This window comes from uncultured Tateyamaria sp., from assembly GCF_947503465.1.
Classification (GTDB): Bacteria; Pseudomonadota; Alphaproteobacteria; order Rhodobacterales; family Rhodobacteraceae; genus Tateyamaria.
In genome coordinates, this window is the sequence record NZ_CANNDN010000001.1 from 1,512,149 (window position 1) to 1,624,106 (window position 111,958).

General features: G+C 62.3%; 111 protein-coding genes and 2 riboswitches (1 of these 113 only partly in view). Of the genes, 57 read left to right on the plus strand and 54 right to left on the minus strand.

Annotated elements, in window-relative coordinates:
• Positions 1-16: 16 nt before the first annotated feature.
• The 12 genes from Q0844_RS07740 to Q0844_RS07795 all read right to left on the minus strand — a co-directional run bounded on the left by Q0844_RS07740 (position 17) and on the right by Q0844_RS07795 (position 11,792).
• Positions 17-445, minus strand: a complete 429-nt coding sequence (locus Q0844_RS07740; protein WP_299043538.1) for a hypothetical protein — start codon at positions 443-445, stop codon at positions 17-19.
• Between the two features lie 83 nt (positions 446-528).
• On the minus strand, positions 529-954 hold the full coding sequence (locus Q0844_RS07745) for a hypothetical protein (RefSeq protein ID WP_299043540.1): 426 nt from the start codon (positions 952-954) through the stop codon (positions 529-531).
• 64 nt (positions 955-1,018) lie between these two features.
• Positions 1,019-1,456, minus strand: coding sequence for a hypothetical protein (locus Q0844_RS07750; protein ID WP_299043542.1), 438 nt, complete (start codon positions 1,454-1,456; stop codon positions 1,019-1,021).
• Positions 1,457-1,513: 57 nt separating this feature from the next.
• Complete coding sequence (locus tag Q0844_RS07755) at positions 1,514-1,921, minus strand: secondary thiamine-phosphate synthase enzyme YjbQ (protein WP_299043544.1); 408 nt, start codon at positions 1,919-1,921, stop codon at positions 1,514-1,516.
• A gap of 10 nt (positions 1,922-1,931) precedes the next feature.
• A complete protein-coding gene (locus Q0844_RS07760) occupies positions 1,932-2,201 on the minus strand; it encodes an HlyU family transcriptional regulator (RefSeq protein WP_299043545.1) in 270 nt (89 codons plus the stop codon).
• Positions 2,202-2,275: 74 nt separating this feature from the next.
• Positions 2,276-4,261: an RNA polymerase sigma factor RpoD gene (gene rpoD / locus Q0844_RS07765; RefSeq protein WP_299043547.1), complete on the minus strand. Its 1,986-nt coding sequence runs from the start codon at positions 4,259-4,261 to the stop codon at positions 2,276-2,278.
• Positions 4,262-4,390: 129 nt separating this feature from the next.
• On the minus strand, positions 4,391-6,349 hold the full coding sequence (gene dnaG, locus Q0844_RS07770) for a DNA primase (protein ID WP_299043548.1): 1,959 nt from the start codon (positions 6,347-6,349) through the stop codon (positions 4,391-4,393).
• 37 nt (positions 6,350-6,386) lie between these two features.
• Entirely contained in the window at positions 6,387-6,689 is a 303-nt protein-coding gene (locus tag Q0844_RS07775) for a hypothetical protein (protein WP_299043550.1), read from the minus strand.
• Between the two features lie 37 nt (positions 6,690-6,726).
• Positions 6,727-7,266 (minus strand): sarcosine oxidase subunit gamma, encoded by a 540-nt coding sequence (locus Q0844_RS07780; protein WP_299043552.1) that lies wholly within the window; start codon positions 7,264-7,266, stop codon positions 6,727-6,729.
• Entirely contained in the window at positions 7,259-10,192 is a 2,934-nt protein-coding gene (locus Q0844_RS07785) for a sarcosine oxidase subunit alpha family protein (RefSeq protein WP_299043554.1), read from the minus strand. The genes Q0844_RS07780 and Q0844_RS07785 overlap by 8 nt, the downstream gene beginning before the upstream one ends.
• Positions 10,189-10,452 carry a sarcosine oxidase subunit delta gene (locus Q0844_RS07790; protein ID WP_299043555.1) on the minus strand — a complete coding sequence of 88 codons (264 nt, stop codon included), beginning with the start codon at positions 10,450-10,452 and terminating at the stop codon, positions 10,189-10,191. Before Q0844_RS07790 ends, Q0844_RS07785 begins: the two co-directional genes overlap by 4 nt.
• Before the next feature lie 86 nt (positions 10,453-10,538).
• Complete coding sequence (locus Q0844_RS07795) at positions 10,539-11,792, minus strand: sarcosine oxidase subunit beta family protein (RefSeq protein ID WP_299043557.1); 1,254 nt, start codon at positions 11,790-11,792, stop codon at positions 10,539-10,541.
• A gap of 169 nt (positions 11,793-11,961) precedes the next feature.
• On the opposite strand from Q0844_RS07795, the gene Q0844_RS07800 reads away from it, so the two are divergent.
• Positions 11,962-12,855 (plus strand): SGNH/GDSL hydrolase family protein, encoded by an 894-nt coding sequence (locus Q0844_RS07800; RefSeq protein ID WP_299043559.1) that lies wholly within the window; start codon positions 11,962-11,964, stop codon positions 12,853-12,855.
• 130 nt (positions 12,856-12,985) lie between these two features.
• On the opposite strand, the gene Q0844_RS07805 is transcribed toward Q0844_RS07800, so the two are convergent.
• Positions 12,986-14,416 (minus strand): Glu/Leu/Phe/Val dehydrogenase, encoded by a 1,431-nt coding sequence (locus Q0844_RS07805; RefSeq protein ID WP_299043561.1) that lies wholly within the window; start codon positions 14,414-14,416, stop codon positions 12,986-12,988.
• A gap of 387 nt (positions 14,417-14,803) precedes the next feature.
• On the opposite strand from Q0844_RS07805, the gene Q0844_RS07810 reads away from it, so the two are divergent.
• The 3 genes from Q0844_RS07810 to Q0844_RS07820 are packed head-to-tail and all read left to right on the plus strand — an operon-like array spanning position 14,804 to position 17,234.
• On the plus strand, positions 14,804-16,132 hold the full coding sequence (locus Q0844_RS07810; RefSeq protein ID WP_299043562.1) for a pilus assembly protein TadG-related protein: 1,329 nt from the start codon (positions 14,804-14,806) through the stop codon (positions 16,130-16,132).
• Positions 16,129-16,665 (plus strand): TadE family protein, encoded by a 537-nt coding sequence (locus Q0844_RS07815; protein ID WP_299043564.1) that lies wholly within the window; start codon positions 16,129-16,131, stop codon positions 16,663-16,665. The genes Q0844_RS07810 and Q0844_RS07815 overlap by 4 nt, the downstream gene beginning before the upstream one ends.
• Positions 16,665-17,234, plus strand: coding sequence for a TadE/TadG family type IV pilus assembly protein (locus Q0844_RS07820; protein WP_299043566.1), 570 nt, complete (start codon positions 16,665-16,667; stop codon positions 17,232-17,234). The genes Q0844_RS07815 and Q0844_RS07820 overlap by 1 nt, the downstream gene beginning before the upstream one ends.
• 5 nt (positions 17,235-17,239) lie before the next feature.
• Here Q0844_RS07820 and Q0844_RS07825 read toward each other — a convergent pair whose 3' ends face one another.
• The 5 genes from Q0844_RS07825 to Q0844_RS07845 all read right to left on the minus strand — a co-directional run bounded on the left by Q0844_RS07825 (position 17,240) and on the right by Q0844_RS07845 (position 21,815).
• On the minus strand, positions 17,240-17,734 hold the full coding sequence (locus Q0844_RS07825; protein WP_299043568.1) for a hypothetical protein: 495 nt from the start codon (positions 17,732-17,734) through the stop codon (positions 17,240-17,242).
• 41 nt (positions 17,735-17,775) lie between these two features.
• Entirely contained in the window at positions 17,776-18,720 is a 945-nt protein-coding gene (locus Q0844_RS07830; RefSeq protein WP_299043570.1) for an NAD(P)-dependent oxidoreductase, read from the minus strand.
• A gap of 63 nt (positions 18,721-18,783) precedes the next feature.
• Entirely contained in the window at positions 18,784-19,758 is a 975-nt protein-coding gene (locus Q0844_RS07835) for a membrane dipeptidase (protein WP_299043572.1), read from the minus strand.
• A gap of 1 nt (position 19,759) precedes the next feature.
• The gene (locus tag Q0844_RS07840) at positions 19,760-20,599 is read right to left on the minus strand and encodes an NAD(P)-dependent oxidoreductase (protein WP_299043573.1); all 840 of its coding nucleotides are present in this window, start codon (positions 20,597-20,599) and stop codon (positions 19,760-19,762) included.
• Positions 20,600-20,609: 10 nt separating this feature from the next.
• Positions 20,610-21,815, minus strand: coding sequence for an FAD-binding oxidoreductase (locus Q0844_RS07845; RefSeq protein WP_299043575.1), 1,206 nt, complete (start codon positions 21,813-21,815; stop codon positions 20,610-20,612).
• A 206-nt stretch (positions 21,816-22,021) separates the two neighbouring features.
• On the opposite strand from Q0844_RS07845, the gene Q0844_RS07850 reads away from it, so the two are divergent.
• The 12 genes from Q0844_RS07850 to Q0844_RS07905 all read left to right on the plus strand — a co-directional run bounded on the left by Q0844_RS07850 (position 22,022) and on the right by Q0844_RS07905 (position 42,446).
• Entirely contained in the window at positions 22,022-22,606 is a 585-nt protein-coding gene (locus tag Q0844_RS07850; RefSeq protein WP_299043577.1) for an ANTAR domain-containing protein, read from the plus strand.
• The gene (locus Q0844_RS07855; protein WP_299043579.1) at positions 22,603-23,781 is read left to right on the plus strand and encodes a CmpA/NrtA family ABC transporter substrate-binding protein; all 1,179 of its coding nucleotides are present in this window, start codon (positions 22,603-22,605) and stop codon (positions 23,779-23,781) included. The genes Q0844_RS07850 and Q0844_RS07855 overlap by 4 nt, the downstream gene beginning before the upstream one ends.
• Positions 23,782-24,014: 233 nt before the next feature.
• Entirely contained in the window at positions 24,015-25,385 is a 1,371-nt protein-coding gene (locus Q0844_RS07860; protein WP_299043580.1) for a CmpA/NrtA family ABC transporter substrate-binding protein, read from the plus strand.
• A 243-nt stretch (positions 25,386-25,628) separates the two neighbouring features.
• Complete coding sequence (locus Q0844_RS07865; protein WP_299043581.1) at positions 25,629-26,708, plus strand: ABC transporter permease; 1,080 nt, start codon at positions 25,629-25,631, stop codon at positions 26,706-26,708.
• Between the two features lie 5 nt (positions 26,709-26,713).
• Positions 26,714-28,408, plus strand: coding sequence for an ABC transporter ATP-binding protein (locus Q0844_RS07870; RefSeq protein ID WP_299043583.1), 1,695 nt, complete (start codon positions 26,714-26,716; stop codon positions 28,406-28,408).
• 5 nt (positions 28,409-28,413) lie between these two features.
• Positions 28,414-30,846 (plus strand): nitrite reductase large subunit NirB, encoded by a 2,433-nt coding sequence (gene nirB / locus Q0844_RS07875; RefSeq protein ID WP_299043585.1) that lies wholly within the window; start codon positions 28,414-28,416, stop codon positions 30,844-30,846.
• On the plus strand, positions 30,843-31,178 hold the full coding sequence (gene nirD / locus Q0844_RS07880) for a nitrite reductase small subunit NirD (protein WP_299043587.1): 336 nt from the start codon (positions 30,843-30,845) through the stop codon (positions 31,176-31,178). Before nirB ends, nirD begins: the two co-directional genes overlap by 4 nt.
• A complete protein-coding gene (locus tag Q0844_RS07885; RefSeq protein WP_299043589.1) occupies positions 31,175-33,778 on the plus strand; it encodes a nitrate reductase in 2,604 nt (867 codons plus the stop codon). The genes nirD and Q0844_RS07885 overlap by 4 nt, the downstream gene beginning before the upstream one ends.
• A gap of 9 nt (positions 33,779-33,787) precedes the next feature.
• Positions 33,788-35,191, plus strand: coding sequence for a siroheme synthase CysG (gene cysG, locus Q0844_RS07890; RefSeq protein WP_299043590.1), 1,404 nt, complete (start codon positions 33,788-33,790; stop codon positions 35,189-35,191).
• 376 nt (positions 35,192-35,567) lie between these two features.
• On the plus strand, positions 35,568-39,272 hold the full coding sequence (locus Q0844_RS07895; protein WP_299043592.1) for a CHRD domain-containing protein: 3,705 nt from the start codon (positions 35,568-35,570) through the stop codon (positions 39,270-39,272).
• A 64-nt stretch (positions 39,273-39,336) separates the two neighbouring features.
• Positions 39,337-41,079, plus strand: coding sequence for a type I secretion system permease/ATPase (locus Q0844_RS07900; RefSeq protein WP_299043594.1), 1,743 nt, complete (start codon positions 39,337-39,339; stop codon positions 41,077-41,079).
• Positions 41,076-42,446, plus strand: coding sequence for an HlyD family type I secretion periplasmic adaptor subunit (locus Q0844_RS07905; RefSeq protein WP_299043596.1), 1,371 nt, complete (start codon positions 41,076-41,078; stop codon positions 42,444-42,446). The genes Q0844_RS07900 and Q0844_RS07905 overlap by 4 nt, the downstream gene beginning before the upstream one ends.
• A gap of 13 nt (positions 42,447-42,459) precedes the next feature.
• Here Q0844_RS07905 and Q0844_RS07910 read toward each other — a convergent pair whose 3' ends face one another.
• The 8 genes from Q0844_RS07910 to Q0844_RS07945 form a co-directional block, all read right to left on the minus strand.
• A complete protein-coding gene (locus Q0844_RS07910) occupies positions 42,460-43,380 on the minus strand; it encodes a LysR family transcriptional regulator (RefSeq protein WP_299043598.1) in 921 nt (306 codons plus the stop codon).
• Positions 43,381-43,555: 175 nt separating this feature from the next.
• On the minus strand, positions 43,556-46,393 hold the full coding sequence (gene gcvP / locus Q0844_RS07915) for an aminomethyl-transferring glycine dehydrogenase (RefSeq protein ID WP_299043600.1): 2,838 nt from the start codon (positions 46,391-46,393) through the stop codon (positions 43,556-43,558).
• Positions 46,394-46,405: 12 nt separating this feature from the next.
• Positions 46,406-46,765, minus strand: a complete 360-nt coding sequence (gene gcvH / locus Q0844_RS07920; RefSeq protein WP_299043603.1) for a glycine cleavage system protein GcvH — start codon at positions 46,763-46,765, stop codon at positions 46,406-46,408.
• A gap of 17 nt (positions 46,766-46,782) precedes the next feature.
• Positions 46,783-47,907 carry a glycine cleavage system aminomethyltransferase GcvT gene (gene gcvT / locus Q0844_RS07925; protein WP_299043605.1) on the minus strand — a complete coding sequence of 375 codons (1,125 nt, stop codon included), beginning with the start codon at positions 47,905-47,907 and terminating at the stop codon, positions 46,783-46,785.
• Between the two features lie 161 nt (positions 47,908-48,068).
• A riboswitch (glycine riboswitch) is annotated at positions 48,069-48,153 on the minus strand.
• 102 nt (positions 48,154-48,255) lie between these two features.
• Positions 48,256-49,251 carry an iron ABC transporter permease gene (locus Q0844_RS07930; RefSeq protein WP_299045252.1) on the minus strand — a complete coding sequence of 332 codons (996 nt, stop codon included), beginning with the start codon at positions 49,249-49,251 and terminating at the stop codon, positions 48,256-48,258.
• Between the two features lie 64 nt (positions 49,252-49,315).
• Positions 49,316-50,251, minus strand: coding sequence for an ABC transporter substrate-binding protein (locus Q0844_RS07935; RefSeq protein ID WP_299043611.1), 936 nt, complete (start codon positions 50,249-50,251; stop codon positions 49,316-49,318).
• Between the two features lie 2 nt (positions 50,252-50,253).
• A complete protein-coding gene (locus tag Q0844_RS07940) occupies positions 50,254-51,051 on the minus strand; it encodes an ABC transporter ATP-binding protein (RefSeq protein WP_299043614.1) in 798 nt (265 codons plus the stop codon).
• Complete coding sequence (locus Q0844_RS07945) at positions 51,048-51,443, minus strand: DUF1636 domain-containing protein (protein WP_299043617.1); 396 nt, start codon at positions 51,441-51,443, stop codon at positions 51,048-51,050. The genes Q0844_RS07940 and Q0844_RS07945 overlap by 4 nt, the downstream gene beginning before the upstream one ends.
• Positions 51,444-51,564: 121 nt before the next feature.
• Positions 51,565-51,780, minus strand: a riboswitch (cobalamin riboswitch).
• A gap of 491 nt (positions 51,781-52,271) precedes the next feature.
• On the opposite strand from Q0844_RS07945, the gene Q0844_RS07950 reads away from it, so the two are divergent.
• Positions 52,272-52,634, plus strand: a complete 363-nt coding sequence (locus Q0844_RS07950) for a hypothetical protein (protein ID WP_299043619.1) — start codon at positions 52,272-52,274, stop codon at positions 52,632-52,634.
• A 246-nt stretch (positions 52,635-52,880) separates the two neighbouring features.
• Here Q0844_RS07950 and Q0844_RS07955 read toward each other — a convergent pair whose 3' ends face one another.
• A complete protein-coding gene (locus Q0844_RS07955) occupies positions 52,881-54,833 on the minus strand; it encodes an AsmA family protein (protein WP_299043622.1) in 1,953 nt (650 codons plus the stop codon).
• Positions 54,834-54,936: 103 nt separating this feature from the next.
• Between Q0844_RS07955 and rimO the strand changes: the two genes are divergently transcribed.
• The 4 genes from rimO to Q0844_RS07975 all read left to right on the plus strand — a co-directional run bounded on the left by rimO (position 54,937) and on the right by Q0844_RS07975 (position 57,950).
• Complete coding sequence (gene rimO / locus Q0844_RS07960; RefSeq protein WP_299043623.1) at positions 54,937-56,334, plus strand: 30S ribosomal protein S12 methylthiotransferase RimO; 1,398 nt, start codon at positions 54,937-54,939, stop codon at positions 56,332-56,334.
• A 154-nt stretch (positions 56,335-56,488) separates the two neighbouring features.
• On the plus strand, positions 56,489-56,836 hold the full coding sequence (locus Q0844_RS07965) for a hypothetical protein (RefSeq protein WP_299043625.1): 348 nt from the start codon (positions 56,489-56,491) through the stop codon (positions 56,834-56,836).
• A 51-nt stretch (positions 56,837-56,887) separates the two neighbouring features.
• Complete coding sequence (locus tag Q0844_RS07970) at positions 56,888-57,271, plus strand: thiol-disulfide oxidoreductase DCC family protein (RefSeq protein ID WP_299043627.1); 384 nt, start codon at positions 56,888-56,890, stop codon at positions 57,269-57,271.
• A 46-nt stretch (positions 57,272-57,317) separates the two neighbouring features.
• A complete protein-coding gene (locus Q0844_RS07975; protein WP_299043629.1) occupies positions 57,318-57,950 on the plus strand; it encodes a hemolysin III family protein in 633 nt (210 codons plus the stop codon).
• On the opposite strand, the gene Q0844_RS07980 is transcribed toward Q0844_RS07975, so the two are convergent.
• Complete coding sequence (locus tag Q0844_RS07980; RefSeq protein ID WP_299043631.1) at positions 57,942-58,202, minus strand: DUF6455 family protein; 261 nt, start codon at positions 58,200-58,202, stop codon at positions 57,942-57,944. The two genes, Q0844_RS07975 and Q0844_RS07980, sit on opposite strands and share 9 nt — an antisense overlap.
• 71 nt (positions 58,203-58,273) lie before the next feature.
• Positions 58,274-58,660, minus strand: coding sequence for a YigZ family protein (locus Q0844_RS07985; RefSeq protein ID WP_299043633.1), 387 nt, complete (start codon positions 58,658-58,660; stop codon positions 58,274-58,276).
• 54 nt (positions 58,661-58,714) lie between these two features.
• On the opposite strand from Q0844_RS07985, the gene Q0844_RS07990 reads away from it, so the two are divergent.
• Complete coding sequence (locus Q0844_RS07990) at positions 58,715-58,996, plus strand: hypothetical protein (protein WP_299043635.1); 282 nt, start codon at positions 58,715-58,717, stop codon at positions 58,994-58,996.
• Here Q0844_RS07990 and Q0844_RS07995 read toward each other — a convergent pair.
• On the minus strand, positions 58,993-59,706 hold the full coding sequence (locus Q0844_RS07995; RefSeq protein WP_299045254.1) for a M48 family metallopeptidase: 714 nt from the start codon (positions 59,704-59,706) through the stop codon (positions 58,993-58,995). The two genes, Q0844_RS07990 and Q0844_RS07995, sit on opposite strands and share 4 nt — an antisense overlap.
• A gap of 121 nt (positions 59,707-59,827) precedes the next feature.
• Between Q0844_RS07995 and Q0844_RS08000 the strand changes: the two genes are divergently transcribed.
• From Q0844_RS08000 to Q0844_RS08015, 4 genes are all read left to right on the plus strand, one after another.
• Positions 59,828-60,067, plus strand: coding sequence for a hypothetical protein (locus Q0844_RS08000; RefSeq protein ID WP_299043637.1), 240 nt, complete (start codon positions 59,828-59,830; stop codon positions 60,065-60,067).
• A gap of 60 nt (positions 60,068-60,127) precedes the next feature.
• Positions 60,128-60,991 carry a branched-chain amino acid aminotransferase gene (locus tag Q0844_RS08005; protein WP_299043639.1) on the plus strand — a complete coding sequence of 288 codons (864 nt, stop codon included), beginning with the start codon at positions 60,128-60,130 and terminating at the stop codon, positions 60,989-60,991.
• On the plus strand, positions 60,984-61,580 hold the full coding sequence (locus tag Q0844_RS08010; RefSeq protein WP_299043642.1) for a 2-hydroxychromene-2-carboxylate isomerase: 597 nt from the start codon (positions 60,984-60,986) through the stop codon (positions 61,578-61,580). The genes Q0844_RS08005 and Q0844_RS08010 overlap by 8 nt, the downstream gene beginning before the upstream one ends.
• A 65-nt stretch (positions 61,581-61,645) precedes the next feature.
• Entirely contained in the window at positions 61,646-62,101 is a 456-nt protein-coding gene (locus Q0844_RS08015) for a universal stress protein (protein ID WP_299043645.1), read from the plus strand.
• Here the strand turns inward: Q0844_RS08015 and Q0844_RS08020 are convergent.
• Positions 62,098-64,098: a Hint domain-containing protein gene (locus Q0844_RS08020; RefSeq protein WP_299043647.1), complete on the minus strand. Its 2,001-nt coding sequence runs from the start codon at positions 64,096-64,098 to the stop codon at positions 62,098-62,100. The genes Q0844_RS08015 and Q0844_RS08020 overlap by 4 nt on opposite strands.
• A 177-nt stretch (positions 64,099-64,275) precedes the next feature.
• Between Q0844_RS08020 and Q0844_RS08025 the strand changes: the two genes are divergently transcribed.
• The 10 genes from Q0844_RS08025 to Q0844_RS08070 all read left to right on the plus strand — a co-directional run bounded on the left by Q0844_RS08025 (position 64,276) and on the right by Q0844_RS08070 (position 73,057).
• Positions 64,276-64,839, plus strand: a complete 564-nt coding sequence (locus tag Q0844_RS08025) for a NifU family protein (protein WP_299043650.1) — start codon at positions 64,276-64,278, stop codon at positions 64,837-64,839.
• A gap of 4 nt (positions 64,840-64,843) precedes the next feature.
• Positions 64,844-65,251: a GFA family protein gene (locus tag Q0844_RS08030; protein ID WP_299043652.1), complete on the plus strand. Its 408-nt coding sequence runs from the start codon at positions 64,844-64,846 to the stop codon at positions 65,249-65,251.
• On the plus strand, positions 65,248-65,820 hold the full coding sequence (tsaB, locus tag Q0844_RS08035) for a tRNA (adenosine(37)-N6)-threonylcarbamoyltransferase complex dimerization subunit type 1 TsaB (protein ID WP_299043653.1): 573 nt from the start codon (positions 65,248-65,250) through the stop codon (positions 65,818-65,820). The genes Q0844_RS08030 and tsaB overlap by 4 nt, the downstream gene beginning before the upstream one ends.
• Complete coding sequence (locus tag Q0844_RS08040) at positions 65,817-66,233, plus strand: GNAT family N-acetyltransferase (RefSeq protein ID WP_299043656.1); 417 nt, start codon at positions 65,817-65,819, stop codon at positions 66,231-66,233. Before tsaB ends, Q0844_RS08040 begins: the two co-directional genes overlap by 4 nt.
• A gap of 230 nt (positions 66,234-66,463) precedes the next feature.
• On the plus strand, positions 66,464-67,459 hold the full coding sequence (locus tag Q0844_RS08045) for a BMP family ABC transporter substrate-binding protein (protein WP_299043658.1): 996 nt from the start codon (positions 66,464-66,466) through the stop codon (positions 67,457-67,459).
• A gap of 75 nt (positions 67,460-67,534) precedes the next feature.
• A complete protein-coding gene (locus Q0844_RS08050; protein ID WP_299043661.1) occupies positions 67,535-69,061 on the plus strand; it encodes an ABC transporter ATP-binding protein in 1,527 nt (508 codons plus the stop codon).
• 109 nt (positions 69,062-69,170) lie between these two features.
• A complete protein-coding gene (locus tag Q0844_RS08055; protein WP_299043663.1) occupies positions 69,171-70,286 on the plus strand; it encodes an ABC transporter permease in 1,116 nt (371 codons plus the stop codon).
• A gap of 4 nt (positions 70,287-70,290) precedes the next feature.
• Positions 70,291-71,265 (plus strand): ABC transporter permease, encoded by a 975-nt coding sequence (locus Q0844_RS08060; protein ID WP_299043666.1) that lies wholly within the window; start codon positions 70,291-70,293, stop codon positions 71,263-71,265.
• A 122-nt stretch (positions 71,266-71,387) separates the two neighbouring features.
• Positions 71,388-72,305 (plus strand): sulfite exporter TauE/SafE family protein, encoded by a 918-nt coding sequence (locus Q0844_RS08065; protein ID WP_299043668.1) that lies wholly within the window; start codon positions 71,388-71,390, stop codon positions 72,303-72,305.
• Positions 72,305-73,057 carry a TIGR02186 family protein gene (locus Q0844_RS08070; protein WP_299043671.1) on the plus strand — a complete coding sequence of 251 codons (753 nt, stop codon included), beginning with the start codon at positions 72,305-72,307 and terminating at the stop codon, positions 73,055-73,057. Before Q0844_RS08065 ends, Q0844_RS08070 begins: the two co-directional genes overlap by 1 nt.
• Positions 73,058-73,069: 12 nt before the next feature.
• Here the strand turns inward: Q0844_RS08070 and Q0844_RS08075 are convergent, their stop codons facing one another.
• The 6 genes from Q0844_RS08075 to Q0844_RS08100 all read right to left on the minus strand — a co-directional run bounded on the left by Q0844_RS08075 (position 73,070) and on the right by Q0844_RS08100 (position 79,259).
• On the minus strand, positions 73,070-74,599 hold the full coding sequence (locus tag Q0844_RS08075; RefSeq protein ID WP_299043674.1) for an AAA family ATPase: 1,530 nt from the start codon (positions 74,597-74,599) through the stop codon (positions 73,070-73,072).
• Between the two features lie 41 nt (positions 74,600-74,640).
• Positions 74,641-75,276 (minus strand): acyl-homoserine-lactone synthase, encoded by a 636-nt coding sequence (locus Q0844_RS08080; RefSeq protein ID WP_299043678.1) that lies wholly within the window; start codon positions 75,274-75,276, stop codon positions 74,641-74,643.
• A 113-nt stretch (positions 75,277-75,389) separates the two neighbouring features.
• Positions 75,390-76,121, minus strand: a complete 732-nt coding sequence (locus Q0844_RS08085) for a LuxR family transcriptional regulator (RefSeq protein WP_299043680.1) — start codon at positions 76,119-76,121, stop codon at positions 75,390-75,392.
• Entirely contained in the window at positions 76,057-76,263 is a 207-nt protein-coding gene (locus tag Q0844_RS08090) for a hypothetical protein (RefSeq protein ID WP_299043683.1), read from the minus strand. The genes Q0844_RS08085 and Q0844_RS08090 overlap by 65 nt, the downstream gene beginning before the upstream one ends.
• 215 nt (positions 76,264-76,478) lie before the next feature.
• On the minus strand, positions 76,479-77,759 hold the full coding sequence (ccrA, locus tag Q0844_RS08095; protein WP_299043687.1) for a crotonyl-CoA carboxylase/reductase: 1,281 nt from the start codon (positions 77,757-77,759) through the stop codon (positions 76,479-76,481).
• A 111-nt stretch (positions 77,760-77,870) separates the two neighbouring features.
• Positions 77,871-79,259 (minus strand): 1-acyl-sn-glycerol-3-phosphate acyltransferase, encoded by a 1,389-nt coding sequence (locus Q0844_RS08100; protein ID WP_299043690.1) that lies wholly within the window; start codon positions 79,257-79,259, stop codon positions 77,871-77,873.
• An 83-nt stretch (positions 79,260-79,342) separates the two neighbouring features.
• Between Q0844_RS08100 and Q0844_RS08105 the strand changes: the two genes are divergently transcribed.
• The 4 genes from Q0844_RS08105 (at position 79,343) to deoD (ending at position 83,320) form a co-directional block, all read left to right on the plus strand.
• The gene (locus tag Q0844_RS08105) at positions 79,343-79,738 is read left to right on the plus strand and encodes a hypothetical protein (protein ID WP_299043693.1); all 396 of its coding nucleotides are present in this window, start codon (positions 79,343-79,345) and stop codon (positions 79,736-79,738) included.
• Positions 79,739-79,811: 73 nt separating this feature from the next.
• A complete protein-coding gene (locus Q0844_RS08110) occupies positions 79,812-81,782 on the plus strand; it encodes a protein meaA (protein WP_299043695.1) in 1,971 nt (656 codons plus the stop codon).
• A 323-nt stretch (positions 81,783-82,105) separates the two neighbouring features.
• Positions 82,106-82,426: an H-NS histone family protein gene (locus Q0844_RS08115; RefSeq protein ID WP_299043698.1), complete on the plus strand. Its 321-nt coding sequence runs from the start codon at positions 82,106-82,108 to the stop codon at positions 82,424-82,426.
• Positions 82,427-82,615: 189 nt separating this feature from the next.
• Positions 82,616-83,320 carry a purine-nucleoside phosphorylase gene (gene deoD, locus Q0844_RS08120; protein ID WP_299043699.1) on the plus strand — a complete coding sequence of 235 codons (705 nt, stop codon included), beginning with the start codon at positions 82,616-82,618 and terminating at the stop codon, positions 83,318-83,320.
• Positions 83,321-83,356: 36 nt separating this feature from the next.
• On the opposite strand, the gene Q0844_RS08125 is transcribed toward deoD, so the two are convergent.
• The 14 genes from Q0844_RS08125 to Q0844_RS08190 form a co-directional block, all read right to left on the minus strand.
• Positions 83,357-84,202 carry a DUF1989 domain-containing protein gene (locus Q0844_RS08125; RefSeq protein ID WP_299043702.1) on the minus strand — a complete coding sequence of 282 codons (846 nt, stop codon included), beginning with the start codon at positions 84,200-84,202 and terminating at the stop codon, positions 83,357-83,359.
• A complete protein-coding gene (locus Q0844_RS08130) occupies positions 84,120-84,908 on the minus strand; it encodes a hypothetical protein (protein ID WP_299043704.1) in 789 nt (262 codons plus the stop codon). The genes Q0844_RS08125 and Q0844_RS08130 overlap by 83 nt, the downstream gene beginning before the upstream one ends.
• A gap of 52 nt (positions 84,909-84,960) precedes the next feature.
• Positions 84,961-85,740: a succinate dehydrogenase iron-sulfur subunit gene (locus Q0844_RS08135; protein WP_299043707.1), complete on the minus strand. Its 780-nt coding sequence runs from the start codon at positions 85,738-85,740 to the stop codon at positions 84,961-84,963.
• A 13-nt stretch (positions 85,741-85,753) separates the two neighbouring features.
• Positions 85,754-86,083, minus strand: coding sequence for a hypothetical protein (locus tag Q0844_RS08140; protein WP_299043709.1), 330 nt, complete (start codon positions 86,081-86,083; stop codon positions 85,754-85,756).
• On the minus strand, positions 86,080-86,907 hold the full coding sequence (locus Q0844_RS08145; RefSeq protein WP_299043711.1) for a hypothetical protein: 828 nt from the start codon (positions 86,905-86,907) through the stop codon (positions 86,080-86,082). The genes Q0844_RS08140 and Q0844_RS08145 overlap by 4 nt, the downstream gene beginning before the upstream one ends.
• 7 nt (positions 86,908-86,914) lie before the next feature.
• The gene (sdhA, locus tag Q0844_RS08150) at positions 86,915-88,720 is read right to left on the minus strand and encodes a succinate dehydrogenase flavoprotein subunit (protein ID WP_299043714.1); all 1,806 of its coding nucleotides are present in this window, start codon (positions 88,718-88,720) and stop codon (positions 86,915-86,917) included.
• A gap of 42 nt (positions 88,721-88,762) precedes the next feature.
• Positions 88,763-89,134 (minus strand): succinate dehydrogenase, hydrophobic membrane anchor protein, encoded by a 372-nt coding sequence (sdhD, locus tag Q0844_RS08155; RefSeq protein WP_299043716.1) that lies wholly within the window; start codon positions 89,132-89,134, stop codon positions 88,763-88,765.
• 12 nt (positions 89,135-89,146) lie between these two features.
• A complete protein-coding gene (sdhC, locus tag Q0844_RS08160) occupies positions 89,147-89,530 on the minus strand; it encodes a succinate dehydrogenase, cytochrome b556 subunit (RefSeq protein WP_299043717.1) in 384 nt (127 codons plus the stop codon).
• 151 nt (positions 89,531-89,681) lie between these two features.
• Positions 89,682-90,341, minus strand: coding sequence for a DUF1194 domain-containing protein (locus Q0844_RS08165; protein ID WP_299043718.1), 660 nt, complete (start codon positions 90,339-90,341; stop codon positions 89,682-89,684).
• A gap of 50 nt (positions 90,342-90,391) precedes the next feature.
• A complete protein-coding gene (locus Q0844_RS08170) occupies positions 90,392-91,102 on the minus strand; it encodes a DUF4344 domain-containing metallopeptidase (RefSeq protein ID WP_299043721.1) in 711 nt (236 codons plus the stop codon).
• A 70-nt stretch (positions 91,103-91,172) separates the two neighbouring features.
• Positions 91,173-92,204, minus strand: a complete 1,032-nt coding sequence (locus Q0844_RS08175; protein ID WP_299043723.1) for a MaoC family dehydratase — start codon at positions 92,202-92,204, stop codon at positions 91,173-91,175.
• On the minus strand, positions 92,204-92,407 hold the full coding sequence (locus Q0844_RS08180; RefSeq protein ID WP_299043727.1) for a DUF1737 domain-containing protein: 204 nt from the start codon (positions 92,405-92,407) through the stop codon (positions 92,204-92,206). The genes Q0844_RS08175 and Q0844_RS08180 overlap by 1 nt, the downstream gene beginning before the upstream one ends.
• 4 nt (positions 92,408-92,411) lie before the next feature.
• Positions 92,412-92,966 carry an NnrU family protein gene (locus Q0844_RS08185; protein WP_299043729.1) on the minus strand — a complete coding sequence of 185 codons (555 nt, stop codon included), beginning with the start codon at positions 92,964-92,966 and terminating at the stop codon, positions 92,412-92,414.
• Positions 92,967-92,969: 3 nt separating this feature from the next.
• A complete protein-coding gene (locus Q0844_RS08190) occupies positions 92,970-93,824 on the minus strand; it encodes a CoA ester lyase (protein ID WP_299043731.1) in 855 nt (284 codons plus the stop codon).
• A 352-nt stretch (positions 93,825-94,176) separates the two neighbouring features.
• On the opposite strand from Q0844_RS08190, the gene Q0844_RS08195 reads away from it, so the two are divergent.
• Entirely contained in the window at positions 94,177-94,494 is a 318-nt protein-coding gene (locus tag Q0844_RS08195) for a hypothetical protein (RefSeq protein ID WP_299043733.1), read from the plus strand.
• A 129-nt stretch (positions 94,495-94,623) separates the two neighbouring features.
• On the opposite strand, the gene Q0844_RS08200 is transcribed toward Q0844_RS08195, so the two are convergent.
• Together Q0844_RS08200 and Q0844_RS08205 are read right to left on the minus strand one after the other, a co-directional pair.
• Positions 94,624-95,058, minus strand: coding sequence for a GNAT family N-acetyltransferase (locus Q0844_RS08200; protein ID WP_299043736.1), 435 nt, complete (start codon positions 95,056-95,058; stop codon positions 94,624-94,626).
• Entirely contained in the window at positions 95,055-95,807 is a 753-nt protein-coding gene (locus Q0844_RS08205) for a sulfite exporter TauE/SafE family protein (protein WP_299043739.1), read from the minus strand. The genes Q0844_RS08200 and Q0844_RS08205 overlap by 4 nt, the downstream gene beginning before the upstream one ends.
• 169 nt (positions 95,808-95,976) lie before the next feature.
• Between Q0844_RS08205 and mdh the strand changes: the two genes are divergently transcribed.
• Entirely contained in the window at positions 95,977-96,939 is a 963-nt protein-coding gene (gene mdh / locus Q0844_RS08210) for a malate dehydrogenase (protein ID WP_299043740.1), read from the plus strand.
• Between the two features lie 71 nt (positions 96,940-97,010).
• Positions 97,011-97,799, plus strand: coding sequence for an adenylate/guanylate cyclase domain-containing protein (locus Q0844_RS08215; RefSeq protein WP_299043741.1), 789 nt, complete (start codon positions 97,011-97,013; stop codon positions 97,797-97,799).
• On the opposite strand, the gene Q0844_RS08220 is transcribed toward Q0844_RS08215, so the two are convergent.
• Positions 97,796-98,776, minus strand: a complete 981-nt coding sequence (locus Q0844_RS08220; RefSeq protein WP_299043744.1) for a glycosyltransferase family 2 protein — start codon at positions 98,774-98,776, stop codon at positions 97,796-97,798. The genes Q0844_RS08215 and Q0844_RS08220 overlap by 4 nt on opposite strands.
• A 229-nt stretch (positions 98,777-99,005) precedes the next feature.
• Between Q0844_RS08220 and sucC the strand changes: the two genes are divergently transcribed.
• From sucC to Q0844_RS08290, 14 genes are all read left to right on the plus strand, one after another.
• Entirely contained in the window at positions 99,006-100,199 is a 1,194-nt protein-coding gene (gene sucC, locus Q0844_RS08225) for an ADP-forming succinate--CoA ligase subunit beta (RefSeq protein ID WP_299043747.1), read from the plus strand.
• A 391-nt stretch (positions 100,200-100,590) separates the two neighbouring features.
• Positions 100,591-100,911, plus strand: coding sequence for a hypothetical protein (locus Q0844_RS08230; protein ID WP_299043750.1), 321 nt, complete (start codon positions 100,591-100,593; stop codon positions 100,909-100,911).
• The gene (locus Q0844_RS08235; RefSeq protein ID WP_299043753.1) at positions 100,902-101,384 is read left to right on the plus strand and encodes a hypothetical protein; all 483 of its coding nucleotides are present in this window, start codon (positions 100,902-100,904) and stop codon (positions 101,382-101,384) included. Before Q0844_RS08230 ends, Q0844_RS08235 begins: the two co-directional genes overlap by 10 nt.
• Positions 101,381-102,202, plus strand: coding sequence for a glycosyltransferase family 25 protein (locus Q0844_RS08240; protein ID WP_299043755.1), 822 nt, complete (start codon positions 101,381-101,383; stop codon positions 102,200-102,202). Before Q0844_RS08235 ends, Q0844_RS08240 begins: the two co-directional genes overlap by 4 nt.
• Before the next feature lie 19 nt (positions 102,203-102,221).
• Positions 102,222-103,106, plus strand: coding sequence for a succinate--CoA ligase subunit alpha (gene sucD / locus Q0844_RS08245; protein ID WP_299043758.1), 885 nt, complete (start codon positions 102,222-102,224; stop codon positions 103,104-103,106).
• A 228-nt stretch (positions 103,107-103,334) separates the two neighbouring features.
• Entirely contained in the window at positions 103,335-103,778 is a 444-nt protein-coding gene (locus Q0844_RS08250) for a hypothetical protein (RefSeq protein ID WP_299043761.1), read from the plus strand.
• Complete coding sequence (locus tag Q0844_RS08255; RefSeq protein WP_299043763.1) at positions 103,775-106,732, plus strand: 2-oxoglutarate dehydrogenase E1 component; 2,958 nt, start codon at positions 103,775-103,777, stop codon at positions 106,730-106,732. The genes Q0844_RS08250 and Q0844_RS08255 overlap by 4 nt, the downstream gene beginning before the upstream one ends.
• Positions 106,733-106,736: 4 nt before the next feature.
• Entirely contained in the window at positions 106,737-108,278 is a 1,542-nt protein-coding gene (gene odhB / locus Q0844_RS08260; protein WP_299043765.1) for a 2-oxoglutarate dehydrogenase complex dihydrolipoyllysine-residue succinyltransferase, read from the plus strand.
• A gap of 4 nt (positions 108,279-108,282) precedes the next feature.
• A complete protein-coding gene (locus Q0844_RS08265; RefSeq protein WP_299043767.1) occupies positions 108,283-108,642 on the plus strand; it encodes a VOC family protein in 360 nt (119 codons plus the stop codon).
• The gene (locus Q0844_RS08270) at positions 108,639-109,067 is read left to right on the plus strand and encodes an MAPEG family protein (RefSeq protein WP_299043770.1); all 429 of its coding nucleotides are present in this window, start codon (positions 108,639-108,641) and stop codon (positions 109,065-109,067) included. Before Q0844_RS08265 ends, Q0844_RS08270 begins: the two co-directional genes overlap by 4 nt.
• Positions 109,064-109,609: a hypothetical protein gene (locus Q0844_RS08275; RefSeq protein ID WP_299043772.1), complete on the plus strand. Its 546-nt coding sequence runs from the start codon at positions 109,064-109,066 to the stop codon at positions 109,607-109,609. The genes Q0844_RS08270 and Q0844_RS08275 overlap by 4 nt, the downstream gene beginning before the upstream one ends.
• A complete protein-coding gene (locus Q0844_RS08280; RefSeq protein WP_299043773.1) occupies positions 109,606-110,028 on the plus strand; it encodes an MAPEG family protein in 423 nt (140 codons plus the stop codon). Before Q0844_RS08275 ends, Q0844_RS08280 begins: the two co-directional genes overlap by 4 nt.
• Before the next feature lie 61 nt (positions 110,029-110,089).
• Positions 110,090-111,478: a dihydrolipoyl dehydrogenase gene (gene lpdA, locus Q0844_RS08285; RefSeq protein WP_299043775.1), complete on the plus strand. Its 1,389-nt coding sequence runs from the start codon at positions 110,090-110,092 to the stop codon at positions 111,476-111,478.
• A 284-nt stretch (positions 111,479-111,762) separates the two neighbouring features.
• Positions 111,763-111,958: the start of a fasciclin domain-containing protein gene (locus Q0844_RS08290; protein ID WP_299043776.1), read on the plus strand. 305 nt of this gene lie beyond the right edge of the window; the window shows 196 of its 501 coding nt (coding positions 1-196); its start codon is at positions 111,763-111,765; its stop codon lies off the right edge, out of view.

Consider the following 111,958-nt stretch of genomic DNA (forward strand, 5'->3'; position numbering starts at 1 on the left):
ATAAGCGGTAACGCTGTCAGCGTCGCACCAGCCGGTTGTCAGCGGTGCGCACACGCAGAAGGGGCGTATTGCGGCACAAGGAGTAGGCGTGCGTCATTGAAAACACCTGACCCGATCGGCGCACCCCCTGGCTGACGGACGAAAATGCGCCCTCGACCGGTTCGGTGCTGAACACGACGCCCTGTCTGCCCGGCACCGTACGCGCACCACTTCGGCCCACCGCGATGTACAGGTTGCCACCGCGCAGCCCAAGCACATTGCGTGCAAACAGGCCCGCGGCGCACCACAATTGCGTGCCCCCCGCACTGTCGGCTTCGATCACTTCAAACGACGTTGCATCGATTTGATTGACAGGTATCGTAAACCGTTCACGCCGCATGAAGTCCTGCGCGTGGGTCATTGTCGGCAGCGTCACAATCAACGCGACGGCAGCGGCTTTGAGCATGATCAACATCCTTTTCACTATAGGATAGGCGGCACAGTTCAAAAGCAAACCAAATTGCGGATGCACGAATTCGCGCAATTTGATCACAGCCTATCGTCGCGGATCCGGACGCGCAGGTTCGGAACACCGCGGCACAATGCATAGGCATGTGTCATGCTGAACCGCTTGCCGGCGCGTCGCACACCCTCGGAAAAGGATGATATCGCCTCACCGGTGTCCGCCGTGGAAAAGACGACGCCCCGCCGCCCCGGCACCGATTGCGCAGGGCCAAGCGGCGACAAGATGGTGATATCTCCGCCACGCTGACCCAGCCGGGTGCGCACATAGATACCCGCCGCGCACCACAGGTCCGATCCGCCAGCGCCGTCATTCTCGATCACCTCGAACGTGTTCGCGTCCAACGCAAAAATCGGGATCTGAAACCGTTCACGCCTGATCTCGGTTTGGGCAAGAGCCAGCGTTGGCAGCGTGGTGGAGGCGATCAGATACAGGGCGAACAAGCGGGTCATGTGAAATCTCCTTTCTGTTGAGATAGGAGACACCCGCCGTTTCCCAAGGATTGCATTGCCGCATCTAGGGCGCGATCACCTGGACTTTGACAAACAGGTCATACCGCGATTTGCACAGTGCGTAGGCATGCGCCATGCTGAAAGTCTGCCCCGCTTGCCGCACACCCTGCGAAACGGAACGGTGCGATGTATCTTTCGCATTCGTCGTGAAGATCACGCTTTTGCGGCCCGGAACAGCGGCAGATGCTGCGCGCGGCGCAAGGACAGTAGTGTCGCCGCCGCGCTGACGCAGATATTGGCGGGTGAACTTGGCGGCCGCGCACCACATCTGTGTGCCACCCGCGCCATCATTCTCGATGGCTTCGAACGTGTGGCTATCGATGGGCCGCACCGGGATTATCACCAGTTCCTTTTCGATGAATCGCTGCGCAGCCAGCGTGGCTGGCGCCAACAGGGCAAAGGCAATCAGGGCCGCACGAAGGTACATTTGGATCTCCCACATGGTGGTAGGGCGAATATTCACAAGATCGCATCTTTTTCCCCATCCACCTTTCGCGTGTCATGTCGCAAGATGTGCCACCACCCGGCGCAGGTGCGCCGCGTTACGGTGTTCAAAAAGGTAGATGCCTTGCCATGTGCCCAGCATCACACGCCCATCCTGCACCGGTATCTGCAAGCTGACCGGCAGCATTGCCGCCTTGATATGCGCCGGCATATCGTCTGGTCCCTCATAGGTATGGGTGAGATAGGACATAGAAGGGTCCGTTGCGGGCGGCACCAAACGGGCAAAAAAGTTGCACAGATCCGTCTGCACCTCTGGGTCCGCATTTTCCTGAACGAGAAGGGAGCAAGAGGTGTGCTGGACAAACAGTGTCAACAGGCCCGTACCGCTGGCCCAAGCGGTCACATCGCGGGTGAATTCATAGAGCCCTTGCCCGCGTGTCTGGATTTCAAACGTGGTTTGCATGACAACCGAACTAGCGAAAGATCCAATCGCCCTGTTCGTCGATGATCTGTTTGGCCTTGGCAATGGTCGCGGCAAGCGCATCTTCATGCGACGCTATTGTGTCGGCGCGGATCAAGTCATGCGCCTTGGTTTCGCCCTCGATGTCTTTTTCGATCCGGGCTGCGATACGGTAGCCATCGGCTTCTTTCTTCAGCGTCGGCGTGATGCGGTAGTCCTTGTAGATTTCGACGCTGGGTTCGGGTGTATCGCCGCCGCCAAACAGTTTTTTCAAGAGTGACATGGGCTGTCTCCTTGGCTGTTTTGTCGAACCGGACCGCGAGGACGGTGATCCGGTGACCACCGTCCATCGCTTCTTTACTGGTCGAGGAAGCTGCGCAGTTTGCGGCTGCGGCTGGGGTGCTTGAGCTTACGCAGTGCTTTTGCTTCGATCTGGCGGATACGTTCGCGCGTGACGCTGAACTGCTGCCCCACTTCTTCCAGAGTGTGGTCGGTGTTCATGCCGATGCCGAAACGCATACGCAGCACGCGTTCTTCCCGCGGCGTAAGCGAGGCCAAAACCCGTGTGGTTGTTTCCTTCAGGTTTTCCTGAATGGCGCTGTCCAGCGGCAGCACGGCATTCTTGTCCTCGATGAAATCGCCCAGCTGGCTGTCTTCCTCGTCCCCGATCGGGGTTTCAAGGCTGATCGGTTCCTTGGCGATCTTCATCACCTTACGGACCTTTTCCAGCGGCATTTGCAGCTTTTCGGCCAGCTCTTCGGGCGTAGGTTCGCGGCCAATCTCGTGCAGCATTTGCCGGCCCGTCCGGACCAGTTTGTTGATCGTTTCGATCATGTGCACGGGGATACGGATGGTGCGTGCCTGATCCGCGATGGACCGGGTGATCGCCTGGCGGATCCACCACGTGGCGTAGGTCGAGAATTTGTAGCCGCGACGGTACTCGAATTTGTCCACGGCCTTCATCAGGCCAATGTTGCCTTCCTGGATCAGGTCCAAGAATTGCAGGCCACGGTTCGTGTACTTCTTGGCAATCGAGATAACGAGACGCAGGTTGGCTTCGACCATCTCTTTCTTGGCCTGACGGGCTTCTTTCTCGCCCTTCTGGACCTGCTGCACGATGCGGCGGAATTCGGAGATGTCGAGGCCCACATATTGGCCCACTTGCGCCATGTCCGCGCGCAGCTCTTCGACCTTGTCGGCGGATCGTTCTATGAACATCTGCCAGCCGCGCCCGGTCTTTTCGCCCATCTCTTCAAGCCAATTGGGATCAAGTTCGCGCCCGCGATAGGAATCCACGAATTCCTTGCGATTGATCCGGGCCTGGTCAGCCAGTTTCACGATAGAGCTGTCGATCTGCATGATACGGCGGTTGATGCCATAAAGCTGGTCGATCAACGCCTCGATCCGATTGTTGTGCAGGTGAAGTTCGTTCACCAGCAACACAATTTCTGCCCGCAGCTTTTGATAGGTTTCCTCGTCGCCCTCGCTGAATGAGCCGTCTTCGTTCAACGTTGCGGAAATCCGGCTGTCCTGCATTTCGGACAGCAGCGAATAGTCATGCGCGATAACTTCAAGTGCTTCGAGCACTTGGGGTTTCAGCGCCGCCTCCATCGCGGCAAGCGACATGTTGGCCTGTTCGTCTTCGTCATCGTCATCGTCTTTGGCGATGGGATTGCCGTCGGCGTCCAGTTCCGGGCCAGCGTCGGCCTTTTCTTCCGTCTTGGCGGTCGTGTCGACGACGGGTTCGGAGACGCCTTCGCCCTCTTCGCCCATCGTGTTGCCGAATGTCGCCTCAAGGTCGATCACGTCGCGCAGCAGGATTTCTTCGCTCAGAAGTTCGTCGCGCCAGATGGTGATCGCCTGAAAGGTCAACGGGCTTTCGCACAGGCCCGCGATCATGGTGTTGCGCCCGGCCTCGATCCGCTTGGCGATGGCGATTTCGCCCTCGCGGCTGAGCAGTTCGACGCTGCCCATCTCGCGCAGATACATGCGTACGGGATCGTCGGTCCGATCCAGCTTTTCCTGACCGGTGGCGCCCAGCGTCAGATCGCGTGTGCCTTCGGTGGTCATGACCTCGGTCGAGCCTTTTTGCTCTTCCTCTTCGGCCTCTTCATCCTCGATGATGTTGATGCCCATTTCGGACAACATCGACATCACGTCTTCAATCTGTTCGGAACTCACCTGATCGGGGGGCAACACGGTATTGAGCTGATCGTAGGTGATATAGCCCTTCTCTCGGGCTTCGCCGATCATCTTCTTGACGGCGGCCTGGCTCATGTCGAGCGAGTGGGCGCTGTCCTGATCGTCGGTCTTGGCGTCTTCGTTTGTGTCTTTCGCGGCCATACTGGGCTCCTTCAATCGGGGCTCCTTGGCGATTCGCTTGCCCGAATCGCTGCCAGAAACATTTAGTGCTTTGGGTGATTCGGCCACCCGTCTACGCGCATTTTCTTTATGTTTTGAGACCAAATCGCATCAGTTGCGGCGTTTGGAGAAGCTGATTTGGTCCATCAACGCCGCAAACGCATCCCGTTCACTGCGACTGATTCGGGCACCGTTGTCGCCCGTCTCGTATTCCGCATCATCTTCTTTCCCGCTTCGGCTGGCCTGGGCTGCGGCTTGGGCCGCCTGGGCAAGGCGCCATGTCACGCCTTCATCTGCCACACCTTCCAGGTCCTGAGCCGCATCCGCGATCTCGGCATTCAGTCCCTTTGCCGCGCTGAGTTTTGCGAGCTCTTCGGCCACGGTCATGCGGGCCATATCGGCATCGCCGGGGGTGCGGATACACGGGACAATTGCCACATGGCGCGAAGTAAGCAGGTTATCAAGGGCATCCGGACCAAGTGCGCTGAAAATCTTTTCACGCAACACGTCGCTCCCCTCGTGTCCGTGACGCAGAATCAGGTCCCGAAAAACAGCATGATCCGCGTCGTTGCAGGGCAAACTTTCCAGTCCGTTTTCAAATTCCTCCGCGACCTCGGGCGTACAGATCAACGCAGCAAGGATCACCGTTTCACGCAAATGATCGGTAATCTGAGCGTCCCCGGCCGCCAAAGCAGATGTTTTGGTGCTGGCCATCGGTACGGGGGGCGCCTGCCAACCACGTCCGGTTTGCCACCTGCGCTTTTGACCGGCACCGCCGCCCCGTTTGGGTCGGAACAATTCCCACCGCATGTCCTTGATGGCCTGGCCGTAATGCTGACGGATCGACGGGTCCTGGATCAGCTTGATCTTGTCGCGCAGCGCCTTGTCCAGAGCCGCCTTGCGCTCCGGGCTGTCAAACGTCTTGCCTTCAGTTTCGCGCTGCCACAGCAACTGAACCATGGGCATTGCATCTTCCAGAATTTTCTGCAGCGCGCCGGCACCTTGCGCCTTGAGCAGATCATCAGGGTCCAGCCCGTCCGGCATCAGGGCAAACCGCAACGACTTTCCGGCCTCAAGCGCGGGCAACGCCAGATCAACAAGGCGCATCGCGGCGCGCAGCCCCGCCTTGTCTCCGTCCAGCGCAATGATCGGCTCGTCCGCTATGCGCCAGAGCATGGCAAGCTGGTGTTCGGTGACGGCCGTACCCAACGGGGCCACAGACGCGCCAAAGCCATGTTCGGCCAGCGCAATGACATCCATGTACCCTTCGGCCACGATCAGGGGCTGACCCTTGCCCGCAGCCGTCCGGGCCGGGCCATGGTTGTAGAGGCTGCGGCCCTTGTCGAAAAGCTCTGTCTCGGGCGAGTTCAGGTACTTGGCATTGTCATTGGGGTCCATCGCCCGCCCGCCAAAGGCAATGCAGCGCCCACGTGCATCGCGGATGGGGAACATGATGCGGCCCCGGAACGTGTCGTAGGGTTTGCCACCTTTCTGGGACGGTTTGCCAAGGCCGGCGCCAAGGATCAGTTCGTCTTCAACCCCCTTGCCCTTCAGCACATCCCACAGCCCCTGCCAGGCATCGGGGGCAAAGCCGATCTCCCATCGGTCCTGTGCAGCAGGATCAAGCCCTCGCCGTTCGAGATAGTCGCGTGCAGGTCCCGCGGCACCCGTTTTCAGTTGCAGGCGAAAGTGTTGAACGGCCATCTCCATGACGTCCGCCAATTGGGTACGCTTGTCTGCCTTTTCCTGAGCCCGCGGGTCGCGCTCGGGCATTGGCATCCCGGCTTCACCGGCCAGGATCTCAACCGCCTCCATGAAGCCCACATTTTCCGTTTCGCGCACAAAGCTGATGGCGTCGCCCTTGGCGTGGCACCCAAAGCAATAATAGTAGCCCTTGCGATCATCGACGTGAAAGCTGGCGGTCTTTTCGTGGTGGAACGGGCACGGCGCCCACATGTCACCCTTGCCCTGATTGGACTTGCGCGCATCCCACATGACTTTGCGACCGACAACCTGTGTCAGCGACAGGCGGGTCCGCAATTCATCCAGAAATCCAGGGGGCAGGCTCATGCCCTGTAATATTGGGGGTGCTGCGCCGCGAGTCGAGTCACTGCTGCAAGCAAAGTTCGTTCCACGCGTCCGACAGGCTTTCCTTGCGGATCACCCTGCGCTTTTGCTCATACACCCATGGGGCGATCAGCGGGATGGCGTTGTTGTACTTTTCCGGCCACTCTGGCGATTGCGCCAGAATATGCGCCTGTACGTCCCGTTCATCCACACGGTCCAGTCGGGCCTGCTGTACGGCCGCGACAACCTGGGCCTGCAAGGCACAGGTTTCTTCCTTGGTTTCCTGCGCCAGCGCAGGTGCCGCGCCAATGGCAAGAACGGCAGCAAATGCGAAACGGATCATGGACGGGCTCCACTGGATAGAATCAGTTCGCAGTGTTTTACCCGCGCGTCGCAACGCTTGCCATGGCCCTTTCCAGATCGTGAAGCAGCGTGCCAGCCATCGATCGGAAGACCATCAATAAAAAAGTGTCGGCACCAATGCGCGTCACGGACCCTGTCATGTGCTGGATTTGCGTGCGGGCGGTATGTCCCCGCTTGAACCTGGCCGCCGACAGGTCAAGCGGCACCAGGCGTGCAAGAACATCCTCCGCCTTCACGCCCTCCAGCGTGACCGTGGTCCACGCGTCGGTCTGGTCCGTCATCGCGGCGTAGGGGATCAGGGACGCATCAGCTGTCGACCCGGCAAGCAGAACCATGTCGCGCCCGAACCAAATGGCCCGCGCGCCTTCCTTTCCGGTGGCGCGGTTCGGGGCGGGCCACTTAATACCCTGAGCCGTCTTGAATGCGTCTGCAATCTTGGCTCCGCCCAAGGGCGCGATTGAGGTCAACGTGCCCAGGGACACTTCGGTTACCGTACAGGTGCCAATGGTCAACGGGGCCATTTTACCAAGTGGGGTCTTTGCGATCAGCTCAGCCACGGGTCCTGCCCCCTTCCTTGTCAAAGAACACGGGATCACACAGTTCAACCCGGGTTTGGATCCCACGTACATGATCCACCATGTTCAACACCTCGCCATGGCGTGCCAAACCATCGGTAACAAACGCGAGGCCGATGAAATGCTCCAGCGTCGGCGAAAACCCGACGGACGTGACATAGCCCTGGTCGTGGTCGGCCACAGGCTCTTGATTGTCCGAATAGATATGCGCGCCCGCCGTCAATTGCTTGATCGGTCCGACGGGCTTGATACCCACCAACTGGCCGCGTCCGTCTTCGACCAGACCGGGCCGCTGCGCCATGGCAGCACCGACAAAGTCCTTTTTGTCCGACAGCATGCGCGCCATACCAATGTCTTGCGCGGTCACCCGGCCATCAATCTCGGCGTGGGTGATGAACCCCTTCTCGATGCGCAGCACATTCAGGGCCTCCATCCCATAGGCCGCACCACCCAACATCTCAGCCCGAGCGACAAGCAAGCGGAACAGACTGTCGCCAAAGCGCGAAGGCACTGCAATCTCGTAGGCATGTTCCCCTGAAAAGGAGATGCGAAAAAGCCGTCCGGTGACACCCTGGACAGTAACCGGGCCACAGGACATGAAAGGCCAGGTGTCATTATCGATGGGGTCGTCCAGCAGACCATTCAGCAACACGCGTGACTGCGGTCCAGCGACCGCAAACTGTGCCCATTGCTCGGTCACCGAAATTATCCGCACATCCCATTCCGGCTTCAGCGCCTGGGTCACGAATTCCAGATGCCGCATGACCTGCCCGGCTGCCGCAGTGGTCGTCGTCATCACGTAATGAGTATCGCCCAGCCGTGCGGTCGTGCCGTCATCCATGACGTGCCCGTCTTCACGCAGCATCAAACCATAGCGTACGCGCCCTTCTTTCAGGGTCGAGAACATGTTCGTATAGACGAAATCCAATAGCTTTGCGGCGTCAGGCCCTTGAATGTCGATCTTGCCCAGGGTCGACACATCGCAGATGCCAACGGCATCGCGAACCCATCCAATTTCGCGATCACAGGATTGGCGCCAGGAGCGTTCGTCAGGCAACGGGAAGTACGAAGGGCGGTACCACAGTCCCGCCTCGATCATGGGTGCGCCTGCAGCGACGGTTGCCGCGTGACTGGTCGTCTTGCGTTCCGGGGCGAACCCCTTCCCTTGCGCACCTGCGCCCAGGGCGGCCAGCGCGACCGGGGAATAGGGCGGGCGGAATGTCGTGGTTCCGGTGTCCGGTATCCCGCGGCCGGTGGCGTCCGCCAAAAGCGCCAGCGCCGTCACGTTCGAGTTCTTGCCCTGGTCGGTGGCCATGCCTTGCGTTGTGTAACGCTTCATATGCTCGACCGACGTGAAATTCTCCTGCGCCGCCTGCTTGATGTCCTTGACGCTTACGTCGTTCTGGAAATCCAGCCACGCGCGTCCCTTCCCGGGGACAGCCCACAACGGCTCGACCCTGTAGGGCGTGTCATCTGCCTGCGGCAAGGCGACGTCGGGCACGGTCATGCCAAGCGCCTCCAGACACGTACCCGCAGCGGTGATACCTTCGGCCAAACAGGCAGCGCTGGAAAATACACCATTGCAGGCGCCTGCTGTCTGCATGCCCGGGATCGCGCCGGGGCTCGGAACAAAGCTTGCGAGGGTCGCGTCCCATGCAGGGCGCCCGTTCATGTGGCACGTCAAATGTACCGTCGGGTTCCATCCCCCCGAAACTGCCAGACAGTCCGTCACGAGCCTTTCCGTCCCGGCCGCAGTCTGGACACTGATTGCTTCAACGCCCTTGCGCCCCTGGCTGCCCGTCACCATCGCCCCCGCCATCAGGCGATAGTCGCCCAGCGCCTTTGCGTCGGCACGGCTGTCAATCACAGCGGCGATGTGGATCCCTGCGTCTTGCAGGTCCAAGGCCGTGCGGTGGGCATCGTCGTTGTTGGCAAAGACGGTGACCGCCTTGCCCGGGCTGGCGCCAAACCGGTTGAGGTACGTGCGGACGGCACCCGCAGCCATGATGCCGGGCCTGTCGTTGTTTTGAAAGGCGATATGCCGTTCAATTGCGCCTGCGGCCAGAACCGTCCGCCTTGCCACGACACGCCAGAACGTTTCCTTGACCCCGCCCTGCGGCACCCCGTCAACATGGTGAGAAACGCGTTCCAGCGCCCCGAATGTTCCACCATCATGTGCGCCGGTGACTGTTGTACGTGGCATAAGCCGGACATTGTCCAATGCCGCCAGCTTCGTCACCATCTCGGCGGCCCAGTGCGCGCCGGGCATACCCCCGATCTGCTGGGTCTCTCCATTCAGCCGTCCGCCCATGCGGCTGTCTTCATCCGCAAGGATCACCTGCGCCCCGGCCTGCGCAGCCGTCCATGCCGCCATCAGACCCGCCGGGCCAGCCCCAATGACAAGCACATCGCAAAAGGCATATGCCTTCTCGTAGTGATCCGCGTCTTGCCGATCCCCCAGCGCGCCCAATCCTGCAGCCCGCCGGATCACCGGTTCATACACTTTTTCCCAAAACGCGCGGGGCCACATAAATGTCTTGTAGTAGAACCCGGCGCCCAGAAAGGGTGCGGCAAGGTCATTGACACTCAGCAGGTCAAAGCCAAGCGACGGCCACGCATTCTGGCTGCGCGCGTCCAGACCGTCATACAATTCCTGGACAGTGGCCCGCACGTTGGGATCTGTGGCCGAACCACGGCCGATGGTCATCAGCGCGTTAGGCTCTTCCGATCCTGCGGTCAGAACGCCGCGCGGACGGTGATACTTGAACGACCGCGCCACGTGGCGCACGTCATTGGCCAGCAGCGCCGACGCAAGCGTATCTCCCGCAAATCCACGGTAAGTGTTCCCATCAAAGCGGAACGACAGGATGCGCGACCGATCAACGAGGCCCTTGCCTTCTACCCTCATCCTTTGCCTCCGCGCACAAGGACAACATCCTTGATCTCGTGGGTTGATACGTTGCGCGTGACCTTCAACCACGCGCCGCAGCCGGCCTCATGGCACCACAGCTCCTCCAGATCACCGGACGGGTTTTCCCGCAGGTGAAGGTACGTATCCCACGCCGCTTCGCCTGCGTCAGGTGCGGGTCGCTCCAGCATCACGGCAGCCCCCTGATAGTAAAATTCGCGCCGGTCACGCTCACCACAAATCGGACAGTTCAGTCGCATCAGACGCCTCCGCCAAGGTGCAACATCCACCCCTTCTCTGTTTCACAATACGCTCCGCCGGAGGCACCCGTCATTCCAATCCCTCCCTAGTGCAGATTGTGCTGCGACCCGGTCGCTTCTTCGTCCATGATCCCGCGCCCGGTGCGGAACCGGTTCAGACGATGGCGCATTGTGGTGGGGTGGGGCGTGCCTGTGGCCAGCAAATGAGCAAAGGTATGCCCCGAAGCCGGTGTGGCCTTGAACCCGCCATAACACCAGCCGCAATTGACAAAGAGCCCGTCAATATGGGTCTTGTCGATGATGAACGAACCGTCCGGTGACATGTCCATCACCCCGCCCCAACTGCGCAGCATCTTGGCCTTGCCAATGATCGGCATCAGCGTCATGGCCGCCTCTGCCACGTGTTCGACCAGCGGAAGGTTCCCGCGAGAGGCATAGCTGGCGTACATGTCCAGATCGCCACCAAAGACGAGCCCCCCCTTGTCCGATTGACTGATATAGAAGTGGCCCATGCCGTAGGTCACAACGTGATCAAGACAGGGTTTCAGCCCTTCGGTCACGAAAGCCTGCAAGACATGGCTTTCTATTGGTAGACGCATCCCGGCCATCGCCGCCACCTGGGACGACCGTCCAGCGGCCACCATCCCCACCTTCCTGGCCCGAATGGGCCCCCTTGTGGTTTGCACACCTTTCACGACACCGTTTTCGACGTCGATGCCGGTGACTTCGCATTGCTGGATCAGGTGCACGCCACGATCACTGGCCGACCGGGCAAAACCCCAGGCCACCGCGTCATGACGGGCCGTGCCACCGCGCTTGTGATAAAGCCCGCCGTAAATCGGAAACCGGGTTTGGTCGAAATCCAGAAACGGCAACAGCTTTTCGACGCCTGCCCGGTCAAGCATGGCCCCATCGTCGCCCTGCCCGCACATCGCATTGGCCCGCCTTACAAAGGCATCGCGTTGCCCATCCGAATGCACCAGATTGATGATGCCCCGTTGCGAATGCATGACGTTGTAATTCAGGTCCTCTTCCAGGCCCTCCCACAGCTTCAACGAGTGGGAATAGAACTCGGAATTGCCGGGGAGCATGTAGTTGGCGCGCACGATGGTGGTGTTACGCCCGACATTACCCCCGCCCAGGTACCCTTTCTCAAGCACTGCGACATTGGTAATGCCATGAACCTTGGCAAGGTAATGTGCCGTCGCCAGGCCGTGGCCTCCGCCACCGATCAGAACGATATCATATTCCGGCTTGGGCTCAGGACTGCGCCAATGCGGCCCCCACCCCTTGTTGCCGGTCAGACCTTCTTTCAGGACCTTCAGCCCAGAAAAGCGCATGCGCACCTCCGCCTTGTCACGGGACCACCATCACCATCCCGTCGGGTGTATCAAGGACACAAACACGGTCCGATGCGCTTTTCGACATGGGCTGGTCTGCGAGCGACCGATTGCGCACCTCACGCGGTTTTGCCTGTTCTGAAACATGATTTTGGCTTCCAATGGCCGCATGACGTTACTTCGACATTTCCTGGCGGGCGTTCTGGCCTTGCTGCCCATCCAACTTGCTGCGCAACCGGCCGACTTTGTGTCGCCCTCCATCGTCATTCTGGGCGACAGCCAGATCCCGTTTGGCTCGGGACCGGTCTTCCTGGAGTTTTTCGAAAATATCAAAACCCATTGCCCCCCCACACCCACGCAGGCCGCCAACCTCGAGGTCCTGGCTGACATGAAGGTCGCTGTGATCGGCGTGCGTTCCACGTCGCTGCATTCGTGGACAGCCAAAATGGGCAAGGCCAAGGGGGCAATCTGCGATGTCGATCCCAAGTGGAAGGTCAACGCCGGCACCTACGGGTTCATCAACACGACCGGCAACAAGTACAAGCAGATCGGCAAGGGCGACGCCTACCAGTTCTGCGAGATGAAGCAGTCGGCGTTTCAAACCATGTTCCGCCCCGGGTATTACGAACCCAAGCTGATCCTCCTGTCCTTTCTCGGAAATTCGGCCAAACGGTGGGCGGACGACTATGCCAAGGCGGTCGCTGACGTGGAACAGATGAACGCCCAATTGCCCGCCGGCGTGCCGTGCATCTTCATGACGACAGCGCCCAGCTACTCCAAGAAGATCACTGATCTGCGGCTGAAGGCGCAGGCCAACGTCAAACGGGCCTTTGCCGAAACGGGCAGCCAATGCAGCTTCATCGAAGGGGCAACACCCGAAACCGTGGCCGCCAACCAGGGCAACAAGAAATACTTCCGCCTGTCAAAGTCGGGCAAGGTCAAGGACCCATATCATCCGAACGAAAGGGCGGCCAAAACCTTCTTCATGATTGCGATGGATGATATCTGCACGGCCGTGTACGACCAAATCGACGCGGCCATGCCGGACCTCGCGGCGCGCTGACTCCGTTCATCCTATCAGTTTCAAGAAGTCCCGGGATTTCAGGCAAAGCCCCAAAGTTCACGGCACCCGCCCACTGGACGGGTGCGACAAATGACGTGGCGCCCCAGCGCCTCCTTTGGTCCATGTACTTCTACAGCCCTTTGGCACGATAACTGTCGGCGACCTTTCCGATTGCGACCAGATATGCGGCTGTGCGCAGATCATCCACATCCCCGCGCTCGTGCCAGACAGACGCCATGGACTGGTATGCCGCACGCATTGTGTCATCAAGGCCCGAGCGCACCAGTTCCAATTCATCCGCACCGCGCAGGTACTTGTCCTTGAAGTCCGGCGTCATCGACCAGGCGTCGCCCAGATGGCGGCTCAACCGCTCCAATTCGTCTACGACCAGCTGGTGGCGGGCTTCTTCCTGGCGTCGTTGCATCCGGCCAAAGCGGATATGGCTGAGGTTCTTGACCCATTCAAAGTAGGACACCGTGACACCACCTGCGTTGGCGTACATGTCCGGGATGATGACTGTCCCCTTGTCACGCAGGATCGCGTCGGCACCGGCAGTCACCGGACCATTTGCGGCCTCGATGATCAGCGGGGCCTTTATCCTGTCCGCATTGGCTAGGTTGATCACGCCTTCCAGGGCGGCGGGCACCAGGATGTCGCAGTCCATCTCAAGCACGGTTGCGCCATCTTCGACATAGGTCCCGTCGGGATAGCCGGCGACACCGTCATGGCTCGCGATCCAGTTGCGCACCGCATCGACGTCCAGACCCCGCTCATCGACCAATGCGCCGTCACGCTCGATGATGCCCACGATCTTGCAGCCATCCTCCCCTGCGAGGAACTTGGCCGCGTGGTACCCCACATTGCCCAGACCCTGCACAACGACGGTCTTGCCATCCAGAGTGCCGGACATACCGGCCTTCTTGACGCCCTCCGCATCGCGGAAGAACTCGCGCAGCGCATATTGCACACCCCGACCGGTGGCTTCGGTCCGGCCTTGAATGCCGCCCGCATTGGTGGGTTTGCCGGTCACACAGGCCACGCCATTGATGTCGGTGGTGTTCATCCGTTTGTACTGGTCCGCAATCCACGCCATCTCGCGCTCGCCCGTGCCCATGTCCGGGGCGGGCACATTCTGGGCCGGGTTGATCATGTCGCGCTTGATCAGTTCGTAGGCGAACCGCCGGGTGATCAGTTCAAGTTCGTGTTCGTCATATTCACGTGGATCGACATGCAGGCCGCCCTTGGAGCCCCCGAACGGCGCTTCCACCAGCGCGCATTTGTACGTCATCAGGGCCGCCAGCGCTTCGACTTCGTCCTGGTTCACGCCCAGCGCAAAGCGGATGCCGCCCTTTACCGGTTCCATGTGTTCGGAGTGGACGGAACGGTATCCGGTAAACGTCTGGATCTGACCGCGCAGGCGAACACCGAAACGAACAGTATACGTCGCGTTGCACACCCGTATCTTTTCCTCAAGACCCGGCGGCAGGTCCATCAACGCCACCGCACGGTTGAACATGATGTCCACGCTTTCACGGAAACTTGGCTCGTTGGGGGTGCTCATCCGGGATCTCCTTCTTCCGGTTCGACTCAGGTCGCGCGAGTCTGTGGAACCAGCCTATGACGGTTCGGTTAAGACGTGCGACTTTTTTGTGCGCATTTGAAATGTCGTCCCGATTTAGCCCAATTACTTAACAATCCGTAAACAGTACCCAATACGGTGACGGATTGATGAAAATGCGGTCAAAATCTCCACACAGCTTTCCTGCTTTTGCCCGATTTCAGCCACATTCCGGCGCCACACCAATCATCGGACGAAAAGGCTGTTGAAGCCTGTGATGACCAAAAAACAACAAGGTGCTTGATGCCAATGATGTGGACACGGAAATTGACGACGAAGGCTGGGCTGAAGAACAGCGTCGCCGGATTTGCGCGCGACGAGTCTGGGTCCATGACCATTTTCGCCGTCGCAATGTTTTTGATGATGATTTTGGTTGGCGGTATTGGCGTCGACCTCATGCGCAACGAAATGGAACGCACACGGATGCAGGCCACGGTCGACCGGGCCGTCCTCGCCGCCGCGGACCTTGATCAACCGCTGGAACCCGAGGCTGTCGTACGCGACTACTTCGACAAGGCGGGCATGAGCAATTATCTCAGCGCGGTCACGGTGGAACAGGGATTGAACTTCCGCACCGTTACGGCCCAGGCCAACATGACAACCACCACGCAGTTCATGCACCTGATGGGTGTCAGCGAATTGCCGGTACCCGCCATTGGACAGGCCGAAGAACGGGTGTCCAACGTCGAAATCTCGATGGTGCTCGACATCTCGGGTTCGATGGGTCGGGACAACAAGATGGAAAACCTGCAGGACGCGGCAAAAACCTTTGTCGACACGGTTATCAGGGATGAAAACGAAGATCTGATCTCGATCTCGCTCGTTCCCTATACGGCGCAGGTAAACGCGGGCTATGATATCTTCTCGCGGATGGAAACGCAGCATCGCCACAACTATTCTTACTGCATCGATTTCGAAATCGCCGACTTCTCCGAAGCCGGGCTCGACCTCGACAATCAATACGAGCAGATGCAGCACTTTGACGAAGGCTGGAACTACTCCAACCCCGTCAGCAATCCCGGTTGCCCCAAGCGCAGCTACGAGGAAATCGTGCCGTTCAGCCAGAACGCGACGACCCTGAAGAACACGATCGATGACTACCGCGCCCGCGCGAATACCTCGATCCACCTTGGGATGAAATGGGGCGTGGCTCTGCTTGACCCATCGTTCCGCCCGATCACCCAGGATCTCGCGGGTCCCGACGAAAACATCGTCGACGACGCGTTTGGCAACCGCCCTGCGTCCTATTCGGATCCGGAGACACTGAAAACAGTCGTGCTGATGACGGACGGCCAAAACGTGGACACCACGCGCATCCAACCGTGGTACTACAACAGCCCGTCCGAGTACGCGCACTGGAACCGCTATCCGTTGCACTGGTACCTGAACAACTATGTACGGGGCAGCTGGAACAACTGGCGCTACACCAAGTACACGTCCGGCCAGGCCGACGCGATGCTCGAAGACATCTGCGACGCAGCCAAGGCTGAAGGCATCGTGGTGTGGTCCGTGGGCTTCGAGGTGACCGACTATTCGGCTGGCGTCATGGAAAACTGTGCGTCCTCGCCCAGCCACTTCTTCCGGGTGGAAGGCGTCGAAATCACCGAAGCCTTCGAGGCAATCGCCAAGCAAATCAACCAACTGAGGCTGACCCAATGACACTCAAGATCAAATCATTCCTGCGTCGGTTCCGTCGCGAAGAGGATGGCCAGATGGTGGTGGAATTTGCCCTCGCGGTACCACTCATGTTCACCCTCTTCATGACCTCGGTCGAACTCGGCATCTATTCGGTGCGCCAGGGCTTCCTGGACCGGGGACTGGACATGGCGGTACGCAACGTGCGGCTGAACACCGGCTCCAACTATAGCCATAGCGACATCAAAAACATGGTGTGCGAGTATTCGGGCTTCCTTGAGGATTGCGACAGCCTGCTGAAACTGGAGATGAAACCTGTCTCTGCACGCAGCTTTGCCGGCTTCCCTAACTCGCCCGACTGTATCGACACGTCGCTCGAAGTGACCCCATCCACCACCTTTGTGCACGGGGCCGAACACCAACTGATGATGCTGCGGGCATGCTACAGTTTTGATCCTGTCTTCCCCCTTGCCGGGATGGGCCGGTCGTTCACCAAGGACGGCGCAGGTCGGGTCAAGATGGTCTCGATGTCCGGATTTGTGCAGGAGCCAAGCTGATGAAACGCCTTATCAACACCTTGCGGGCCTTCCGCGACGAGGAACGGGGCAGCCTGGCGGTGGAAACCGTCCTGATCATCCCCGTCCTCTTCTGGGCCTACCTGTCGATGTTCGCGATCTTTGATGCGTATCGCCAGCACTCGATCAACCAGAAAGCCGCCTACACGATCGGTGACATCATCTCTCGCGAGACGACACCGCTGGACGGTGACTATATGAACGGCACACGGGAGATCGTTGCGTACCTGACGGCCAACCTTGAGCAAAACGTGGCTGTACGGGTCACCAGCGTCAAGTATGACGCGAACGCTGACGAATACAAACGTGACTGGTCAGAAGCCCGCGGTTGGCACCCTGCGCTGTCCAACAAGGACGTCAACAACCTGCGCATCCATCTTCCGGTCATGCCACACAACGAGCGCGTGATGGTGGTCGAGACCTTTGTCAAATACGACCCGCCGTTCGCGACAGGCCTGCAGGAGCGTGAGATCCAGAACTTTGTTTTCACGCGTCCCCGCTATGCACCCCGCGTGCTGTGGGCCGTCGAAGGGGCCACGCAAGGGCCCTAAGCACGTCAGTCTGACGATCGTTCTGCAATCATGGCCGAGAGTATCTCGGCCATGAATTTTGCCTGGTGACCGGGTGTCATACCACCAACACCAACACGGTTTCCCAGACGCCACCAAAGACCCGGCCGCCATGCGCGGCCGTTCGATGCTTGAAGGCGCAGCAAGAAGCCGTTGGACGGTTTGAACGCAAACATGCCCCGGTCGATGGAGAGTATGTCTTCGGTGCGCGCCACAAGCGCGCCTGAGCTGTCGCGCAGTTCTTCAGGCGTCAGTTCCAGCGTGAGGGCCGTGGCCCGGCGCATCTTTTCCGCGATCCAGATCGACCCACCCCCAAGCACAAAAAGGAAAACCTGCCAGCCCACCGCCGGCGGGCGCACAATGCCCACGTAGATCACCATCAGCGACAGGATCCACAGCGATCCGATACCCAGGATGCGCCGCCCGGGCGACGCTTGAATGGTGGCGATGACCTCGCCCTTTTTGAAATCCAGTCCTTGCATGCCTCGCCCTTAGCTTGGGGTCATGGGCTGGGCAAGAGGGCTCAGCGGCGGACGATGACCTCTGCGCCGGGCTCCTCGGGCTCATCATCGACCATCTCAGCCGGAAATCCGGGGGCAGTCACATCCAGACCTGTCGCTTCTTCAAGGCGTTTGATGATGTTGGGCGACAGCTCGCGCGGGCCGAACCGGTTGATCGCATCATCGAACAGCGAAATCAGCAGGGGGTTCAGGTCCAGCGGCACCCCGGCCCTGTCCGCAACATCCTGAAACAGGCCAATGTCCTTGGCCACGAGGTCCATCGTGAATGAAATGTCGCGACTGCCGTTCAGGATCACCTGGCTTTCTGTTTCGTGCACAAAGGACGTGCCGGAACTGATCGCCATCGCCTCATATGCCACGGCCAGGTCCATGCCCGCGCCCTTGGCCACTGTCAGCGCCTCAGCACAGCTGACCAGATTTGCGGTGGCAAGGAAGTTCGTCAGCACTTTCAGGACCGATGCGCTGCCCAGGTCACCGGTATGCAACACACGGCGTCCCATGGTGGTCAGCAAGGGCAATATCCGCTCGAACGTGGCACGGTCACAGCCCGCGAAGATGCTGATGTTGCCGGTGTCCGCGCGGTGACATCCGCCCGACACCGGGCAATCCACCGCCGCACCTCCAGCCGCGATGACCTGCGCCCCGATGCGTTTGACCTCGGCCTCATCCGTCGTGGACATCTCCATCCAGATCTTGCCAGGACCGACATGCGGCAGCATCTCGTCCATGACCGCGGCAGACGCGGCGGGACTGGGCAGGCAGGTGATGACGGCATCACAGCTTTGCATAAGCGCTGCCGGGCTTTCACCATCCCGCGCACCGTCCGCAACCTTGGCGGCGACGAAATCCGCATTCAGATCGTGCACAGCCACGCTATGACCGTTGCGGATCAAGCTGCCCGACAGCTTGCCGCCTACATTGCCCAGACCGATAAAGCCGATGTTCATAGACCTGCTCCCGTGTTCGTGTCGGCCCAAGGAAAGGCGAATGGCCGACACTGTCCGTCTTGTTTACGACGCAGGGACAAAATTCTCGGCATAAAACCGGTACCAGTTGCCGCCCATGATGCCTGCCACCTCTTCGGCGGACATCCCGGTCGCCCGCAGGCCCCCTTCAATGGTGCCAAAATCGCGATTGTCGCGGAACCAACTGGGCTGTGGCGGAAAACCCGGGTTCGCGGCAGAACCTTCGCCGTAATCGATCTCTTTGGACCAGCGGCCCACGCGCATCCACTCGACAACGCGATCAGGCTGGTCCTGACACAGGTCCGATCCGATCCCGATCTTGTCGGTACCATAGCGTTCAGCCGTCCGGGCCACCGCCTCGCAAAACGACTCCAGCGTGCAGTTCGACCCGTCCTTGAGGTGGTGCGGATATAACGAGAAACCCATCATCCCGCCGTTGGACGTCACGGCACGGATCACGTCATCGCGTTTGTTGCGCAGGGCCGGGTGCCAGTCATGCGGATTGGCATGCGTGATGGCGATTGGCCGCTCGGACATGTCCGCCGCCTCGATTGTGGACCGGTCCGCGGAATGGCTCATGTCCACGACCAGCCCGACACGGTTCATTTCCTTGATCACCTGTTTGCCCATGCGGGTGATGCCGGTGTCTTCGTCCTCGTAACATCCGGTCGCAAGCAACGATTGGTTGTTGTAGGTCAGTTGCATGAACCGGGCACCCAGCGTGTGCACGATCTCAACCAGACCAATATCATCCTCAATCGGGCTGGGATTCTGAAACCCGAAGAAGATCGCGGTCCTGCCTTCGGTCCGCGCCCGATCAATATCGCTGGCCCAAAGCCCCTTGGTGATCAGGTCCGGATACTGTTCGAACCACCGGTTCCACATCTCGAAATTCAGCACCGTCTCGCGAAAGTTCTCGTGGTACGAAATGGTCGCATGCACCGCATCCACATCCCCTTCGCGCATCTGGCGGAACACCTTTTCCGACCAGTTGCAGTACTGAAGATTGTCGATGCGCATCTCAGCTTTTCCCGGAATCGTCTTTGTCGAGGTTCAGTGCCATCATTGCGCTCCGGCCGATCGGTGTGCTGGCGAAAGGGCCCCCATGGCACATGTTGGCAGGGTCCTGCGGGTCCAACGGACCGGCCTTGGCATAAATCTCTTTCGCGAACTTTTCGGCATTGTCCTTTGGCCGAAAGCCCAGATGCCGCGCGCCCGAGTTGTCTACGGGGGCACGGTCGTTGTCGGACACACCATAGACGATCGAGAACCCGACAATGGGCGTGTCGATGGCCCGCTCGACCAGATGGATCATGTCGTCGTAGCTTAGCCACGACCCAACCGCGCGCGGGTTGGTGACATTGGCGCATGACAGGATGCGCAGGCAAACCGCTTCGATCCCGTTCTTGTCCCAATACATGCGTGCAAGGTCCTCGGTAAAGCACTTGGCAAGGCCATAGAACCCGTCGGGACGGTGTGCGGCGTCGATACCAATCGCTTCGGTCTTGGGATGCATGCCAACCGCGTGGATGGACGAAGCATAGACGATGCGCCGGGTGCCATGCCGCCGCGCAGCTTCCCAAATGTTGTAGGATCCGATGAAGTTTGGACCAAGCAGCGTCTCGAACGGACCCTCGTCCACGAAAGCACCGAAATGCACAACCATGTCCGCGCCTTTGACCACTGCCTCCATCGCGTCGAAATCGGCCAAATCGGCCTGCACATAACTTTCGTTCGGCAGAAGGGTCTCGATCCCGTCCGCGATATCCGTGGACACAAGCGTGTCGCACATCTGCGACAACGGTTCGCGCAGATACGAGCCGAGGCGACCTGCGGCCCCTGTCAGCACAAGTTTTTTCATGGTCAGTCCTTCAGATCACTGCTTTTTCGATGATGGGTTTGCCTGCAACCAGACGGTCAAAATGGAAGGGCGTCAAATCCAGAGATCGGTAGCCACCATAAGTCAGCCATTCCGCCGTACCGCGCCCCATGGCCGGAGACTGCTGAAGCCCGTGACCAGAGAACCCGTTGAGGAAAATGAAGTTTCCAACTTCATGATGCGGACCCATGATGGCGTTGTGGTCGAAGGTGTTCATGGAATAGTGCCCGGCCCATTCGCTCGTCACCTTGATCGCCTCGAATTGCGGGATGCGTGTGGCAAGTACAGGCCAGACATGATTTTCCCAGATGCCGTGATCCATGGCGAAATCATCATAGTCCACCGCCGGATCAACATCTGCATGCCCACCCGCCTGATAGGTGCCACCGCCATTTTCACGCACATGCACGCCCGAAGGATCGATGGTCAGGGGCAGGTCCTGTTCCAGCGGCTGTTCGGCCTTGAAGACCCAGGAAAAGCGCTTGCGCGGTTCGACCGGCACGTCAATGCCCGCCATCTGCGCCGTGCGGGCCGCGCGCGGGCCGGACGCGTTTACGACCTGACCACAGCCGATCACTTCGCCGCTTTTCAGGGTCACACTTTCCACCCGGGTGCCTGACGCGTTGCGCGACATGGCCACCACTTCGTTCTCGACATACTCGACACCGCGTTCGCGGCTTTGCCGCCGCCACCAGTCGAAAACGGCTGCGCCGTCCCAATATCCCTCGTCCACCGTGTTGATCGAGCCCAACAAGATGTCATCGACAGTGTAGAACGGGTAAGCGGCCTTGATCTCTTCCGGGGTCAACAACCGGGTTGCCGCGCCAGCTGCGTGCTGGACACCGATGTTCTCGCGCAATGTGGCCGCAAAAGCCTCGGTATCGGCCAGATACATATAGCCGAAACTGCGAATACTCAGGTCCGGCACGCGATCATCCCCGCCCATGTACCTGCGGATATTCTTCACGAAATCGGCGGCAAACTGGCTGATGCGTACATTCAGCTCGGTCGAAAATTGCTGGCGCATGCAGCTGTTGGTGTGCGCGGTGGAACAGGCGGAATAAGTCTGGTCGCGCTCCACCACCAGAACGCGCCCGTCAAAATCCGGGTTGTCTGACAGGAACCACGCAGTTGAGGCGCCCATGATGGCACCGCCGACGATAACAACGTCATAGCTGTCATATTCCGGTGTTTTCACCAGGTCTCTCCCGCTGTTCTTGCCGATGCGACGGTCACGACTGTGCGGTGGATTTGCACGCGGCACCAGACCCTTGTTCATCATTCGCCGCTTTTTTGGGCGCACCGCCCGCAGCTTGGGACACATGACAAGAAAGCCGTGGTTGCGCGTGGCAAATCTGTGCGTCCCTCATGGATGTGCCGCCCTGCTTCGCGCACGCATCCAGCGTGAGCCAGAACATGAAAATAGCGGTCATTGAACCAGACCAGGACCGGGCGCGCGACATCATCGACGCCTTGATGGAAGGCGGATGGACGGATGTCGTTGTGTTGGGCGACGTGACCGGACTCGCGCGCAAGCTGGGCGCGCTTGATCCCGACCTGGTCCTTATTGATCTGGCAAATCCCAGCCGTGACGTCCTCGAACAGGTCAGTGTTGCATCCGAAGCACAGACACGACCCGTGGCCATGTTTGTCGATCGCTCGGATGACGAGATGACACAGGCCGCCGTGTCGGCGGGCCTGTCCGCCTACGTGGTGGGCGAACTACAGCCCGAACGCATCAAGCCGGTTCTTCAGACCGCGATTGCCCGTTTCCAGATGATGAGCCAGATGCGCAACGAACTTGAGGCGGCCAAGCAGGCGCTGGCAGATCGCAAGACGGTGGATCGCGCCAAGGGCATGATCATGCGCGCAAAGGGCGTGACCGAAGAGGACGCCTACGCCCTATTGCGCAAAACCGCCATGTCGCAGAACCGCAAGGTCATCGATGTTGCACAGGCTCTGCTGACCGCATCGGACCTGCTGACATGACTGTCACCCGGCTCAATTGCGGATATGTACCGCTTGTCGACAGCGCGCCGCTTATCGTTGCGCAGGATTTGAACTTTGCTGCGGATGAGGGGCTGTCGCTGAACCTCTTGCGCCAACCCTCCTGGTCAGCATTGCGCGATCTGCTGGCGCTTGGGCATCTGGACGCGGCCCATATGCTCGCCCCGATGCCCATCGCCATGTCGCTTGGCCTGAGTGGTCCCGCCGCCCGGATTGATGCGCTCATGGTGCTGTCGGTGAATGGCACCGTCATCGGTGTGTCAAACGCCATGGCGGATGCCATGCGGACCAAGGGCTGGCCCGGTGGTTTTTGCGCACCCACGGACACGGTCCGACCGCTGCTGTCCGCATTGGACCGGCCGCTGCGCGTCGGGGTTCCCTTTCCGTACTCAATGCATCGATTGCTGTTCGAATACTGGATCGGACATGCGGGGCATGCGGTGCCCGAAGACATTCATATCATCACAACCCCACCGCCGCTGATGGCAGATGCCGTCGCCGCAGACGAGATTGACGTATTCTGCGTTGGTGAGCCCTGGGGGTCGGTCGCTGTGGCGAACAACGTGGGCGAATTGGCGCTGCCGGGCACCGCCATTTGGGCCCATGCACCGGAAAAGGTGTTGGCCGCGCGGCATGACTGGGTCGAAAGCAACCCCGGACCGGTCGGCGCATTGATGCGCGCCGTCGCGCGCGCGGCGGCATGGCTGGACGTGCCCAAGAACCGCCCCCTCGCGATCGAGATTCTGGCCCGCAGCGCACATCTTGATCTGCCACATGCCGCGCTGGATCATGCGCTGATGGGGCGTTTTGCAACGCGTTTGGGCGCGGCGCCGGTCGATGTGCCGGGGTTTCTGCGGTTCCACGACCGCGCCGCCAACTTCCCGTGGCGCAGTCAGGCCGCATGGATCGGCGCCGAGATCGCGCGGCTTGCAGACCTTGACCGTGCGCATGCCATTTCTGTCGCGCAAAGGACGATGCGACCCGATTGCTACCGCACGCACCTGGGTCCAATCGGATTCGATATGCCCGGCGCATCCGCCAAGATCGAAGGCGCCCTCACCCATCCCGTCGCAGTTGCGTCGACGCGGGGGGAGATGATTCTTGGGCCGGATGCTTTTTTTGATGGCGAAACCTTCGATTTTGCGCCGCTGGACTGACCAAAAATTAGGCAGATGCTGCATTGCAGCACGATTTATCGGTCTGACGTCACTTTCCTGTTGTTGCCTCAACGAACGGCCCGCTACCTTGGGTTCAACGAAGCAATGACGCTTCCCTCCGCCTCCAAGTTGGGGGCTCTATCAAGAGCAAAGCCGCTCGTTCCCTCTGCGTACACCTCCTCCCGTGCGCATCGTGGAACGAGCGGTTTTTTTGTTACAGAAGGACCGACAGGATGACCCGTTTCATAACAATCGCAGGTGCCATGGCTGCCCTGCTTGGCACGGCGGCCCACGCCGAGCTGCTGGATCTGGAAAAGGATGAGTTGAAGTTTGGCTTCATCAAGCTGACCGACATGGCGCCCTTGGCCATCGCCTATGAAAACGGCTACTTCGAGGACGAGGGCCTGTTTGTCACTCTGGAAGCGCAGGCGAACTGGAAAGTACTGCTGGACGGTGTGATCGACGGGCAGCTTGACGGCGCGCACATGCTGGCCGGTCAACCGCTGGCCGCCACCATCGGCTACGGTACCGAGGCGCACATCATCACGCCCTTTTCCATGGACCTGAACGGCAACGGCATCACGGTGTCCAATGACATCTGGGAAGAGATGAAGCCCCATGTGCCACTGATGGATGATGGTCGCCCGCAACACCCGATCAGCGCCGAGGCCCTGAAACCGGTGGTCGAGGACTACAAGGATCAGGGCATCCCGTTCAACATGGGCATGGTCTTTCCCGTCTCGACACACAACTACGAAATCCGCTACTGGCTGGCCGCCGGTGGGCTGGAGCCGGGCTTTTACAGCCCCGAAAACATCAGCGGCCAAATCGGTGCCGATGTGCTGCTGAGCGTCACGCCACCCCCACAAATGCCCGCCACGATGGAAGCAGGCACAATATTTGGGTATGCCGTGGGTGAGCCGTGGAACCAGCAGGCCGTGTTCAAGGGCATCGGCGTGCCGGTCATCACCGATTATGACATGTGGAAGAACAACCCCGAAAAGGTCTTTGGCATCACCAATGAATTTGCCGAGGAAAACCCCAACACGACCAAGGCCATCACCAAGGCGCTGATCCGTGCCGCCATCTGGCTGGACGAGAATGACAACGCCAACCGCCCCGAAGCGGTGGAGATCCTGAGCCGGTCCGAATATGTGGGCGCGGATTACGAGGTGATCGCCAACTCGATGACCGGGTTCTTCGAGTTCGAGAAGGGCGACCGCCGCCCGGCCCCGGACTTCAACGTGTTCTTCCGCTACAACGCGACCTACCCGTTCTATTCCGACGCCATTTGGTATCTGACCCAGATGCGCCGCTGGGGTCAGATTGCCGAAGCCAAGCCCGATCAGTGGTATTTCGACATGGCGGCCAAGGTCTACAAGCCCGAGATCTATCTTGAAGCCGCGCGCCTGCTGGTGGACGAAGGGCTGGCGGACGAGGCCGATTTCCCCTGGGACAGTGACGGGTTCAAGGCCGCCACGCCTGCCGAGGACATCATTGACGGCATCCCTTACGACGGCAAGGCGCCCAACGCCTATATCGACAGCCTGCCCATCGGTTTGAAGGGTGACCAGAAGGTCATCGGCAACGCGGTCGAAGGGTGAACGCCATGACGGGGTGGGCAGGATTGCCCACCCTACGCTGCCCCGCAGCAAATCTGCCCTGGCGCCGGGGTATCTGCACAAAAAACAGGCACGCCGCAGTGCCGCAAAATGCCCTGTCACACCCCATGCACCACGTGTGCACAACCTGTGCACAGCCCGTACACCGCTGCATCGCAGCATCCGCCAATTCGAGCCTTGCAGCGCGCCCTGAGGCCAACTGCATACACGCCAGGAGAGCCTGACATGACCGCCATAGACCCATCCGAACTGGACGCCGCCGCGCGCGAAGATCGCAAGCAGCGGACATTCACCCGCATCAATGCCGCTGACAAATGGTTCCAGGTTCTGGGCCTGTCGTGGCTGACGCCCGTGTTGAAGGCGGCGGCGGGCGACAACCCCAAGGCGCAGGGTCGCGAAATCTGGCGTCTGCTGGGTGTGCCGCTTTTGGCAATCGGTCTGTTTCTGGCTGCGTGGGCCACATTGGCCCCGACGGTGCAGACGTCACTGGGGGCCATCCCCGGCCCTGTGCAGGTGTGGGAACAGGTGGGCAATCTGCACGCAGATGCCCTGCGCGAGAAAGAGAAAGAGGCGGCATTCTATGTCCGCCAGGACGAACGCAACGCGAAACTGATTGCCGATGGTCGCGAAGACCGGGTGCGGGACCGCATTTATACCGGCAAGCCCACCTATTACGATCAGATCTGGACGTCGATCCAGACCGTGTTCTTTGGCTTTCTCATCGCGTCGGCCATTGCCATTCCGCTGGGCATCGCCGCCGGTCTGAGCCCCATGGTGAATTCGGCCATCAACCCGCTGATCCAGATTTTCAAACCTGTCTCGCCGCTGGCATGGCTGCCCATCGTCACGATGGTTGTGTCGGCCACATATGCGTCTGACGGCTTTTTCGCAAAATCCTTTTTGACATCGGCCATCACCGTAACCCTGTGTTCGCTCTGGCCCACGCTGATCAACACGGCCCTTGGGGTCGCCAGCATCGACAAGGATCTGGTGAGCGTGTCGAAGGTTCTGAAAATGAACACCTGGACCAAGATCACCAAGCTGGTCCTGCCCTCGGCCCTGCCGCTGATCTTTACCGGGCTGCGCCTGTCGCTGGGCGTTGGCTGGATGGTGCTGATTGCGGCCGAGATGCTGGCGCAGAACCCCGGTCTGGGCAAGTTCGTGTGGGACGAGTTCCAGAACGGATCTTCGCAATCCCTCGCCAAGATCATGGTGGCCGTGTTCACCATCGGCATCATCGGCTTCCTTCTGGACCGTCTGATGTACGCGATCCAGTCCATGTTCACCTTCACGAACAACCGGTGAGCGCCATGAGCATGATCGAGTTCAAGAACGTATCGAAGCATTATGAGGCGGGCACCGAACGGACGGAGGTGTTGAACGATATCTCCCTGTCCGTGGAGGACGGCGAGTTTCTGGTTCTGCTTGGCTTTTCGGGGACCGGCAAGACGACCCTGATCAACCTGATGGCGGGTCTGGAGATGCCATCGTCGGGTGAGGTGCTGTTCAAGGGTGCGCCAGTTGCGGGTCCGGGACCGGAGCGTGGCGTGATCTTTCAGAGCTATTCGCTGATGCCGTGGCTGACGGTGAACGGCAATGTTGGTCTGGCTGTCGATACAATCTTTCCGGGGCTGCCCAAGGCAGAGCGTGCGGCGAAGGTGGACCACTATGTGCAGATGGTGGGCTTGGGTCATGCGACCACGCGTCGTCCGGCCGAGTTGTCGGGCGGCATGCGCCAGCGCGTGAACGTCGCCCGTGCGCTGGCCATGAACCCGGAGGTTTTGCTGCTGGATGAGCCGCTCTCTGCCCTTGACGCGCTGACCCGCGCCAATCTGGCGGACGAGATCGAGCATATCTGGGAGGCGGACAAGAAGACCTGTGTGCTGATCACCAATGACGTGGACGAGGCGATTATTCTGGCCGACCGCATCATCGCCCTGAACCCCGATGGGACGTTGGGTGACGCGTTCAAGGTCACCATCCCCCGCCCACGGGACCGGATGGAGATGAACCACAACGATCAGTTCAAGCGGTTGCGGGCGGATGTGACCAAGTACCTGATGGATGTAGGGATCGAGGCCAAGGTCGAAGGTACGAAGCTGCTGCCCGACGTGACCCCCATTCATGGGGTGCCGTCGGCTGTGGCCGATGCGCAGAAGGGCATGATCGAGAGCCGGTTCCTGGATTTCAGCCAGTTGCACAAGGTGTATCCGACACCCAAGGGGCCGCTGACGGTCGTCGAGGATTTCGACCTGAAGATCAACAAGGGCGAGTTTATTTCTCTGATTGGCCATTCGGGCTGCGGGAAGTCGACCGTGCTGACGATGGCCGCAGGGCTGAACGAGATCTCCAAGGGGGCCATCAAGCTGGATGGGCGGCATGTGGAGGGGGCGGACCCCGAACGCGCGGTGGTGTTCCAGTCGCCCAACCTGTTTCCGTGGCTGAGCGCGAAGGAGAACGTGGCGATCGGGGTGGACAAGGTCTATCCGCGCGCGTCGCGGGCTGAGCGGCAGGATGTGGTGGAGTATTATCTGGAGCGGGTGGGGCTGGCGGACGCGATGGACAAGCAGGCCGCCAGCCTGTCGAACGGCATGAAGCAGCGGGTGGGGATTGCGCGGGCGTTTGCGCTGTCGCCGAAGCTGCTGCTGCTGGATGAACCGTTCGGGATGCTGGACTCGCTCACGCGGTGGGAATTGCAGGAAGTGCTGATGGAGGTGTGGTCGCGCACCAAGGTCACCGCCATCTGCGTCACGCATGATGTCGACGAGGCGATCTTGCTGGCCGACCGCGTGGTGATGATGACCAACGGGCCGCAGGCGACCATCGGCAAGATCGTGGATGTGGACCTGCCCCGCCCGCGCACGCGCAAGGCGCTGCTCGAACACCCGGATTACTACAGCTACCGGCAGGATGTGCTCGATTTCCTTGAGGAATACGAACACGGGGCCAAGCCCAAGCCACCTGCCAACGGCACCCCGAAACCCAAAGCCATTGCGGCGGAGTGAAAGAGATGACCCAAGACATCATTGTCATAGGTGCCGGCATGGCCTCGGGCCGTGCGTTGGAGCACCTGTTTGACGCGGGCGCAGACGTGAACGTGACCCTGTTCAACGCCGAACCGCGCGGCAACTACAACCGCATCATGCTGTCGCCCGTGCTGGCGGGCGACAAGACCTACGACGAGATCGTGACCCACGACGCCGACTGGTACAAGGCCAACGGTGTCACCTGCCGCTTTGGCGAGCGGGTGGCGTCGGTGGACCGCGCGGCCAAGACCGTCACGGCGGAAAACGGCGATGTCCTTCCTTACGACAAGCTGATCATTGGCACGGGGTCCAACCCCTTTATCATCCCCCTGCCCGGCCATGATCTGGACGGCGTGATCGCCTACCGCGATCTGGAAGACACCCAATTGATGATGTCGATGGGACCACAGAACAAGGTCGTGGTCATTGGCGGCGGCCTTCTGGGGCTGGAAGCCGCCGCAGGCATGGCCGCGCGCGGTGTAGACGTGACGGTTGTGCACATCATGGGCCACCTGATGGAGCGTCAGCTGGACGAGGCGGCGGGTTATCTCTTGCGCAAGGCGTTGGTGGACAAAGGCATCACGGTGCTGTGCCAGGCCAATTCCAAGGAAATCCTTGGGCACGACGGCAAGGTGCGCGCGCTGCTGCTGGACGATGGGACAGAACTGCCCTGCGACCTGCTCGTGATGGCAGTGGGCATTCGCCCCAACGTGGCATTGGCGCAAGAGGCGGGATTGGCCGTGGGCAAGGGCATTCATGTGGATGACCAGATGGTCACGTCCGATGAAAGCATCCTCGCCGTCGGCGAATGTGTCGAGCATAACGGCGCGATCTTTGGTCTTGTCGCCCCGCTTTATGATCAGGCGAAGGTGGCGGCGCAGACGATCCTCGGGGAAGAGGCGGCGTTTGTGCAGAAGGAACTCAGCACCAAGCTGAAAGTTACGGGCTGTGATCTGTTCAGTGCGGGCGACTTTGCGCATGCGGAGGGCCGCGAGGATATCGTGTTCAGGGACCCCGGGCGCGGGGTTTATCGAAGGCTGGTGATCGAGGACAACGTGGTCGTCGGTACGGTGATGTATGGTGATACGGCGGACTCGGGCTGGTTCTTTGGCCTGATCCGGGACAAGACCGACATCGCGGACATGCGCGATACGGTCATCTTCGGCCCCGCCTATCAGGGAGGGACCCCCGTGGACCCTTTAGCAGCCGTTGCAGCCTTACCGCGTGATGCGGAAATCTGTGGCTGCAACGGCATTTGCAAAGGCACCATCGTGGACGCGATCGAAGGGGGCGCGGGCGATCTGACCGCCGTGCGCGCCGTGACCAAGGCATCCGGGTCCTGCGGGACCTGCACCGGTTTGGTCGAACAGGTTCTGGCCGTCACGCTGGGCGATGATTTCGTTCTGCCGGGCGCGCAGCCCATTTGCGGCTGCACCGACATGACCCATGAAGACGTGCGGCGCATGATCAAGTCGCAGGAACTGAAAAGCATGGACGCGGTCTGGCAGGAATGCGCGTGGAAGACACGCGACGGCTGCCACGTGTGCCGCCCTGCCCTGAACTACTACCTGATTGCGGACTGGCCGCTGGAGTATCTGGACGATCCGCAATCGCGTTTCATCAACGAACGCAAGCACGCCAATATCCAGAAAGACGGGACTTTTTCGGTTGTTCCGCGCATGTGGGGCGGGATCACCACGCCGGACGAGTTGCGCGCGATTGCCGATGCCGCCGACAAATATGACGTGCCGACGGTGAAGGTCACCGGCGGGCAGCGCATCGACCTGCTGGGTGTGAAGGGAGAGGATTTGCCAAGCATCTGGGCCGATCTGAACGACGCCGGGATGGTGTCGGGCCATGCCTATTCCAAGGGGCTGCGCACAGTGAAAACCTGTGTCGGGACCGATCATTGCCGGTTTGGCACGCAGGATTCCACCGGTCTGGGGATCAAGCTGGAAAAGGCGCTGTGGGGGTCGTGGACGCCGCACAAGCTGAAGCTGGGTGTGTCGGGCTGCCCGCGCAACTGTGCCGAAGCGACCTGCAAGGACATTGGCGTGGTCTGTGTCGACAGCGGGTTTCAGGTGGGCATCGGCGGGGCCGCCGGCATGGATGTGCGCGAGGTGGAACGGCTGATCGACGTCGAGACCGAGGAAGAGACCATCGTCGTCATCAAGGCGATGACGCAGCTCTATCGTGAGAACGCCAAGTACCTCGACCGCATCTACAAGTGGATGAACAAGGTGGGGCTGGATTGGATACGTGAGCGTATTGCCGACCCGGCAGAGCGCGATGCGCTGGCGGCGCGCTTTGATCTGTCCCAGACGGTTTACCAGAAAGACCCTTGGGCCGAGCATGCCGCGAAGAAGGCGGCGATTTATCGGCCTGTGGCCAACCTGACCCTGGAGGCCGCGGAATGACGACCTGGATTGATATCGCGGCCTTGGACGACATCCCGCAGCGCGGGGCGCGTGTGGTCAAGACCCGGGCGGGCTGCGTGGCCGTGTTCCGGACGGCGGCGGATGAGGTCTTCGCCCTGGACAATACGTGCCCGCACAAGCAGGGGCCGTTGGCCGAGGGGATCGTGCATGGGTCAGCGGTGACGTGCCCGCTGCACAACTGGGTCATCTCGCTTGAGACCGGTCTGGTGCAGGGCAATGACGAGGGGCAGGTTGCCACGTACCCGGCCCGTGTCGAAGGCGGGCGCATCCTGCTTGATACGACATTCCTGCAAGCCCGGTCGGCGGCATGAGCACCTGCACGACCTGTCCGTACTGCGGCGTAGGGTGTGGGGTGATCGCAGCGCCGGATGGCACCATCAAGGGCGATGTGCAGCACCCGGCGAATTTGGGGCGGCTCTGTTCCAAAGGGTCGGCCTTGGGCGAAACCATCGATCTTGAGGGGCGATTGCTGTCACCCAGAGTGAACGGTGTCGAGACGGATTGGGAGACGGCCACCGGGCTGGTGGCACAAAAGTTCGCGGACGCCATTCGCGACCATGGCCCGGACTCGGTGGCGTTCTACGTGTCGGGCCAATTGCTGACAGAGGACTACTATGTCGCCAACAAGTTGATGAAGGGCTTTGTCGGGTCGGCAAATATCGACACAAATTCAAGGCTTTGCATGGCATCTTCCGTGGCGGCGCACAAGCGCGCCTTCGGATCGGACACGGTGCCCGGCACCTATGAAGACCTGGAACAGGCCGACCTGATTGTGCTGGTGGGATCAAACCTCGCGTGGTGCCACCCGGTTCTGCATCAGCGCATTGCAGCGGCCAAGGCGGCCCGTCCTGAAATGCGGGTCGTCAACGTCGATCCGCGTCGCACGGCAACATCGCATCTGGCCGATTTGCATCTGCGCGTCGCACCGGACGGGGATGTGGCCCTGTTCAACGGACTGTTGGCGCATCTGGGCGCGTCCGGCCGCATCAACGAGACCTATGTCGCGGCGCATGTGTCCAACCTGTCGGATGCGATGGCGGCGGCACAGGCCACCGATCCTGCCGACAGCGGCCTCGCGCCCGATGATCTGGCCGTCTTCTATTCCATGTGGGCGGGGACGGAGAAGGTCGTGACCGTCTATTCCCAGGGTGTGAACCAGTCCACATGCGGGACGGACAAGGTGAACGCGATCCTCAATTGCCACCTGGCGACGGGGCGGATTGGGCAGCCCGGGATGGGCCCGTTTTCCGTGACCGGACAGCCCAATGCCATGGGCGGGCGCGAGGTGGGCGGGCTGGCCAACATGCTGGCCAATCACCTGGATATCGAGAATGCCGATCATCGCGCGGCGGTGCAGACGTTCTGGAACAGCCCGGCGATCTGTGACGCCCCCGGCCTCAAGGCCGTCGATCTGTTCAGGGCCTGCGCCGATGGCCGGATCAAGGCGCTGTGGGTGATGTCGACCAATCCAGCCGTCAGCCTGCCGGATGCGGACGGGGTCGCTGCCGCGCTCGGGACCGTGCCGTTTGTCGTGGTGTCCGACATCATGGCGCGCACGGATACGGGCGATCTGGCGGATGTGCTCCTTCCTGCCGCGGGGTGGGGTGAAAAAAGCGGCACCGTCACCAATTCGGAGCGCCGCATATCGCGGCAGCGTCCGTTTCTGCCGGTGCCCGGGCAGGCGCGGCCCGACTGGAAAATCATATGTGACGTGGCTGCCGCGATGGGGTGGGCAGACGCGTTTACCTATGACGGTCCGGCGGCGATCTTCCGGGAATATGCGCAGCTGTCCGCCGCGACACGGCACTTCGGGCGCGACTTTGACATCAGCGGGCTCGCCAGCGTGACGGATGCGGAATACGAGGCGCTTGCACCCGCGCAATGGCCTGTACCCGCAGCGGGCAAGGGTCCGAGCCGCTTCTTTGCCGACGGGGGGTTTTACCATCCGGATGGCAAGGCGCGCATGCTGCCGCTGGTTGCGCCCCCACGACGGATGGCAACGGGGTTTCACCTGAACACCGGACGCAACCGCGACCAATGGCACACGATGACCCGGACGGGCAAATCTGCGCGCCTTGGTGCGCATCTGGCCGAACCCTATGTCGAAATACATCCCGATGCCGCTGCGGAACTCGGCATCGGAACGGCAGAGCTGTGCGTGCTGAGCGATGGCAGACATCAGGCCGTGATGCGGGCGCTGCCCACCGATCGGGTGGCACGCGACGCCTTGTTTGCCCCCATGCACTGGACCCGGCAGCGGACCCGCCACGGGACAATCAATGCAGTTGTGCAAACCGGCACTGATCCGGTGTCAGGCCAACCCGCGCTCAAGGCCGGGCGCGTGACAGCCCAACGGTTCGCCGCGCGTTGGTATGGCTTCCTTGCCGCGGCGCAGGACATCCGGCCCACCGGCACCTATTGCGCCATTGCGCGCACCGACACCGGTTGGCAGGCCGAACTGGCGGGGGACACTCCCCCGATGGATGCAGAAACGCTGCTGGCAGAACTGGTCGATACCCGTGACGCAGATATCAGCCTGTTTTCCGACGACACCACCGGGATGACGCGTGCAGCGGCCCACCGGGAGGGCCGTCTTGTCGCCACCCTGTTTGTGTCGCCCGATCCCGTACAGTTGTCGCGCGCCCATGCCATCGCGGCGGTGGGTCAGGACAACGCCGCAGGCGACGTGCTGGCCGGGCGGGCGGCTGGCGTTCAGCAGGACGCGGGCCCGACAATCTGCGCATGCATGAGCGTGGGTCTCAACGCCCTCAAACGGGCCATGGCCGATGGCGCAACAAGTGTCGAGGCCTTGGGGGACTGCACCGGCGCAGGCACCAATTGTGGCGCGTGCAAGCCGGAACTGGCCGGATTGCTGATACCAAACACCCCGTCGGCCGTCGCCGCTGAATAGGATACGCACATGAAAACCTTTCCCATGTTCCTGACGATGACCGACCGCCGCGTGGTGATCCTGGGCGGTGCCGAACAGGCCACGCAAAAATGTCGCCTGATGCTCAAGACCGACGCGCGGATCGAGGTGTTTGCCCCACGTCTCGATGTTGAACTGCAGGCGCTGGCAGACGCCGGGCGGATCACGCACCGGACCGGCCCGATCACAGCAGACGCGTTGCGGGGCGCGCCCCTGGTCTTTGTCGGCACGGGATGTCCGGGCGTTGACGCCGCCTTGCACGCCGTTGCATCGGACGCGGGCGCGCTGGTCAACGTGGTGGATCAACCGGACCTGTGTGACGCGATGACACCGGCCATCGTAGACCGTGATCCCGTGGTTGTTGCCATTGGAACCGAAGGCACGGCTCCCGTCCTTGCCCGCCAGATCAAGACCACGCTTGAGCGTATGCTGGACCCGCGCTTGGGGGACCTGGCGGCGCTGGCGGGGCGGTTGCGCGACTATGCGGCCCGGCGGTTGGAACCGGGGCAACGCCGCGACCTGTGGCGTTGGGTGTTCAATGGCCCGCTGCGCGCCCGGCATGCGCGTGATGGCGACGTCCCCGTTGCCCGCGCCATCAAGGACGCCATCCGCAGCGGCGCGGTTCCGGCGGCGGCCCCGGCGCCGGTCGCGCTGGTCGGCGCGGGGCCCGGCGCCAGCGATTTGATCACGCTGCGCGGCGTACTGCGCCTGCAAGAGGCTGACGTCATTTTCTATGATCGCCTTGTTGACCCGGGCGTGCTGGAACTGGCCCGCCGGGATGCAGAGCGTGTGTTCGTGGGCAAGGCGCCGGGGTGCCATGCCTGGCCGCAAGACAAGATCAACGCCGTGATCGTGGCCGCAGCCAAGCAAGGGCGGCGCGTTGTCCGGTTGAAATGCGGCGATCCGGGCGTCTTTGCCCGCGGCGCGGAAGAAGCCCAGGCCTTGCAGGGTGCCGGCCTCGATTACGAGGTCGTGCCGGGTGTGACCGCCGCAAGCGGAGCAGCGGCCGCGGTTGGCGGCTTTCTGACCGAGCGCGGCAAAAGCGATACGCTTGTCCTGACAACCGGTCGCTGTGCGGACGGAAACGGGATACCGGATTGGGTGACCCACTTGACCCGACGCAGCAACGTGGCCGTCTATATGGGCGTCGCGGCCGCCCCCGACATCGCCAACAGCCTGTCGCGCGCGGGTATACTGGATGAGGTAGAGTTGACCGCCGTCAGCAACGCGCAGCGCCCCGATCAGAAGATCTTGCGCTGCGACGCCACTGACATGGTTGCGGCACTGGATCAGGCGGGGATCGAAAGCCCCGCCATTCTGTTCCTGTCCCGTCGCGACGCATCTGTCGCGCAGCAACAGGTACAGGCAGCGCCAAGACGACTGGTCGCGGTCTAGGCCCCATCGTCGCATCACATGCAAGATGACACGTTGTGCGGGGTCGGACCGCGCGGCAGTTCAGTGCGCGCGCGGCGGTCGGATCACCGGCAATTCGCCCGCCCGTGGCGCGCCACCGCGGTAAACTTCGCAAACACATTCGTGATCCGGCGCCAGCGACTAAATCCGACCAGCGACGAAATGCGGCACAGCGCCTTGCTTTTGCTCGGTATTTTTTCCGAGACCTTCACGAAGCCCGTGACTATTTCCAACGCTTATACCGGGCATTCGAAGGAAGAATTTCAATACCAAAGACCCCTCTGCATTTGCTGATTGAGCGGAGAGGCCAAGGTTCGGTCCGATCTCCGCCGTAACCCAAACCATGCGGAGATCACCCATGCTTTCCGAGATCCTTGCCAGCCTGCGTGCCAGATTGCTGACCACGTCGACCCTGGCCCAAGAAACCGTCCGCGACGGCCAAACCCTGACCAACGGCTTTTTCCAAAGCACCGTTGTCGACAACACACCCGCCTTTGTCCTGAACAACGACCTGGCGCGGTTCCTGAACTTTGGCGACGTTGAAACCAACGGCGCACCCTCGGCTGTCTCGGTCGAGGCGAACGACGTTCAGGTCTTCAACTTCCGCACCGGCAGCATCGAGGCCAATGGCGACGGCGCCACTGGCATCGAAGTGACGGACGGCTCAAGCGCCGACATCCGCAACTTCGGCAGCATTGCCGGCGAATTGAACGCAGTCGAGTTCAGCGGGCCGAACAGCTCGGGCACACTCGACAACTTCCGTGGCGGCGTCATCTCGTCCGACAGCCGCGCGGTCGAAATCGAAGGCGACGGTATCAGTGTCCGCAACTTCGGCGACATTGTGGGCACCGGCAACCAGCGCAACGGAACCATCTACACCAACGCAACGGCGGAAGATGTCAGCATTTCGAACTTCACCGGCGGCACGATTGACGCAGGCGAAGGCAACGATGGCGCGGGCCTCTCGTTCCAGGTGGGCGATGAAGCGGGCGACGTGGTGTCCAACACCGTGTTCAACGGCTTTGGCGCGACCATTCAGGGCCGTGGCCAGGCAGCATCGGACACGCCGGGTGCCGGCGACGGTATCCGCCTGAACAATGGCGCAGACGGGGCCGTATCGGACACAGACATCGTCAACAGCGGCCTGATCTCGTCCGAAAGCAACCAGGGCACCGCGGGCGGTATCCGAATTGCTGACGGTCTGTCAGCCGAAGGGCGCATCCTCAACACCTCGACCGGGGTGATCGAAGGCGTGCGCAACGGCCTGTATATCGGCGAAGGCGACCATGACCTTGACGTGCTGAACTTCGGCACCATCCAGTCGGACAGCCGCGCGGTCAACATCGACGGTACAGGTGTCGATCTGACAAATGGCGGTGACATCCTGGGCACCGGCGATCAGCGCAACGGCACCGTCTATGCCGATGGCACGGCGGATGACTTTTCGGTCTCGAACCTCGCCAACGGGACGATTGATGCCGGGGAAGGCAACCAGGGCTCCGGCTTTGGCGCCGAAATCGGCGGGGCCGAGGATGGCGCAAACACCTTTGCGCTGGACAATGACGGTATCATCCAGGGACGCGGCAATGCGGCAGCCGGAACACCGCTGGCCGGGGACGGCGTGCGGATCGGCAATGTCGGCAACAGCGGCACAACCGATGCCACCATCACCAACTCGGGCGCCATCCTGTCCGAAGGGGCCAATGGCACGGTTGCCGGTGTGCGGGTGGTCAATGGCATCAACTTCCAGGGCGAACTGTCGAACTCCGGCCTGATTGCCGGTGTCCAGAACGGTGTCTACTTCGGAACGGGTGATCACACTGACGGTGTGTTCATCAACGAAGAAGGCGGCGTCGTCTCGTCTGACAGCCGTGCGCTGAACATCGATGGCACGGGCCTCAGCGTCAACAACGCAGGCACGATCATCGGCACCGACGACCAGCGCAACGGGACCGCCTATGCCGACGGTACGGCAGATGACTTTGCTGTCGTGAACAGCGGCTTGATTGACGCGGGCCAAGGCAACCAGGGCTCCGGCTTTGGCGCCGAGATCGGCGGGGCCGAAGACGGTGCCAACACCTTTGCACTGAACAACTCGGGCACTATCCAGGGACGCGGCAATGCGGCAGCCGGAACACCGCTGGCCGGGGACGGCGTGCGGATCGGCAATGTTGGCAACAGCGGCACGACAGATGCCACCATCACCAACTCGGGCGCCATCCTGTCCGAAGGGGCCAATGGCACCGTTGCCGGTGTGCGGGTGGTCAATGGCATCAACTTCCAGGGCACGCTGACCAATGCAGGCGTGATCGCGGGTGTGCAGAACGGTGTGTACTTCGGCACCGGGGATCACACGGGCGGTTCGTTTGTGAACTCGGGCATCGTGTCGTCGGACAGCCGCGCGCTGAACATCGACGGCGAAGGGCTCGAGGTCGTGAACTCGGGCGCCATCCTGGGCACCGGAGATCAGCGCAACGGCACCGTCTATGCCGATGGGACCGCTGACAACTACACCTTCACCAACACCGGGACCGTGGATGCCGGGCTTGGCAACAACGGCTCTGCCGTGTCGCTGCAAACAGGTGACATTGCGGGGGATGTCGTTTCGGCGGCCATCTTCAACGAAGGTGTGTTCCAGGGGCGCGGTGACGCGACCGAAGGCAACCAGGTGGGCGACGGCCTGCGGCTCTTCAGCAACCGGGAAGACGCAAGCTTTGCCGGTCTGGTGCAGAACGAAGGCGTCATCGCCGGGTCCGCAGACAGCGATGCCGCCGCAGGTATCCGCATCGACGGCGGCCTCAACCTGCTGGGTGCCATCCTGAACGAAGGTGAAATCAGCGGCACGGTCAACGCCATTGACGCGCGTGACGCGGGCGATGTGACCTTTGTCAACGATGACGCTGGCGTGGTGAACGGGAACGTGTTGCTGGGCGAAGGTCAGGACATCGTCGTCGACCTTGGTCAGATCAACGGTGTGATCGACGGCGGTGCCGGCGATGACGTGCTGATCGCAGGTCAAGGCGACAACGTGATTGTCGGCGGTCTGGGCAATGACTTCATCGAAGGTGGTGAAGGCATTGATACGGCCGACTTCTCGGATCAGGACGTGGCCGTCACCGTCAACCTTGGCGCCAATGGCAACGGTACCGCGACCCGGGAAACCGGCTTTTCCGTCTCGGTTCAGGACGTGGTGGTCGGCGCATCGCTGCAACCCACGGCCAACATCGGTGACGCGGCAGGATTTGTGTCAGAGGCCCTTGCCGGGAACCTCTACTACAACATCCATACGTCCGACTTCCCCGGTGGTGAAATCCGCGGACAACTCCTTGTTGTCAGCGACACCGGGCAGGGCCATGACCGCGTGATCGAACTGGCTGGTTCGCTGGATGCCGCTCAGGAACCTGGGCCGACCTCCGACAGCGCAGCCACCGGCGAGGCCACGTTGACCATCCGCTTTAACGAGGCAGGCGAAGTCGTCTACTCCTCCGAGCTGACGGTGACCGGCCTGAACGAAGCCGACCTGCAAACGCCCGTGCCGGGTGTGGTGTCGGCCATCCACCTGCACAATGCGCCTGCCGGGATCAACGGTCCCATCGCGCAGGACACGCTTGTGGACGCCGGTGCAACCATCGATGCCCAGGCCCCCACGGGTGTGTCCGGCCTGGATGTGATCGCCGAAGTGGTCGAAACCGACATCCTCAGTTCGATCGAGAACGTGATCGGGTCGGATGATGGCGACATCATCATCGGGTCGAACGCCGACAATACCCTTTCGGGTGAAGACGGTGACGATAACCTGAACGGCGGCGCAGGCGACGACGTGCTGATCGGTGGCGAAGGGTCTGACACCTTCACCTTCGAAGGGCTCTTCGGCAACGACACCGTAAACGACTTCGAAAGCGGTGTGGACCGGTTGGACTTCTCCGACTTCGGCCCGGACTTCCGCGACCAACTGGTTGTCGAAACCACCGATGAAGGCGCTCTGCTGACCCTTGGTCAGAACGGTTCGGTCCTTCTGGCAGGTGTCTCGGGCGTCGATACCGAAGACGATTTCATCGCCTGATCCTAAACACCCCAAGGTGGCGGCCCCGGTCGCCACCTCTTCACCCTGAAAAAAGATCACCCAAATGTTTCAGAAAAAATCCACCGTCAAAACCGCCTGGGGCCAGTTGCGCAGCGGTTTTCTTGCAATCGGCTTCTTCAGCATGATCCTGAACATGCTGATGCTGGCCGGTCCGCTTTACATGTTGCAGGTCTATGACCGCGTTCTGACCAGCCGGAACATGGACACGCTGATTGCGCTCAGCATCCTGCTGGGCGGCGTGTTCATCGTCACCGGGCTTCTGGACCTGATCCGCACCCGCATTCTGAACCGGCTCGGGGCGCGCTTCGAACTCACCATCGGCGCACCGATCCTGCAATCGTCGATCCGACGCCGGGTGCAGGGCAAGGCCAGTGGCGACACTCCGGCGGCAGACATCACCGGTCTGCGCGACTTTATCTCGGGCCCGACACTGATCGCCTTTTTCGACGCCCCCTGGATCCCGCTGTATCTGGGTGTCCTCTACATCCTGCACCCCTACCTGGGCGCGCTTGGGCTGGCCGGTGCCCTGTTCCTCACTCTTATGGCCCTGGTCAACAACGCGCGCTCTGCCGACGTGATGCAGGACGCATCACACGCCCGTTCCAGGTCCGACGCTTTGTTCACCGCAAGTGAACAGAACGCAGAGCTTGTCCATGCCATGGGTATGACTGGTGATCTCGCCCGTCGCTGGACAGCTCTGCAACATAACGCCCACCACCTGAAATCGCGGGTGGCGGACCGGGTCGCCAGCTTTTCGGTGATGTCGAAAACCACGCGCATGGCGCTGCAATCGGGCATGCTGGGGCTGGGGGCCGCGCTTGCGGTCACGGGCCAGGCAACCGCTGGCGTGATGATTGCTGCCACCATCGTGCTGGCCCGCGCGCTGGCCCCCATCGATCAGCTGATCGGGCAATGGCGCACGTTTCTTGCGGCGCGCGGCTCGTACAAGACCTTGCAGGCGCTGTCGGAAACCTACCCCGACACACCCAAACGGCTGGCCCTGCCCCGCCCGCAGATCTCGCTGAACGCAACGATCGCACAGGCAGGGCCCCCCCTGGCGCAGAATGCCACCATCGGCGGGATCGAATTTGCCCTGTCGGCCGGCGACGTGCTGGCCGTGATCGGACACAGCGGGTCGGGCAAGTCCACCCTCGCCAAGATGCTGGCAGGCATCTGGATGCCGCAGCGCGGGGCCATCCGGCTGGACGGCACGCCCATGGCGAAATGGGACGAACAGGATCTGGGCCGCTTTGTCGGGTACCTGCCCCAGGACGTGCAGCTTTTCGATGGGACGATCCGCGAAAACATCGCGCGCTTTTCCACGACCATCGACGACACCAAGGTGCTGGCCGCAGCCGTCGCGGCAGATGTGCACGGGCTGATCAGCAGCCTGCCCGACGGCTACGCCACCGAGATCGGCAACGGCTTTCACCTGTCGGGTGGTCAACGCCAACGGATCGCTCTGGCCCGCGCGCTCTATGACGATCCGTTCCTTCTGGTTCTGGATGAACCCAACTCGGACCTCGACGCCCAGGGCGAAGCGGCGCTGCGCAACGCCATTCGCGGGGCCAGCGCACGCGGGGCCATCACCTTCGTGATGACGCACCGCCCCAGCACGCTCGAAGCGGTCAACAAGGTCCTCACCCTCAACAAGGGCGCGCAATCGGGCTTCGGCGAAAAGGAGGACATCCTGCGTCCGCGCCAACACGCCACCCCCGTCACGCAAACCGCCGCCGGTCAATTGGCCGCGCGCCGCGCCCACGCTCAGGAAGGAGCAGCACAATGACACTGTCCCTCGCTCACGCGCCCCGCAACACCGTCCTGCGTCTGGAAGACTACAACAGGATTCAACCCCAATCCACCGGTGGCGGCATCGCCTGGTTCGTGGCCTTCGGCCTGCTGGTGGTGGCCGGTTTCATCGGCGGGGCCGTCTACTGGGCCACCGCGTCCAAGCTGGATGGCGCCGTGGTGGCGCCGGCCTCCTTCGTGGTCGAAGGCAACCGGAAAACGGTCGAACACCTGGATGGCGGCATCGTCAGCAGCATTCTGGTCAGCAATGGCGATCTGGTCGAGGCAGGTCAGGTCCTTCTGGAACTTGACAGCACCGATCTGGGCGTCGATCTGGACGTGATCACCAGCCAGATCAGCGACCTGTCGGTGCGCCGCGCCCGCCTTGTGGCACAAGTGCAGAACGCGGCGACTTTCGACCGGGCCGACGTGGCCGCTGCAATGCGTGTGGCCCTGGACCCTGACATGTGGGCCGCGGCCTACGTGACGCAGAAACTGCTGTTTGATGCCGAACGGCGGTCGCGATCCGCGGAACGCGCGCTGACCGACCAACGCGTCGCAAATCTCGAGGATCAGGTGCGCGGGCTCCAGGCGCAGCGCCGCGCGAACACGCGCCAGCTGGACATCACCCGGCAGGAATTGCGCAACCTGCAAACCCTGCAGGAAAAGGGCCTCGTGGCAGCGGCGCGGGTCAACGCCCGCCGGGTCGAGGTCGAACGGCTGAACGGCGTCGACGCGGCCCTGCAGACACAGGCGGCACAGGCGCGCAACCAGATCAGCGAATTGCGCCTGGCCAGTGTCGGGACCCAGACCCTGCGGGACGAAGCCGCCTCTGCCGAACTGGCACAAATCGAAGCATCGCTTGCCACGCTTGAACCGCAATATTCCGGCGCGACCGAGCGGTTGAAACGGGTGGCCATCACGGCACCGGTCAGTGGCCGCGTTGTCGAAATGACGGTGTTCACCGCAGGGGGCGTCGTCCGTCCCGGCACGCCCATCCTCGACATCGTGCCCATCGACCAACCCCTTGTGGTCGAGGCGCGCGTCAACACGGCCGATATCGAGAAACTGCATATCGGACAATCGTCGCGGGTGCGCCTGTCGGCCTTTGATCAGGGCGACGTACCCGAGGCAGACGGCACCATCATCGACATCTCGGCCGACAGTCTGGAAGACGAACGGACCGGCGACTTCTACTATGTCGCACGGGTCAGGCTGAACGCGGACCAAAGCGCGGATGTCGCCGCTCTTGATCTGGTGCCGGGCATGCCTGCGGACCTGTTTGTGAACACCGGCGAACGGACGGCGCTCAGCTATTTGGCGCAGCCGCTCAGCGACCGCCTGGCACGCACGTTCATCGAATAGGGCAAGCGCCGCGTCACGCCTCGAATGTGGGCGTGACGCCTTTGGGCGGGTTCTGCTGGATATAGGCGCCGATCTTGGCCAACAGCGGCTTTCTGGGACAGTTCAGACGCGATGCCGCCCCAAGGTTGCGCAGGTTGCCGGGCGCCTCGAACGGAATGAACGACAGCGGCCAGTTGTCCTGTCGGAACTGCTCGGCGGCAAGGGCCGACACGATGGTGCAGTCGTCCGAATGGCAGATATGACGGCAAATGGTCTCGAACCGCAGCGCGCTCAGGTCAAAGGCCTTTGACGCACGCGCATCTGCATCCGGTTCCGGCAACCGGCGCTCCAACCCATAGCCAAACGAATGCGGCAACCGGATGAAATCATGCACCGGAACGTCCTCGGGCCGGATGGAGGTCAAAGTCTCAAGCGGATGGCCCTTGCGAACCCCCAGAAAAAGCGGCTCTTCCCAGATGGACGTGAATTCGAGGGTCGGATTGTGGTTCAACTGCGCAACCAGCGCGACATCCAGCACGTGATCTTCGACCATTTGCAGCATGTTCTGCGGCAGATCCTCGATCATCGTGACGCGCATGGACGGAAACAGGGTGCGGAACAGGTCCGAAAAATAGGCAGTCAGATAAGGGGCAAGCGTGGGCGTCAACCCGATGTTGAAGGGCACGGATTCCGGCTCGCGGAATTCGGTCGCCGCATCGCGGATGCGCTGTGCATCCCCCAGCATGTTCTGGGCAATTCCGACCACGCGCGCACCACAGGCCGTGGGACGCACGGCGCCGCTCAGCCGGATGAACAGGTCGGTGCCCAATTCCTTTTCAAGCTTCTTGATCTGGTTCGACAACGCGGGCTGCGACACGTTGCAGTCCTCCGCCGCGGCGCTGAAACTGCCCAGTCGGTCAACCGCCACAACATATTCAAGATCACGTAAATTCATGATGACCCAATGCGCTTTTGCAGCCCGTGTTTAGTGCAACATCGGCATCGCGGGAAAAAATGTGCAGAACTTCCCGCGGATGTGATCCGCCGTGTGCACTGTGGCCCGCGGGGCTGGCCCCCGGTGCGGCCGATTTGGGCGCGCCGGGGGGCGTGACGCATGGGACGGCCCGGGATCAGTCCGGGGCGTAATCCTCCATCGGGGGGCAGGTGCAGGACAGGTTCCTGTCGCCCCACACGTTGTCCACCCTGTTCACCGGCGGCCAATACTTGTCGACACGGAACGATCCGACCGGAAAACACGCGCTTTCTCGGCTGTAGGGGCGGTCCCAATCCCGCACCAGGTCCTCCATCGTGTGCGGCGCGTTCTTCAGCGGGTTGTTCTCCGCATCCATCGTGCCATCCTCGATCGCCTGGATTTCGGCCCGTATGCCCAGCATCGCGTCGCAAAACCGGTCCAGTTCGGCCTTGGTCTCGGATTCCGTGGGTTCGATCATCAAGGTGCCCGCGACGGGCCAGGACATCGTGGGCGCGTGAAACCCGCAATCGGCAAGGCGCTTGGCGATGTCATCGACCGATACATTGGCGCTGTCGGCAAAGGGGCGCGTGTCGATGATGCACTCATGCGCAACCCGCCCCGTTGGTCCCTTGTACAGCACGTCAAAGGCCCCCTCCAACCGCTTGGCAATGTAGTTGGCATTCAGGATCGCGACACGGGTCGCCTGGGTCAGGCCATCCCCCCCCATCATCAGGCAATAGGCCCACGAAATGGGCAGCAGCGAAGGCGAACCATACGCCGCCGCGCTGACCGCCCCGTCCCCGCCGTTGGGATCGCCCGGCAGATGCGCGGTCAGATGGTCCTTGACGCCGATGGGACCCATGCCCGGACCGCCCCCGCCATGGGGAATGCAAAAGGTCTTGTGCAGGTTCAGGTGGCTGACATCGCCGCCCAGGTCACCCGGGCGGCTCAGGCCGACCATCGCGTTCATATTGGCCCCGTCGATATAGACCTGACCGCCCGCGTCATGGGTGATCTTGCAGACCTCGATCACCGTTTCCTCGAACACGCCATGGGTCGACGGATAGGTGATCATGCACGCGGCCAGCGTGTCGCGATGCGCCGCGACCTTGGCCTTGAAGTCGGCAACGTCAATATCGCCATTCCCGGCCGATTTCACCGGCACGACCTTCCAGCCGACCATCTGGGCCGAGGCGGGGTTGGTGCCATGCGCGCTCATCGGGATCAGGCAGATGTTGCGGTGCCCTTGCCCCTGGGCGCGATGCCAGCGGGCAATGGTCAACAGGCCCGCATACTCGCCCTGCGCGCCCGAATTGGGCTGCATCGAAATGGCGTCATAGCCGGTGATATCACACAGCTTCGCGGACAGGTCCTCGATCATCTCCGTGTATCCCGCCGCCTGATCCTTGGGGCAGTAGGGGTGCAGCAACGAAAACTCGCGCCAGCTGACCGGCATCATCTCCGCGGCTGAATTCAGCTTCATCGTGCACGACCCCAGCGGGATCATGGCCCGGTCCAGCGCAAGGTCCCGATCCGCCAGCCGACGCATGTAGCGCATCATCTCTGTCTCGGCCCGGTTCATGTGAAAGATCGGGTGGGTCATGAAATCCGACGTGCGGATCAGCTTGTCCGGCATCTGGTAGTGCGGGGTGTAATCCTTGTCCTGCCGGTCAATGCCAAACGCACGCCAGACCCTTTCGATGGTGGCCGGGCGGGTGCGCTCATCCAGCGTGATGCCGATTGCGGTGCGCCCCACGGCGCGCAGGTTGATGCCTTCGTCCACCGCCGACTTGATCACCGCCGATTGCAGCGGCCCCACATCCACCGTGATCGTGTCAAAGAACGTGGCCGGGCGCACGTCAAAGCCACCCTGCTTCAACCCCTCGGCCAGACGGGCGGTCTTGCGGTGGATGCGCTGCGCAATGGCGCGCAATCCGTCCGGGCCGTGAAACACGCCATAGAACCCGGCCATGACGGCCAACAGCGCCTGCGCGGTACAGACGTTCGACGTGGCCTTTTCGCGCCGGATGTGCTGTTCGCGGGTCTGCAGCGACAGCCGGTAGGCCCGGTTGCCCAGGCTGTCGACAGACACGCCCACGATCCGGCCCGGCATGTTGCGTGCAAACTCGGCCCGGGTCGCCATGTAGGCCGCGTGCGGTCCGCCATAGCCAATGGGCACCCCAAACCGCTGCGTCGTCCCGACGGCGATGTCGGCGCCCATGGCCCCCGGCTCTTTCAGCAGGGTCAGCGACAGCGGATCGGCCGACATGATGCCGATGGCCTTGTGGGCATGCAGCTGTTCGATCTGGGCGGTGAAATCACGGATATGGCCATGGGTGCCGGGGTACTGGAAAATCGCCCCGAACACCGCGCCTGGATCCAGATCCGAGGGGGCACCCACCACAATCTCGATGCCCAGCGGCTGGGCGCGGGTGCGGATCACCGCGATATTCTGCGGATGACAGTTTTCATCGACGAAAAAGCCCGGCGCCTTCGACTTGCTGATGCGCTGCGCCATGGTCATCGCCTCGGCACAGGCCGTGGCCTCGTCCAGAAGGGACGCATTGGCAATCTCAAGGCCGGTCAGGTCCGACACCATGGTCTGAAAGTTCAACAGGGCTTCAAGACGGCCCTGGCTGATCTCGGGCTGGTACGGGGTATAGGCGGTGTACCAGGCCGGATTTTCCAGGATATTGCGCTGAATGGCCGGGGGCGTGACAGTGCCGTGGTACCCCTGCCCGATCAGCGATGTCAGAACCTTGTTCTTTGACGCGATCACGCGCATGTGGTGCAAAAGCTCGCGTTCCGACTTGGCCTTGCCGAACGCCAGCGGCGCGGCCTGCCGGATACCTGCGGGGATCGTGTCGGCGATCAGCGCATCCAGATCCTGCGCCCCCACCACGTCCAGCATCTCGTCCATCTCGGCGGGGGATGGCCCGATATGGCGCCGGTTCGCGAAATCATAGGGCAGATAGTCGGTGGGTTTGAAGGTCATCGGGCGGGGTCCTCAACCAATCAGCGCGGTGTAGGCCGCTTCGTCCAGAAAGGACTCCAGTTGCGATGGATCGGACGGCCTGATCTTGAAAAACCACCCCGCGCCCAGCGGGTCACTGTTGGCCAGGCTCGGATCATCGACAAGGGCGTCATTCACCTCCGTGATTTCGCCATCAAGGGGGGCCATGATGTCCGACGCGGCCTTGACGCTTTCAATGACCACGATTTCCTCGTCCTTGGTGACGGTTTCGCCAACCTCCGGCAACTCGACAAAGACCAGATCGCCCAGCTGTGTCGTGGCATGTTCGGTAATGCCCACGATAAACGTGTCGCCTTCGGCCAGCAGCCATTCGTGTTCTTCGGTGTATTTCATCGGGGGTCCCTCTTGGTTCATCGTTTGAAGTTGGCGGGTGTGAAAGGCAATTTGGTGACGGTCACAGGCAGGCGCCTGCCGCGCAGCTCTCCAAACAGCGTGGTGCCTGGGCGCGCGTAATCTGCGCTGACATGACCCATGGCGACCGGGCCCCCGACAGTCGGGCCGAACCCGCCCGAGGTTACGGTGCCAACAGGCTCTGCGCTGTCGTCGGTGTCGAACAGCGGCACGCCCTCCCGCATCGGCGCGCGGCCTTCCGGCACCAGGCCAACACGGCGATTTTCCACGCCGTCTTCGATCTGGCGCAGGATCCTGTCGGCACCGGGAAAGCCGCCCGCCCGATCACCGCCAACCCGGCGCACCTTTTGAATGACCCAGGTCAAACCGGCTTCGACAGGTGTGGTCATGGCGTCGATGTCATGACCGTACAGGCACAGCCCCGCCTCCAGCCGCAACGAATCGCGGGCGCCCAGCCCGATGGGTTCCACGTCGGGATCGGTCAGCAGGGCACGCGCCAGCGCCTCGGCCTCCTTTGCAGGAACGGAAATCTCGTACCCGTCCTCGCCGGTGTAACCGGATCGCGACACCCACGCCTCGACCCCGTTCAGATCCAGCGTCGCCACATCCATGAACGCCATGTCAGCGGCCCGCTGGTCAAGGCGTGCCAGCACCCGTTCTGCCGCCGGGCCCTGCAAGGCAAGCAAGGCCCGGTCGGTGATCTCGGTCACTGTCAGCGCAGGCTCCAGCGCGTCTTTCATCGCGGCGATGTCGGCGTCCTTGCAGGCGGCGTTCACCACCATGAACACATGATCGCCGCGATGCGCCAGCATCAGGTCATCTTCGATCCCGCCGTCTTCGTTTGTGAAAAACCCATAGCGCTGGCGCCCGTCGCCAAGGCCCAGAATGTCCACGGGGATCAGGGCCTCCAGCGCTGTCGCGGCCTCGGCATAGCGGGTGCCCTGCACGCGCACCTGCCCCATGTGGCTGACATCGAACAGGCCCGCCCTGGCGCGGGTGTGCAGGTGTTCCTTCATCACGCCCAGCGCGTATTGCACCGGCATCTCGTAGCCGGCAAATGGCACCATCTTGGCACCCAGCTCTGCATGTAACGCATAAAGCGGTGTCTGTCGCAGGCCTGTCATATCGCCATCGCCTTGTCCAAGCCGACGAGATTTTGGGAAAATCGCGCGGCACCACATGGGGCGCAGACAGGGGTCTGCGCGTCGGTGCCTCCTCTGTCCTGTGCGCCTGAGAACATTATCCCTTCGGCGGATGCGTGCGCATCACTCTCCAGAGTATCTGTCACCCGGCGTTGGTCCTGTGGCCTGAGAGTTTCCGAGGCAGTTGCTCCTTCGGCACCAGTGGTCTGGTTCTCCCAACGTCAAGCGTTGCGAGTTTCGTATCGGAAACATTCAAGCCAAGGCAAGAGAATTCTTGCCCCGCGCCCGTTGGGCATGGTGCGGCGCGGTCTGCGGTCGGGCGGGATGCGGTCAGGCAGCCGTCTTGCGGCCCAGAAGCCAGACAAAGAACACGCCGCCCACCAGGCCGGTGACAATGCCGATGGGCATGTCTTCGGGGGCCATGACGGTGCGGGCCGCGATATCGGCCCAAAGCAGGAAAATGGCCCCGATCAGGGCAGAGCCCGGCAGGACGCGCCGGTAATCGCCGCCCACCAGCATCCGCACCACATGGGGCACCATCAAGCCGACAAAGCCGATGATCCCCGAAAAGGCGACCATCACACCGGTGATCAGCGCCCCCATGACAAAGACGAACAGGCGGAACCGGGCCACGGGTATGCCAAGGGTTGATGCCGTCTCGTCCCCGACGGTCATGGCGTTCAGCGCCCCCGCCCGCCAGATCAGCCACAGACCGCAGGCCAGCAGGATCACCAGCGGATAGACCAGCTGGCTCCACTGTGCGAGGCCCAGGCCGCCCAGCATCCAGAACACGACCGTATGGGTCGCGCGCGGATCACCCAGAAAGATCAGGACATTGGCGGCGGCCATGATGATGAAGGACACCGCCACACCCGCCAGCACCAGGCGGTCGGCACTTGTGGCCTGGGCAAAGCGGGACACCGCCAGCACAATGGCCGTGGCGCCCAACGCCCCCAGAAAGGCCAACAGCGGCACCGTCAGCAACCCCAGGAACAGCCCGGTGTGCAAAAGGGCAAGGATCGCCCCAAAGGCGCCGCCCGACGAAATCCCCAGCAAATGCGGATCGGCCAGCGGATTGCGGGTGACGGCCTGCAGGCTGGCACCCACCATCGCCAGCCCGGCCCCCACCATCATCGCCAGCAACGCGCGGGGAAACCGGATATCCCAGACGATGGCCTCGCGCCCCTGCGACCAGGTCTGCGGGATCAGTCCGGGCGACAGCTTGTTCAGAAACACGCTCCACACCGTCGACAGCGGCACCTGAACCGCGCCCACGGAAATGGCAAACGAAAGCGAGACCAAAAGCGCGGCCAACCCGGCGCACATCAGCACGCCGGTGCGCCCCGGACGTCCGGTCCGGGCCTGGGACACCCTGATTTCGCTCATGCGCTCACGGGGCCCGGAACCCTTCGGCCAGCGTCTTGATGGCCTGGATGTTGCGGGGACCGGGCGTGGCCTCGACATATTCCAGGGTGACAAAGCGGTCGTTCCTGACGGCATCCATGTCGGCAAAGGCGGGGTTGGTCATCAGGAAGGCGCGCTTTTGCGCGGCGGTCACATCGCCATAATTCACGATGACGATGACCTCGGGATTGCGCTCCACCACCTCTTCCCAGGTGACGGTGGCCCAGCTCTTGTCGAAATCCTCCATGATGTTCACGCCACCCGCAGCCTCGATCAGGGCGGTGGGCATGGCATGGCGCCCGGCGGTAAAGGGCGCGTCCTCGCCGCTGTCATATACGAACACGCGCAGGGGCGTGCCGGTCTCCTGCGCCGCGACAAAGGCCGCCAGGTCCGCACGGTAGCCGTCAACCAGGGCGGCGGCACGCGCCTCGACGCCAAAGATGCGGCCAAGGTTCATCAGGTCGGCATACATGTCCTCCATGCTGGCCTTGTCCGTGTCCATGATGTGGGCGCAGGACTCCGTCAGCTCGTAGACATCAATGCCAAACGGGGCCAGCGTCTCCGGCGTCACCTCGCCCCCCACCTTCATCCCGTAATTCCAACCGGCAAAGAAGAAATCGGCATCCGCACCGACAAGAACCTCGCGCGACGGATACTTGGCCGACAGTTCGGGCAACTGCGCCACACCGGCGCGCATGCCCTCATCCAGCGTCTTCCACCCGGAAATACCGGTATAGCCCACCATGCGGTCGGCCAGGCCCAGGACCAGCATCATCTCGGTCAGGTTCACGTCATTGGACACCGCGCGCTCGGGCGGGGCATCAAAGGTGACGGACCGGTTGCAACTCCGGACTGTGGTCGCGGCAGCCGCCAGGCCCGCGGTCAGGCTCAGGGCGAGGGCGGCGGCAATAAAGGTCTTCATGATCAGGGTCCCTTGGTTTGAAGATGAAAGGTCAGGTGGTCGGCGTCGCTGGGGGTCAGGCGCTCGCGCCGGGCGGTCACGCGAAACACGGCCGATACGGCGGCTTCGGACAGCACGTCCTGCGGCGGGCCAAACCCGATGGCCCGCCCCGATTGCAGCAAAAGCACGTCGTCACAGACACCGGCCGCAAGGTTGAGGTCATGCAGGGACGTGACAATGGTCAAGGGCAGTGACCGGATCAGATCAAGGACTTCCAGCTGATGGCGGATGTCCAGATGGTTAGTCGGCTCGTCCAGGATCAGCAGGCGGGGCTCTTGCGCAAGGGCGCGCGCCACCATGACGCGCTGGCGTTCGCCCCCCGACAGGGTGCCCAGATGGCGGTCCGCCAGCCAATGCAGGTCCAGCTGTTCCAGCGCATGCTGCACGATGTCGGCGTCCCGCTTGCCTGCGCCACCCGAAAATCCCTGCCGGTGCGGGGTGCGGCCCAGCGCCACGATCTCGTGCACGGTCAGGGCAAAGTCGCTGGGCTGTTCCTGCAGGACGGCGGCCATGCGCTGGGCTGCCGCGCGGGCGGTCAGGCTCCAGATGTCGTCGCCATCGACATGCACGGTTCCGGTCACCGGCCTGTGGAACCGGTACAGCAGCCGCAGCAACGTGGTCTTTCCGGCCCCGTTCGGCCCGACAATGCCCAGAACACGGCCCGGCGCCAGATCAAAGCTGGTGCGATGCAGCAGCGGATCGTCCCCACGGCGCGGCGACCATGACAGGTCACTGACAGACAGGCGGGCGGCGGTGGTCACGACGCACGCACCTTGCCCGTCTCAATGGCCAGCATGGCGGCAGGCACCCGGGCCAACGTGGTGTCGCGCAGCTTGCCGGGCCGGTCCAGGGACGAACACCACCCATCCTCCAGATCGGCATACAGTCTGGCAAAGGCCAAAAGGTCCTCGATATCGGTGTCGGGATCAATGTCGCCAAACAGATAGGTGGCCTTGCGGGTGCCGTGATAGGCCACGGTGCACGGGCGATCACATCCCGCCATGCAGGCCACGCCAGACACCTCGAAACTGTCGGTCACCGCATCGCCTGCGGTTGTAATGGCCGCGCGCAGACGCGCGATCAGCTCATAACCCGGGCGACACGCGGTGCCCAAGTGCCGGCAAGACGTGCAGATCGTGATGTGATGGTCCATTCGGGCCTCCGCCGCGCAGGGGGCAGAAGGAAACGAAACCATGTCGGTGCGGTATGTGCCGCTGTGCCATCATATGCTCCTGACCAGGCACCCCGCCTGTATCGAGTTAAAGGGCCGACGCGGTCCAGGCGTCGGGGATGGCAGGTCTCCTGACTTGCGGGTCAACGCTTTCCCGAACCTTCCCGGACAGATGTCCAGTGGTCCATATCGGGGTCGCTCACCGCTCACAGTTGCGGGGGCAGTCGCGGATTTGGCGCCTGTCGGACAGGACCGCACCGTGTTCCCTTTTCATCTCTTCGGCCATGGGCCTCCAAGAACCATCGCGAAAACCAAACCGGAATGTTGCGGACGGGTCAATGCACAATCGGCATAGCCATGGATCGTTTTTCGCACGCAGGCGGATGGGGCACCACCCTCGCACCGGCGCATGGGACGATGGGATCGGGCCGGGTCACACGCGTCCGGGACCGGCAGCGCCCTGGCGGGCGTGCGGCACGGGCCATCTTGGTGTGCACCGTCGGACGTCAATTGATCGGCCATGACGCCTTGCATCTGAACACCGCGTCCGAACGACGGGCGTCGCAGGACCGAACCGGACGGGGCCAGATATGCGACACTCCATGATCAACGTACGCCGTCTGCAAACAATCCGCGCGCAGAAATCGTTTGGGCTGCGTCGGTCTGGACCCCACGCAATGTGGAAACCACCGGTGCCACCCGTCGTCCGATGCGCAATGCCGCTGGTCCCGACACCGTGCCGGTCTGTCCCCCCCAGGGGCCGGGCACGGGGCGGCCTGACCGTCAAGGCACGCGCGCGGACCAGCGCAGGTGCCACGTACCGATGGCACTCCCGACATTCGCCAACTGCACAAATGCCGCGCTCCCGACAGCCCCGCGCCACCGCGCGCCACGGCCGCCTGCCGACACGGCCAGCGGATCGCACGGTTTTTCAAGCCGCACGCATCGCTGCCCGGGTGCGGTCCGGTCCGGTCGGCAACGCGTCACCCGCCGCGCGCGCGGCAGATCGGCGGCAGACCAGATCCGGATGTGGTTGATGCGTCCAGGATCGGGACGGGCCGTTCAGGATACAGGCACTATGACACCGTTGATGATGCTGGCGCGTCCACGGTGTCTGCCGGGGGCGTTGGTGCCGCGCGCGCCAACGTGATGGCCCGCGCCGCACGGGTCTGACCCGCCATCCTCATGGACAGGCGTGTGATATCATCGCCTGGCATAGACCGCCCGAACAAGTCATTTGCGATCCGGCCAAAGCACCCTTGGCGACGACCGCCTGCCGTCGCAGCCAGCATGCCGGAAATCCGGTTAAAATTTCGCAACTGCAGCGCGCGCAGGTCCAAGCCCCTGATACGGCGCGCAAATCACAAAACTGCCAAAACAGTGTTAAGCCACCGAACACGCTGTCCCCGCGGGGACAGATCAGTCAAACAGGCTGCGCAGCCCCTTCTTGACCTCGTCTTCCAGCTTCTGTTTCGCCGCATCCTCCAGGCTTTGCCCCTCATCCACGACGCCCAGTTCCTCGGCGACCTTTTCGCGGGCCTTGGCCTTCAGCGCCTCCTTCTCCGCCTCCAGCTTTTCGTCCAGCCGCAGGTCAATCGCGGCGTCCAGATCGGGCAGGATGCTGGGGTCCGCCCAGGGACCGCGGATGCGCACGGGGATTGCCAGGTCCGGCCCGTCCTCCCCTTTCAGCGCGGTGGGGGTAAAGAGGTAGTCGATGTCCTGCGCCCCCAATCCGATCCGGCCATTGCCGCGCGCCTCGAAGCTGCGCAGCACCACCAGAAGGTCGTCGTTAAACAGGTTCCCGCCCTCCATCCGGTAGGTCGCGCTCATGTTTTCGAACACCGTCGTGCGGCCGTTGCCGCGCCCGAATTTCAGCAAGCCATCCAGGTCGATCCCCTCGATCGTGCCGCCCGCAACATTGAATGATCCGTTGCCCGACAGCGACCGCATGATCGCATCCACGTTTTGACCGACGCCCAGAAATTTCAGGTCCAGGTTCGCCTGCCCCGTCAGCATGTCGAGGTCGGCGGCATCCGCAAGGAAAGGCTGCACCGAAAGCCCGCGCATGTTCATGTTGCCCCCCACGCTCAGGCCCGAACGGTTGTTGATCACGAATTCGCCCACCAGCGTGCCGCCATAGGCCGCGACCTCGCGCAGTTCGAACACCATGCGGCGGTTGTCATTGCGCAAGAGGGTGCGGGTCTGGCCCAGCTTGAACTGACCAAGGTCGATGGAGGACGCGGTCAGCGCGATCTCTCCGTTGAAGGCCGCAAGCCCGCTCGCGTCGATGGGGTCCTTGGGCCAGCCTGTCCCCGCGGGGGCAGCACCGCCTCCGCCGCCAGTGCCGGAGGTCTCTCCTCCCATTGCGCCGCGCAGGTCCAGCGCGCCCGCAACCAGTTGCGCGTTCACGGTCGGAGTGCCGTTCAGACTGATATCTGCCGCCCCGTTCAGCGTGTTGCCGCCAAGGTCGGCCCGCAGGTCGCGCAGGGACAGGCGGCGGTCCGAGGTCAGCGTTATTTCACTTGATATTTCAACAGCTTGTCCCAGTTTCTCAGGCAACCCCGGCGCGGGCAGGCCCAGAGCGGACAGGAAGGCATCGGTGCTTGGCAGATCCATGCCGAGCAGGCCGGCCACGTCGCCCGCGGTGCTGGCGCGACCGTCCAGTGTGACACGCCCGCCTCCTGCCTCGATGACCGCCTGAACCGGTTGGACCTGCCCGGAGATAAATCCGGCAAACGCACCGACGGTCGCGTCCACCTGCACCGCGGTCCCCGCCGGTCGAAGGGTCGCGGCGATGGTTGCGGGGCCCAGACGTTCGGGCCAGTCGAGGGACAGGTCCACGCCGGAGTAGGACAGCGTATCTGACCCTTCTGCGGCATAGATCAGGGTGGCGTCCGTCACCTGCAACTTCTGGATCGACAACGCCTGCGGCGTCGAGGCGGCGCCGGGCGCGGGTGTCTCCGTTTCGATCTGCGCGGCCCCGGACGCATCGGTGAACACCCAGCTGGCCCGCCCGTCCGCACGGCTTTCGAGGCGGATGGTGGGGCGCGTCGCCTCGACATTGGTGATGCGGATTTCGCGGCTCTGGATATAGGCCATCACATCAACGCCGATGGCCGCGTTTTCGGCCGTCAGCATCGGGCCCTGTTCGGACCAGTCGGCATTGCCGACCTCAAGCCCGTCCGCGCGCACGCCCAGCACCGGCCACAGGGTCATGGACACGCCCGTGATGGTCACGTCGCGGCCCGTTGCCTTGCGAATCTGATCGGCGGCAATGGCCCCGATACGGTCGGCCGGCAAAAAGAAGACCGACACCCCGGCCACCAGCACGAGGATCAGGGCAAACCCGACCAGACGCAAAACCCATTTCATGACACTGCTCCCGTTCTGATGACGTGTTGAAATCAGCCTAACGCAGCGTGTGCCTGCACCCCAACCCTTTTCGCGGGTGCAGAGTTCACATATGAGGCACGACATGAGCCAGAACCCGCCTGACTTTCGCCCCGATCTCGCGCCCAAGGCGCGGCTTGAGCAGAATGCGCCCCGCGCCCAACCGGACGGCACCGGCCGCCCCGGCCAGCCGACCATCGGGATGGTCAGTCTGGGGTGCCCCAAGGCGCTGGTGGACAGCGAACGCATCCTGACCCGGCTGCGGGCCGAAGGGTACGGCATCTCGCCCGACTATGCGGGCGCGGATGCGGTGATCGTGAACACATGCGGGTTTCTGGACAGTGCCAAGGCGGAAAGCCTTGAGGCCATTGGCGAGGCGCTGGACGAGAACGGCAAGGTCATCGTGACGGGCTGTCTGGGGGCCGAACCCGAATACATCACCGGCGCACACCCCAAGGTGCTGGCCGTGACGGGGCCGCATCAATACGAACAGGTGCTGGATGCCGTGCACGCCGCCGTGCCGCCGGACCCCGACCCCTTTGTCGATCTGCTGCCCGCCCGCAGCGTCAGCCTGACGCCGCGCCATTTCAGTTACCTCAAGATTTCAGAGGGCTGTAACCACAAGTGCAAGTTCTGCATCATCCCCGACATGCGCGGGCGGCTGCAATCGCGCCCGGCCCATGCGGTGGTGCGCGAGGCGGAAAAGCTGGTCGAGGCGGGCGTGAAAGAGCTGCTGGTGATCTCTCAGGACACCTCGGCCTACGGTGTGGACATCAAACATGCCGAGGATCGGGGGCACCGGGCGCATATCACCGACCTTGCGCGTGATCTGGGGTCCTTGGGCGCTTGGACAAGGCTGCACTATGTCTATCCTTATCCACATGTGCGCGAGCTTATTCCGTTGATGGCGGAGGGGTTGGTCTTGCCCTATCTCGACATTCCCTTCCAACATGCCCACACCGACACGTTGCGCCGCATGGCGCGGCCTGCGGCTGCGGAACGGACGCTGGACCGGATCGCGGAGTGGCGCGACATCTGTCCCGAGATCACGTTGCGGTCCACTTTCATCGTGGGCTACCCCGGCGAGACGGAGGCGGAATTCCAGACCCTTCTGGACTGGATGGACGAGGCGCAACTGGATCGCGTCGGCTGTTTTCAATACGAAAACGTCGATGGCGCGCGGTCGAACGCGTTGCCCGATCATGTGGCGCCCGAGGTCAAGCAGGAGCGGTGGGATCGCTTCATGGAAAAGGCGCAGTCGATTTCCCAGGCCAAGCTGGCGGCCAAGGTGGGCATGCGCATGGATGTGATCGTGGACGAGGTCGACGCCGAGGCCGCGACCTGCCGCACCAAGGCCGACGCGCCCGAGATCGACGGCAACCTGTTCATTGACGAGGGGTTCGAGCACCTGACCCCCGGCGATATCGTCACTGTCGAGGTGGACGAGGCGGGTGACTATGACCTGTGGGGCACGCGGGTTTAGGGCGGACCAGCATCCGCCTTGGGATTGGCACGTTTTTCAGATATTTCCGTGGCTTGGCCACCGCATGTCGCGCGTGGTCGTGCAGGATGGTTGCAATTTGGGCTAAATGTTCTATATTTGTTCTCAACCCCAAGCGCAAGCGAGGAGAACGCCCATGTCGATCCATCCCACCCTTCCCGGCCTGTTCGAGCCGGTGCAGACCGCCCTGCCACTGGATGTGGCACCTGCAACCGACAAGCAGATCGCCTATGCCCGCACGTTGGCGGCAAGAACCGGGCGCGCCGTGCCCACGGCGTTGTTTGGCGACAGGGCGGGGTTGTCGGCGTGGATTGATCGGGCCAAGCCGAAGGCAGCCGAGGGCCGGTTTTCGGCCTATCCCAGTGCAAAACAGGTGCAGTTTGCCGAGCGTATTGCACGGCTGAAACGGCGCGAGGTGCCGCCTGAGTGTTTCAAGGACAAGTCCCTGATGGCACGGTGGATCGATGGCAACAAACCGCGGTGACTGCGACGCTTTGACTGTGGTCGGGGGACGTTGCGCGCATATCTTCGACATATGAGTGATGACACCCGCGTTCTGTACAATGCCGACTGTCCGGTCTGCAATTTCGAGATCAGCCACTATGCCAGGTATAGCGGTGATCAGGCCCTGCCCATTCGGTTCGAGGACCTGAACCGGGCCGAGATGGCCGATTGGGGAATGGACCGGGATGCCGCTGCGCGCAGGCTGTACGTGCTGAAGGACGGGCAGATGTATGGCGGCATTCCCGCCTTCATCGTGTTGTGGCAGGACATGCCCCGCTATCGCTGGCTGGCCCGCATCGTGGCCCTGCCCGGCGTGCATTGGCTGGCATCGAAGGCCTATGACCATGTGCTGGCGCCGCTGATCTACCGCTGGCACCTGCGCCGCCAAAGGGCAGCGACGTCAACCCCTTCGTGAGGAATTGTGCATAGACCGAGCGTGTTTTGACGGTCAGGGTGGTGCCATGCCTTATCCATATTCCGTTCGTGAAACCGTGGCCGATGCGTCGGTGCACATGCTTGGCCTTGGGGCGGGTGTGACCGGTGCCGCCATGCTGATCATGCATGTGGCGCAGACCCATGGGGCGGCGCAGATCGCGGCGACCAGTGTGTATGCGGGGTTGGCGGTGTTCGCGCTTTTGGCTTCGGCCCTCTATCACCTGCTGCCGTGGGAGGCGTCGCGCCCGGTGTTTCACCGCATCGATCACGCGGCCATTTACCTCAAGATTGCGGGCACCTACACGCCGCTGGTCGTGCTGATCGGGTCCGCCTTTTCCTATGTGGTTCTGACGGCGGTGTGGGCTGTGGCGCTGGTGGGCGCGGTGGCCAAGCTGAGCTTTTGGGCCACGGATGCGCGCGGGTCGCTGGCGCTGTATCTGGCGATGGGATGGGCCAGTGTGCTGCTGATCTGGCCGATGTGGCAGAACTTGCCCGGCGCCTCGACCGCGTTGATCGTGATGGGCGGGGGCCTTTATTCGCTGGGCACGGTGTTTTACGCGATGAAGGCGCTGCGCTTCCAGAACGCGATCTGGCACAGCTTTGTGCTGGCGGCCTCGGCCTGTTTCTTTGGCGCGGTGGCGTTGGGCGTATCAGCCTGAGCGGCGGGCGAGGGCTGCGAACTGGTCGGCGTTGCGGCAATAGCCGGGCGTTTCGGACACCGCGCCGGCCTGCGCCTTGAGCCATGCGGCACAGGTGTCGGGCCGGGTACAGCCCGCGCAGCGCAAAACCAGATCCGAGATGTCACCGGGGCTGAGATCGCCGCGCAATGCGGCCTCTTGCAGGTCGACGCCGCGGGCGGCGGCCATGCGATCAACGAGATCGGCGTGGGTCTTGAGGCGGGCATCGGACATGGGTGTCCCTTTCGCTTTGGCACGGATGGACCCACTGTGGGGCGTGGCCCGCAGCCCCACCTTGATCCATGTCAAAGCGCGTCGAGATAGGCCTTTACGCAGGTCTGCACGTGGCGAAATCGGTCCCCGCCCAGATGTTTGCCGCCGTACCACCGGGTCACGACGATCAGGTGATCGCTCAGCCCCTCGCGTTCGAGCATCCGCAGGATGACCATGCCGGCCCCGGCTTCGCCATCGTCGCCCTTGATGGGGCCGCCTGACGACAGCACTGCACCCCATGTGTTGTGGGTGGCCCTGGCATAGGTCCTGTCCCGCTTCAGCGCCTTGAGGGCTGCGTCGATCTCCAACCGGGATGTGACCGGACAGCCCGCCACGGCGTATCTGGACCCCCGGTCGGTCAGCACATGCCCCACCTGTTTCAAGGTCGGGTTTCCCGGACCCGACAGGGCCGGTCGCATGTGCTACCTGATCCGCATTTGATGACGCACAGACTTTTCAAACCGGGGATTCCCATGCCGTATTCATTGCTTGAGACCATGCACATCTACGAGGTTGTCGGCATCCTGGGTTTTGCCCTTTATGTGATGAACTATGGCCTTTTGACCACCCGCTGCCTGAGCGGCGATTGCCTGACCTACTTCACAATCAACCTGATCGCGGCCAGCTGTGTGTTGCTGGGCCTGATGGCGAGCTTCAACCTCGCCTCGGCCCTGATCCAGGTGTTCTGGGTGGCCATGTCGATTGTGGGCATCCTGATCCGCCTGCGCAGGCGGCGCTACCGCACCCTGGCCTAAAGCCCGGCTGCGGTTCGGCGCACGGTTTCGAGCCGTTGGGCGTTGGGCGGGTGGGTGCCGAGGAAGCGGTCGCCCGGATCCGGGATACGGTTGAAAAACTGTGATCCCTTGATCGGGTCATAGCCTGCGCGGGCTGTCAGGATGGTGCCCAACTGGTCCGCTTCAAGTTCGAAATCCTTGGAATAGGTGCGCGCGCCCACCTGCGCCCCGATGCGCTGGGCCGCTTCGGGGTCGGCGCCCGTCAGGGTGGCCAAACCGCCGAAGATCACTGCGCCCGCCGCGGCGTTTTCGCGCTGGCGTGCAATGTGGCCGCGCACGTGGTGCGCTGCCTCGTGCGCGAGGACAAAGGCCAGTTCGTCTTCGTTGCGGGCGTCATTGATCAGCGCCTGCGTGAACACGATCAGGGGCCGCCCGTTGTCATCAAGCGTTTGAAAGGCGTTCGATGGCGCGCCCGGGCGATCATCGACGAGGATTTTGAAGTCGCAGTCGACACCGCGCGTCCGCGACCTGCATTCCCGCTCTGCCACAGGCTCGACCCGTTGCACCGCCGACGCAAAGGCACGGATGGATTGCTGGTTTGTCCGCAACTCGTCCGGTACATCGCGCACAACGGGGGCAGGTCCCGTGCCAGTCGGTGCCGTCGCGACCACAACATCGTCGCACGCCGCGACAAAAGCCAATGCTGCGAGGGCGGACAAAACCCGTATGATCAAAGCGCCATCCTTTCAGAACTGTTCGCCAGACTGTATCATGCAGAAGGGCGGCTTCCAGCCCCGATCACGCAGCCGTGTGCCCCCATGCAACCCACCGCTCATTCCATAGGATGTCCATATGTTTACGATCGAGCACGAATTTGACGCGAGCGTCATCACCCTTGTGGATGACGGCAAGACGCCGCTGCAGGAAGATGTCGTGATCAACGCCTTTGCAGAGGTGATCACGGTGGAACAATATGACCCGCGCACCGACAGCGTGGTCAAGATCTGCCTGTCACCGGAACAGGCCCGCGATCTGGCCGCGGCCCTTGACCTGCCCGAGGGCGTGTATCAGTTGCGCAAGGAGGCCAGGTGAAAAGGTCTGGACGCTTGACCTGTCTCTGGTAGCTTGCGCGACACGTCAGGGAGGACAGATATGGCGACCGGCACCAAGATCCGCACATTCTTTGAAGGCGCGTGGCATGACGAGGATTTGGCCGTCATGCGGGCCGCGGACCATGGCAGCTGGGTTGGCAGCACCGTTTTTGACGGCGCCCGCTGGTTTGACGGCCGGGCGCCCGACCTGGACCTGCATTGCGCCCGCGTGAACCGGTCCGCCGAGGCGCTGATGCTGACCCCCACCATGGCGAGCGCCGACATCGTTGACGCGATTCACGAGGGGTTGAAGGCCTATGACCCGTCCGACGCAGTCTATATCCGGCCCATGTACTGGGGGATTGATGGCGACGCGTCCGGCATTGTGCCAAAGGCGGACGAGACCGGCTTTGCCATCTGTCTCGAGGCGATCCCGATGGCCCCGCCCACCCTGTCCGTGACCCTTGGCCGGACCCGGTTCCGCCGCCCGGTGATCGAGGACAATGTCGTCAATGCCAAGGCCGGGTGCCTGTACCCCAACAACGCCCGCATGCTGGCCGAAGTGCGCAAACGCGGGTTTCAGAACGCGCTGGTGGCCGATGCGATGGGCAATGTGGCCGAAAGCGCGACCGCCAACGTGTTCATGGTGAAGGACGGTGTCGTCTTTACCCCCATCCCCAATGGCACGTTTCTGTCCGGCATCACCCGCGCACGCCATATGGCGAACATGCGGGCCGACGGCATCGACGTGATTGAAACGGTGTTGGGTTTCGAGGATTTCGAGGCTGCCGACGAGGTGTTCCTGTCCGGCAACATGATGAAGGTCACGCCGGTTTCCGGCTTTGAAGACACGTCGTATCAGGTTGGTCCTGTGACCCGCCGCGTGCGTGACATGTACTGGGATTGGGCCGCAAGCCATGGCTAAGCCTGTTGAATTCTGGTTCGAATTTGCCAGCACCTACAGCTATTTGGCGGCGGCGCGTGTCGAGGCGGCCTGTGCCGATGCGGGCGTGCCGCTGGTCTGGCGCCCGTTTCTGCTGGGCCCCGTGTTCGCAGCACAGGGCATGACGACGTCGCCCTTCAACATGTTCCCCGTCAAGGGCGCCTATATGTGGACCGACATGGCACGATGCTGCGCCGATCTGGGCCTTCCCTTTCGCAAGCCCGGGTCCTTTCCCCGTGGCAGCCTGTTGGCCGCCCGCGTTGCCGCCGCCCATGCGGAGGCCCCTTGGGTCGGCGCCTTTGTGCGGGCCGTGTATCATGCGAATTTTGCCGAGGATCGCGATATTGCCGACGACGCGGTGATCGCGGCCATCATTGATGAGATTGGCGTGGACCCCGACGCCGCGGTTGCCGCCGCGACAGCCCCCGCCGGCAAGGCCGCCCTGCGCGCCGCGACCGAAGACGCCATGGCGCGCGGGATCTTTGGTGCCCCCAGTTTTCTGGTAGACGGCGCGCTGTTCTGGGGCAATGACAGGATGCAGCAGGCCCTGGCCCACGCCCGCGCCGCGTGACCATGCGCGGGATTGCGTGATCCGGGGCCTTGGGCCATTGTGCCGGAACCCAGGCGGAGGACAAGATGCGCAAATTTCTGGTGGTGCTGGATGACAGCCGCGAATGCCTGAACGCGATGCGCTTTGCCGCGATGCGGGCCAGCCATACGGGCGGCGGGGTTGCCATTCTGTCCGTCATCCCCCCCGACGAGTTCAATCACTGGATCGGTGTCGGCAATGTCATGCGCGAGGAGGCCCGAGAGCGCATCCACGCCCATTTCGAGGTCTTTGCCAAGTGGATGCGGGACAAGCAGGGTATCGACCCCGAACTGGTCATCCGCGAGGGCCAGCCGGCGGACGAGATCATCGCGCAGGTCCATGAGGACGCCGATATTGGCGTGCTGGTCCTGGGGGCGGGCACCGACAAGAAGGGCCCCGGCCCGCTGGTCACGCAACTGAGCCGGAATGCGGGCGGGTTGCCCATTCCCATGACCATCGTGCCGGGCGATCTGAGCAAGGAAAAGCTGGAAGCCATCACCTAGGACGCGACGGCGAGGTCGCGCAGGTCGGGCGGCAATCGCCCGAACCGCGCCACGGGGTGCACGGTGGGTCCGTAGCTGCGGGCCGCGGGTGTGCTGCGCAGGTCCGGCATCAGCCGGATCAGATCCCGCGTGGCCGCGGGCCCGACCGACAGCAGCCCCCAGGGTCCGGGATAGAAGCTTTCGCAGGCGGCGCCTTCGGCGAGGACCAGGTCGTGGCTGTCCAGCAGCAGGTGATGGTAGGTGACCGATTGCATGCCGTGCGCCACCCGCACGGTCCCGCCCTGCATCCGCGCCAGATGCCCGGCCCGGACCAGTTGCGTGACGCCCGCCCCGGTCTTGAGCGCCACGGCGTGCTGGGGCGACAGGCGCAAGGCGCGGGTATTGCCGAAGGTGCCGGGTGCGATGTGCACGGGCCGCAACATGGGATTGGCGCGCAAGCCCGCCGCGTCCACGTGGCGCGTCCCGATCCAGCGGATGGGCCGCAGCCCGTTGTCGCGCGTCTGGACGCGGTCCCCCGGTTTCAGCCACTCAACCGGCACCGCACCGCGCGCCGTTGCGATCCGGGTACCGGCCGTGAAACAGGGGATGCCTGCCGCATTCAGTTGCTGGGTCGAAGAGATCTGTGCCGGGCTGACCCCTTCCAGAACAATCGTCTCGCCCTCGGGGAAGGTCAGAAGCGCATTGCCGTTGCCGTCATCCGTGACCACCACATCGTGAACACTGATCGGTCGCCCGTCGGGCGTGCGCAGTTCGGACACGTCCAGCTGGTCGTTATACGCGCCGTCGCCGTCATCGTCGCCGATGTCGAAATCGGTGACCGTAGTGCTGCCGTTCTGGGACTGCACAAACGTGTCGTCTCCGGCGCCGCCCGTGACCGTGTCGTCCCCCGAACCGCCGTCGATCCGGTCATTGCCGTCATCCCCATACAGGACGTCATTGCCGACGCCGCCATCTATCGTATCCGCGCCCGCCCCACCATGGATGCTGTCATTGCCTGATCCGCCGCGCAGCAGGTCATCGCCATCCTCGCCATGGATCGTGTCGTTATGCGCGCCACCATCAACCGTATCATCGCCCGCCCCGGCGTAAATCAGGTCGTTATCGGCACCGCCCGTGATCGAATCCGCGCCGTCACCGCCATAGATCGTGTCCTCACCCTCCTGGCCGTGGATCGTGTCGTTGCCGTCAGAGCCGTGCAATTCGTCCTTGCCGGTCCCGCCTTCGATGTAGTCGTCGCCCCAACCGGCATAGACCTTGTCGTCGCCCGCACCGGCATCGATCGTGTCGTCATAGTCGTAATCCGGCTCTCCGCCCGCTTCGTCGATGGTGTCGTTGCCGTCGCCGCCGCGCACCGAATCTCCGCCGCGGCCATAGGCGATATAGTCGTCCCCCTCACCGCCATCGATCGTGTCGCTGCCATCGCCGCCATAGAGGTTGTCGTTGCCCGCGCCGCCGTCGATCTGGTCATCGCCGTCGTATCCATAGACCGTGTCATCCTGCGCGCCTGACCGTTGGAAATCATCATACGCCCCCCCTTCGTAGGTGTTGGCGTCGTCGGGATCATCGGTTGGCGCGACCAGGCTGTCGTAGCGCGGCGCGTTCGAACTGGTGACATCGTTAGGTCCCGAAAACGCGTAAGCCGTGCCTGGGGTGATCGGCCCATCGGCGACCCATCCGGAATGAAAGCCGTTGCTTTCGACCTTGTAGAGCGTGATCGTGTTGCCCTGCCCGTCCGTCAGCGTCCAGCTTTCTTCAAGGTAGACTTCCCCCTCGGTCAGCTGGTTGCCATTGGCATCGAATTTCCGGGCATATTGGTCGCCGTCGCCCACCTCATCATTGGCATCGTCGCCATTGAACAGGACGCCGCCGTCTTCTTCCTCGATCTCGTACCGGATCGCATCTTCGCTTGCGTCGAAATCCGGATCGAGGACAATTTGCCCGTCGGGCGTCAAGAGGAACGCGTTCTGGGCGTATCCGCCGACTGTGTAATTGGCCATACCGTGGCCCCCTTTTCCTGCACGTCCCGCAGGATTAGCGCCAAGGCCGCAACGGCTGGTTAAAGGGACAATTTTAAGGGTCTGGCGCGCGTGCCTCCAATAGTTTAGAATCGTTCCAAACCTTGACACTTGGGGCGGCGACCCGCATATCCGAGTGTAACGCTCAGGAGATGCCCCATGTTCATCCAGACTGAATCGACCCCAAACCCCGCCACGTTGAAATTCCTGCCCGGCCAATCGGTGCTGGATATGGGCACGGCGGACTTTCCCACGGCCGAGGCCGCGACCAAATCGCCGCTGGCCTCACGCATCTTTGCGGTCGAGGGCGTCACAGGCGTATTCTTTGGCACCGATTTCGTCACCGTGACCAAGGCCGATGCCGTGGAGTGGGACCACATCAAACCCGCCCTTCTGGGCGCGATCATGGAGCATTTCCAGTCCGGTCAGCCGGTCATGGAAGAGGGTCACGCACCAGCGTCGGGCCATGCCGAACATGATGGCGAAGACGCCGTCGTCGTGGGCCAGATCAAGGAACTGCTGGACAGCCGGGTCCGCCCTGCCGTGGCCCAGGATGGTGGCGACATCACGTTCCACGGCTTTGACCGGGGCGTTGTCTACCTGCACATGCAGGGCGCCTGCGCAGGCTGCCCATCCTCGACCCTGACCCTGAAGATGGGGATCGAGAACCTGCTGCGCCATTACATCCCCGAAGTGACAGAGGTGCGCCCGGTTGCCGTCTGACGCCATGACGGCCAGATGCTATTGCGGTGCGTCCCGACTGACGCTGGATAAGCCACCTTTCACGGTGGCTTATTGCCATTGCAGCGACTGCCGCCGCTGGACGGGGGCCCCGGTGGCCGCCTTTGCCGCCGTGGACCGGGCCGATGTGTCGGATCAGCTGCCCGCCCCCTATCGCGGCGCGCCGGGGGTCGAACGCTGGACCTGCCCCACATGCCACGGGCCGCTGGCCGCCGCCTTCGCGTACCTGCCGGATCAGGTCTATGTGCCGCTGGGCATCATTGATCAGGCCGACAGGCTGCTGCCCGAGATGCACAGCCACGCAGGCAGCGCCCTGCCGTGGCTGCATATCGCCGACGATCTGCCCCGGGCCCAGGCGTCGGCCCGCGACGACCTGAACAGGGCCGCCACATGAGCGCGCCGCTTGTTCTGGGATTTGACACCTCTGCCGCCCATTGCGCAGCGGCACTGGTCCGAGGGGCCACGGTTCTGGCGTCTGTCGGCGAAGAGATGGCGCGCGGCCAGGCCGAACGGCTGATGGGCCTGCTGGAAGAGATGTTGCGCGCCCAAGGCGTCGTCTGGGCCGACCTTGATGCCGTGGCGGTGGGCACCGGGCCCGGCAACTTCACGGGCATCCGCATCGGCGTGTCCGCTGCACGGGGTCTGGCACTGGGCCTGGGATGCCCGGCCTACGGCGTCACTGGTTTCGAGGCACGCGCGTCCCTGGCCGCGCCGGGCAGCACGGTTGCGATCCCCGCGCCACGCGACATGGTCTATGTCATGGGCCGATCCGGTGCGCGGCTGGTGCCGGGCAGCGACGTTGCCGACATGGCCCCGCACCCGCCCCCCGCCGATCTGGCCTGCGCCATTGCGCGCCACGGCGCCGGGCGCTGGCCTGCCGAGGCCTCTCGTCCTGCGCCCTTTTATGTCCGTGCGCCGGATGCGGCCCCCGCCCGCGATGTACCGCCGCAGATCCTGGCATGAGCCCCGACAGACTGGCCGCGCTGCATGCCGCGGCCTTTACCCGCGAACGGCCATGGACGGCGCAGGAATTTGCCGACCTTCTTGCGAATCCCCTCTGCCACCTCGAGACCGCGCCGCACGGCTTTGCCCTGTGGCGCGGCATCGCGGGGGAGGCGGAATTGCTGACCATTGCCGTCGATCCCGCCCGGCAGCGGCGCGGCACGGGCGCGGGTTTGATGACGGCGTGGTCGCACGGGGCCGCGCCGACCTGTACCACCGCGGTGCTGGAGGTGGCCTCGGACAACGCCGCTGCCATCGCGCTTTATGCGCGCTATGGCTTTGAAACTGTTGCCAAACGCGTCGGATATTATCGCCGCGCCGACAGCTTTGCGGATGCGTTGATCCTGCGGGCCCCCGTCCCCTTCCCTGTCTGACACGCATCCTCTGGGGCGGTGCGACGCGGGGGCGGAGCAGCGGCGGGCAGCCCCCCTGCCCAACCTGTCAGCTTTGCGCAAGGTCAGCGCCCCTCGCACGTGCCCAATTGGTCAAAAAGCGGTTGACCCCATCCCGCCCCTGCGGCCTAATCCCGCATGATCTTTTGATCCCGGGCGTCCGGTGACACGCTGCCGCCGCCCCAACCATGATAAACTGGGAGACCTGATACATGACCATGATGCAGAAATTCCTTGGCGCGACCGCGGCCCTGGCCCTGTCCGCAGGTGCTGCGCTGGCCGAACCTGCGCTGATCTTCGATCTGGGCGGCAAGTTCGACAAATCCTTCAACGAAGCGGCCTTCAACGGCGCCAAGCGCTGGGCCGACGAGACCGGCAACAGCTTCCGCGAGATCGAGCTGCAATCCGAAGCCCAACGCGAGCAGGCCCTGCGCCGCTTTGCCGAATCCGGCGCCAACCCCATCGTCATGGCGGGCTTTGCCTTTGCGGACGCGCTGGGTCAGGTGGCCGCGGATTATCCCGACACGTCCTTTGCCATCATTGACATGGTGGTTGACCAGCCCAACGTGCGCTCCGTTGTCTTCAACGAGCACGAAGGCTCGTACCTGGTGGGCATGATGGCCGCCAAGGCGTCCGAGACCGGCACTGTCGGCTTTATCGGCGGCATGGACATTCCGCTGATCCGCAAGTTCGCCTGCGGCTACGCCCAGGGCGTGAAGGCCGTGAACCCGGACGCCAATGTCATCGCCAACATGACCGGCACGACACCCGCCGCCTGGAACGACCCGGTCAAGGGGTCCGAACTGACCAAAGCGCAGATCAGCCAGGGTGCTGACGTTGTATACGCAGCCGCAGGCGGCACCGGCGTGGGTGTCCTGCAAACCGCCGCCGACGAGGACATCCTGTCCATCGGCGTGGACAGCAACCAGAACTACCTGCACTCGGGCAAGGTTCTGACCTCGATGATGAAACGCGTGGACAACGCCGTGTATCAGGCCTTTTCCGACGGCGCAGGGTTCGAGACAGGCTTCAACGTGATGGGCCTGGCCAATGGCGGCGTGGGCTATGCGCTGGACGAACACAATGCCGAGCTGGTCAGCGATTCCATGCGCAGTGCGGTGGACGAAGCATCGAACCGGATCGCAAGCGGCGAACTGGTCGTCCACGACTACATGTCGGATGACAGCTGCCCCGCGCTGAACTTCTGATCCACGTGACATGACGATTGGGCCGCGCCACGCCATCCGTGGCGCGGCCCTTTTCCAACCGAAGGCCTGCCGCCAATGACCACCCCCGCGCCCGCCATTGAACTCAAAGGCATTTCCAAAGCCTTCGGCCCCGTGCAGGCCAACAAGGACATCTCGATCCGGGTCATGCCCGGCACGATCCACGGGATCATCGGCGAAAACGGCGCGGGCAAATCAACGCTGATGTCGATCCTCTATGGGTTCTACAAGGCGGACGCGGGTGAAATCTTCATCGGTGGCAGCAAGACGGAAATCCCCGACAGCCAGGCCGCCATTGCCGCAGGCATCGGCATGGTGTTCCAGCACTTCAAGCTGGTTGAAAACTTCACCGTGCTGGAAAACATCATCCTGGGCGCCGAAGATGGCGGGCTGCTGAAACCGTCCCTGTCCAAGGCGCGCAAGACCCTGCTGGAGCTGGAACAGGAATACGACCTCAAGGTCGACCCCGACGCCATCATCGAAGAGATCGGCGTGGGCATGCAGCAGCGGGTCGAGATCCTGAAGGCGCTGTACCGGCAGGCCAACATCCTGATCCTGGACGAACCCACGGGCGTGCTGACCCCCGCCGAGGCCGACCAGCTGTTCCGCATCCTTGGCCGGCTCAAGGAAGAGGGCAAGACGATCATCCTGATCACGCACAAGCTGCGCGAGATCATGGACATCACCGACACCGTCAGCGTCATGCGCCGGGGCGAGATGACAGCCACGGTGAAGACGGCGGACACCAGCCCCGAAGAACTCGCCGAACTGATGGTCGGCCGCAAGGTGCTGCTGCGGGTGGACAAGACACCGGCCAAACCGGGCGACGTGGTGCTGGATGTCAAGAACCTCAAGGTCGTGGATGAACAGGGCGTTGAACGCCTCAAGGGCATCGACCTGCAGGTACGCGCGGGCGAAATTGTCGGTATCGCCGGGGTCGCGGGCAACGGCCAGTCCGAATTGCTGGAGGTGCTGGGCGGCTACGCGGATGCGACGGGCCACGTAACCCTGAACGGCACGCCCATCGATCTGACGGGCAAGCATTCGGACGGACGATCCCGCCGCGACAGGGGCATTGCCCACGTGCCCGAAGACCGCCAGCGCGAGGGCCTGATCATGGACTTCGCCGCCTGGGAAAACACCGCTTTCGGCTATCACCGGGATGCGGCCTACACGTCGGGCCTGCTCAGCAACAATGCCGCGATCAAGGCGGACACCGCGGAAAAGATGGAACGCTTCGATGTCCGCCCGCCGCATCCGCACCTGGCGGCCAAGAATTTCTCGGGCGGCAACCAGCAAAAGATCGTGCTCGCGCGCGAGATTGAACGCAACCCCGACCTGCTGCTGATCGGCCAACCGACTCGCGGCGTGGACATCGGGGCGATCGAATTCATCCACCAGCAGATCGTGGCCCTGCGCGATCAGGGCAAGGCGATCCTGCTTGTGTCTGTCGAACTGGAAGAAATCCTGTCGCTGGCCGATCGGGTCGCCGTGATGTTCGACGGCCGGATCATGGGCGAACGGCAATCCGGCGACACGGACGAGAAGGAACTGGGCCTCCTGATGGCGGGGGTGACGGCATGATGTCTTCTTCCGACCAAAAATACGATGGGGGGGCCGCGCACGCGGCGGGGGTGAAACCCCCTCGAATATGGCGTGTGCGCAGCACGCAACTGGATAACGGAGCAAGCGCATGGACGTGATGCCCAAATGGGCCGAGGTGATCCTTGTCCCGCTGATTTCGCTGATCCTGGCGGCGATCCTGTCGGCGCTGGTGATCCTCGCCATCGGCGAGGACCCGGTGGCGGCCGTGAACCTGATGGTCACGGGTGCTTTGGGATCGACCTATGGCTGGGGTTATACGCTGTATTACGCGACGAACTTCATGTTCACGGGGCTGGCCGTGTCCGTGGCTTTCCATGCGGGCCTGTTCAACATCGGCGGTGAGGGGCAGGCCATGCTCGGCGGGCTTGGCGTCGCCCTTGTGCTGCTGTTCATTCCCTGGCCGCATTGGACAATCGCCGTGCTGGCCGCGACGGCGGGTGCGGCTGTCTTTGGCGCTGCGTGGGCGGCCATTCCGGCGTACCTGCAGGCCAAGCGTGGCAGTCATATCGTGATCACGACGATCATGTTCAACTACATCGCTTTTTCCGTGCTCGTTTATATGTTGGTGAACGTATTGCGGCCGGCAGGCAGCATGGATCCTGCAACCGCTCGCTTCCCCGAAGTGGTTCACATCCCCAACCTAAGAGATGTGCTCGCTCCAATCGGAATAGAATTTGCAAAAACACCGGCCAACATTTCAACTTTCATAGCAATCATCGCGTGCGTTTTGGTCTGGCTGCTGATCTGGCGCACGCCCTTGGGCCTGGAAATCCGGTCCTATGGCAAGTCGGGGCGGGCCGCGAAATATGCGGGCATCGGCGCCGTGCGCATCACGATGGTTGCCATGCTGATCTCGGGCGCGCTGGCGGGCATGATGGCCATCAACAACGTCATGGGCGAGGCCGAGCGTCTGGTCCTGAACGCGGTCGAAGGCGCGGGCTTTATCGGCATCGCCGTGGCGCTGATGGGACGCAGCCATCCGTTTGGCGTGTTCCTGGCCGCGATCCTGTTCGGGTTTCTGTACCAGGGCGGGGCCGAACTGGCGCTGTGGACGTCGATCCCGCGCGAATTGATCGTGGTGATCCAGGCGCTGGTGATCCTGTTCACTGGCGCACTCGACAACATGGTCCGCATGCCGCTGGAGAAGATCTTCCTCGCGGCGCGCACTGCGCGTGCGCCCAAACCCGTCAAGCCCGCGGAGTAGAGCGATGGATATTCTGGCACTCTTCGACCTGTCCGTCCTCGACTCGACCGTACGTCTGGCGACGCCGCTGCTGCTGGCCTGCCTTGCGGGTCTATTCTCGGAACGCGCTGGAATCTTTGACATCGGGCTTGAGGGCAAGATGCTGTTTGCCGCGTTCTTTTCTGCCGCGGTCGCCGCCATGACCGGGTCGGTCTGGATGGGTCTGCTGGCCGGTATCGCGGCCTCCATGGCCCTGTCGGGCATCCACGGCCTCGCCTCGATCACCTTCCGCGGCAATCAGCTGATCTCGGGCGTGGCGATCAACTTTCTCGCCGCGGGTCTGACCGTGCTGATCGCGCAGGACTGGTTCCAGCAGGGCGGGCGCACGCCATCCCTGATCGGGGGCGGGCGGTTCGAGCCGATCACCCTGCCCTTTGCCGATGCCCTGGGCGGCGTGCCATTCATCGGCCCGATCTATGCGGAGCTGATTTCGGGCCATTCCGTCCTTGTCTATGTGGCCCTGTTGGCCGTGCCGGGCACCTGGTGGCTGCTTTTCCGCACCCGCTTTGGCCTGCGTCTGCGCGCAGTGGGTGAGAACCCGGCGGCTGTCGACACGGCGGGCGTGTCGGTGATCGGGCTGCGCTTTGTCGCCGTTGGCATCTGCGGCATCCTGTGCGGTATCGCGGGTGCGTATCTGGCAACGGGCTTGCAAGCCGGGTTCGTCAAGGACATGACCGCCGGGCGCGGGTTCATCGCGTTGGCGGCGTTGATCTTTGCCAAGTGGCGGCCCTGGCACGCGCTGTGGGCCACCTTGCTGTTTGGGTATCTGCAGGCCATCGCCCTGCGCCCTGACATCATCGAAGGCGCTCTTGGTTTCCGTGTGCAGGTCCAGTTGCTGGACGCGTTGCCCTACATCCTGACCGTGGTGATTCTGGCGGGCTTTGTCGGCAAGGCAATTCCGCCCCGTGCGGGCGGCGAACCCTATGTGAAAGAACGCTGAGCGCGAAGGGCGCGGGGCGCTCTTGCCGCGATAGGTCCAGTTTCCTCACAAACTTAGCCCCAGTTTGCTGCGCGGCGGCGTGACATCTTGATTTTCCATCCGCCCCCGTCCTAAGGGGGACCATGCAAATCTACCTGCCCATCGCCGAGGTATCGGTCAATGCGTTCCTTCTTTTGGGGCTGGGCGGCATGGTGGGTGTACTGTCCGGCATGTTCGGGGTTGGTGGCGGCTTTCTCATGACGCCGCTGTTGTTCTTTATCGGCATCCCCCCCGCGGTGGCCGTGGCGACCGAGGCGAACCAGATCGTGGCGTCGTCCTTTTCGGGCGTGCTGGCCCATCTCAGGCGCAAGACGGTGGACCTGAGGATGGGGACCGTGCTGCTGATCGGCGGCCTCATAGGGGCGGCACTGGGCGTGCTGATCTTCAACTATCTCAAGTCCCTGGGCCAGGTCGATCTGCTGGTGCGCCTGTGCTATGTCGTGTTCCTTGGCGTGATCGGCGGGCTGATGTTCATCGAAAGCCTGAACGCAATCCGCAAGACCGCCCGCGGCACGGCGATGCCCACGCGCAAGAAGCACGGGTTGATCCACAAGCTGCCCTTCAAGATGCGGTTCCGGGTTTCGGGCCTCTATATCTCGGTCATTCCGCCACTGCTGGTCGGTCTGGCCGTGGGCATTCTGGCGGCCATCATGGGTGTGGGCGGCGGATTTATCATGGTACCTGCCATGATCTACCTGCTGGGCATGCCGACCAAGGTCGTGGTGGGCACGTCGCTGTTCCAGATCATCTTTGTCACGGCATTCACCACGATGCTGCACGCCACCACGAACTTTACCGTGGACGTGGTTCTGGCGGTTTTGCTGCTGGTTGGTGGTGTGATCGGCGCCCAGATCGGTACCCGGATCGGCGTGCGCATGAAGGCCGAGCAATTGCGCATCCTGCTGGCGCTGATGGTGCTGGCGGTCTGCGGCAAGCTGGCCTTTGACCTGCTGGTCATGCCGTCCGAGCTGTTCTCTATCGGCGCGGTGGAGGGTCATTGATGCTGCGCTGGCTGATCATCGCGATGCTGTGCGCCGCGCCTGCCTGGGCCGAAGAAGTCGTGCTGGGACTGAGCCAGGACGAGGTGGCGATCACCACCAGCTTTGATGGCTCGGAAATCCTGATCTTTGGCGCCGTCAAACGCGAAGCGCCGATTCCCCAGGGCGAACTGGGTGTCATTGTCACCATTGCAGGCCCGCCCGAACCGGTGACCGTGCGCCGCAAGGAGCGCCGTTTCGGCATCTGGGTGAACACGGATGCCGTCGAACTGGACGGCGCCCCCAGCTACTACGCCGTTGCCACAAGCGGCCCGCTTGATGACGTGTTGGGCATTCGCGACAACCTTCAACACAAGGTGTCCGTGCCGTCGATGCTGAGCAGTGTCCAGACGCCCAGCACGGTGCTGGATGCGAGCGCCTACGTAGCGGCCCTGATCCGGATCAACACCAACGCAGGCAATTATCAGGTGCTTGAAGAACAGGTGGTCGTCGACGAGGATACCCTGTTTCGAACCCGCATTCAGCTGCCCGCCGCCCTGACCGAGGGCGCCTATGAAACGCGGATCTTCCTGACCCGCGACGGACAGGTCGTGGCAAGCTATGAGACCGCGATTGACGTCCGAAAGGTGGGCCTCGAACGCTGGTTGTTCAGCCTGAGCCGCGAAAACCCGTTCTGGTACGGGCTCATGTCGTTGGCCATTGCCATCGCCGCGGGCTGGGGCGCGTCGGCGGCGTTCTCTCTGATCCGGAACTAGGGGCCTTGCGCCCTATTCGGGTGCTTCGGCCTCGAGCGTCAGCGGTGCGGCGGGCACCGTGCGCAGATCATCCACACGCAATGGCCCCGCCGGTTTCGACAGCCGGTTGCGCACAACCCAGATCAGCCGATCCTGGGCGCGTGTGATCGCCACGTAAGCCAGCCGTTTCCACAAAGGTTGCCCCGCCTCTGTCCGGTTCATCCGCGCCGCCGCGTAAAGGTCAGGCGCAAAGACCTGGACCGTGTCCCACTGCGACCCTTGCGCCTTGTGGATCGTTACCGCCGCTCCGTGGAGAAACGTGGCGCCCATGCGGGCGGCATAGGGGATAAAGGGCTCTTCCTCGTCCGGTTTTTCTATCTTCACGATGGATGCCGCCGACACCTGGGGGTCTTCGGCCCCGATCACGTGCAGGCGGGAAAAGCCGGGCTTGCGCCCTTCGCCCAGATAGACCACCTGCGCGCCCTTGATCAGGCCGCGCGCCTCGAGATCGAGCCGCTTCTTGCGGTGTTTCAAAGGCAGTTCCAATCCGTCACAGATCAGGGGCTCGCCCTCGATCAGCCGATCATCGGGCGCGTCATAGACAGAGCGGAAGGCATTGATCAGGCGGATACGGGTTGCGTTGCGCCAGACCAGAACGGGACTGCGGGCCATCAGGTCCACCTCGACCCGTTGACCCCAGACAACGCGTTCGTCGCTGGCGGCGGCCTCTTCCACCATCTTCTCGAACCGGTAAAAGTCGACCTGCGGGTCGGCCAGCGCGTGGGCGAGGTCAAGGATCGGGTTGTCCGCCGCTTGGCGGTGAATGCGCCCAAGGTGCATGACCCGCTTTTCCGGGAGCTTGTCAAAGACCATCGCGCCAGACTGGTTCACCGGCGCAAGCTGGGCCGGATCGCCGAACAGCAGAAGCGTCGGAAAGATGTCCTTGAGGTCTTCGAACTGCTTGTCATCCAGCATCGACGCCTCGTCAATGAAACCGATATCCAGCGGTTCCTCGCGCCGTTTCCAGCCGGTGATGAAATCGCTGCCCCGCAGGCCTGCGGCGGCCAGGGCGCCCGGGATCGATTTGTTGGTCTGGTAAAACGCATGGGCGCGGTCCAGCGCCTGGTCGGTCAGCCCCTCGACCTCGGGCCGGTCGCCGTTGCCCGCCAGCCATTCGGCGATCCGTTCGTATTCGGGATCATAAACGGGGGTATACAGGATGCGGTGGATCGTCGTGGCGGGCACGCCGCGAAAGCGCAGAACGCTCGCCGCCTTGTTCGTGGGCGCCAGGATGGCAAGCGTGCGCCGGTCCTTGCGGCGGCGGGATTCGTAGTCACCGGAAACGACATCGACCCCGGCCGCTTCGAGCGCCCTGTAAAGTTCCGACAGCAGTAGCGTCTTGCCCGACCCGGCCTTGCCCGTGATGGCCATAACGCTTGTGGACGTCGATTTTGGCGGCATCAGCAGCGCGTCATCGAGGTCAATACCCGCCCCGCGCAACATCTCGGTCACGGTGTCATAGGCGCTGGCCTGATCGTCGGAAAGGGCAAGGGCAGTGGACATGCCGCGACCCTATAGACGGGCCGCGGCAGGTGCCAGCGGGATCAGGCGATGCGCGCCAGTTCCCGGCGTGATGCGGTGCCAAACGCATGGTCAAACCACTGGCGCGACCGTTCCATGGGTACGCCTGCGCGCTCGGCCACCCGGGCGGCGGCGGTATCGTCGAAATGCCACAAGCCCACGCTGATCCGGTCGCGCCCGGTTCCGGTGCTGCCCAGCACGTCCGGAGAGGACCCGATCATGCGGTAGATGCGCACCATGCGGGCGTCGAAGACCCCAACAAAATGTTCCACACCAAAGTTCTGCATGATTTCCCCCCCGCCCAGCATAAGGGCGGCGGCGACGTGGCTGCCTGCGCCGCGGGTCAGGCAAAAGCGGGTGCATTCCCAGATCACCGGGCTGGTGATCGGACCCGAGATCAGGTCGCCGAAATGCTCATTCACCATGGTGCGGCCCGTGGTGGGCAGAAAGCGCATCGAGCCGCCATGGCTGCCATCGGGTTCTTCCCAGATGACATAGAGTGGGTTCAGATCGTCGTATTCGTCGCGTTCATACCCGTCCTTGTCCACCTGAACGTCCCACCCAAGCCGGGTTTTGAATTGATCCGCACGATCGCGGAACATGGTGCGGGCAAGTTTGGGATGATCGCCAAGATCGGAAGCGTACACGTAACGCAGCATCGAAGTACTCCTTGTCAAACCGGGGCAGGCATGACCAAAATACTACTGATGCGTGCGTTAACGTCCACACACACACGCGTGCGATGTGTTGTCTCTGGGCGCAACAGGGCGCGTTACACGACGATCAATCCCCTGCTCATGGCCCGGGCAACGGCGTGCGTCGTGTTCATGGCGCCCAGCTTGAACCGGGCGCTTTCGATGTAGACGCGCAGTGTGTGTTCCGAGATCGACAACGTGTCGGCCACCTGCGCGCGGCTGTATCCCATCGCCAGAAACGTCATCGCATCAACCTCGCGCGGGCTGAGCGACTGGGACTGTTCCGGTGTACGCTCGGGTTCGAATTCGAGCGCTTTTTCGTTGAACGTATGGGCGATCAGGATCAGGTCGCGGCGATGCGCTTCTGTCCAGTCCGCCCATGTGTCGTCGTCGCATGAGTGGCTGACTGTAAAGAGCGCGAACTGACCGTTCGGCCCCCGGATCGGAACCGAGAACCCCTGGTTCCCGACCCCATGTTCTATCGCTTCGGCCTGGAAGGTTCGGGCAGCCTTGCTGCTCCAATCCAGCCGCTTCCAGTCAACCGGGTGAAATCTTTGAAAACACCCGAGAATAACCGGATCGACCCGCAGGTAATTCTGCTCCAGGTACCGATCACGCCAGCGGTCCGAATATGTGCCGCAACCATATTGTGCCCCGGCGGAATCGACCCAGTGGTATACCACATGATCAACGCCATAATGGTCGCGTATAACTTCGGACGCCGCCTGAAGGGCGGTGAGCCCGTCAGCTTGTTCCAAATCCTCCAAAATGGGTTCCAACGGCTGCCTCGCCGTCGTGGTGCTGACCATCTTTGGCTTCCTTCATCGCGGCGATCTCGGCCATCGCGACGATTGCGGTATCATCCAACTGTTCCGCAAGCGCGGGCATTTCGTTGGCGCGGGCAAAAGTCTTGAGGTCCGTAAGAACGTCCAGTATCCAGTCACTTCTCATGGTCAGACTCACTCTCGAGTGGTTAATGAAAGGTTAACACAACTATAGCATGTGTTAATCCCGCCAGAAAATTCACGTATTTCCACTCCCCAGAAATAGCGAGGCGACATTTTTCAAGCCATTGATACGACTGGCCCCGGCTTTGAACGCAAAAATGCCCGCGACACCTGAGGGTGATTCGCGGGCATTTACATTCGTCTCAGACGTGTGATGCGTTAACGGCGGGCCGCCACAGCGTCGTCCAGAGTGCGCAGACCGGTCTTGGGGGCCTGCACCAACACCGACATGTTGCCGGGCTTGTGTTCGTTGCGCATCATCTTCATGTGCGCCTCGGGCAGGTCTTCCCAGGTAAAGACTTCGGACATGCAGGGATCAAGCCGGCGCTCAACCATCAGGTTGTTGGCGGCAGAGGCCTGCTTGAGATGGGCAAAGTGGCTGCCTTGCAGGCGCTTCTGGTGCATCCACATGTACCGCACGTCGAAAGTGAGGTTGTAGCCGGTGGTGCCGGCGCAGATCACGACCATTCCGCCCTTCTTGCAGACAAAGGTCGACACGGGGAACGTGCTTTCGCCGGGGTGTTCGAACACCATGTCCACATTCACGCCCTTGCCGGTGATGTCCCAGATGGCCTTGCCAAACTTGCGCGCCTCTTTGAACCATTCTGCATATTCGGGCGTGTTGACCGTTGGCAGCTGACCCCAGCAATTGAAATCCTTGCGGTTGATGACGCCCTTGGCGCCCAGATCCATCACGAAGTCACGTTTGCTTTCGTCGCTGATGACACCGATGGCGTTGGCACCTGCCGTGTTGATCAGCTGGATCGCATAAGAGCCCAGGCCACCCGATGCCCCCCAGACCAGCACGTTCTGGCCGGGCTTCAGGTCATGGGGTTCGTGACCGAACAGCATCCGGTAGGCGGTGGCAAGTGTCAGCGTATAACAGGCGCTTTCTTCCCACGTCAGATGCTTGGGGCGCGGCATCAACTGCTGGGCCTGGACATTGGTGAACTGGGCAAAGGACCCATCTGGCGTTTCGTAGCCCCAGATGCGCTGGCTTTCCGAATACATAGGATCGCCGCCGTTGCAGTGTTCGTCGTCGCCGTCGTCCTGGTTGCAGTGGATCACCACTTCGTCCCCGACCTTCCAGCGTTTCACCTTGTCACCGACGGCCCACACGATGCCGGACGCATCGGAACCGGCGATGTGGAACGGTTGCCCGTGACCGTCGAAGGGCGAGATTGGCTTGCCCAGGCTGGCCCAGACACCATTGTAGTTCACACCGGCCGCCATAACGAGCACCAGCACCTCGTGGCTATCGAGTGTCGGCACATCGACGACTTCGAGCTGCATGGCCGTGTCGGGATCCCCGTGGCGTTCGCGGCGGATGGCCCACGCATACATCTGTTTGGGGACGTAACCCATGGGCGGGATTTCACCCATCTCGTAGAGGTCTTTTTCAGGTGCGTCGTAGGACGCGATGCCGGTGTCGAGTGCCATGTTGAGCCTCCGTGTTGAGAAGTCTGTGCCGCAGCGCAGAATCGACTGCGTTAGGGCTGAATATGGATCGATACGCAATAAAGCAACCCAGATTTCGCATTTTTTGTAATTTTATGACTTTGCGGTCGCAGCATTCACAGACGAGATGCTGTCGGCATACAGATCGTCAATCGAGTTGGCATAAAAGCGGAACAGCGCCGTCTCCTCTTGTCTGCGCCGCCACCCGGAGCCTGCGGCTTCGACCATCCCCCTGTGCTGCATGTCCTCGAACGCGCGTTGCACACGGTCGGCCAGTTCGTCATCCGTGAGTGGTGGCCGCGTGCCGCGCGTGGATGGCATTCCTGATTTCACATGGTGCACCAGGTCCACTTCTTTCAACGGCTCAGACGCCATCATGAATACGCGGGCCAACAGCGGTACAAAGGGCACTGGCATCACGTCCTGAATGCTGTCGCGCAACGTCTCCGCCAGATCGTCAAGATCGCGGTCCCGGCCAAGTGCCTTCAGGGAAACAGGTGGGCCAAACACAACCGATGCGGTGCCGAACTTGCGATAGCGACGGGTGACCCATTGCCACAAAAGCCGCAGGATCGCGGCCATGACCACCGTCATGCTGACCCCGAAACGCCGGTCGCCCCGCTGATCCGCGGCAATCAGCACCCGATCCTCCAACACGCGGTCATAGTTTATCGCCACCGGCACAAAGACCACATCGCGCTTTTGGGGATCGTAGCCTTCGACCACATAAGACAGGAGCCCCATCTTGAGCGGCATGAGTTGGCCGTTCACGCTCAGTCCGCCCTCGGGGAAAATGGCCTGCGTCACCCCGCCCTCTGTCGCCATCTGCACATAGCGGGACAGAACCTTGCGATAAAGCGCACCACGCGACTTGCGGCGAATGAAATATGCCCCCATCGATTTGATCAACCGCGACAGCGGCCACACCCGTGCCCATTCGCCAACCGCATAGCTGAGGGCCGAGGCCCGGGCGGCCAGGTAGGTGACCAGCACGTAGTCCATGTTGCTGCGGTGGTTCATCACGAAGACGACCGTGGCATCGGGATCGACGCTTTGGATTTGCTGATCGTTGTTCAGTCCGGTGCGCACATCATAAAGTGCTGTGGCCAGCCAGCGGGCCGCGCGTGCACCAAAGCTGAAATACGCAAAGGCCGAGAAGCTGGGCACGATTTCACGCGCATAACGGCGCGCCTGCTCAAACGCGACATTCTCGGGCACGTCGTGGTCTTCGGCGTGGGCCACAATGGCCTCGGTCACTTCGGGATCGTAGATCAGGCGCTGGATCATGTCATAGCGGCGCGCCAGCTTGAACGGTTCGATTGGTCGGGTCAGCCGTTCATTCAACCGCGCGACGGCCCGTTCCAACCGCCTCCGAAAGAACCAGCGCACGGACGGAAACAGAAAATGCGAGGCAAACGTCACTGCCGCGAACAGCACAATCAGCACAAAAAGCCAAAGGGGGAGTTCAACGGTCGTCATCATCGCGTGAACCCTTGCAGCCGTTATGGTGTGGGGGCAAGGGAAATGGTCTGGCGTTTCCCATCGCCCGGGCCGAAACTGCGCCAATGTATAACGGAGATTCCTTCTATACCCTGACCATGTGGGGCCAGATCGGGCTGGCCTGTGTATCGCTTTTGTTTGCCGCACTTGCCCTCGGGTTTACCCGGTTGCTGGTGCTGCGCCGCCCCCTGATCATGCGCGTGCCTGTTTGGATCGTGGCATTCATCACCTTTGTCTGGGCCTCGCCCCAAGGCTACTATACCTATTACCGCATGATCTTTGACGGCCTGCCCGCGCAATCGGTGATCAAGGCCCCGCCGCCGCCGCAAGAGCTTGTCGCCCTTCTGACATTTACCGGCCCAGCGACGTTGTCGGCGCACAGCACGGGGGTTCTGGGCTGGTTGATGTTTGCCGTCGCCATCTGGCCGCAGCGCAGAAAATGCCGCGACGCAGCGCATTGACTGCGCCAGAAAATTACCTATACCTCCGTTTACACGAAATTTTCTTACCCAGTCGATTCACGGGAGAGCACGCATGTCGCAGCCTGCACAGAAAGACCGCCCCTGGTTGATCCGCACCTATGCGGGCCACTCAACGGCATCTGCATCGAATGCGCTGTATCGGTCGAACCTGGCAAAGGGGCAGACCGGACTGTCCGTGGCTTTCGATCTGCCAACGCAGACCGGGTATGACAGCGATCATGTGCTGGCCCGTGGCGAAGTGGGCAAGGTTGGCGTGCCCGTCGCGCATCTGGGTGACATGCGCGCATTGTTTGATCAGATTCCCTTGGAACAGATGAATACATCAATGACGATCAACGCCACTGCACCGTGGCTGTTGTCACTCTATATCGCCGTGGCCGAGGAACAGGGCGCCGACGTGTCCAAATTGCAGGGCACGGTTCAAAACGATCTGATCAAGGAATACCTGAGCCGGGGCACCTATATCTGCCCGCCGAAACCGTCGTTGAAGATGATCGCGGATGTGGCTGAGTATTGCTATACCAACGTGCCGAAATGGAACCCGATGAACGTGTGTTCCTATCACCTGCAAGAAGCCGGCGCGACGCCGGAACAGGAATTGGCCTTTGCCCTTGCCACCGCCACGGCGGTACTGGACGAATTGAAGCCGCGCATTGACCCAGCCGATTTCCCGGCAGTGGTGGGCCGCATTTCCTTCTTTGTGAATGCGGGCATTCGGTTCGTGACCGAGATGTGCAAAATGCGCGCCTTTGTCGATCTGTGGGACGAGATTTGCGAGAAACGCTATGGCGTGACGGACCCAAAATTCCGCCGTTTCCGCTACGGCGTGCAGGTCAATTCGCTGGGCCTGACCGAACAGCAACCTGAAAACAACGTCTACCGTATTCTGATTGAAATGCTGGCCGTGACACTGTCGAAAAAGGCGCGCGCCCGCGCGGTGCAATTGCCTGCCTGGAACGAGGCGCTTGGCCTGCCCCGCCCCTGGGATCAGCAATGGTCGATGCGTATGCAGCAGATCATGGCCCTTGAAACGGATCTTCTGGAATTTGACGACCTGTTTGATGGCAATCCGGCTGTGGATGCCAAGGTTGAGGATCTGAAGGCCGGTGCCCGGCACGAATTGGAGAATCTTGATGCGATGGGCGGGGCCATTGCGGCCATCGACTATATGAAAGCGCAATTGGTCCAATCCAATGCGGAGCGTTTGAACCGCATCGAGAAGGGCGAAACCGTTGTGGTCGGCGTGAACAAGTATCAGGCGGGCGAGCCGTCGCCGCTGATGACCGGGGACGGCGGGATCATGGTTGTGGACCCCGCGGTGGAGCAGGAACAGATTGACCGCCTGAACGCGTGGAAAGCTGACCGGAACGATGCCGCCGTGAAAGCCGCCCTTGCCGATTTGCGCGCGGCGGCTGCGGCGGGTGAGAACGTCATGCCGGCCTCCATCGCCTGCGCGCGCGTGGGCGTGACCACCGGCGAGTGGGCCGCGCAGATGCGCGCCGTGCATGGCGAATATCGCGGCCCGACAGGGGTGTCCTCTGGCCGGTCGAACATGACCGAAGGTCTGGATGATCTACGCGACGCCGTTGACGCTGTCAGTGACCGCCTGGGGCGCCGGCTGAAGTTTCTTGTTGGCAAACCCGGGCTTGACGGACATTCCAATGGCGCGGAACAAATTGCCGTCCGAGCACGGGATTGCGGCATGGACATCGCCTATGAAGGCATTCGCCTGACGCCCGAAGAAATCGTCAACGCCGCGCGCGAAGACGACGCACACGTGGTGGGCCTGTCCATCCTGTCAGGCAGTCACATCCCTCTGGTCGAGGACCTGATGCAACGGATGCAGGCGGCCGGATTGTCCCATGTGCCTGTCATTGTCGGAGGCATCATTCCTGACGATGACGCAGACCGGTTGCGCGCCATGGGCGTGGCGCGCGTCTATACGCCCAAGGATTTCGAACTGAATACCATCATGCTGGATATCGTCACGCTGGCCGATCCAAAGGCGGTCGCCGCAGAGTAGCGCACCTGCTTTCAATGCTGATCTTATGTCTTCGACAGCCTGGCCGAGTGCGCGGGAGCAATAACCCGTGCCTGTATGTGATGTGAAACAGCGACGGTTCATTGGCATGTTCGCGGCAAGACACTAAATGCCGAAGGGTCGATTGTTGCTACTGTGGCGAGAATTGCGCAGGAAACGCAAAATCCAATTCCACCACCAGTCGAAAGAAACGCGCATAACGAGCAACGAACCGCCGCTGACACAAAATAGTGAAGCCACAGTATTGATTTTGCGGGTGTTTATCCGAATACGGTAAGAACAATTGCTAACTTGGGACAAATAAAATGGCAGTAAAACTCGACAAAATGAGCCGCAAAGAACTGGAAGCTTTGCGCGCGGATATTGACGAGGCAATCGTGCAACGACGTAAGTCAGAGAAACAGGACGCATTGGCCGCCGCGCAAAAAGCCGCCGCTGAGTTCGGGTTTTCATTGGATGAGCTGACGGGAAAGAAAGGCGGCCGCGGTACGAAATCATCAAGCGCGGAACCGAAATACATGAACCCGGAAAATCCGACACAAACCTGGACCGGCAAAGGCCGTCAGCCGAACTGGTTCAAAACGGCGATTGACGCGGGCACACCGGCGGAGCAGATGGAAATCTGAACCACATCCTGCTTTTGGAATCTGGCCGCGTTCATTTGAAAGGGACGCGGCCAGTTTCGTTTCGGTGCCTGCAGCAAACGTGCGGGCCCACCCTGCCCCGGCCATTTCGCGCGTTTTTCGCATGGCCTGTTTTTCTTTCCCCCATTTCTGTTTAAGCCAGCACGCATCATCCATCGAAAGGAGTTGACCATGACCGTTCATATCGGCGCCGCACCCGGCCAGATTGCCGAAACTGTTTTGATGCCCGGCGATCCCTATCGCGCCAAGTGGGCAGCCGAGACGTTTCTGGAGGGGGCCGAGTTGGTCAACGAAGTGCGCGGCATGCTGGGCTTTACCGGCACCTGGAAGGGCAACCGCGTCACCATTCAGGGGTCCGGCATGGGCATGCCGTCATTGTCGATCTACGCCAATGAACTGATCACGACCTATGGCGCTCAGACCTTGATCCGGATCGGATCCTGCGGCGGGATGCAGGCCCATGTCGGCATTCGCGACGTGATCATCGCCATGACGGCCAGCACCATCACCTCACCCTCGTCCAGCTTTTTCAAAGAGATCAACTTTGCCCCGTGCGCCGACTATGACCTGCTGGCGGCGGCCGTGACCGCGGCCAAGGCAAAGGGCACCGCGACCCATGTCGGCGGCATCTATTCGTCGGACGTGTTTTATGCCGAGCGGGCAGACCTTGACGAACAGATGGTCCGCCATGGCATTCTCGGGGTCGAGATGGAGGCGGCGGAACTTTACACGCTTGCCGCGCGCCACGGACGCCGCGCGCTGGCCGTCCTGACCGTGAGCGACCACCTTCAGACAGGAGAAGCGCTGCCAAGCGAGGACCGCGAAAAAACATTCGGCGACATGGTGGAGATTGCGCTGGAAGCTGCGTTCGCCTAGCACAACAAGGCGCGGTCCCAGCGCAAGCGTGCCCCGCTATTGTCGACCGTGGCTGCGGTCATAGCCGTTGGGCGGCGGGCTTTGCCAGCCATCAAGCGCACCCGGGGCGGGGGCAAAGACCTCGATCCTGAGCGGGTGACACGGTGCGACATCCGAAGAATGTTCAGACCCGCAATCCCCGCCGGGACACGCGCTGAGCGCGCCAAGCAGGTCGATTTCGGCCAGCATGTCGATGTGATCGCCGGGGCGCACGGGGCTTGCCTTCATGAAGTATTGGCCGGTGTCACGTGTAAAACCCGTGCACATGAACACGTTCATGACATCATGCACATGCATTTCAGCCTCGTGCAGGGGCAGGCCCGTGTGATCAGCAAGCGCACGGGTCAGGTTCGAGTGGCAGCAATGGTGATAATGTCCGCCCTGCAGCAGGTTGCCGGTGTAGGGGTCGCAGCGCGTTCCAATCACGTCATGCACGCCGCCACCGAAATCGTCAAACCCGTACCAATCCAGAGTATCGTGGATGATTGTGGCCATGGGGCGCAATGTCGGGAAACTGGACCAAAGCCGGTCACCTGTATCGACATGCGTGCCGTGCAGCGCGCGGGTCTTGCCGGAATAAAACCGTTCCGAAAGGTCACGCAGGTTCCAGAGGTTGAGGTCCCCGACCTGCGGTCCCTCGACCGACGAGATGCGAAAAATGTGACCGGCAGGCACTTCGAATGTCGCGGCCTCGCGCGGGGCGGCGATGGCCTCGCTGACCAGGGTCATGCCGTCGCGGGCACGGCCATAGCGGGCCATGTCAGGCGCGGGCAAAGTGTCGGGCGGATAGCAGATGATTGGCGGGATGGCGCGGCGTGCGGCCGCATCTGATGGGATGGACATGGCTCTTCCTTCTCGTGCCGCCTGCGCCATTCGCGGGCATAGACGGAGTCTTCGGTGTGCTTTCGCGCAAGTGTCGCAGCGCGGCTGGCGGCCTTGGCCTTGATGTCGCCACGGATATCGGCGCGGCGCACTTGCACGCTGCGCTGGAACGGGATGACCGGCACCATGGCTGGCCCGTCGGCAGATGGATGTCCGCGCCATCGCCGGTCCAGATTACCGGCACGTTGACAGCCACATCCAGAACGTCGCAATCAACCGCCCCGGCAAAGGCCGTGAAGGGCAACTCGAAATGGTTGAACGGGTGACGGACACTGGCCAAGCAGCCCGCAGGCAATACAACCCGCCACAGGTTCAGGACCGTCAGCGGCGTCGCCTTTTCAGAAGGCGCGCGCGGTGCATCGATCTGGGCGGGGTGGTGCATTTCGATCAGGGCCAAGGGCGTATCATCAGCATTTTGAAAGTTGAGCACGCCGGCGGCCGGGTCCGCCCTGATCGTCACGACAAGGGGCGTGCGCATGATCCACCCTTGTGCCATAGCATCCGCGACAGGTAGGCACGCGCGCACGGCAGGTGCTGGCAAGCCGTGCGCATCCGCCATGCCCATTTCGCGATCCAGAGTGCCCAACCCGTCAGGCACAAGTCTCGCCGCGGGTGCGCGGATCTTGTCCGACAGGTCGCGCGGGCAGAGAAATGTGATGTCGGTCATGCTCCCTCGCTCCGCGCAGTGTGTCGCTGCGCGGCATCAAGGACAAGCGGGTTCAGACCGTGCGCTCGACCATCATCTTCTTGATGTTCGCAATTGCTTCGGCCGGATTAAGCCCCTTGGGGCACGTTTTGGCGCAGTTCATGATCGTGTGGCACCGATACAGTTTGAACGGATCCTCAAGGTCGTCGAGCCGCTCGCCCGTCGCCTCGTCCCGGCTGTCGATGATCCAGCGATAGGCGTGCAGCAGTGCTGCCGGTCCAAGGTAGCGGTCGCCATTCCACCAGTAGCTGGGGCAGGAGGTCGAGCACGAGGCGCACATGACACATTCATACAGACCATCGAGTTTCTTGCGGTCTTCGATGGACTGCTTCCACTCTTTGGCGGGGCGGTTTGTCTTGGTTTCCAGCCACGGCATGATGCTGGCGTGCTGTGCATAGAAGTGGGTCAGGTCCGGGATCAGGTCCTTGACCACGGGCATGTGCGGCAGGGGATAGACTTTCACGTCGCCCTTCACCTCATCCATGCCGTAGATGCAGGCAAGCGTGTTGATACCATCGATGTTCATCGCGCAGGACCCACAGATCCCCTCCCGGCACGAGCGGCGGAAGGTCAGCGTCGGGTCGATCTTGTTCTTGATGTAGATCAGCGCGTCCAGCATCATCGGGCCGCAATCATCCAGATCAACGAAATAGGTGTCCACGGACGGATTTTTGCCGTCATCCGGGTTCCAGCGATAGATCTGGAACTTGCGCAGGTTGGTGGCGCCTTCGGGTTTGGGCCACGTCTTGCCCGTGGTCATGCGGGAGTTCTTGGGGAGTTTTAGCTGGACCATTGCGGTTCTCCTTTCACGCGGTGAGCAGGGCAAGCCCTGCGCGTGTGATGCAAGTTTGGGTTTCGGGGCGCTGGAGCACGGATGTGACCAGCGCGACTGTTGTTTCAGAGACACCGATCACGGCATCCTTGGCAAATTCGCCGATCTCGCGGGCGGAGGCGTTGTCGATCACGCAGTCGGTGAATGGTGTGACAGCCGCTTCGGGCACAGCCGGAAAACGGGTGACAAGCGTCTCGGCCACCGCAGCCTTGGCGCTGCGGCGGGCCACACCATCGACAGCCTCGGTGGCTTCGGCACAGGCGGTGAGCGTCAGCAGGGTTACAAGCGCGGCGGCACGGATCATGGCAATACTACCTTAGCCCGCGCGGCGTCCCGCAACCCATCAAGCCGTTTGGCGTCGGCGGGAAACAGCTTTGCCAGCTTGGTCATAAAGCCCGTGTCGCGCGACGCGGTCCAGAGCAGCATCTGGTATTCGTGATCATCCGCCATCTGCGCGCTGCGCTTATCCGTTGTCAGCTCTGCCACGTCAGCCGCGTTCTGAAAGGACGATCCCCCGCCATAGCGTTGCACCGTCCCAAGGCCAAGGTCACGTCCCGGCAAGCCCAGCCGCGCCAATGCTGTTTCGCGGTATTGCGGATCAGAGGTCCAATCGTCGTAGCACAAGGCCACAATGTCGTCGTCCTGCACACGGACCAGCATATCGCCATAGGTGCTGAGCGCGCGCGCCATCACCCGGTTGCGATCCAGCGGGCCGTAGCCTCCATTTCCCTGAATCTTGCGCAAAAGCGAGGCGGCCCAGTGCAGGAAGCTGCGGTAAATGATGACCAGCGTTTCCGGGCACGCAAACAGCGGCTTCGGGGCCGCCGGTGGCATTCTGTCTTCGTAGGACACCGCGACAAACGGTTTGTCCCCCGCCAGGTCGATCTTCTTCCATTTACCGCCGCGCCCCGCGTCGGCGCCGTTTTCGAACAGGGACAGGCTGCTGCAGGATGCAACGGGATCGCCCCCATGGCGGCAATTGTTCAGAAACAACCCGTTGCCGCCCGGGGCGTTGCGCATGATCCAGTCGATCAACGCATGATTGCCGGACCGGCGCATACCATAGATGCGCAGGACCCGCCCGGGAACGAGACCCGTGTCATCCGCGCTGTGCACCGCCTGGTCCATGCGGGCCTTAGTACACCCGCGCCTTCGGCGCGATTTTCTTGAGGTCGATGCCGCCATCATTATGGCTGGTCAACGGTTGCAGATGCACGCCACGATAGCCCAGGCTGGCCGCGTTGCCCTTGAACCAGACAAGGGAGTGCTTGCGCCAGTTCTCGTCATCGCGGTCGGGGTAATCCTCGTGCGCATGCGCGCCCCGGCTTTCCTTGCGCGCAGCCGCGGCCGTGATCGTCGCGACCGCGTTGGGCATCAGGTTCGTCAGTTCCAGCGTCTCCATCAGGTCGGAGTTCCAGACCAGCGACGTATCCGTCACTTTCAGGTCATCCAGCTTGCCAGCGACCCCTTTCATCTTCTCCTCGCCCTCGGCCAGTGTCTTGTCGGTGCGGAACACGGCGGCGTCGGCCTGCATGGTGCGCTGCATTTCCAGGCGCAGTTCGGCGGTCGGCACGTGGCCCTTGGCATAGCGCAGGCCGTCGAAGCGCGAGAACGCCGCCTCGATCGACCGTTTGCTGGGCGTTGGCACGGGGGCCGCCGGGTCCACCACATCCTTGGCGCGGATGGCGGCGGCACGACCGAACACCACAAGGTCGATCAACGAGTTGGAGCCGAGGCGGTTCGCCCCGTGGACGGACGCACAGCCTGCCTCGCCCACGGCCATCAGGCCGGGAGACACGTTGTCGGGGTTGTCCTTGGTCGGTGCCAGCACTTCGCCCCAGTAATTCGTGGGAATGCCGCCCATGTTGTAGTGAACGGTGGGCAGGACCGGAATGGGTTCCTTGGTCAGGTCCACGCCCGCAAAGATGCGTGCGCTTTCCGAGATGCCCGGCAACCGTTCAGCCAGCGTTTCGGGCGGCAGGTGGTTGAGGTGCAGGTGGATGTGATCACTGTCCGCCCCCACGCCGCGCCCTTCGCGGATTTCCATGGTCATGCAGCGGCTGACCACGTCGCGGGAGGCGAGGTCCTTGTAGGTCGGCGCGTAGCGTTCCATGAACCGCTCGCCTTCGGAATTGGTAAGGTAGCCGCCCTCGCCCCGCGCGCCTTCGGTGATCAGGCAGCCCGAGCCGTAGATGCCGGTGGGGTGGAATTGCACGAATTCCATGTCTTGCAGGGGTAGACCGGCGCGGGCCGTCATACCGCCACCGTCGCCGGTGCAGGTGTGGGCGGATGTAGCGGAGAAATACGCGCGCCCGTAGCCGCCTGTCGCCAGCACGACCATCTTGGCCGCAAAGAGGTGCATGGTGCCGTCATCGAGCTTCCAGCACAGCACGCCCTGACAGACGCCGTCATCGGACATGATCAGGTCGATGGCGAAGTATTCGATGTAGAATTCCGCGTTGTTCTTGAGCGACTGGCCGTAGAGCGTGTGCAGGATCGCGTGGCCGGTCCGGTCGGCGGCGGCGCAGGTGCGCTGCACGGGGGGGCCTTCGCCAAATTCGGTGGTGTGACCGCCAAAGGGGCGTTGGTAGATCTTGCCCTCTTCGGTGCGCGAGAACGGCACCCCGTAATGTTCAAGCTCGTACACCGCCTTGGGCGCTTCACGGGCAAGGTATTCCATCGCGTCCGTGTCACCCAGCCAATCAGAGCCCTTGACGGTGTCGTACATGTGCCACTGCCAGTTGTCCGGGCCCATGTTCGACAGCGACGCTGCAATGCCACCTTGGGCCGCGACGGTGTGCGAGCGGGTCGGGAACACCTTGGTCACGCAGGCGGTGCGCAGCCCTTGTTCGGCCATGCCAAGCGTCGCGCGCAGTCCGGCGCCGCCGGCCCCCACGACCACGACGTCATATTCATGCGTCTCGTAATCATATGCAGCCATTTCGGCCTCCTGTACGGTTCGGGCCTTGCCGCCCGGGAAATGTCAAAGCGCGATGCGTGCGATTGCAAACAAACCTGCGGCAATCATGGTGTAAGCAAAGGCCGTTGTGGCGATCAGCGTCAATTTGCCCGCCGTGCCGTGCACGTAATCCTCGATCGCGGCGTGGGCTTCGCGCATCAGATGCACAACGATGACGATCAGGGACAACGCCATCAGGATGGCCGGGATCGGGCGGCTGAAGAACGCCAGCACATCCGCATGGCCGCCACCGAGGGCAGAGGCAAACAGCAGGACCATGATGGGCACCAGCGGCACCAGCAGGATCGAGCTGACCATCATCTGCCAGTGGTGATGCGTGCCCTCGCGGCCCGAGCCGAGACCCATGGCGCGTTTGCGGTCTGTCAAATAGCGCATGTCGATCCCTCCTTAAACCGCGATCAGAACAAGAAGCGTCAGCACGGTTGCGCCGATGAACATGCCCTTGGCCATGGTCTCGGACACCGGGACCTGGACGAGATAGCCGAAGTCCCAGATGACGTGACGCAAACGGCCCAGCATGTGGTAGAAGATGCCCCACATCGCGGCGATCAGGACCAACTGACCCAAGATGCTGCGCAGGAGCCAGTCAACCGAGTTGAACGCCGCCTCGGACGTGGCAGCGGCAAGCAACCATGCCACGACCAGAACGCTTGCAAGCAGGCAACCGATGCCGGTGATCCGCACCATGATAGAGGAGATCGATGTCCATTGCGGACGGTAAATCTCAATATGCGGCGAGAGCGGGCGATTGCCCCGATTGACGTCGGCCATGGCGCTTCCTTTATCTTCGGCTGCCTCTTGATACTCCTTTTTACGCCCGTGTCACGCGCGAGGCTTTCACAATTGTTGCGGTTTTTTGGCGCATTTGCAGGATTCTGCGCAAATGTGATCACACATGAAATGCGTGTGATCACAAGTTCAGCTACTCTGCAAAATAAGTCACCTGCCTCGTGGTCTCGCGTTGCAGCTTGCGTTTGATCTGTTCGGGGTAATCTTCGAATCCCTGTGCCGTCACCACAAAGGCACCAGGTCCGGTGATCAGGTTTTCGAAGAAATAGGCCGTCAGATCGGTCTGGTCCGTCTCGATGGCGATGGCATTCACGGTGATGCCGTCATGGTCCAGATCAGGCCGTTGGGTCGCCGGTTCCACACCTTCGTTTGACACCCCGTCGCCTGACACATCAATCACCTTGCGCAGGCAATGCGCGACCGGCGCAAAAGCAGTGCGCGAAATGATCAACGCCTCGCCAATGGCGGTGGAATAATTGCGCCAGACACGCTCGTCCGCTTCGACCCTGTCGGCCAGCGCCAGCACGTCCCTGTACGTGGTGATCCGCGTCCATGGAATTGTCTGGCGCTGGCGCGACGAACCGGTCCATTGCACCAGCGCCACCTGTGCCCGCTGTTCGACAAGGGCATCCGCCACAATCCCGTCCCGCAGACCATGGGCCAATCCGTCCATCTGGATGCGGTATTCCCGGGCATCGACGGACCCGGACACGTCCACCGCCAACAGCAATGCCAGGTCGCAGGCCCGGACCGGCGCGGCCAACAAGACGATCAGGGGTACCAGGCGCCACATGCCCCGATCCTAGCGCGCAGGACCCACGGCTGCACATCACAAATGCGACGCTATTCAAGACTGTCGTATAACTGGCGCAGGTGATCTTCGAACTCGGTACACATGATGATTTCGGTGGTGCCCAGGTCGTAGAACGCATTCGCCTCGCCACAGGATTCGATGCGCACACCCAATGTGGTTGGCAGTTCAAAGTCCTCGTTCAGCGCAGCAACCTCCGCAGCCATAACTTCGGAGGTCAGCAGCGCGTGGCCGCCATCATCAAACAATATGGTGTCGCCCCGCCCGGCAATGTCGTCAAAGGCGGGGCCCCAGCTGTCCAGAGCCAGCTGGAACTCCTCGGGACAGGTGTCGGCGCGCTCTTCTGGCAGGCCGAGGTCGATGGCAAAATCCTCGCGCGCGCCGGGGTTGGCGCCATAGAACAGGCAGACGGTGTTGTAGAACCGTTGTTCATCAGGTCCGTGCACATCCCAATAGGCAACGTCGCCGGCAAAATCCGCCTCGGCCAGAAAGCCGAAGGCCGTGTCATAGGCCAGTGCCTGCGCCGCCTCTTCCTCGTAAAAGCCGTCAATCAGCAGGATGGAGGCGACGTCAGCGGCATCCTCCTCCTGTCCGAACACGGGCAATTGCAGGATATCGATCAGGGCATGACCCAGTTCGTGATAGAAAATGCCCAGCAGGTTCGCCTTGACGAAGGCTTCGCGCTCTTCATTCGCCAGGGCAGCACCGGGCAGCATCAGGGCCAGCACTACGTATCGCAACATCACATTACCTCGCACAGTGCGGGATGGCGGGTGGGGCGTCGTCGTCAGACGCGCGTCGCCCTGTCATCCCCTACAGCGGCATCAAGGCCCAGTAATCCAGATCGAGCAAGACCTCAGGCACATATTTTCCGTCCTCGCCCCGCAACCGAAAAGGTGCACCGCCCTTGGTCGCCACAAGGCGCAACCGGATCGCACCAACGCCAGGGGCCGCCGTTTCGGCCTTGTCCAACACCTCGGACCAGGCCCGAACGGTATCGCCGGCAAGGCAAGGGTTCGCATGCGCGCCCGCGTTCAGGCCAACCACCATCTGCGCATTGGCCAACCCGTTGAAAGACAGCGCCCGCGCCAACGAAATCACATGTCCGCCATAGATCAGCCGGGTGCCGTCCGGCCGCGCCGACGTGTCAAAGTGTACCTTGGCCGTGTTCTGCCACAGGCGCGTCGCCATCATGTGCTCGGCCTCTTCGACTGTCACGCCGTCAACGTGATCGATCTGCTCCCCGATCTCGTAATCGCCCCAGCGGTGCCGCTCGCCCGCAAGGTCGAAATCGTAGCTGTCGAACCGCAAGCCCTCCGGCACCACAAGTGTCCCCGCGGGGACAACCGTGTCCAGATCAGGCACGACCGTGTCCGGCGCGGGCGCGTCGACCTTGCCTTTGCGCACCATCACCCAACGGACATAATCCAATACATCTTCGCCCCGCTGATTGCGACCGGTGGTGCGGACCCAGACAACGCCGGTCTTTCCGTTGGAGTTCTGTTTGACCCCGATCACTTCGGATCGCGCGGTCAGCGTGTCGCCAGGCCAAACCGGCAACATCCAGCGGCCCTCGGCATAGCCAAGGTTCGCCACCGCGTTCAGGGACACATCAGGCACGGTTTTGCCAAAGACCGTGTGAAAGGCAATCATGTCATCCAGAGGGGATGCGGCAAGTCCGCAGGCCCGCGCAAAACTGTCCGACGAATACAATGCGTGCCGCGCCGGGTAGAGCGCGTGATAAAGCGCCCGCTCCCCACCCCCAACAGTCCGCGGCACGGCATGGGTCAGCACATCGCCGACATGGTAGTCCTCGAAAAAGCGGCCCGCATTGGTCTTGGCCATCACTGGTCTCCCAACTTGATGTCCGGGGTGTAATCGCCGGGCACCTCTTTCGTGACAGCCTGTCCGCATCGCATGGTCCCGGCGGCGTGGTCCCAGGTCTGCGTGGGTGATCCGTGCAGGTCCCAGCCCGCGTTCAGGGCGGCGGTAACTTTATGGCAAAAGGTGGACGTGTCCTCTTCGGACAAAAAACGATAGAGTTTCATACACTTACCCAGGGAACGGCCAGACACCCAGCCAATTGTGCACCATCCCGATCAACCCCAGCAGCACAACGGATCCGGCCAGAAACATCGCATCCTTGGCAAGCGTGCCTTCTGGCCCGCGCTGCCAGCCCGGTTCGGCGCTATTGATGATGCGGGCGGTCAGAACGGCCCAGACAAGCAAGCCGCCAAACATCAGGATCGAGGCAAGATCGCCGTTGACCAAAAGATGTGCCGCGGCCCAGATCGAAAAGCCGGTCAGCATCGGATGCCGCATGCCCGACACCAACTTGCCGCGCTTGGGCGCAGGGCTGAGCAGGTAGATCGCGATCAGCATAGCAAGGTTGTTGACGTGCACCATAAAGGCGGGCGGTTGCCACACGGGGATGAACTCCACGCCGCGATAGCCGATGATCATCAGCACGATGGCAGCCGCGATCGCCAGAGCCACAGCCCCCTTGCCCGGGTCGCCCATAGACGCCCGACGGGCCGGAGCCACACGTTTGAACAGATGGGCGGCCCACCACAGGGCTACACCCGCAATCAGGATGATCCAGTACATCGCTTATCCTTCCGCCATAGCCGCGATCGCATCGGCTTTGGCCAACGTCTCGCGCGCGGTCACGATGTGCAGATTTTCGACAATTCGTCCATCGACAACGGCCACGCCCTGGCCGGATGCCTCGACTTCTTCAAACGCTGCGATCTGCCGGCGGGCCAGGTCAATTTCATCTTCCGAAGGCGAAAACGCGCCATTGGCAATGTCAACCTGGGCCGGGTGGATCAGCGTTTTGCCATCAAAGCCCATATCGCGACCCTGATCGCATTCGACCTGCAATCCCGCGTCGTCCTTGAACGCATTATAGACACCATCGACGATGGCACATCCATGCGCCTTGGCAGCCAGAAGACACAGGCCCAACCCGGTTTGCAATGGCAGCCGGTCCGCCCGGAACCGGCTCTGCAACTCCTTGGCCAGATCATTGGTGCCCATGACCATGCCCTGAAGCTTGGGATGTGCTGCTATCGCAGCCGCGTTGATCATGCCCAGTGGCGTTTCCATCATCGCCCACAGCGGCATATCGCCCGTTATGGCGGCCAACGCATCCAGGTCGGCCGGGCCGTTCACCTTGGGCAACAGCACGGCGTCAGCGCCCATGGCGGCCGCCGCCTGTGCATCATCCCGGCCCCAGGCCGTGTCGAATGCGTTGATCCGCACGATATTGAACCGTGCACCATAACCGCCCTGCGCCAGTGCGTCGGCCAGCGTGGCGCGCGCGCTTTCCTTCTCTTCAAGCGACACCGCATCTTCGAGGTCAAAAATGATCGCATCGACCGGCAAACCGCGCGCCTTGTCCAGCGCACGCGGCTTGGACCCCGGAATGTAAAGAACAGAACGAAGAGGGCGGTCGAGGGCCATGGGTCGTGATCCTTGCGAGTCATAAAGTTGCGCGGAAAGGGGCATTTTTTGCCAGATAGTTCAAGCGCAATTTTCTGCGTTGCAGAAATTCGACACCGTTTCAGGCTGGACGACCCCGCATTTCTTCAAATTGCAAACACCTCCGCGCGGTGCGTTAACCATTATTCAAGCCTCCCGCCGCAGTCTTTGCCCATTCCGATGCACGGGGAGGGCCGTTTCGGCAGGGCCGCCGAACACTTCACGGATCGCGCAATCGGATCAGACATGACCCGGGGCTGCCCGGTCATCGCCGGAATTCCGGTTGGGCCAGATGACCAGTGGTGACGCCTTCCTTTGTGAAAGGCTGAACGTGATGACACGGATGATGAATGTGATGACAGCAGGTGTTCTGGCGCTTGCAGCGATGACAAATGCGGCACAGGCACAACAGGCGCGCAATTGCGGCCCGCGAGAGGTTGTGGTGGACCGATTGGCCGAAGGATATGGCGAAACGCGCCAATCCATGGGTCTGGGCGCCAACAATTCGGTGATCGAAGTGTTCGCCTCGGAAGAAAGCGGCACGTGGACGATCACGGTGACCACGCCGAATGGCATGACCTGTCTGGTCGCCAGCGGACAAGCCTACGAGACCCTGGCCGAGGCCCTGCCCGCCAAGGGCAGCGACGCCTGACGCGCGGGGCGGACGACACGTCCGCCTCACGATACGAACCGGATGCAAAGGGCGCTTTTCGAAGCGCCTTTTTTCGTGTGATGGATTGGCGCGCGCAATCGTCAGGCAGAACCCGATCCGCCCCGGACATCAACGTCGCGGGACGCGGCGAAGGGTCATGCCCCACTTTTCATCCGCGCCAAAGCCCAGCTTTTCATAAAAGCCCCGCGCATTTGCCGTGCGCCCGGTCAAGAGCATGATCTTGTAACACTCCGCGACCCACGCGGCATCGATTGCGGCCTGCATGACCTGCCGCCCGCGTCCCCTGCCGCGATGATCCGCATGGGTCACCACATTTTCGATCAGCGCATAGGGCCGTCCGCCGTGGGTCATGTTTGGCAGGATGTGCAGGGTCACCATCGCGGTCAGAACATCACCGTCGAAAGCTCCCAACACGGTGGTGCCGCTGTGGCTTGTGAGGGTGGCAAAGGCCGTGCCGTCGGCCAGGGCCTGATCCCCCGCAAGGTGACTGTAAAGACGCAGCGCATCTTGCGTGTCCTCGACCCCAAGCGGACGCACCGTCATGTCAGCCCATCCCAGATCAGCTTGGCCCCGGTCATGACAAGCAGCACATAGGTCAGCATGAAAAACGCCCGCTCGGGCATCCAGTGATGGGCCCGCACCCCAAGCCAAGCCCCGAAGAGGGCAAACGGGGCAAGCGCCAGATTTGCAACAGCCGTCTGCGCCGTGAACATCCCCAGAAAGGCGTACGGCACAAATTTGAAGATGTTGATGGCAGTAAAGATCAACACGGTGTTGGCCTGATATTCCGTCTTGGTGGGGCGCAGGGACAGCAGATAGACCGCCGCGGGTGGCCCGCCCGCATGGCTGACAAAGCTGGTGAAACCGGCAACCGTCCCGGTCAACACCCCAACCCAGGCAGGCAACGCCCGCGACGCCAGCCGAATCCATCCCTGATTGCGTCCGACCTGCCAGATCACGAAGCCGATGGATATGACCCCGATCAACACCCGGAACACATCCGGTTCGGTCCTCGAAAACAGCAGCGCGCCCAGGGCCACACCCGGCAGGCCCCCGAGAATCATCAGAACCGACACCCGCACATCCCATTTGCCCCAGTAGGGTTTCAGCGTGGACGCATCGATCAGCATCAGCAACGGCAGTACGACGCCCAACGCCATGCCCGGTTCGATGACCAGCGCCAGAATCGAGGCCGAGGCAAAGGATGCGCCGGACCCGAACCCGCCCTTGGATATTCCGGCAAACACCACTGCGGGGGCGGCTACGGCAAAAAACCACAGATCAAGGTCCATGGGCGTCCTTTCATCCAAAAAACGGCCCGTTTCCGCAGCCTTAGCGCGCAATTATGATAGACGCCAGCCGCTCGGCCTCACTACGCTGCGGTGCGGCACACTTGCGCGACGCCCTGTCACGCGCTAGGCACCGCGCCAGCAAAAACCCGAAATGCGGAGATTTTCACCCATGGCCAGACCCAAGATTGCCCTGATCGGCGCCGGTCAGATCGGCGGCACGCTTGCCCACCTCGCAGCTTTGAAAGAGCTGGGCGACGTGATCCTGTTCGACATCGCCGAAGGCACCCCCGAGGGCAAAGCCCTCGACATCGCGGAATCCGGCCCCTCCGAAGGGTTCGATGCCAAGCTGAAAGGCACGCAGTCCTATGCCGATATCGCGGGCGCCGATGTGTGCATCGTGACCGCGGGTGTGCCGCGCAAGCCGGGCATGAGCCGCGATGACCTTCTGGGCATCAACCTCAAGGTCATGAAATCCGTGGGCGAAGGCATTGCCGCCAACGCGCCTGACGCCTTTGTCATCTGCATCACCAACCCGCTCGATGCGATGGTGTGGGCGCTGCAGAAGTTTTCGGGCCTCCCCGCGAACAAGGTCTGCGGCATGGCAGGTGTGCTGGACAGCGCCCGCTTCCGCCACTTCCTGGCGGATGAATTCGACGTGTCGATGAAAGACGTCACCGCCTTTGTTCTGGGCGGTCACGGCGACACGATGGTGCCGTCGGTCCGCTATTCGACAGTTGCAGGCATCCCCCTGCCCGATCTGGTCAAGATGGGCTGGACCACGCAAGAGAAGCTGGACGCCATCGTGCAGCGTACCCGTGACGGCGGCGCCGAGATCGTGGGCCTGCTGAAGACCGGTTCCGCCTTCTACGCCCCTGCCACTGCGGGCATCGAGATGGCCGAAGCCTATCTCAAGGACCAAAAACGCGTTCTGCCCTGTGCCGCACATTGTGACGGCGAATTCGGCCTGAAAAGCATGTATGTCGGTGTCCCCACCGTGATCGGTGCGGGCGGCATCGAGCGGATCGTGAACATCAAGCTCAACAAGGAAGAACAAGAGATGTTCGACACCTCCGTCAAAGCGGTCCAGGGTCTGATGGAGGCCTGCAAGGGCATCGACGAAAGCCTCGCGTAAACCTGCCACAAGTGTGAATTTAGGGGTCGGGTGCCATCGCATCCGGCCCCTTTTATGTTTATATGGTTCACATGCCCCAGTCGCGCCCCATAGAACGAAAACTGACCACGGTTCTGGCGGCCGATGCGGCCAATTATTCCGGCAGGATGAGCCTGGACGAAGAAGGCACCGTACGGGCCCTGCGCGCGTCCCGTGCGATCATCGACGCCGCGATTGCCGAGTGCGGCGGGCGGATCGCCAATACGTCCGGGGACGGGCTGATTGCGGACATCCCGTCTGTTGTCGGTGCCGTCCGCTGCGGGGTGTCGATCCAACGTACGCTGAATGACCGGCCTGATCTGCTGCCCTTCCGGCTGGGCATCCATCTGGGCGACGTAATTGTCGAAGGCACGGATTTGCTGGGCGACGGTGTCAACCTGGCCGCCCGGTTGCAAGAAATGGCCGATGTGGGCGGTATCCTGATTTCGCAACAGGTCTACGACCACGCCCGCGGCAAGCTGGGCACTGTTGAGCTGCGCCCCTTGGGCCCCGCAACCCCCAAGCACCTTGCCGAAGAGGTGGGTGTATATGCCGTCGTCGCAGAGGGCATCACGCCGCCGCGCTTGCTGGACAATTTGGGGCCGAAAGTCGGACCGATCAGCGCGCAGCTTCCCGATGATGACGCCGGGGACAGCGCCCATGCCCGGTTCAAGACGGACCGCAATCGCATCCTGGGCGCCTTTGGTGCAATTCTGATCGTGGATGTGGCCGCCGGTTTGCCGTTCTACATCACGGTCCTGCCGGAGGTCGGACTTCTGTACGTGCTGTACCGAAAGTGGCGTGCCTATCGCAGCGAACGCGCCGCACCCGCCGCCCCCTAGACGTCGATCACGTCCCGCAGCCACGGATTGCGCCGCACCACATCTGCATCAAAACCCGCAGGCATCAGGTCTGGCATGGCCGCGCCAACGCGTGCTGCGGGGTCGAAGGCAATGGTGTGCGACAGGCCAAACCGCACAAGGCGTGCGTGCCTGTCCGGTGTGAGCGCAAACAGGTCCCGATGCGCCGCGCGCGCCTCTGCCATCGTCGCGCAACGCTCAAGCAACCAGGCCACCTGGGCCGCGCGATGCGGTTGCAATATCTGCGCCTGGACCTCGGGTGTGGTTTGGGCGTACCGCAGGACCTTCATGACCCAATGCACCGGCGTCAGCCCGTCAAAATGCAACAGCACCGCACTGGTCGACACCCGCTTGGCCGCGCGCCGTTGCCGTCCTTCGGACCCGGTGCGCGTGGCGGTGTGGACGCCCAACCGCAGCCCTGCGCCAACCCGCACGCCGCTCTTTCCGGCACCGTGGGAATACTGGCCGCGTTTCATCATCCGCGCAAACGGACCAAATGCAGCGTCGCACGCGGCCGCGCTCAAATCCGATGTGGCACGAAATGACCCGTCAAACAGCCCCGCTTGCACGCCGTCCGGAAACACCCGCTCGAGGACTGGCAGGTTCACCTCCGTCATCGGATCATCATGGGTCGCCAGTTCGGCCGCCAGCGTCCCCTCCTGCCAGATAAACTCATCCGCGTCGATGTGGAACAGCCACTCCAGATCACAGCGGTTCTGCGCGAAATTTGCGTTGATCGTCTGGCGCCGCATCTGCGACGGGGGGCGCCCCTTGGTCGGGCGGCGTTCGGTCCAATAAGCATCATCGCAAAGCTGGACATGACATCCCGGGATCGCGGCCAGTGACGCGGCCGCCGGGTCCTCCGGGTCGTCCAGAAAGACAAAAACGGCCGCCGCGCCGGTCGCCAAATGCCACTGCACATTCGCAGTCACCAGAGCGCCGGGTTCATTGGCTGTCATAACCACGCCCCAACGCGGGTCATTTTCCTTATGTTTTACGGAAAATTGCGACATTGCTGCATTGATTCCTTTCCAAATTCCTAATTGTGATCACACGATTTCAACGTGTGATCACAAATGTCGGAAATCTGCCCGTAAACCCCTGCTGCGACATATTTTCCGTTTACGCGCTGTTCAGTGTTGGTCGAATAGGCCCAACGTTGACGTATCTATACGGGATCAAACCGCCATGAACATCCATGAATACCAGGCCAAAGCCCTTCTGCGCAGCTACGGGGCTCCGGTCTCGGACGGGCGCGTTGTCCTGCGAGCTGAGGACGCCAAGACAGCCGCAGGCGCATTGGACGGTCCGCTGTGGGTGGTCAAGGCACAGATCCACGCCGGTGGCCGCGGCAAAGGCAGCTTCAAAGAAGCAGATGCAGGCGACAAGGGCGGCGTGCGCCTAACCAAGTCGGTTGAGGAAGCCGCCGAAGAGGCCAAGAAGATGCTGGGCCGCACCCTTGTGACGCACCAGACCGGTCCAGCCGGCAAGCAGGTCAACCGCATCTACATCGAAGACGGCTCGGGCATCGAGACCGAGATGTATCTCGCCCTTCTGGTCGACCGTGCGACCAGCCGCGTGTCCTTTGTCTGCTCGACCGAGGGTGGCATGGATATCGAAGAGGTCGCCGCCGAAACCCCGGAGAAAATCCTCAGCTTCAGCGTCGATCCTGCCACGGGATACCAGGCCTACCATGGTCGCCGCATCGCCTTCATGCTGGGTCTGGAAGGCAAGCAGGTCAAGCAATGCGTGGGCCTGATGGGTCTGCTCTACAAGGCGTTCATGGAAAAAGACATGGAGATGCTCGAGATCAACCCGTTGATCGTGACCGATGGCGGCGACCTGAAAGTGCTGGATGCCAAGGTCAGCTTTGACGGCAACGCAATCTACCGCCATGCCGACATCAACGAATTGCGCGACGAGACCGAGGAAGACCCCAAGGAACTCGCCGCGTCCAAGTACGACCTGAACTACATCGCGCTGGATGGCGAGATTGGCTGCATGGTGAACGGCGCGGGCCTGGCCATGGCGACCATGGACATCATCAAGCTGTACGGTGCCGAGCCTGCCAACTTCCTGGATGTGGGCGGTGGCGCCACCAAGGAAAAGGTGACCGAGGCGTTCAAGATCATCACCTCGGACCCCAACGTCAAAGGGATCCTCGTCAACATCTTTGGCGGTATCATGCGCTGCGACGTGATTGCCGAAGGCGTGGTGGCAGCGGTCAAGGAAGTGGGATTGCAAGTGCCGCTGGTGGTTCGGCTTGAGGGCACAAACGTCCAGCAGGGCAAGGACATCATCAACAACTCCGGCCTTGACGTGATTGCCGCCGACGACCTCAAGGACGGCGCCCAGAAGATCGTGACAGCGGTCAAGGGTTGACGCAATGATCCGCGCCGGATTGATCTTCGCAGTTGTTTCAACACTTGCGGCCTGCAGCGCTGAGCGCAGGCCTGATGTCCCTGTCGGGGAAAACTTCCCCCCGGTTGGTTTGGCAAGCAGCGCCGTCTGGCTGGAAAACCGAAAGGCGCTTGCGCCGGCTGCGCGACTAGGCGCAGAGCAGGCAAGGCAGGCGTCCGTCCCCGACGCAAGGCTGAACGCTCCTTCCGCGCGCGCATCAGCCGCAGTTGCCGTGCCTGAACGCGCCGCACCCACCAGTACGATTGATCGGGCGCGCATGGCTTTTGCGGACATTTGCGTGGCATCTATGTCCGACGTGAACCGGTTGGGTCAACGGGCGCGACGTGTCAACTTGCGCGATTTTGGGGCACCCGTGCGTTCCCTCGATACGGATGCCAACGAAGATTACACGTTGGGCGGCGCTCGGCGCGACGGTGTCGGCATCATCACGACCGTGAATTTTGGGCGCAGCCAGACAACGCAATGCGTGGTTTCCGTCTTTCGCGAGGACAACAGCGCCGCAGCTCAGGCGATGGTCGATACGATTGCCGCAGCCGGGTTTGGCCTGACGCCAATTTCGGCCCGCAACCGCGCCCAGCAAAGCTGGTCCATCAGCGGCGCACCGGCGGGTACGACAGTAAATGTCAGTTCGCGATCAAGCAGAAGCGTTGGAGTTTGGATCGCATGGCCTTAAGGGCACTACATATCATTGGCCTGTTTCTTTGGTCCGGTTCTGCCATGGCGCATCCCGCGATTGATGCGTTCACCACCTGGTGCTTCAAGGCAGGCCAAACGCCTGCGCGGGCACTGGCCAACATGCAGGACACCGCAGGCAACCCCCTGCCCTTTGACCTGACCTTTTGGGATACGTCCCTCAAACCCGCGCCCGATGCTCCGGCCCATGCCGAGCGCCGATGCGAGGTGGCGTTCGATGGCGACCACGTGCGCGATGCCGTCAACGCCGTGCAGTCCAAGATGGCGACACCGCCCGTCTTCGGCACACCAATCCCCCTGCCCGCACCCTACGCGGCCGAACCCGGTACAGCCTATATCGAAGGCCGCGAATTGTTGCGCGGCCGCGTGGCGGTTGTGCATATCGGGCGGCGCGGGACGCGCACCTTTATCGGGGTGGACCGCCTGCCCGCAGGGATGGGGTTGCCGGAGTGACCAAGGTCTATTGCGAAATGATCAACCTGGCGCAGGCGCAATCACGGCGCGACCTGATGGCCCCGCAATTGCAGGCCGCACGCGTTGAACCCTACGTGCACCCTGCCTTTGACCACCGCCAAGACACGCGCGGCGACATCGACCGCCTGTCGCGCGCCTTCGGGGCCTGGGGTGTGTTCAAGCGGCAGGACCGCGCAATCACGATCAGCCATGCACAGGTGTGGCAACGCTTTGTCGACAGCGGTGCCAGCCATTGCCTCGTGATCGAGGATGACGTGTATCTCTCGCATGACCTGGGCCAATGGCTTTACGATCTGTGCTGGTGGCCGGAGAGCGCGCATATCGTCAAGCTGGAACGCTGGCGCAGCGAAACCCTCAAGGTGCTGATGCGCCCCGGTCACGAACATCTCGGTCGCGAGGTGCGCCAGGTCCTGTCCCGTCACACCGGGGCGGCCGGGTACATGCTGACCCGTCATGCGGCCAAAGTGTTGCTGGACCAGCAGCCGTACAAGCTGACGGTTGATCAATTGCTGTTCAACCTCAACGCCTCGCGCGTGGCCCGCAAGCTGGGTGTGGCCCAGGTCACGCCAGCGCTTGTCGTGCAGGGCAACGAACCGCATGACCACGCCGCGCACAACGACGTGCGCAGCCGCCCGACCGGGTGGCAGTTGCGTCGTCAGAAGCTGCAGCGCGCTTATTATGAAATCGCCTATCCGCTTTCAACTTTCTTCGCCGTCGCGCGCGGGCATGCCCGCCTCGACCCCGTCCCCTTCGCCGAAACAACCCTCTCGCCGCAGACCCATGGCGTCTGCGCCTGACCAACCAAGGAAAAGCTTCATGGCCGTACTTATTGATGAAAACACCAAGGTGATTTGCCAGGGCCTCACCGGCTCGCAAGGCACATTCCATACCGAACAGGCCATCGCCTATGGAACCAAGATGGTGGGCGGGGTCACCCCGGGCAAAGGCGGGATGACGCATCTGGACCTGCCCGTCTTCAACTCGGTGCACGAAGCCATGGACGTGACCGAAGCCAACGCCAGCGTGATCTACGTGCCGCCGCCCTTCGCCGCGGATTCGATCCTTGAGGCCATCGACGCCGAGATGCCCCTGATCGTCTGCATCACCGAAGGCATTCCCGTGCTCGACATGATGAAGGTGCAGCGCGCCCTGGAAGGGTCGAAATCGCGCCTGATCGGCCCCAACTGCCCCGGTGTCATCACGCCTGACGCCTGCAAGATCGGCATCATGCCCGGCCACATTCACAAGCGCGGGAGCGTGGGTGTCGTAAGTCGTTCGGGCACGCTTACTTACGAGGCTGTGAAACAGACTACGGATATGGGCCTGGGCCAGTCGAGCGCGGTGGGCATCGGCGGTGACCCCATCAAGGGGACCGAGCATATCGACGTGCTGGAAATGTTTCTGGCCGATGACGAAACGACAAGCATCATCATGATCGGCGAAATTGGCGGTTCTGCGGAAGAAGATGCCGCCCAGTTTCTGGCAGATGAGAAGAAGGCGGGCCGCTGGAAGCCCACCGCCGGTTTCATCGCGGGCCGCACCGCCCCTCCGGGCCGGCGCATGGGCCACGCGGGCGCGATTGTTGCGGGCGGCAAAGGTGGTGCCGAGGACAAGATCGAAGCGATGCGGGCCGCAGGGATTGTGGTGGCCGACAGCCCGGCAACGCTGGGTGAGGCGGTGATGGAGGCGATTAAAGGCTAGGGTATGCTGCGACGCTTGGCATCAAAACTGAGGGCATACACGCGCCGCGGGGTGGGCAGTATGCCCGCCCCGGGGGGGCGGTGCGGGCATGCCCGGCGGTGCCGGCGTTCAGTGTCTTTTGCTGTTTTGTTTTTGAGTTTGAGTTTGAGTTTGAACAATGCACAAGCCTGGGCCGAGTTCGAAGGAACTGGAACCATAACGGAACAATCATTGCGTATTTGCCTACTCATGCAGGACGACTTTGCGACGGCGCGCGCAGCACTGCTGGCCTTGGGTTGGGATTATCCCAGCACAGCACCGGAGAAAGCGATCTTTTGGAAAGAAGCTTATGGTTTTGACTTGGGTCCGAGACAGGTCGTGCATTCGGATAAGAGCTTTCCCGGCATTATTATGGACGGGCAGAATTGGTATACAATCCAAATGAACTTCTTGGAAAACGTCAGTGAAAGATATGGCGTTTTGGAATGCACCCTCAAAACCACGGAAGCATTGGACGTTAAGTCATTTGCCAAAATGTTATCACCAGACGTCATCACCATTTACGAAGATGCCCAGCGGATCGCCGTAGACTTTGGGCTTTCAAGCATGACTGCGTTTTTTGAGACGACAAGAACTACAGGCGGTTTGACAATAAACACGACTGCAAATTCCCCAAGGGAGATACTGCAATGACCGACCAATCCTCCAACGACCAGTTCCATGCCTCGTCCTTCATGCAGGGGCACAACGCCGAATACCTCGAACAGATGTACGCCCGCTATGCCAACGATCCTGCGGCGGTCGATGAAAGCTGGCAGGCGTTCTTCAAGGCGATGGGGGATGATGAGGTCAGCGTGAAACGCGAAGCCGAGGGGCCGTCCTGGGCGCGCACCGACTGGCCACCGCAACCGGGCGATGATCTGACCGCGGCCCTGACGGGCGAGTGGGCGCCCGAAGCTGAGGTTAAAGGCGCGGGAGACAAGATCAAGGCCAAGGCCGCCGAGAAAGGCGTCGAGGTCAGCGATGACCAGATCAAGCGCGCCGTCCTCGACAGCATCCGCGCGCTCATGCTGATCCGGGCCTATCGCATCCGGGGCCACCTCGTGGCCGATCTTGACCCGCTGGGCATGCGCGACCAGACCCCGCATCCCGAACTTGATCCCAAATCCTACGGCTTTACCGAGGCCGACATGGACCGGCCCATTTTTATCGACCAGGTGCTGGGCCTGGATGTCGCCTCCATGCGCGAGATCATCGAGATCGTGAAGCGCACCTATTGCGGCACCTTTGCGCTGCAGTACATGCACATCTCGAACCCCGAGGAAGCCAGCTGGCTCAAGGAACGGATCGAGGGGCTGGGCAAGGAAATCCAGTTCACCCGCGAAGGGCGCAAGGCGATCCTGAACAAGATGGTCGAGGCCGAGGGCTTCGAGAAATTCCTGCACGTCAAATACATGGGCACCAAGCGGTTCGGCCTGGATGGCGGCGAAAGCCTGATCCCCGCGATGGAGCAGATCATCAAGCGCGGCGGCGCGCTGGGGGTCAAGGACATCGTGATCGGCATGCCCCACCGGGGGCGCCTGTCCGTCCTCGCCAACGTGATGGCCAAACCCTACAAGGCGATCTTCAACGAATTCCAGGGCGGCAGCTTCAAACCCGAGGACGTCGATGGCTCGGGCGACGTGAAATACCACCTGGGCGCGTCGAGCGACCGCGAATTTGACGGCAACACGGTACACTTATCGCTGACCGCCAACCCCTCCCACCTCGAAGCGGTGAACCCCGTTGTTCTGGGCAAGGCGCGCGCCAAGCAGGACCAGAACAACGACCGCGAACGCACGACGGTGATGCCGATCCTGCTGCACGGTGACGCGGCCTTTGCCGGGCAGGGCGTCGTGGCCGAATGCTTTGCCCTGTCGGGCCTGCGTGGTCACAAGACGGGTGGCACCATGCACCTGGTCGTCAACAACCAAATCGGGTTCACGACGGCGCCGCACTTCTCGCGCTCCTCCCCCTATCCTACCGACAACGCGCTGGTGGTCGAGGCCCCGATCTTTCACGTCAACGGCGACGATCCCGAGGCTGTGGTCCACGCCGCCAAGGTCGCGACCGAGTTCCGCCAGAAGTTCCACAAGGACGTCGTCATCGACATCTTCTGCTACCGCCGGTTCGGCCATAACGAGGGCGACGAGCCCATGTTCACCAACCCGGTGATGTACAAGAAGATCAAGAAGCACAAAACGACCCTCACGCTCTATACCGAACGGCTGGTCAAGGACGGCCTGATCCCCGAGGGCGAGATCGAGGACATGAAGGCCGCCTTCCAGGCCCGCATGAACGACGAATTCGAAGCGGGCAAGGAATACAGGCCGAACAAGGCCGACTGGCTGGACGGCAAGTGGTCCCACCTCGACAAGAACAAGGAAGACTACCAGCGCGGCAAGACCGCCATCGCGCCGGGCACACTGGCCGACGTGGGCAAGGCGCTGACCACTGCGCCGGAAGGCTTTCCCATGCACAAGACCGTGGGCCGCCTGATCGACGCCAAGAAGGCGATGTTCGACAGCGGCGAAGGGTTTGACTGGGCCACGGGCGAGGCGCTGGCCTTTGGCTCGCTGCTGACCGAAGGCTTTCCGGTGCGTCTGGCCGGACAGGACAGCACGCGCGGCACGTTCAGCCAACGGCACTCCGGTTTCGTGAACCAGGAGACCGAGGAACGGTACTATCCGCTCAACAACATCCGCGCCGGGCAGGCCCAGTACGAGGCCATCGATTCGATGCTGTCGGAATACGCGGTACTGGGGTTCGAATACGGCTACTCCATGGCCGAACCCAACGCGTTGACACTGTGGGAAGCACAGTTCGGCGATTTCGCCAACGGCGCGCAGATCATGTTCGACCAGTTCATTTCGTCAGGCGAAAGCAAATGGCTGCGCATGTCCGGCCTGACTGTCCTGTTGCCGCACGGGTTCGAAGGCCAAGGCCCCGAACACTCGTCAGCCCGGCTGGAACGGTTCCTGCAAATGTGCGGGCAGGACAACTGGATCGTCGCCAACTGCACGACGCCGGCGAACTATTTCCACATCCTGCGCCGCCAGATCCACCGCGACTTCCGCAAGCCGCTGATCCTGATGACGCCCAAGTCGCTGTTGCGGCACAAGCTGGCCGTGTCGAAGGCCGAAGAGTTCACCACAGGGTCGTCTTTCCACCGCGTACTGTGGGATGACGCCGAACAGGGCAATTCGGACACCAGGCTGGTCAAGGATGACAAGATCAAGCGCGTCGTCATGTGCTCGGGCAAGGTCTATTACGACCTGCTGGAAGAACGCGACGCCCGCGGGATCGATGACATCTACATCATGCGGATCGAACAATATTATCCGTTCCCGGCCATCAGCCTTGTCAAGGAACTGGAACGGTTCAAGAAGGCCGAAATGGTCTGGTGCCAGGAAGAGCCCAAGAACCAGGGCGCATGGACATTCATCGAACCCAACATCGAATGGGTGCTGACCCGGATCAAGGCCAAGCACCAACGCCCCGCCTATGTGGGCCGCGCGACATCGGCCAGCCCCGCCACGGGTCTCGCCAGCCAGCACAAAGCACAACAATCAGCACTCGTGAACGACGCGCTGACCATCGAAGGATAAGACCATGACCACCGAAGTCCGCGTGCCGACCCTCGGCGAAAGCGTCACCGAAGCCACCGTTGCCACCTGGTTCAAGAAACCGGGCGACGCGGTCGAGGTGGACGAAATGCTATGCGAGCTGGAAACCGACAAGGTAACGGTCGAGGTTCCTTCACCCGCCGCCGGCACCCTGGCCGATATCGTTGCCGCCGAAGGTGAAACCGTAGGTGTCGACGCGCTGCTCGCCAATATCTCGGAAGGCGCGTCAGCCGCCAAATCCGACGACGCCCCCAAGGCAGAACCCAAAGCCGACGCGCCCGCCGCCGACGCCCCGGCCGCAGGCGGCGACAGCGTCGATGTCATGGTCCCCACCCTGGGCGAAAGCGTGACCGAAGCGACCGTCAGCACATGGTTCAAGGCCGTCGGCGACAGCGTCGCGCAGGATGAAATGCTGTGCGAGCTGGAAACCGACAAGGTCAGCGTGGAAGTGCCCGCGCCAGCCGCTGGCGTGTTGACGGAAATCACTGCCCCCGAAGGCACCACGGTCGACGCCTCGGCCAAGCTGGCGGTGATCTCGTCCTCCGGGTCGGGCGCGGCCCCGGCCACCACAGAAGGCAACCCTGAGCCCACCAGCAACTACCAGACCCCTGCCGCAGGCACGGACGGTCAGCGCAGCGATGTCGAAAACGCACCCTCCGCCCAGAAGGCGATGGCCGAAGCCGGGATCAGCGCAGATCAGGTAACCGGCACGGGCCGCGATGGCCGCGTGATGAAAGAGGATGTCGCCAAGGCCGTGGCCGCCGCCGCCTCCGCCCCCGCGCCTGCCCCGGCTGCCGCACCCCGCGCGCCCGTGGCCGCGGACGATGCCGCGCGCGAGGAACGGGTGAAGATGACCCGCCTGCGCCAGACCATCGCCAAGCGCCTGAAGGACAGCCAGAACACCGCCGCCATGCTCACCACCTATAACGAGGTCGACATGACCGAGGTGATGGCCCTGCGCAACGAATACAAGGACCTGTTCCTGAAGAAACACGGGGTCAAGCTGGGCTTCATGTCCTTCTTCACCAAGGCGTGCTGCCACGCGCTGCGCGAGGTGCCCGAGGTGAACGCCGAGATTGACGGCACCGACATCGTCTACAAGAACTTCGTCCATATGGGCATTGCCGCCGGCACGCCAACGGGCCTGGTGGTGCCGGTGATCCGCGACGCGGATGCCATGTCCTTCCACGCCATCGAACAGGCCATCGCCGAAAAGGGCGCCCGCGCCCGCGACGGCAAGCTGAGCATGGCCGAAATGCAGGGCGGCACATTCACCATCTCGAATGGCGGCGTCTACGGCTCGCTCATGTCCTCGCCCATCCTGAACCCACCGCAATCGGGTATTCTGGGCATGCACAAGATCCAGGATCGTCCCATGGCGATAGGTGGTGAAGTCGTGATCCGGCCCATGATGTACCTGGCGCTCTCCTATGATCACCGGATCGTGGACGGCAAGGGGGCGGTGACGTTCCTTGTCCGGGTCAAGGAAGCGCTGGAAGATCCACGGCGGTTGTTGATGGATTTGTAGTCCGATGTCACTGCGCCTGGCCCTTTTGAAGATCCCGGTATCCGATCTGGCAAGGTCTGTCCCCTTCTACGAGACCGTGTTGGGACAGCCTGCCGCGTTCGTGGCGGCAGAGTTCGGCTGGGCACAGTTCCACCACCCCGAACCCGGCCTCGCCCTTTACGTTCCAGGACAGGGCGGCGGCGACAGGACACCCGGAGGGTCGGTGGATTTCCACCTAAGCGCACAGGACATCGACGCATTGCGTGACAGGATTGCGGCGATAGCTGACACAGCACGCATTCACGAGAATGCGGACGGGTCCCGCAGCCTTGAGTTCAAAGACCCAGACGGCAATGACATCAAGATCATGGGAGCATCACAATGACACCCGAACTCACCTACCTCACATACGCCGTGATCCTCCTGATCGCCCACGTTCTCATCCAGGCGACCCTGTCGGACCTGTCCAAAGGCATCGGCTGGGCGCTCGGCCCGCAGGACGAAAAGCGCGATCAGAACGCCGTTGCCGCGCGGATCGAACGCGCGCTCTGGAACTACGTCACCTACTTCCCCGCCTTCGCAGCAATCGCACTGGCGCTCACCCTCACCAACCTCAACACCGAAACCACGGCGCTCGGTGCCGCGCTTTGGTTCTGGGCGCGCGTTGTCTACGTCCCGGCCTACGCCTCGGGCATCCCCCTCGTCCGCTCTGTTGCATGGATCGCCTCGATGGTCGGCCTGGTGATCATGGTGCTGGGGATGTTTGGCACGCCGCCCGACCCCGTATTGCTGCAACCGGCCGACGGATGACCCTGACAGCCGCATATACCCGCGCCATTGCCGCACGACGCGCCTTTGCCCTGCCCGGCTATCCAACGCTGGCGCAGGCGGGGTTCGATGGCGACTACGTCTCGCCCATCCAGATGACGTCCGGCAACCTGACCGGCCCGCTTCTGATGTCCAAGGACTGGCTTGACGCGCCCTCTGCCGCGGCGCACGAACACCAGCTGAAACGCACCGGTTACCTGCCGCACATCCCCTACAACAAGGTGATCGACCGGGTCCTGAACCTGCTGAACCTCACCCGCGCCGACATCTACATCACGCCCATCTTCCACCTGCTGACGCCGAAACGGTCCAGCGCGATCCCGGCTGCCCATGCGCGCGCCAGTTTTGACGCCATCGGCAGGCACGAACTCCTGGGCCGCCGCCCCGTGGCCTTGGGCACCGACAGCGCGCGGGTACTGCGCCATTTCCGCATCGACCATGTCACCGCCCCGCACCCCTCGGCCCGCATCGGCAGTTACGACCTGCGCGCCGCCCAGATCGCAGAGGTGGTGCAAGCCGCATGACACCAGAACTCACCGCCCTCGCACTCGCCGCCTTGCTGCAAGTGGTCCAGTTCGCGCTGATGGCCGTTCCGACAAATCTGGAACTGTCACCGGGCAAGACGCTGTCGCCGCGCGACCGCAAGCGCCTGGGCGGAGACATCCAGGACCAGGTGTCAGACAAAACCGCCCGCCTGATCCGCGCCTGGGAAAACCACTTCGAAAGCCTCGCGCTCTTCACCATCGCCGTCGTCGTGGTCACGCTGGCCGAGGCGAACACCGGCTTCACCGCCGCCTGTGCCTGGGCCTATCTGATCGCCCGCATCCTCTACATCCCCGCATACTATCTCGGCCTGACCCCATGGCGGTCGCTGATCTGGCTGGTGGGGTTCCTTGCGGCACCCGCAATGCTCATCGCAACTCTGATCCCATCTTCTGGCTGAAAATACTTCGGGGGTCTGGGGGCTGGCCCCCAGTTCCGTACACTCAAAAAGGACCGAACCCATGGCTTCTTACGACGTAATCATCATCGGCTCCGGCCCGGGCGGCTATGTCTGCGCGATCCGCTGCGCGCAGCTGGGCCTGAAAACGGCCTGTGTCGAGGGGCGCGAGACGCTGGGCGGCACCTGCCTGAACGTGGGCTGCATTCCGTCCAAGGCGCTCTTGCACGCGTCTCACATGCTGCACGAAGCCGAACACAACTTTGCCGCCATGGGTCTCAAGGGCAAACGCCCGTCGGTCGATTGGAAGCAGATGCTGCAATACAAGGCCGACACCATTGGACAGAACACCAAGGGCGTCGAGTTTCTGTTCAAGAAGAACAAGATCGACTGGCTCAAGGGCTGGGGCTCCATCCCCGAGGCCGGCAAGGTCAAGGTCGGAGACGAGGTGCACGAGGCGAAAAACATCATCATCGCATCGGGGTCGGATGTCGCTACCCTGCCCGGTGTCGAGATTGACGAGAAGATCGTCGTGTCCTCGACCGGCGCGCTGGACCTGGGCAAGATCCCCAAGAAAATGGTCGTGATCGGCGCGGGCGTGATCGGGTTGGAACTTGGGTCGGTCTACAGCCGTCTTGGATCAGAGGTTGAAGTGATCGAATTCCTTGACGCCGTCACACCGGGCATGGACGCCGAAGTGCAGCGCCAATTCCAGAAGATCATGACCAAGCAGGGCCTCAGCTTCACCATGGGCGCCGCAGTGCAATCGGTCGAGACAACCAAGGCCAAGGCCAAGGTCACCTATACGCTGCGCAAGGATGACAGCGAGCACGTCGTGGATGCGGATGTGGTCCTCGTCGCCACCGGGCGCAAACCCTATACCGACGGGCTGGGCCTTGATGCGCTTGGGATCAAGATGACCGACCGTGGCCAGATCGCCGTAGACGCCCATTGGCAAACGAACATCCCCGGCATCTACGCCATCGGCGACGTGATCGAGGGCCCAATGCTGGCCCACAAGGCCGAGGACGAGGGCATGGCCGCCGCCGAACAGGTCGCGGGCAAGCATGGGCACGTGAACTATGGCGTTATCCCCGGCGTGATCTATACACATCCCGAGGTCGCCAATGTCGGCAAGACCGAAGAACAGCTGAAGGATGAGGGCCGCGCGTACAAGGCGGGCAAGTTCAGCTTCATGGGCAATGGTCGGGCAAAGGCGAACTTTGCCGCCGACGGCTTCGTCAAGATCCTCGCCGATGCCGAAACCGACCGTATCCTGGGCGCACATATCATCGGGCCCAGCGCGGGTGACCTGATCCACGAGGTCTGCGTCGCGATGGAATTCGGCGCCTCTGCCGAAGACCTGGCCCTGACCTGCCACGCACACCCCACCTATTCCGAAGCGGTGCGCGAGGCGGCGCTTGCCTGCGGTTTGGGGCCGATTCACAGCTAAGGCACGACCAGACACCCCTGAATTGCCCGGCGAACGGCTGCGACCGCTCGGCCGGGCTTTTTTGGTCCACAGACCCACACCTGCGTCCACGCCCCATCGCAAACAGCGCCAAAGCAGCACATTCCCGCCGATCCGGACCATACGGAGGGGAACAATTCTGCCGAGCACTACGTTCTTGTCCGGGGGGTGCCCCGCAGGTCATTGTCTTTGGCCACATCCGCACCCTTTGATAACCGGGCCAGCTTTGGCCCAGGACGCATTAGGAACGACAAAAGGACAGCACCATGGATCGTCGCAGCACTTTGAAACTGATCGGGGGCGCCGCCGCCCTTGCAACCCTTGCCGCCTGCGCACAGCCGCAAGACCCCGATATCGTGGACATCGCCGCGGGCGATCCGAATTTTTCAACGCTGGTTGCTGCCGTACAGGCCGCCGGTCTTGTCGACACACTGAAAGGGCCCGGCCCCTTCACGGTCTTCG

What these genes read in the sequence shown, in the direction of transcription:
- Q0844_RS07740 (WP_299043538.1), bottom strand. Translation starts at nt 445, where the DNA reads ATGCTCAAAGCCGCTGCCGTCGCGTTGATTGTGACGCTGCCGACAATG.
- Q0844_RS07745 (WP_299043540.1), bottom strand. Translation starts at nt 954, where the DNA reads ATGACCCGCTTGTTCGCCCTGTATCTGATCGCCTCCACCACGCTGCCA.
- Q0844_RS07750 (WP_299043542.1), bottom strand. Translation starts at nt 1,456, where the DNA reads ATGTGGGAGATCCAAATGTACCTTCGTGCGGCCCTGATTGCCTTTGCC.
- Q0844_RS07755 (WP_299043544.1), bottom strand. Translation starts at nt 1,921, where the DNA reads ATGCAAACCACGTTTGAAATCCAGACACGCGGGCAAGGGCTCTATGAA.
- Q0844_RS07760 (WP_299043545.1), bottom strand. Translation starts at nt 2,201, where the DNA reads ATGTCACTCTTGAAAAAACTGTTTGGCGGCGGCGATACACCCGAACCC.
- rpoD (WP_299043547.1), bottom strand. Translation starts at nt 4,261, where the DNA reads ATGGCCGCGAAAGACACAAACGAAGACGCCAAGACCGACGATCAGGAC.
- dnaG (WP_299043548.1), bottom strand. Translation starts at nt 6,349, where the DNA reads ATGAGCCTGCCCCCTGGATTTCTGGATGAATTGCGGACCCGCCTGTCG.
- Q0844_RS07775 (WP_299043550.1), bottom strand. Translation starts at nt 6,689, where the DNA reads ATGATCCGTTTCGCATTTGCTGCCGTTCTTGCCATTGGCGCGGCACCT.
- Q0844_RS07785 (WP_299043554.1), bottom strand. Translation starts at nt 10,192, where the DNA reads ATGAGGGTAGAAGGCAAGGGCCTCGTTGATCGGTCGCGCATCCTGTCG.
- Q0844_RS07790 (WP_299043555.1), bottom strand. Translation starts at nt 10,452, where the DNA reads ATGCGACTGAACTGTCCGATTTGTGGTGAGCGTGACCGGCGCGAATTT.
- Q0844_RS07795 (WP_299043557.1), bottom strand. Translation starts at nt 11,792, where the DNA reads ATGCGCTTTTCTGGGCTGAAGGTCCTGAAAGAAGGTCTGACCGGCAAC.
- Q0844_RS07800 (WP_299043559.1), top strand. Translation starts at nt 11,962, where the DNA reads ATGACGTTACTTCGACATTTCCTGGCGGGCGTTCTGGCCTTGCTGCCC.
- Q0844_RS07805 (WP_299043561.1), bottom strand. Translation starts at nt 14,416, where the DNA reads ATGAGCACCCCCAACGAGCCAAGTTTCCGTGAAAGCGTGGACATCATG.
- Q0844_RS07810 (WP_299043562.1), top strand. Translation starts at nt 14,804, where the DNA reads ATGACCATTTTCGCCGTCGCAATGTTTTTGATGATGATTTTGGTTGGC.
- Q0844_RS07815 (WP_299043564.1), top strand. Translation starts at nt 16,129, where the DNA reads ATGACACTCAAGATCAAATCATTCCTGCGTCGGTTCCGTCGCGAAGAG.
- Q0844_RS07820 (WP_299043566.1), top strand. Translation starts at nt 16,665, where the DNA reads ATGAAACGCCTTATCAACACCTTGCGGGCCTTCCGCGACGAGGAACGG.
- Q0844_RS07825 (WP_299043568.1), bottom strand. Translation starts at nt 17,734, where the DNA reads ATGCAAGGACTGGATTTCAAAAAGGGCGAGGTCATCGCCACCATTCAA.
- Q0844_RS07830 (WP_299043570.1), bottom strand. Translation starts at nt 18,720, where the DNA reads ATGAACATCGGCTTTATCGGTCTGGGCAATGTAGGCGGCAAGCTGTCG.
- Q0844_RS07835 (WP_299043572.1), bottom strand. Translation starts at nt 19,758, where the DNA reads ATGCGCATCGACAATCTTCAGTACTGCAACTGGTCGGAAAAGGTGTTC.
- Q0844_RS07840 (WP_299043573.1), bottom strand. Translation starts at nt 20,599, where the DNA reads ATGAAAAAACTTGTGCTGACAGGGGCCGCAGGTCGCCTCGGCTCGTAT.
- Q0844_RS07855 (WP_299043579.1), top strand. Translation starts at nt 22,603, where the DNA reads ATGACTGTCACCCGGCTCAATTGCGGATATGTACCGCTTGTCGACAGC.
- Q0844_RS07860 (WP_299043580.1), top strand. Translation starts at nt 24,015, where the DNA reads ATGACCCGTTTCATAACAATCGCAGGTGCCATGGCTGCCCTGCTTGGC.
- Q0844_RS07865 (WP_299043581.1), top strand. Translation starts at nt 25,629, where the DNA reads ATGACCGCCATAGACCCATCCGAACTGGACGCCGCCGCGCGCGAAGAT.
- Q0844_RS07870 (WP_299043583.1), top strand. Translation starts at nt 26,714, where the DNA reads ATGAGCATGATCGAGTTCAAGAACGTATCGAAGCATTATGAGGCGGGC.
- nirB (WP_299043585.1), top strand. Translation starts at nt 28,414, where the DNA reads ATGACCCAAGACATCATTGTCATAGGTGCCGGCATGGCCTCGGGCCGT.
- nirD (WP_299043587.1), top strand. Translation starts at nt 30,843, where the DNA reads ATGACGACCTGGATTGATATCGCGGCCTTGGACGACATCCCGCAGCGC.
- Q0844_RS07885 (WP_299043589.1), top strand. Translation starts at nt 31,175, where the DNA reads ATGAGCACCTGCACGACCTGTCCGTACTGCGGCGTAGGGTGTGGGGTG.
- cysG (WP_299043590.1), top strand. Translation starts at nt 33,788, where the DNA reads ATGAAAACCTTTCCCATGTTCCTGACGATGACCGACCGCCGCGTGGTG.
- Q0844_RS07895 (WP_299043592.1), top strand. Translation starts at nt 35,568, where the DNA reads ATGCTTTCCGAGATCCTTGCCAGCCTGCGTGCCAGATTGCTGACCACG.
- Q0844_RS07900 (WP_299043594.1), top strand. Translation starts at nt 39,337, where the DNA reads ATGTTTCAGAAAAAATCCACCGTCAAAACCGCCTGGGGCCAGTTGCGC.
- Q0844_RS07905 (WP_299043596.1), top strand. Translation starts at nt 41,076, where the DNA reads ATGACACTGTCCCTCGCTCACGCGCCCCGCAACACCGTCCTGCGTCTG.
- Q0844_RS07910 (WP_299043598.1), bottom strand. Translation starts at nt 43,380, where the DNA reads ATGAATTTACGTGATCTTGAATATGTTGTGGCGGTTGACCGACTGGGC.
- gcvP (WP_299043600.1), bottom strand. Translation starts at nt 46,393, where the DNA reads ATGACCTTCAAACCCACCGACTATCTGCCCTATGATTTCGCGAACCGG.
- gcvH (WP_299043603.1), bottom strand. Translation starts at nt 46,765, where the DNA reads ATGAAATACACCGAAGAACACGAATGGCTGCTGGCCGAAGGCGACACG.
- gcvT (WP_299043605.1), bottom strand. Translation starts at nt 47,907, where the DNA reads ATGACAGGCCTGCGACAGACACCGCTTTATGCGTTACATGCAGAGCTG.
- Q0844_RS07930 (WP_299045252.1), bottom strand. Translation starts at nt 49,251, where the DNA reads ATGTGCGCCGGGTTGGCCGCGCTTTTGGTCTCGCTTTCGTTTGCCATT.
- Q0844_RS07935 (WP_299043611.1), bottom strand. Translation starts at nt 50,251, where the DNA reads ATGAAGACCTTTATTGCCGCCGCCCTCGCCCTGAGCCTGACCGCGGGC.
- Q0844_RS07945 (WP_299043617.1), bottom strand. Translation starts at nt 51,443, where the DNA reads ATGGACCATCACATCACGATCTGCACGTCTTGCCGGCACTTGGGCACC.
- Q0844_RS07955 (WP_299043622.1), bottom strand. Translation starts at nt 54,833, where the DNA reads ATGAAATGGGTTTTGCGTCTGGTCGGGTTTGCCCTGATCCTCGTGCTG.
- rimO (WP_299043623.1), top strand. Translation starts at nt 54,937, where the DNA reads ATGAGCCAGAACCCGCCTGACTTTCGCCCCGATCTCGCGCCCAAGGCG.
- Q0844_RS07965 (WP_299043625.1), top strand. Translation starts at nt 56,489, where the DNA reads ATGTCGATCCATCCCACCCTTCCCGGCCTGTTCGAGCCGGTGCAGACC.
- Q0844_RS07970 (WP_299043627.1), top strand. Translation starts at nt 56,888, where the DNA reads ATGAGTGATGACACCCGCGTTCTGTACAATGCCGACTGTCCGGTCTGC.
- Q0844_RS07975 (WP_299043629.1), top strand. Translation starts at nt 57,318, where the DNA reads ATGCCTTATCCATATTCCGTTCGTGAAACCGTGGCCGATGCGTCGGTG.
- Q0844_RS07980 (WP_299043631.1), bottom strand. Translation starts at nt 58,202, where the DNA reads ATGTCCGATGCCCGCCTCAAGACCCACGCCGATCTCGTTGATCGCATG.
- Q0844_RS07985 (WP_299043633.1), bottom strand. Translation starts at nt 58,660, where the DNA reads ATGCGACCGGCCCTGTCGGGTCCGGGAAACCCGACCTTGAAACAGGTG.
- Q0844_RS07990 (WP_299043635.1), top strand. Translation starts at nt 58,715, where the DNA reads ATGCCGTATTCATTGCTTGAGACCATGCACATCTACGAGGTTGTCGGC.
- Q0844_RS08000 (WP_299043637.1), top strand. Translation starts at nt 59,828, where the DNA reads ATGTTTACGATCGAGCACGAATTTGACGCGAGCGTCATCACCCTTGTG.
- Q0844_RS08005 (WP_299043639.1), top strand. Translation starts at nt 60,128, where the DNA reads ATGGCGACCGGCACCAAGATCCGCACATTCTTTGAAGGCGCGTGGCAT.
- Q0844_RS08010 (WP_299043642.1), top strand. Translation starts at nt 60,984, where the DNA reads ATGGCTAAGCCTGTTGAATTCTGGTTCGAATTTGCCAGCACCTACAGC.
- Q0844_RS08015 (WP_299043645.1), top strand. Translation starts at nt 61,646, where the DNA reads ATGCGCAAATTTCTGGTGGTGCTGGATGACAGCCGCGAATGCCTGAAC.
- Q0844_RS08020 (WP_299043647.1), bottom strand. Translation starts at nt 64,098, where the DNA reads ATGGCCAATTACACAGTCGGCGGATACGCCCAGAACGCGTTCCTCTTG.
- Q0844_RS08025 (WP_299043650.1), top strand. Translation starts at nt 64,276, where the DNA reads ATGTTCATCCAGACTGAATCGACCCCAAACCCCGCCACGTTGAAATTC.
- Q0844_RS08030 (WP_299043652.1), top strand. Translation starts at nt 64,844, where the DNA reads ATGACGGCCAGATGCTATTGCGGTGCGTCCCGACTGACGCTGGATAAG.
- tsaB (WP_299043653.1), top strand. Translation starts at nt 65,248, where the DNA reads ATGAGCGCGCCGCTTGTTCTGGGATTTGACACCTCTGCCGCCCATTGC.
- Q0844_RS08040 (WP_299043656.1), top strand. Translation starts at nt 65,817, where the DNA reads ATGAGCCCCGACAGACTGGCCGCGCTGCATGCCGCGGCCTTTACCCGC.
- Q0844_RS08045 (WP_299043658.1), top strand. Translation starts at nt 66,464, where the DNA reads ATGACCATGATGCAGAAATTCCTTGGCGCGACCGCGGCCCTGGCCCTG.
- Q0844_RS08050 (WP_299043661.1), top strand. Translation starts at nt 67,535, where the DNA reads ATGACCACCCCCGCGCCCGCCATTGAACTCAAAGGCATTTCCAAAGCC.
- Q0844_RS08055 (WP_299043663.1), top strand. Translation starts at nt 69,171, where the DNA reads ATGGACGTGATGCCCAAATGGGCCGAGGTGATCCTTGTCCCGCTGATT.
- Q0844_RS08060 (WP_299043666.1), top strand. Translation starts at nt 70,291, where the DNA reads ATGGATATTCTGGCACTCTTCGACCTGTCCGTCCTCGACTCGACCGTA.
- Q0844_RS08065 (WP_299043668.1), top strand. Translation starts at nt 71,388, where the DNA reads ATGCAAATCTACCTGCCCATCGCCGAGGTATCGGTCAATGCGTTCCTT.
- Q0844_RS08070 (WP_299043671.1), top strand. Translation starts at nt 72,305, where the DNA reads ATGCTGCGCTGGCTGATCATCGCGATGCTGTGCGCCGCGCCTGCCTGG.
- Q0844_RS08075 (WP_299043674.1), bottom strand. Translation starts at nt 74,599, where the DNA reads ATGTCCACTGCCCTTGCCCTTTCCGACGATCAGGCCAGCGCCTATGAC.
- Q0844_RS08080 (WP_299043678.1), bottom strand. Translation starts at nt 75,276, where the DNA reads ATGCTGCGTTACGTGTACGCTTCCGATCTTGGCGATCATCCCAAACTT.
- Q0844_RS08085 (WP_299043680.1), bottom strand. Translation starts at nt 76,121, where the DNA reads ATGGTCAGCACCACGACGGCGAGGCAGCCGTTGGAACCCATTTTGGAG.
- Q0844_RS08090 (WP_299043683.1), bottom strand. Translation starts at nt 76,263, where the DNA reads ATGAGAAGTGACTGGATACTGGACGTTCTTACGGACCTCAAGACTTTT.
- ccrA (WP_299043687.1), bottom strand. Translation starts at nt 77,759, where the DNA reads ATGGCACTCGACACCGGCATCGCGTCCTACGACGCACCTGAAAAAGAC.
- Q0844_RS08100 (WP_299043690.1), bottom strand. Translation starts at nt 79,259, where the DNA reads ATGATGACGACCGTTGAACTCCCCCTTTGGCTTTTTGTGCTGATTGTG.
- Q0844_RS08105 (WP_299043693.1), top strand. Translation starts at nt 79,343, where the DNA reads ATGTATAACGGAGATTCCTTCTATACCCTGACCATGTGGGGCCAGATC.
- Q0844_RS08110 (WP_299043695.1), top strand. Translation starts at nt 79,812, where the DNA reads ATGTCGCAGCCTGCACAGAAAGACCGCCCCTGGTTGATCCGCACCTAT.
- Q0844_RS08115 (WP_299043698.1), top strand. Translation starts at nt 82,106, where the DNA reads ATGGCAGTAAAACTCGACAAAATGAGCCGCAAAGAACTGGAAGCTTTG.
- deoD (WP_299043699.1), top strand. Translation starts at nt 82,616, where the DNA reads ATGACCGTTCATATCGGCGCCGCACCCGGCCAGATTGCCGAAACTGTT.
- Q0844_RS08125 (WP_299043702.1), bottom strand. Translation starts at nt 84,202, where the DNA reads ATGTCCATCCCATCAGATGCGGCCGCACGCCGCGCCATCCCGCCAATC.
- Q0844_RS08130 (WP_299043704.1), bottom strand. Translation starts at nt 84,908, where the DNA reads ATGACCGACATCACATTTCTCTGCCCGCGCGACCTGTCGGACAAGATC.
- Q0844_RS08135 (WP_299043707.1), bottom strand. Translation starts at nt 85,740, where the DNA reads ATGGTCCAGCTAAAACTCCCCAAGAACTCCCGCATGACCACGGGCAAG.
- Q0844_RS08140 (WP_299043709.1), bottom strand. Translation starts at nt 86,083, where the DNA reads ATGATCCGTGCCGCCGCGCTTGTAACCCTGCTGACGCTCACCGCCTGT.
- Q0844_RS08145 (WP_299043711.1), bottom strand. Translation starts at nt 86,907, where the DNA reads ATGGACCAGGCGGTGCACAGCGCGGATGACACGGGTCTCGTTCCCGGG.
- sdhA (WP_299043714.1), bottom strand. Translation starts at nt 88,720, where the DNA reads ATGGCTGCATATGATTACGAGACGCATGAATATGACGTCGTGGTCGTG.
- sdhD (WP_299043716.1), bottom strand. Translation starts at nt 89,134, where the DNA reads ATGCGCTATTTGACAGACCGCAAACGCGCCATGGGTCTCGGCTCGGGC.
- sdhC (WP_299043717.1), bottom strand. Translation starts at nt 89,530, where the DNA reads ATGGCCGACGTCAATCGGGGCAATCGCCCGCTCTCGCCGCATATTGAG.
- Q0844_RS08165 (WP_299043718.1), bottom strand. Translation starts at nt 90,341, where the DNA reads ATGTGGCGCCTGGTACCCCTGATCGTCTTGTTGGCCGCGCCGGTCCGG.
- Q0844_RS08170 (WP_299043721.1), bottom strand. Translation starts at nt 91,102, where the DNA reads ATGTTGCGATACGTAGTGCTGGCCCTGATGCTGCCCGGTGCTGCCCTG.
- Q0844_RS08175 (WP_299043723.1), bottom strand. Translation starts at nt 92,204, where the DNA reads ATGGCCAAGACCAATGCGGGCCGCTTTTTCGAGGACTACCATGTCGGC.
- Q0844_RS08180 (WP_299043727.1), bottom strand. Translation starts at nt 92,407, where the DNA reads ATGAAACTCTATCGTTTTTTGTCCGAAGAGGACACGTCCACCTTTTGC.
- Q0844_RS08185 (WP_299043729.1), bottom strand. Translation starts at nt 92,966, where the DNA reads ATGTACTGGATCATCCTGATTGCGGGTGTAGCCCTGTGGTGGGCCGCC.
- Q0844_RS08190 (WP_299043731.1), bottom strand. Translation starts at nt 93,824, where the DNA reads ATGGCCCTCGACCGCCCTCTTCGTTCTGTTCTTTACATTCCGGGGTCC.
- Q0844_RS08195 (WP_299043733.1), top strand. Translation starts at nt 94,177, where the DNA reads ATGACACGGATGATGAATGTGATGACAGCAGGTGTTCTGGCGCTTGCA.
- Q0844_RS08200 (WP_299043736.1), bottom strand. Translation starts at nt 95,058, where the DNA reads ATGACGGTGCGTCCGCTTGGGGTCGAGGACACGCAAGATGCGCTGCGT.
- Q0844_RS08205 (WP_299043739.1), bottom strand. Translation starts at nt 95,807, where the DNA reads ATGGACCTTGATCTGTGGTTTTTTGCCGTAGCCGCCCCCGCAGTGGTG.
- mdh (WP_299043740.1), top strand. Translation starts at nt 95,977, where the DNA reads ATGGCCAGACCCAAGATTGCCCTGATCGGCGCCGGTCAGATCGGCGGC.
- Q0844_RS08215 (WP_299043741.1), top strand. Translation starts at nt 97,011, where the DNA reads ATGCCCCAGTCGCGCCCCATAGAACGAAAACTGACCACGGTTCTGGCG.
- Q0844_RS08220 (WP_299043744.1), bottom strand. Translation starts at nt 98,776, where the DNA reads ATGACAGCCAATGAACCCGGCGCTCTGGTGACTGCGAATGTGCAGTGG.
- sucC (WP_299043747.1), top strand. Translation starts at nt 99,006, where the DNA reads ATGAACATCCATGAATACCAGGCCAAAGCCCTTCTGCGCAGCTACGGG.
- Q0844_RS08235 (WP_299043753.1), top strand. Translation starts at nt 100,902, where the DNA reads ATGGCCTTAAGGGCACTACATATCATTGGCCTGTTTCTTTGGTCCGGT.
- sucD (WP_299043758.1), top strand. Translation starts at nt 102,222, where the DNA reads ATGGCCGTACTTATTGATGAAAACACCAAGGTGATTTGCCAGGGCCTC.
- Q0844_RS08250 (WP_299043761.1), top strand. Translation starts at nt 103,335, where the DNA reads ATGCAGGACGACTTTGCGACGGCGCGCGCAGCACTGCTGGCCTTGGGT.
- Q0844_RS08255 (WP_299043763.1), top strand. Translation starts at nt 103,775, where the DNA reads ATGACCGACCAATCCTCCAACGACCAGTTCCATGCCTCGTCCTTCATG.
- odhB (WP_299043765.1), top strand. Translation starts at nt 106,737, where the DNA reads ATGACCACCGAAGTCCGCGTGCCGACCCTCGGCGAAAGCGTCACCGAA.
- Q0844_RS08265 (WP_299043767.1), top strand. Translation starts at nt 108,283, where the DNA reads ATGTCACTGCGCCTGGCCCTTTTGAAGATCCCGGTATCCGATCTGGCA.
- Q0844_RS08270 (WP_299043770.1), top strand. Translation starts at nt 108,639, where the DNA reads ATGACACCCGAACTCACCTACCTCACATACGCCGTGATCCTCCTGATC.
- Q0844_RS08275 (WP_299043772.1), top strand. Translation starts at nt 109,064, where the DNA reads ATGACCCTGACAGCCGCATATACCCGCGCCATTGCCGCACGACGCGCC.
- Q0844_RS08280 (WP_299043773.1), top strand. Translation starts at nt 109,606, where the DNA reads ATGACACCAGAACTCACCGCCCTCGCACTCGCCGCCTTGCTGCAAGTG.
- lpdA (WP_299043775.1), top strand. Translation starts at nt 110,090, where the DNA reads ATGGCTTCTTACGACGTAATCATCATCGGCTCCGGCCCGGGCGGCTAT.